The organism is Shewanella corallii, from assembly GCF_023349125.1.
In the GTDB taxonomy this organism is placed as follows: Bacteria; Pseudomonadota; Gammaproteobacteria; order Enterobacterales; family Shewanellaceae; genus Shewanella; species Shewanella corallii.
The window spans coordinates 57,672-173,014 of sequence record NZ_JAKIKT010000005.1; the positions used below are offsets into that span (position 1 = coordinate 57,672).

The window sequence follows — 115,343 nt, forward strand, 5'->3', positions numbered from 1 at the left end:
GTGTGCCATTTATGCAGGTGGAAGAGCTGCAGGACACAGTGCGTCGCATGAGTTCTTACGTCAAGGAAACGACGTTTTATCAGGCCGCAGTGCCAACCTATATTGGTGGCGCCATGGCCTTTGCCTGGGCAACAGACAATCTGGAAGCCCGTCAACAAAGTCTGGATACGCTGACTGAGCGTTTTAACGCCAGCGGTATCCAGACCCGTTACTACACTCCGGCAGTTCATCAGGCGAGTTTCGCCCTGCCGGCTTTTGTTGAACAGGCTGTGAAGTCAGCAATGACTGTGACAGCTTAATTCCTTGTTTAAGGCTGAATAAATGAATAATTGGTCTATTGACGACGCTCGCACCGGCTACAACGTGACTCACTGGAGTCAGGGTTTTTACGGTGTGTCGGACGCTGGTGAGGTATTTGTCTCTCCGGATCCTGCCAATCCTGAACATCAGGTCGGATTGAACGAGCTGGCCAAGGATATGGTCAATGCCGGTGTATCTTTGCCGGTATTGGTTCGCTTCCCACAGATTATGCACCACAGGGTGAATAGTCTGTGTCAGGCATTTAACCAGGCAATCCAGAAGTACGAATATCAGAAAGACTACCTGTTGGTATACCCGATCAAGGTAAACCAACAGAAGAACGTAGTGGAAGAGATCCTGGCTTCCCAACAGTCCAAAGAAGTGCCACAACTGGGTCTGGAAGCGGGCAGTAAGCCTGAGCTGATGGCGGTTCTGGCGATGGCTCAGAAAGCCAGCTCAGTGATCGTATGTAACGGTTATAAAGACAGCGAGTATATCCGTCTGGCATTGATCGGCGAAAAGCTGGGCCACAAGGTTTACATAGTGCTGGAGAAGATGTCTGAGCTGAAGCTGGTATTGGCCGAAGCTGAGCGTCTGGGCGTGACTCCACGTCTGGGTCTGCGTACCCGTCTGGCATTCCAGGGCAAGGGTAAGTGGCAGGCGTCCGGTGGTGAGAAGTCCAAGTTTGGTCTGTCTGCCGCTCAGGTGCTGCGTGTTATCGATGAGCTGAAAGAAGCCAACATGCTGCAATCTCTGCAGCTGCTGCACTTCCACCTGGGCTCTCAAATCGCCAACATCCGCGATATTCGCCAGGGTGTAAGCGAAGCGGCACGTTTCTACTGTGAACTGCGTAAGCTGGGCGCCAACGTGGATTGTTTCGACGTAGGTGGTGGTCTGGCGGTGGATTATGACGGTACCCGCAGCTCCTCTTCCAGTTCCATGAACTATGGTCTGAACGAATACGCCAACAACATTGTGAGCGTGCTGGGCGAAATGTGTGTGGCTTACGATCAGCCAATGCCGCGCATTATCTCCGAGTCAGGTCGCTACCTGACTGCACATCACGCGGTACTTATCTCTGACGTTATCGGTACAGAGGCCTATAAGCCGGAAGACATTCAGCCGCCAGCTGAAGAGGCTCCACAGCTGCTGCAAAACATGTGGCAGTCCTGGCAGGATCTGAAAGGCCGTGTCGATTCCCGTGCACAAATCGAGATTTATCACGACGTGCAGCAGGATCTGGCGGAAGCCCATGCGCTGTTTGCCATGGGCCAGCTGAGCCTGACTGAGCGCGCCTGGGCTGAGCAGACCAACCTGCGTGTGTGTCACGAGCTGCAGGGCCTGATGAATAACAAAAACCGTTATCACAGACCTATTATCGATGAGCTGAATGAGAAGCTGGCCGACAAGTTCTTTGTGAACTTCTCCCTGTTCCAGTCGCTGCCTGATGCCTGGGGTATTGATCAGGTGTTCCCTGTACTGCCGCTGAGTGGTCTGGATAAGGCACCTGAGCGCCGTGCAGTTATGCTGGACATTACCTGTGACTCAGACGGTGCCATCGATCAGTACGTGGATGGTCAGGGTATTGAAACAACTCTGCCAGTGCCTGCGTGGCACGCTGACAGCCCATACTTGCTGGGCTTCTTCCTGGTCGGTGCTTACCAGGAGATCCTGGGTGACCTGCATAACCTGTTTGGTGACACCAACTCAGCTGTGGTGCGTCTGGATGATGAAGGCAAAGCTAACATAGAGTCAGTGCTGGCCGGTGATACCGTTGCTGACGTACTGCGCTATGTGAACCTGGATGCTATCTCCTTTATGCGTACCTACGAAGAGTTGGTCAATCGTCATATTGAAGAGGGCGAGCGTGCTTCTATCCTTGAAGAGCTGGAAGCCGGTCTGAAGGGTTACACCTATCTGGAAGATATCGCTGTGTTCTAAACGGCATCTGCTCTGTACCCGATGAGCATTGCCGAAAAAACCTGGTAGCGGGCAGCCTCAGGGCTGCCCATATTAAGGACAATAATAAAAATGTTTTTTGAAGGCTCTGAAAAAAAAGTAGAAATCAAAGTGGCTGCTGGCTCTCCCTCGCTGCGCAGTCTCGGGAGACCTTTCTGGCAGGACATAGTCGCCTGCGCCAATGCTGAGATTTTGTCTCACATCAGTAATGATGAATGTGACGCATACCTGCTCAGCGAATCCAGCCTGTTTGTATGGGACGATGAGTTCCTGATGTTGACCTGTGGCACCACCACACTGGCAGATGCAGCGCTGTCTTTTATCGAGCAGTACGGTATCGAAAAAGTGGGCTTTGTTTGCTATCAGCGCAAGAATGAATATCTGTCGCACCTGCAGTCGAGCAGCTTTGATGAAGATTTGTTTAGATTGCGGGAAAAACTGACCGGAAAAGCCTATCGTATAGGCCATCTGGACTCACACCATCACTATGTGTTCTGCACCGATGCTCCCTGTGAGGGCCTGGGTGAGGAGAAGACCAGTGAGTTGCTGATGTACCATATTCGGGGCGAGGCCGCCGACTACCTGAGAAGTGACAAGCAAACCGCCGAGGGCGTGCGTCGCTTGCTCGAGTTGGAGTCGCTGCTGCCGGACTTTGAATTTGATGACTTTTTGTTTGAGCCGTTCGGCTATTCCGTCAATGGGGTCAGTGGTGACCGTTATATGACGATCCACATCACACCTCAGGAAAATAGCTCGTACGTGAGTTTTGAAACCAATCTGGACTTGGGGCAATATCCACAGCCCATTTTTGCCAGACTGTTGCAAATTCTGAACCCGGGCAGTTGGGACGTGATTGGTTTTAACGTTGAGAGAGATACTCAAGGTTACCCATCACACCTGTGCCTGGGCAGTTGTACCCTTGAGAGTGATCAGGGGTACTCCATTGAGTTCAGTCACTTCCAGCAGACATGCCACGAAGTGCTGATCCCGGAACAAATGTAATCTTGATGGCCTGTAGCCATCCTTTGGAGTGAATATGACCACCATTGCAGACAAAGCAGATTATTCGCTGTTTTCTAACGCGTTCGGATATCTGCGTCAGCCTTTGGATTTCAAGCCTGTTGAAAGCGACGCTGACGTTGTTGTACTGGGTTTACCTTTTGATATGGCCGTGACCGGTCGCAGCGGTGGCCGCATGGGGCCTGGCGCGATCCGTAAGGTATCGACCAACCTGGCGTGGGAAGAGAAGCGCTGGCCATGGGACTTCCGTCTGTTTGACCATATTAAGGTCGTGGATGCCGGTGATCTGGTATTCAACCTGGGTGACGCTGCTGACTTTACCCAGCGTGCCGAAGATTTTGCCACTGCGATTGTAAAATCCGGCAAAACCATGCTGAGCCTGGGTGGGGATCACTTCGTGACTCTGCCGCTGCTGCGTGCCCACCATAAGGTACACGGTAAGATGGCACTGCTGCACTTTGATGCTCATACCGACACTTACAGCCAGGGTAGCCCATACGACCATGGCACCATGTTCTACACAGCGCCGAAAGAAGGCCTGATCGATGTAGACCACTCTGTGCAGGTAGGTATCCGTACCGAGTACACCAAAGATGGTCACGGTTTCCAGGTGATTGACGCCGGTATGGCCAATGAAATGACCGCCGATGAAATCGTGGCTCAGATCAAGGCCCGCGTAGGTGACATGCCTTTGTATGTGACTTTCGATATCGACTGTCTGGATCCTGCTTTCGCTCCAGGTACAGGTACTCCGGTTATCGGCGGCCTGACAAGCGACAAAGCGCTGAAGGTTATCCGAGGTCTGCAGGGCCTGAATATCGTAGGTATGGACGTAGTGGAAGTTGCGCCATCTTATGACAACGCCGAGATCACCTCTTTGGCGGCGGCCACTCTGGGTCTGGAAATGCTGCATGTTTGGGCAGCCAGCCAGGGCAAGATTCAAGAATAATCCTGTAGGATATTTCTTCATTCAGTTAAAGCCAGTGTGATCCACACTGGCTTTTTTGTTATATATCCCTGTGAAACCAAAGGCAGCCTGATGGAGTTTTCGGGCCCGCGATGTGAAAAGGAAGTATGAATGACAGATTTGACCCAGGTTCGCCGCGAGTATCTCCGTGGCGGTCTGCGCCGGGATGACTTAACGCCGGAACCTATGGCGTTTTTCAGGCATTGGATGGATCAGGCCATCAAGGCCAACTTGATGGATCCGACTGCCGTGTGTGTGGCAACAGTGGATGAAGATGGTCAGCCCTGGCAACGTATCGTGCTGCTTAAACAGTTCGATGATGATGGCTTTGTGTTCTTCACCAATCTGGAAAGCCGCAAGGCTACCCATCTGGCTCAGAATGCCAAAATCAGTATGCACTTTCCCTGGCATATGCTGGAACGCCAGGTATCGGTTACCGGCGTAGCCGAGCCTTTGTCTACGGCTGAGGTACTCAAATACTTTATTACCCGCCCTAAAGAGAGTCAGATTGCTGCCTGGGCTTCCAATCAATCCAGCCGCTTAACTGCCCGTCAGGCGCTGGAAACCAAGTTCAACGAAATGAAAGCCAAATTCGCCAAAGGGGAAGTTCCTCTGCCTAAGTTCTGGGGCGGCTACCGGGTGAAGCCGGAAACGGTTGAGTTTTGGCAGGGTGGCGAGCACAGACTGCATGACAGGTTTATCTATATGCGTGAAGGGGACAGTTGGCAGGTAGAGCGACTGGCGCCCTGAGCCGATCGGTAAGGATTAATTTCTTTGCGAGCCCAAAGCGCACCTGGCCGGTGCGCTTATGGTTGTTGGGAGCGCGGTTGATACGCTCCCTCAATCTCCAGGTCACTCAGGCCAGAGGCGTAACATTTTCCGCCAGTGGGCCTTTTTCACCCTGAACTACCTGAAAAGTGACGGATTGTCCCTCTTTCAATGTTCGACGGCCACTGCCATTGATGGCTCTGAAGTGGACAAATACATCGCCGGCGCCTTCACGGGCCAGAAATCCAAATCCCTTTTCATCGTTGAACCACTTTACAGTTCCAGTGATGACTTGATCTGACATAGAATCCTCTTAATCAATCCGGTGTTAACAAGCTGGTGCTGAAGCCGCAATGTAGCAGCCGGATATGTCAGATAAATTACAAGTTAAGGTGTTGATTAATGGTTACCATCTGGGTTGATGCGGACGCCTGTCCAAATCCGGTAAAAGAAATTCTGTTTAAAGCGGCAGAGCGAATGAAGGTGCCACTTAAGCTGGTGGCCAATCACAGCATCCGGATCCCGCCCAGTCGTTATATCTCTGTGATCAGGGTTGAGCAGGGGTTCGATGTGGCTGATAACTATCTGGTGGAGAGAGTTAGTGCCAATGATCTGGTCATCAGCAGTGATATTCCTCTGGCGGCCGACGCACTGAAAAAAGGGGCATTTGTGGTAACTCCAAGGGGAGAAGCCATGACCAAAGAGAATATTGGAGAGCGGCTGAATATGCGGGACTTCTTTGATACTCTCAGAAGTTCAGGGATCCAAACCAGTGGCCCGGCAGCCTTATCCAATCAGGACAAGCATGCGTTCAGCCGCCAACTGGATCTCTGGTCCAGACAAGTTGCAAAACTGCTAGACTGAAATGACAGGCCCAGTTGCGCAACACGGGAACATTGAAGTCGGGCGCACCAGGCACCTGTATGTCCCTACATCCTATCACTACTGGTTTGATATCGGTCGGGATGGCCGGGGAGAGAAAGCAGATGAAACATTGGTTACTGACACTGGTATTGATGACCCCGGGGTTGTCACTGGCTGCAGATTGGGTAATCCAAAACCAGGATTCCCGCGTAAGTTTTATTACCATCAAGCAAGGTAATATCGCCGAAGTCAGCCGTTTTACCAAGGTAAGTGGCGCACTGTCGTCAGAGGGAAAGTTCAGTTTGACCATTCCTCTGACCGGCGTACAGACAGGGATAGATATCCGCAACGAGCGTATGCAAAGCATGCTGTTCGAAGTGGGTAAATTCCCCGAACTTGAGCTTAACGCTGACGTCGATATGGCGGCGATTAACAGCATTAAGGCGGGTGAACAGGCGGTAGTGCAGGTCAGTGCCAAAGTTGCCTTGCATGGTAAGAGCCAGCCGATGACCTTTGATGTGATGGTCGCCAGGCTGAATAACAACACCCTGACTGTGAGTAGCTTTCAGCCCATAGTGGTCAATGCAGGACAATTTGCACTGAGCGCCGGGGTGGAAAAGCTCAGACAGGTTGCCGGATTAAAGGCGATCAGTGAAGCGGTACCAGTCAGCTTTGTGATTACCCTCAGCTCCAAAACCTAGGGAGCTGCCAGATCGGGAGCATAGATTATGGTGACAGACTCTGAAGGTTACACCCATCTGTTGACGTTTTTGGGTGAAAACCTTGAGCTTTTCAATGCTCCCAATGGCGATATCAGCGTAAATCAACCCGTGCTCGAGTACTTTGAAGAGCAGCTATCGGCCCAGGTGATATTACTATGCGGCCAACACCCAGGCTTGAGTTTTGAGCAAAGGAACAGGGTGATCCGCGAAGTTGATGCCATAGTTGCCGATCTGGAACAGGTGCTGGCTGAGGTGGTGGATAAGCCAATGACCCGGGAGCAGGCTCTGTTTATCACTGACTACGCAGGCCTGATAAAAAACCTGTTCGATACCGCTATCTCAACCATGATGGCCACATACCGCAGGTTGGATGCCAGTTAAGTATTAAATGCCTCCTTTTGCTGTAAAGCTTCTATAATTGTTTCAGCAATTAATAGTTGAGCAAGAGTGCAAAACCTATTTTGCAGGGAGGCGCGCATGTTAACCCTTTTACCCGATTTTCCTCATGATACTGTTGCCGTGGTCGCTCAGGATCTGTTGTGCAGCGACGACTACGCTCAGGTGCTGGAGCCAGCGATAGAGTCCAGGTTGCAGGACCACGCCAGTATCCGTCTCTGGTATGAATTTGATGCAAGCTTTAAGGGCATTACCGTAGGTACGCTTTGGAATGAAGCTATGTTGGGATTCTTTCACTTGAGTGACTTTTCGCGTATTGTCGTGCTTGCCGATGACGCTGTGATGAGGGGAATGGCACAAACGCTGGCGGGGATGATGCCTTGTCCGGTGAAGATCTATTCCACTTCAGAACGGGAATCGGCCAGAGCATGGCTTCAAAAGGAGCCTGTAGCGGTTTAACTCTGTCACGCCTGACATGCCGTGACAGTTAAGAGGTCCGGTAATGTTAAGAGTGATCCTGTTTTTTATGTCCCTCCTTCCCCTGGTCAGTTCAGCTTACGACAAGCCCGTGTTAGGGCCCTCAGAGCCATTCACTCTGGAAGAAGGCGGCATCCCCTTTGAAGCCCGTATTGATACCGGCGCATCCAACAGCTCATTGCACGCTTTTGACCTTCAAGTTATCGGTGGTGAGGTCAGCAAGAAGAAAGACAATATCGGCAAGATGTTGAGATTCACCACCGCCAATGAAGAGGGTAAACAATCTCAAATGGAGGCGAAAATCGTCGATGTCTCCACTGTGAAGAATGCCCAGGGTACAGAGTCACGCTATATGGTTGAGCTGACGCTGAACTTTGCCGGGGATGCCCGTAAGGTGAAGGTTAACTTAAGAGACCGCCGCCATATGGACTATAAGATGTTGATCGGTCGTAACTGGATTAAAGGCCATTATCTGGTGGATGTGCAGCAGCTGCCGGTGATCGGGGCCAGAGCACCAATCCACATTGTTGAATCAGATTTGACCTATCACGCCCGTATTGACACCGGCGCGGTCGAAAACTCCCTGCACGCTACCCATATCCGTGTTCATGATGAAGACAAACAGAATATGGAGAACAATATTGGCAAGCTGGTGACCTTCACCACAAGCAATGAGGAAGGCCAGTCCGCCGAAGTCACCACCAGGATTAAGAATACCTCCCTGATCCGTAATGCTCAGGGCAGCGAAATCCGTTACATGGTGGAGCTGGAGTTAGGCGAGCCGGGTAAAGAGTACAAGGTGCTGGTAAATCTGAAGGACAGAAGCAAAATGCGCCAGAAGCTGTTGATTGGCCGTAACTGGCTGGAAGGGCACTATCTGGTGGATGTGGAAAAATAGCCCTCACATTGCGGTTGATAAAAAAGGCACCTCAGGGTGCCTTTTTACTCTCATCAATCAGCCGATTCTCTCAGTCCCTTTGGGGACAACCTCGTGGCCGATGCCCCCTATGGCCAACACTTCATCTTCCTCATTACGGATAGCAAACTTGGTCACCTTGAAGTACCTGTCGCCTCTGTGGTCACTCAATATCTCGTCAAAGGTGATGGGCTCGGATGATTGCAATACCTTTTGGTCATTGGTGTGGAAACGCTTCGCATCCAGAACCGGATATATTTCTTCATCGGTATGGCCAACAATCTGTCTCTGCTCCCGCGCCACAACCTGGCAATACCTTGGGTTAACCATCTGATAGACACCCTTGAGGTCTTTTACAAAAATCATATTGGGCGATGATTCCATCAGTGCCTGTAGCAGATCTCTGTATCTGCCCAACTCAAGCTTTGATTCCTGTTGGACGGCCAGTTGCTGTTCCAAAGCCAGGTGGTTGGCTTCGAGGCTGGCCAGCGCGGTTTCCAACTGTTGATGACGCGATACGAAAGCTGCAGCCAGTTTGCCAAGCTCATCATTGCGTTGACTGGCTTCTATCTCCAACTGTTCTGGCCTGTCCTGATACAGTGCCTGAGCCATACGGCTGAGGGGGCTGACCAACATTCTGTGCAGTACCCAAAACAACATAAACAGCGCCAGTACCTGAATGACGACCAGCAGCAAGCCCACCTTACCGGCGATCCCCTGTGCTTCTTTCCCGAGGGCATCAAGTGGTGTGGCAATTATCACGTGCCAAAGGGTATCCGGCATCAGAAAAACAGAGACCATGACCCGCTCATTCAGCAGAGGATCTTTGGCCAGGGTAAAGCTGGTTAATTCCAATGGGCTGCCGGGCCAGCCCTGTGTCAGATTGGCAAGCAGGGTTTGCGTTCTCTTGGCATCATCATCGTTAAGCCCCGGGATATGCTCCGCGGCGCTGTGTTGGGCATTAAACCTGTAGGCCCCCTTAAGCTTTTGTTGTTGATCGGCTTCAATCAGCCGCTTGGCAAGTTGCTCCATTTCAGGGTGCGTAGACTGGAGCTCGGAAAAAGTAAGAGGTAATTGCTTTGACGTCAGGCTGCCGGGCGCAGCGATGATCTGACGATAAGGGTCAACAACCAGCACATAGCCCGGAATGTCAGTTCTTCCCGCATCAATAAACTGATTGAGGTGCTCAAGGCTGATATCAACAGTGGCAGCCCCGAGGTAACTGTGATCGAACCACATGGCTGATGACGCTGTAACCATGGTCTCCCGGGTAACTGGGTCCTGATAAGCTTTGGACCACAAGGTCTTGCCCCGGGGGAGCAGTCGGGTGGGTTCGTACCAAAACTCGTGACGATAGTTCTGTCCAGAGTAACCTTTGACCTCGGTGAGTTCACCAGACTCAGTCCGGGCCCAAAAGGCGCTCTCCCCGGTGGAGGACTCAGTTTGTTCAGGCCAGATCCCGCCACCTGCAATCAGCTGTTTCTGACTTTCCAGATCGAGCAGGGCAGGGACCACTTTTCTCAGCTTGGCCGTAGAGCCACTTTCCAGCTCTCCCAGACTGGATAATGATGCTACCAGACTATTGACCTGTGCCGTGGCCTCATGCAGCCGGGTGACCACAAGTTGCCCCAGATGGCGATTTACAGTCAGTTCCTGAGTCATCAGCTGCTGTTTCTGTATCCCCAACATGATCCACCAGGTCAGCAGTATTAGCGCCAGCGCAATGGCCAGCTGGATCAGACTGATTTTTACAGGCAAGCTGCGCAGCCATTGGCGAATGCCGGTTGGATTTTCAGAGTTATGATGTGCGGTCATGGAATAATAAAATGCCGAAATGCATGAACCAGATATCAACACTTTACCCCTATCGCACTATTTGGCCATAAGTAAAATGTTGTACAGGATGAATATTTTGCTAATTTACCCGAATTGTTTCAACGTTAGCCACCCGGCATTAAGCGCCGGATACCTGCGAGTAATACTGTGACTCCTTGAAGCCGTCGTGGCTATTTTAGTCATTCTGAATACAGCGCTCTGTGGGGCGTCATATAAAGTTCATAAAATGAGCTTTGCCACCATAGGGTTAAATGCCAAAAATGGCCATTTAACCCTAGTCAAAGCGGCTTGCGTCGCGTAAACTTTTACTCTTTTTTATTGACCCAATGGCAGCGATCCCGCAGGGGATTGTCGGTAAGGACGCTTTGGGTGAAAGAGATGGACATTATTCAACGTGCACCTAACCGATTCAAAGCTGGACTTTGAGATTGGTGAAGCAGTGGAAGAGAAGATGCAGCAGTTAACTGAGATCGTAGAACTCGCCTTGGCAGCGATCGACCAGGCCAGCGACCTGAAGGCGCTGGACGATATCCGCGTCGATTACCTGGGTAAGAAAGGTAAAATCACCGATATGATGAAACTGATGGCCACTTTGAGCCCGGAAGAAAAGCCGGTCTTTGGTCAGAAAGTGAATCAGGCTAAACAACAGGTACAACAGTGCCTGGCCCAGCGTATCGAAGGCCTGAAGGCTGCCGAGCTGGAAGCCAAACTGAGCGCAGAGCAAATTGATGTGACCCTGCCGGGCCGTACTCTGGGCAATGGTGGTTTACACCCTGTAACCCGCACCATCGAGCGTATTGAAAGTTTCTTTGGCGAACTGGGCTTTACTGTGAAGAATGGCCCTGAAATCGAAGATGATTTCCATAACTTTGATGCGCTGAATATTTCCGAGCACCACCCGGCTCGTGCGGACCACGATACCTTCTACTTCAACCCGAAGGTGATGTTGCGTACCCAGACGTCAGGCGTACAGATCCGTACCATGGAAAATGAGCAGCCTCCGCTGCGCATTATCTCTCCCGGTCGCGTATATCGTAACGACTACGACATGACTCACACTCCAATGTTCCATCAGGTGGAAGGCTTGCTGGTGGATGAGCATGTGAACTTCGCTGAGCTGAAAGGCATTCTGCACGACTTCCTGCGTAACTTCTTTGAAGAGGACCTGCAGGTTCGCTTCCGTCCTTCTTACTTCCCGTTCACAGAGCCTTCCGCTGAAGTTGATGTGATGGGTAAAAACGGTAAGTGGCTGGAGGTGCTGGGCTGCGGTATGGTTCACCCGAATGTACTGCGCAGCGTAGGTATCGATCCTGAGAAATACTCCGGTTTTGCTTTTGGTATGGGCGTTGAGCGTCTGACCATGTTGCGCTACGGCGTAAACGACCTGCGTTCGTTCTTCGAGAACGACCTGCGTTTCCTTAAGCAATTCAAATAACGGAGCAGTACAGTTATGAAATTTTCCGAATCCTGGCTGCGCGAGTGGGTAAATCCATCCGTTAGTCGTGAAGAACTGGCCCATCAGATCACCATGGCAGGTCTGGAAGTTGACGGTGTTGATGCCGTTGCTGCTGACTTCTCCGGTGTGGTTGTGGGTGAAGTGGTTGAATGTGGCCAGCATCCTGATGCTGACAAGCTGCGTGTAACCAAGATTAATGTCGGTGGCGAAGAGCTGCTGGATATCGTTTGTGGCGCACCAAACTGCCGTCTGGGTCTGAAAGTGGCCGTGGCTATGGTTGGTGCTGTTTTGCCAGGCGATTTCAAAATCAAGAAGGCCAAACTGCGTGGTCAGCCTTCACACGGTATGCTGTGCTCATTCAGTGAGCTGGGTATCGATGTGGAAAGCGACGGTATTATCGAACTGCCGCTGGATGCGCCGCTGGGCACAGATATCCGTGAGTATCTGCAGCTGAATGATGCTGTTATCGATGTGGATCTGACTGCAAACCGTGCTGACTGTCTGGGTATGGTCGGTCTGGCCCGCGAAGTCGGTGTGTTGAACCGCGCCGAAGTGACTCAGCCAAGCTGGGAGCCGGTAACCGCCTGCGCTGAAGACAAGGTTGAGATCAGCCTGAACGCGCCTGAAAGCTGTCCACGTTATCTGGGCCGTGTGGTGAAAAACGTTAACGTTAAAGCCGCGACTCCTATGTGGATGCAGGAAAAGCTGCGTCGCAGCGGTATCCGCTCTATCGACCCTATCGTTGATATCACCAACTATGTGCTGATTGAATTCGGTCAGCCAATGCACGCCTTCGATCTGGCTAAGCTGGATGGCGGCATTCAGGTGCGTCTGGGTAATGGTGACGAGAAGCTGACTCTGCTGGACGGCACTGAAATTACAGTACCAAACGATGTACTGGTTATCGCTGACGAACAGAAACCTTTGGCGCTGGCCGGTGTGTTCGGTGGTGAGTACTCAGGCGTATCTGAGGAGACCACAGACATCATGCTGGAATGTGCTTTCTTTGCGCCTCTGGCCATTATGGGTAAAGCCCGTCGCCTGGGCCTGCACACTGATTCCTCGCACCGTTTTGAGCGTGGCGTGGATCCCGAGCTGCAGCATAAAGTCATGGATAGAGCCACCCGTCTGGTGCTGGATATCTGTGGTGGCGAAGCCGGTGTTGTGGTTGAAGCCAAGTCTGATGAGCATCTGCCAAAGCCTGCCAACATTCTGCTGCGTCGTGCCAAGTTGGACAAACTGCTGGGCCATGTGATTTCAGACAGTGATGTGAACGAAATTCTGACCCGCCTGGGCTTCACTGTTGAAGTAGTTGAGGCTGGTTGGCAGGTGAAGACTGCGACCTATCGTTTTGACATGGCGATCGAAGAAGACTTGATTGAAGAAGTGGCCCGTATCTACGGCTATAACAACATTCCAAATGTTGCGCCAGTTGCCGCTTTGAAGATGTCTGACCATAAAGAAGCAGAGCTGAGCCTGAAGCGCGTTCGTAGTGTGTTGACCGCCCGCGGTTTCCAGGAAGCGATCACCTACAGTTTTGTTGATCCCAAGCTGCAGAAGCTGTTGCACCCAGAGCAGGACGCTATGATCCTGCCTAACCCTATCTCCAGTGAAATGTCGGCCATGCGCCTGTCTATGTTCACCGGTCTGCTTAATGCAGTGGGTTACAACCAGAGCCGTCAGCAAGGCCGTGTGCGTCTGTTTGAGACAGGTTTGCGCTTTGTTCCTGACGAAAATGCCGAGTCCGGTGTTCGTCAGCAGGCGATGCTGGGTGCTGTAATTGCCGGTCCAAATAGTGAAGAACACTGGTCAATGGAGTCAAAAACCGTTGATTTCTTCGATCTTAAGGGTGATTTGGAGGCGATTATTGGCTTGACAGCTGCAGATCTAGAATTTAGCTTTAGAAGAGCGACGCACAGTGCGCTACATCCAGGGCAATGTGCTGAAATTCTGAGAAATGATCGAGTTATTGGTTTCATAGGTGCGGTACATCCAAGCCTTGAAAAGCCGTTCGGTCTAAATGGCAAAACCATCGTGTTCGAGTTGGAGCTGGACGCCTTGTTGTGCAGCAACCTTCCTCAAGCCCAGGCTGTATCTAAGTTTCCGTCTAACAGACGAGATATTGCGGTCGTGGTTGATGACAGTGTTGCTTCAGGTGATGTAATCAAACTGATAAGAAAAGTTGGCGAGAATCAGTTGGTTGGCTTAAACTTGTTCGATGTATACCAAGGTAAGGGTGTTGAACCTGGCAAGAAGAGCCTGGCGATTGCACTTACGTTACAAGATACAGCTCGTACGCTGGAAGAGAAGGACATTGCCGAGAAGGTTGAGGCAGTTGTTGCTGCTCTGAAAGCAGAGTTCAACGCATCGTTGAGGGATTAAAGTATGGCACTTACCAAAGCGGAAATGGCAGAACATCTGTTTGAAAGCCTGGGCATTAACAAGCGGGTTGCCAAAGAGATGGTCGAGTCGTTCTTCGAAGAGATCCGTTGTGCACTGGAAAGTGGAGAACAGGTTAAGTTGTCAGGCTTTGGCAACTTTGATCTTCGAGACAAGAACGAGCGCCCGGGAAGGAACCCAAAAACCGGTGAAGATATCCCTATTTCGGCCCGTAGGGTCGTTACTTTCCGCCCTGGTCAGAAGCTAAAGAGCCGGGTAGAAGTAGCCAACTCCGAAAAGTAGGATACCTACCGTTCAAGAAAAGCCACTCTCTGAGTGGCTTTTCTGTTTTGGTTTCTTTAGTATTTGCACGCTTTCGTTTTTTCAGGAAACCCAAGTTGTCCAGAGAACCCAAATACTTCGACCGTAGCTTTAAATTTTCCCTGCTTCATCCCAGACTCTGGCCATCATGGCTGGGTATTCTGTTGTTGCTTATCTTCGGGCTGATGCCAGCTTTCATCCGTGATCCTATCGCCAGGCAGTTGGCTCATCTGGTTAAGCGTATTTCCAAAAAGCCAATTCGTGTTGCCCGCGCTAACCTGACCACCTGTTTTCCGGAAAAGTCAGCGGATGAGATCGAAGAGCTGATCAACGAAAACGTTGAAAACTTCGTGATGATCCTGCTGGCTCAGGCTGAACTGGTGTTAAAAGGTCGCAATAACCTTCGCCGCCGGGTGAACCTGATGGGCTTTGAGCATGTCCAGGCCGCCAGAGACTCAGGTAAGCCGGTTATATTTATCATGCCCCATGTGTGGGGGATCGAATATGCCGGTCTACGCTTGAACCTGGAACTGCCCATGGTAACCATGGCCAAGGCCCATAAAAATGAGCTGTTTAATTGGTTTAATAATCGTATGCGAAGCTCGCTCGGTGGACACGTGTATATGCGGGAGGCAGGTATTCGTGCGCTGCTTTCCGAGCTCAAGAACGACAACAGCTTCTTCTATTTGCCGGATGAAGATCTGGGCCGTGATAAGAGTGTGTTTGCGCCGTTTCTGGGGACAACGAAGGCGACATTACCTGTAGTGGGACGTTTGGCCCAGGCAGGTAATGCGGCCGTGATGCCAGTCAAAATAGGTTACAACCGTCAAACCCGTCAGTTTGACCTGACTGTCATGCCAGAGTTGCCTGCAGATACCATGCAGGGTAAAGAGAATGAAGCTTTGGCACTTAATAAGGCGGTAGAGCAGGTTATTTTGGCTTACCCGGAACAATATATGTGGTTCCTCAGGGTATTGAAGACCCGCCCCGAGGGAGAACCTGATATTTACGCCTGAGTTCTCGATATATCAGTTACGATCCACTGCATTGCAGTGGCTTTTTTTATTCAGGGTTGGCGCAGATTTAAAGCAGAAAGTCCCAACTTGGTTATATTTTATAGAGGACAGGATAAACAAGGGATGTGATGAAATCTGCACCTATTCCCCCATGTGATGAGTTGAGACTGGAACGTCTGCGCAGCACCGGGCTGTTGGATTCTCTGGCTGAGGAGAGGTTTGACCGGCTGACGCTATTGGCGAAAGCCTTCTTCGACGTACCTGTTTGCCTGATAAGCCTGGTGGATGAGGACAGGCAGTGGTTCAAGTCCAATCAAGGCCTGCAGTTTTGTACTGAAACCCCCAGAGATATCTCTTTTTGCGGGCATTCTATACTCGAGGGGGAAGTTTTTCTGGTGGAGGATGCCAGAGAGGATTCGCGGTTTGCTGATAATCCTTTGGTCACAGACGACCCCGGGATTCGTTTTTATGCCGGTTATCCTTTGAAAACCGCTGACGGCTTCCATTTGGGAACTCTCTGTATCATTGATTTTGTGCCGAGGAAGCCATCTCCGGCAGAGTTAATCAGTCTCACAGAGTTTGGCTGGCTGGTTGAGCAGGAGATGGACAATGACCATCTGGCGAATTTTGATACTTTGACCAGTCTTTATAATCGCCGTGGCTTCGATAGTTTAGTCAGCCAACTTTTGACCATAAGCGGGCGCGTTGGTCATAGGGGGACTTTTTTAAGCATAGAGCTGTGCGGCCTGACCGGGATTACCCGGGAACACGGTAGTCTGCAGGCTGAAAAAAAAGCCCTTATTTCCTTTGCAGCCTGTCTGCGACAGGCTGTGCAGGAGATGGATATTGTCGCCCGGGTAAATGCCGGGAAGTTTGCGATATTTCTGACCTATCGAAGCGGGGATGCCTTGGTTAAGACGGTTTTGGAGCAAATGACGGAGACAGTCAATACCTTTAATGCCCGGGCAGGAAAACCCTGGCAGCTGGCATTCAGATTTGGGGTTGCTGAATCCGGTGCATTGGCTGCGGAAACATGTGAAGAGTTGGAGCTGAGAGCGGAAACTGATATGGAGTCACAGGTATAGCATTTGGGGTAAAACAAGGCAGCTCAAGCTGCCTTGTTTATTATATGGGAAGGGCTTTTCAGGCCAGCAGCTGTGCGCCAATGATCGCGCAGCCTGAGAGCATGGCCAGTAGCAGCCCAACTGTTCCACCTTGTGTGCGATAGTTGCCCTCACTCGCCGCTTGATGCCGTTTTTGCCATACCATGGCTACCGGCAGAAAAATCGCGAGAATAACCAGCGCAATCGCGGCGTAACCCAGGGCCATAATAAAGCCGGAAGGGTAGCAGAGGGCAAAAGCCAGTGGCGGTGCAAAGGTGATCAAGCCGGTGACAAGGCGCTTTTGCCTGAGCATATCCCCAATAAAATCAAATAACCCCAAAGCCACCCCAAGGAAAGAGGTCGCCAGAGCCAAATCGGCGAATCCTCCTATTACACTTTGCAGCGCCGGGGAGTTGACTGCGGCACTCAGGCCGGTCACGAGTTCACTTAATCCCGCCTGTTGCATCAGCGCACTTTGTCCCAGATTGCCAATGCTGACCATAAGCCACAGACAGTACACAATCAGGGGCAGGGCTGAGCCCAATAAAATTGCCAATCTCAGCTTTTTAATATCAACGCCCAGGTAGCGCACAACCGACGGAATTGAGCCGTGAAAGCCAAAGGAGGTAAAGATGACGGGCAGTGCGGCCAGCATGCTGGTCATCATACCTGCAGTTTGAGCAGGCGTTGCCTGTAATCTTATCCATTCAATTTTTGGCATCAGGAGTACCAGAATCACCGCCAGAGCTATCAGCTTGAGGGTGAACAGGCCACGGTTAACCAGATCGACTTTGCCGGTACCACTGATGATGAGGGCGGCGACCACAGCTGTCCAGATAAGGGCGCCACTCCAGTCAGGCAACATCAGCAAAGGAGTCAGGCGTGAAGTCAACTGTTCCCCGCCACCGGCAATGTATGCCGCGCACAGGGCGTAAAACAGAAACAGCATGGAGGCGGTGGCAACCCATTGACCCGGGCGGCCCAGGTAACGTCTTGCGAGAGTATGCAGGGTGGCATCCTGTTGTGCATCCTGATGCAGTTCCAACATGAGCAGTGCGGTATAGCTCATCAAGGCCCAGATAATCAGCATGGCGGCGATGGCCAGAGGAAAGCCGAGAGCGGAAGCAGCCAGCGGCAGTGCCAGCATACCGGCACCTATGGTTGTACCGGCAATAATAAGCAGGCTGCCGATAAATCGATTTTGTTGCATGTGTGTCCCTTATGAACCAGAAAAATAATGAGTAGGTGAGTTCTGGCCACAACAGCGGGAATAGTGAACTATCTTCGCCGTTGTGGCGGTAGATAGTCGTCTTGTGAATTGGACATTTTAAACTCTGTATAGATTAGAAAAATCGTATTGTATTGGTGTAACGGTGTGGCGTTACAAGTTCGAAATTACGTGGACAAGAGGGTGGGGTCAAGCTGTTGGAGAGCTGATTGCTGACTCTTTATGCAAAGCGTGATGCAGTTGGCATTCGTTGGTAAAAAACAAGCGCCCTAAGGCGCTTGTTTTTTAGTGGCTGTCGGTCAGCGGCCGTGGCGATCTGCCAGGCGTTTCTGAACATCCGCGAGAGAAAGTTCCTGATCTTCCAAGAGCACCATCAGGTGAAACATCAAATCTGCGGCTTCATTAACCAACTCATCCCGGTCTGAGGTTGCACCGGCGAGTGCGCATTCCACCCCTTCCTCTCCCACTTTTTGAGCGATACGTTTGCTGCCGGATTTGAACAGGGAGGCGGTGTAACTATTGCTTATCGAGCCCTTGTAGACATCCTGCTTGCGACTGGATATTACCTGTCCCAGCCGGCTCAGAAAAGGTCGTGCGAACTGGTCGTGCCAACAGGTTTCAGCCCCTGTGTGACAAGTTGGTCCTTTGGGGCGAGCCATCACCAGCAGACTGTCATTATCGCAATCGAGAGATACTGCGAGACATTCGAGTGTGTTACCTGATGATTCACCTTTGGTCCACAGGCGTTCTTTGGAGCGGCTGTAAAAGGTTACCAGTCCCAACTCCAGAGTGGCCAGCAGGGCGGTCTTGTCCATCCAGCCCTGCATTAGTACATCGCCGGTATCCGAGTGTTGAACAATAGCAGGCAACAGGCCGTTGCCTTTTTTGAAATCGGCGCGATTAACGAGATCTGCTGAGGTAAAAATATCCTTGTTCATGCTGGTTCCCTTAACCTTGTGGCTGCGTAAGATTTGTTATTGATGAATAACTTATAGCATCAGGACGAACACATATCCCTTTTGCAGTCAGATATTGTTTTAATTCAGGAATTGGAATGATGCCCTTGTGAAACACACTGGCAGCCAGGGCTGCATCAACTTTTGCCTGCTGAAATACCTCGGCAAAGTGCGCCATGGTGCCAGCGCCACCCGAGGCAATTAAAGGCACATCACAAATCGCACGTATACTGCTCAGTTGCTTAATGTCGTACCCCTGACGCACTCCGTCCTGATTCATCACATTCAGTACAATCTCACCGCACCCCCGGCGTTGTACCTCTTCTACCCAATCCTGGGTGTACCAAACTGTGTCTTTGGTGGCAGATTCCTCACCGGTAAATTGCTTCACTTTATAGCTGTCCGTAGCTTTATCATGGAAGGAGTCTATGCCGATGACGATGCACTGACGGCCAAATTCATCCTGCAGACGGTTAATCAAACCCGGATCGGAGAGGGCAGGAGAGTTCACTGAGATTTTATCGGCGCCAAAGGCCAATAGTTCACGGGCCTGCTCCAGAGTTTTAATACCACCGGCGACACAGAAGGGGATGTCTATCTGCTCGGCAATGCGCCCCACCCATGACTTATCCACCAGACCATCCCGGGCGCTGGCACTGATATCGTAAAACACCAGCTCGTCAGCACCCTCTGCCGCGTATCTGGCGGCCAGCGGCACGATATCTCCGATAATTTCGTGGTTGCGAAATTGCACTCCCTTGACCACAAGACCATCTCTGACGTCCAGGCAGGGGACTATTCGTTTGGCCAGCATGAAATTGCCTCCTCTGCGCTGAAATTCTCTATCAGCAGTGCTTTGCCTATGATGATTGCAGTTGCGCCACTGTCACGTACGGCGGCGACATCATCAAGTGTGGCGATACCGCCGGAAGCCTGCCATTGGATGTCAGGGTATCTGTCGCTGAGTTCCCGGTAGAGCTCTGTATTTGATCCCTTAAGGGTGCCGTCACGACTGATATCTGTCACCAGAGCGTGTTTAAGCCCTGCTTCGATAAAGCGGTCGGTGAGGGATTCCAGACTGACTCCCCCACCTTGCTGCCAACCGGATACCGCGACCCGTTTTTCGCCTATCTCACTAATATTCACATCCAGTGCCAGACAGATTGCGTCAGCTCCGTAGCGCTTAAGCCAGTCCATCACCAGCTCAGGCTCTTTAACCGCCAGTGAGCCTATCACCACGCGATTAACACCGGCAGCAAGCAGCTCTTCAACCTGCTCCTTTGTACGAATACCGCCGCCAACCTGAAGTTTGGCGGTCAGTTTGCCGGCTATGGTTTTAATCAAATCGATTTGGCGGGCATCAGGGTTTTTGGCTCCGGTCAGATCGACCAGATGTAGCCACTGCGCACCCTGTGATTGGTACAACTCCAGCTGGTTAAGCGGGCTCAGGGCAAAGCGGGTTTTCTGGTTATAGTCTCCCTGATACAGGCGTACTACTTCACCATCAATTAAGTCGATAGCTGGTATTATCATTCACCCATCTCCATAAAATTCTTTAATATTCTGGCGCCTACTGCCGCACTTTTTTCCGGGTGAAATTGCACACCCATAAAGTTATCTTTGCCTATGGCTGCACTGAACACCTGTCCATAATCGCTGCGAGCCAGAGTGTACTGAGACTCCCGTGCACAAAAACTGTGAACAAAGTAAACATACTCACCGCTATCAATGCCGTTAAACAGTGGATGGGCTGTTGGACTGATTGCATTCCAGCCCATATGTGGCAAAGGCTTGGAGCCGGTATCCAACTGACTGATGTCGGTGTCGATAATGCCGAGGCAGGGAGTGATTTGCTCACCCTCTGAGGACTGACGACACAAAAGCTGCATTCCCAGGCATACCCCCAGTACGGGTTGAGTCAGACCTGGTATCAAGGTGTCCAGCCCTTTACGTTGCAGTGATGCCATGGCAGCTTTGGCACTACCGACCCCTGGCAGCACCACGCGTTTGGCGGCTTTAATCACATTGGCGTCTCTGCTTATCACAGGTGATACGCCAAGGCGCTCAAAGGCATAACGAACAGAGCTTAAATTGGCGCAGCCGGTGTCGATAATCACAGTAGAAGTATCTTGCGCGGCTGATCCTTGCGTTAGTTGGTTCATTCGGGCTCCTTACAACATGCCTTTGCTTGATGGCAGTGCGTCACCTTCAATGGCTACGGCCTGTCTGAGTGCTCTTCCCAGCGCTTTAAACATGGCTTCCACCTTGTGGTGCTCGTTGTCGCCCACGCAGCCAATCTGCAGGGTTGCTCTCAGACCATCGGCGAAAGAGCGGAAGAAGTGAGGCACCATTTCAGTCGCCAAGCCGCCCACAGCTTCCCGTTCAAACTGTGCGTCCACCTTGCAGAAGGGGCGGCCTGAGATATCAATCAGGCATTCACCCCTGGCTTCATCCATCGGCAGGGAGAAACCAAAACGAGCGATACCTATTTTGTCGCCCAGAGCCTGACGCAGAGCATCGCCAAGTGCCAGGCCGGTATCTTCGACACTGTGGTGGTCGTCAATATGCAGATCCCCGGCCACGGCAACGGTCAGACTGAAGTTGCCGTGGGTGGCAATTTGATCCAGCATGTGGTCGAAAAAACCAATGCCGGTACTGATCTGGCTTTGTCCCGGGGAGTCCAGATCCACTTTTACCTGAATGTCGGTTTCTTTGGTGGTGCGACTGACGCTGGCAACCCGGTTTCGACCAAGCAGCTGATCGGCAATTTGAGTCCAGGTCAGGTTTTGTCTGTCATATTTTAATCCAGCGACGCCCATGGCCTCGGCAAGGCCAATATCTGTATCCCGATCACCGATAACAGCGCTGCGGGTAAAATCCACCTTGCCGCCGGTCAGATAGTCTCTGACCAATCCCAGTTTGGGTTTGCGACAGCTGCAGTTCTCATCGTCAAAGTGAGGGCAGATCAGTACGTCGTCGAATCTGACCCCCTGAGAGCTGAAGATCTGCATCATCAAATTGTGTGGCGCATCGAAGTCATCTTTCGGGAATGAGGGGGTGCCCAGGCCATCCTGATTGCTGACCATCACCAATCTGAATCCGGCTTTTTGCAGTCTCAGCAGGGCAGGGATCACACCCGGCTCAAAGGCGAGCTTGTCCAGTCTGTCCAGCTGTTTGTCTATGGGAGGCTCCTCTACCAGGGTGCCGTCTCTGTCGATAAATAGGATCTTTTGCGTCATTGTTCGTTCCAGACCTTTAAATTGATTATTTTGAATTCTCAGTAGTGGCTGATTCAGCTGAGCACAGCGCTCTGATAATGGCGTCTGTTTCAGCGTCATTGGTAAAGCTGAAGCGAATAGCATTCGCCAGACGGGGATGACTGTACCTGCGTGCCACTATCCCGGCTTGTGAAGCTTGTCCGTTGATGGCGTCCACATCCTCATATTCAGCCAACAGGAAGTTGGCGAAACTGATACTGACGGTGGCACCGGCTTGCTCTAGTGCTTTACCCAGTCGCCTGCCGTTGGCAATCAGGGCTTCAACCTGTGTTTGCATAGTGTTTATACCCGTCTCAGTCAGAGCTGCTGTTGCCATATCAGCAACCGGTGCCGGTACCGGATAAGGGGCGATGACACGCATGACCAGCTCGCAGATGCCGGGGTTGGCCAGCATAAAACCACAGCGGATGCCTGCCAGTGCGAAGGCTTTGGACAGGGTTCTGAGAACGACTAAGTTTGGGTACTCGCTCAGTAAAGGCGCCGAGCTTTGCTCAGGACAAAACTCAATATAGGCTTCATCCACCACAATCAGCTTGTCCGGAAACTGAGTGAGCAAACCGGTAATTTGCGCTTTGGACACCAGAGTACCGGTGGGGTTGTTGGGATTGCAGACAAAGATGATCTTCTCATCATTGATACTGCCCGCCAGCTCTCCCGGGCCAGGCAGCGCAAACTCACCGTCGAGCTTGAGTTCAGTTACCGCAACATTAAAGGTTGCAGCACTGATCCCATACATGCCATAGGTGGGGCCAAAGGTGACAATGGCATCCCTGCCCGGAATGCAAAAGGTACGGATAAGCAGCTCAATGGCTTCATCGGCGCCGCGGCCACATATGATGGAGTCTGCAGGCACATCTGCATAATCAGCATAGGCCTGAATAAGCGCTGGCGGCTGGCATTCGGGGTAACGATTGGCACCGGCCAGCACAGTATTATTGAATGGCGACTCATTGGCATTGACCCAGATATCCCCTCGACCACCTATGCGCCGTGCACTTTGATAGGGTTCAAGGCTCAGCAGCTCTGGCCTTGCCAGTCGAGCAGCCAGCTTGATGGCTCTTTCCTCTACAACTGGACTGCGCCTTGCTCTGGGATTGTTGTCTGCGGACATTGTCATTGGTTGGCCTCCATTCGAACCTTGACGGCATTTCTGTGGGCATCCAACTGCTCAGCGGCAGCTAAGGTCATGACGGTCTGGCCTATCTGGTCCAACCCTTTGCGACTGAGCTCCTGAACGGTGAAGCGGCGGCTGAAGTCAGCCAGCGACAGGCTGGAGACACTGGCGGCGTAGCCATAGGTTGGCAGTACGTGGTTGGTACCACTGGCATAGTCACCCACGGATTCAGGTGTCCAGGGCCCCAGAAATATGGAGCCGGCGGCCCTGAGCTGAGGTAATAAGTCTCTTGGGCTTTGGGTTTGTACTATCAGGTGCTCAGGGCCATAGCGATTGGAGACCTCGGCAGCCATGAGTAAGTTGTCCACCTCAATAATACGGCTGCACTCCAGTGCCTGACGGGCGATGTCGGCTCTGGGTAATTGATCCAACTGGCTGCTCACAGCTTCCTCCACCATGCTGGCTAACGACGGGCTGTCTGTGACCAGAATGACCTGAGAGTCAGGGCCGTGTTCAGCCTGAGACAGGAGGTCGGCTGCGACAAACTCAGGATTGGCTGAGGAGTCTGCAATGACCAGTACCTCAGATGGCCCGGCAGGCATATCAATAGTGATTCGGGCTCGACTGTCCTGACTCAGCTGTCTTTTCGCCTCAGTTACCCAGGCATTACCCGGGCCAAAAATCTTATCGACAGAGGCTATGCTCTGTGTGCCGAGTGCCAAAGCGGCAATGGCCTGTGCGCCGCCGGAGAGATAAATCTCATCAACACCACAGGCATTGGCGGCATACACAATGGCATCATCCACAGGAGGCGGTGTGATAAGGGCCTTACGGCGGCATCCTGATATTTGGGCTGGAATGGCCAGCATAAGCACAGTGGATATAAGTGGCGCACTGCCTCCGGGGATATAAAGACCGACACTGTCTATGGGTTCACTGCGCAGTTCACAGTGTACGCCCGGACGGGTTTCGACACTGATGACTTCAGTGCGCTGTGCCTGATGAAAGGCCTGGATATTGGCGGCTGCATCATCAATGGCCTGTTTAAGCTCAGGCCTTACCCGCTGACACGCTGTTGAAATATCGTTTTCGGTGAGCTGCAGATTTTCGAGTTCTGCCTTATCAAATTCCCGCGCCATTTGGCGCAGGGCCATGTCACCGTCATTTGCCACCCGCTCGATAATACGGCTTACGCCTTCAGTCAATGTGGCGTTACCGGTCAGGGGCGAGCGCGCCAGTGCGCTATTTTGCTCATTGACTGTAAGGGCACTCCAGATAATGCGCTCCATGATTTACCCCATCATCTTTTCAATTGGCATGACCAGAATGGAAGAGGCGCCCAGCTTGGTCAGCTCCTCCATTGTGTCCCAGAACAGATCTTCACTGCTCACAGCGTGAATGGCGACGCGATTGGTATCGTCATTCAATGGCAGCACAGTGGGGTTTTCTGCGCCTGGCAGCAGGGCAACAATCTCATTCAGGGTGTCTGTTGGGGCGTGCAGCAGTATGTACTTGCTTTCACGGGCGCGGATAACGCCATTCACACGGGACAGGATTTTATCGATAAGGGCTTGCTTGGCATCGGATTGGGGGACGGATGACTGAATGATGCAGGCCATGGATTTGAAGATCACTTCAGTCTCATACAGACCGTTGGCTTCCAGCGTTGCACCTGTGGAAACCAGGTCGCAAATCCCATCAGCCAGACCCGCTCTTGGGGCCACCTCTACGGACCCTTTCAGCATACAGTCTTTGTATACTATGCCTTTTGACTGCATATAGCGGCGCAGCAGGTTGGGATAAGAGGTTGCCAGGCGTAATCCTTCCAATGAGCCTGAGTCACGATAGTCAAACTCGTTGGGTACAGCCAGAGACAGACGGCAGGCACCGAAATCCAGTTGTCTCAGCTTGGTATAGGCGGCATCTTTGCCCAGAGACTCCCGTTCAATCTGCTCCTCTTCCAGCACGTTCTCGCCTATGATACCGAGATCTACCACTCCATCCATCACCAGGCCGGGGATATCGTCATCGCGCACCCTCAGTAAATCTATGGGCATATTATCGGCGTGTGCGATAAGCCGCTGCTCGTTAACATTGAATTTCACGCCACAGCTTTTCAATAGCTTTTGCGAGTCTTTGGACAGGCGTCCGGATTTTTGAATGGCAATTCGCAGACGTTGGCTTGAGCTCTGGTTGTCGGTCATAGTGTGTTACCCCTGATAATTTGGCTTATTTGCATTCCGTTTGTTTGGTTTTGCCAAGGTCGGGGTATTAAAAAACCCCTGAAATTCCTTCCAGGGGTTTATGCATATTAAAGAGTGCTTACACCGCCAGAAGGAATACACCTTCGGCAGTCAGCTTCCGAAGGCTACCGCTCGTGATGGTGATGATGCATAGCAACGAAAACTGGGTTCATAACAGGTTTTTACTCTCTAAATAAATTTGTTGGTCTAATTCGTGTGTCCGAGCGATTGCTCAGTTAACGTGCTTTTTACACTAGTGGTTTTGTTTTTGCCTTGCAAGGACTTATTTGTCTTGGTTGAATTTTATTCAAGCATGAGGATCTATTGTCCCTGACCTGAAATATTTTCAGAGCAAATCAAACGCCAATCATGGTGAAATCAATGGTTGGAGCAAGCTTGGCAGCCGGGCGGGTGAATTTGCCTTGAGCTGTATCGGGAAGCAGGCATAATGCCTTTTTCGTTCGGTAGATATCTTATAAGTTTGAAATACCTTCCATCCCAGACGCCAATTCCTCCTGCACCCTTTGTGCCTCTGCCCAACTCGGCCTTTGCCTGGCGGGTAGATGCGGTATTCGATAGTCAGGGGCCGCTGGCGTGCAATATCCGCGGTTATCGCCCCAGAGCAGAGCAGCGTCAGATGGCGGCGGAGATTGTTGATTGTCTTGAACGTAAACAGACTCTGGTGCTGGAAGCCGGTACCGGGGTGGGGAAGACTTTTGGTTATCTGATCCCTGCGCTGTTATCGGGAAAATCTGTCATCGTCAGTACCGGCAGTAAAAACCTGCAGGAGCAGTTGTTTTATAAAGACTTGCCCGCACTACTATCCATGTTGGACCCCAAACTTCCCTCCAGTCCAAGGCTGGCATTGCTTAAGGGACGCAGTAACTATCTGTGTCAGCTGAGGCTTGCCCGGCAGGTGGAGAGCGTGCACAGCCGGGACGAAGGGGTGATAGATGATCTTTTGAAGATCAATCAATGGGCAGGTGTCAGCAAAGATGGCGACCTGGATACTCTGACTTCTGTGCCTGAATCATCTATGGCTATTGATATGGTGCGAAGCACCCGGGAGACATGTACCGGTCAACGCTGTGAGTTTTATGCTGAGTGTCATACCCGCAAGGCACGGCTCCGGGCCATGGAAGCCAGGGTAATCGTGGTCAATCATCACCTGTTTTTTGCCGACCGGGTGCTGAAAGATACCGGCTTTGCGGAGCTGCTGCCGCAAACTGATTTGGTGATATTCGATGAGGCTCATTTATTGCCTGATATCGCCGTGACTTACTTCGGCCAGCAGTGCTCCGGCCGTACCCTGAGCGAAATGCTGTCAGATATCCACGGTATTTACCGGGAAGAGCTGATGGATACTGCCCAGCTTGGGCAATTTTCTCTTCGCTGTCTGCAGGCTTTGAGCGACTGGCACAATGGTTTGTTTGAGCGCGGCCAAACCGACTGGCGGGCGCTGCTGGGCGATAAAGATATGATGGCCGTCAGCTGGAAATTGATCGCCGAGCTGGATGGTTTGGCCAAACTCATTCAGGCGCATTTGGGACGCAGTGATGAGTTGGATGATTGTCTGCCCAAACTGATGGAACTCACTGACAAATTTCGGATATTTTTTGAGTGTGAAAACCCTTCTTCAGCTTACAGTATCGACCTCGGACACCAATATGCTCTGTTGCGGATATCGCCAATCAATGTAGCCCGTGAGTGCAGTGCGCTGTTTACTATTGATACCCGCTGGATATTTACCTCGGCTACCTTGCAGGTGAATCGCAGTCTGGAACATTTTGTCAGGGAGCTGGGGCTCAAGGATGTCAGAGAGGTGATTCTGGACAGCCCCTTTGATTATCAAAGACAGGCGCTGTTTTGTGTACCCAGACACCTGGCCAACGTCGCCAATCAACAACAGGCTGCCAGGCAACTGATTGACCTCTGTATCAAGGTGGTGGAAGCCGCGGACGGGCGCACCTTTATCCTGTTTACCAGCCACAGAATGATGGAGCTGGTGGCCCAGGGCCTCAGAGCCAGATTGCTGCAGCCTGTGTTGGTGCAGGGGCAGGGTGGCAAACAAAGCCTGTTGGATAAATTCAGGAAGCTGGGTAATGCCGTACTGTTGGGCACAGGCAGTTTCTGGGAAGGGGTGGATGTCAGGGGCAAATTGCTCTCCTGCGTGGTGATCGACAAGCTGCCTTTTGTGTCACCGGATGACCCACTTTATAAGGCCAGAGCCGACGCCATATCCCGTCAGGGAGGTGATCCCTTTATGCAGTTGTCGCTGCCCCAGGCGGTTATTGCTCTGAAGCAGGGGGCCGGACGGCTTATTCGGGACGAAAGGGATAAAGGGGTGCTGATCCTTTGTGATAATCGAATCGTTAACCGGGCATATGGTGAAGCGTTTATCGCGTCGCTGCCCCCAATGAAACGAACCCGGGATCTAGACCGGGCTATTCGCTTTTTGTCATCACTTTAACGGCCTTTAAAGGGTGGCGAAATTTCATTTCAGATGTTAATAATATTGAGATAAATGTTTGCTTCGCCAAGGAGAAGGTGATGCTTTTTCAGGATTTAACAGGCCATGGATTTGGCATTGACAGTGTGAGATATCAGGGAACACTGAGATATTGGTATGAAGACAGGGGATACGGCTTCATCTTACCGGATGATGGCAGTCAGGACGTATTTATCTACTTCTCCCAATTGGAACATCTGTGTCGACCTCCCCAGTTGGGGGATAGGGTCACTTATGAGTTGGATGAACTCAGTGGTCGTCCCAAGGCTGTTAAAGCAGACATTCCCGGTGTTCCCCGCCGTAGTTACGGCTTCAGTAAAATGGGCATGGCACAATTGTTCAGTGCCAGAAATATTCTCAGATTCTGGATGCTTATCTTAGTCAGTATTATTTTGTTTATGACGCTCGAAAGATGGCAGTCGTTGCAGGACGATAAAGCGGCACTGGCCGCTTCTCCTTACCCGGATATGCTCCGATCTTCGCTTAGTGTGTTGCCCCTTGACCCAGCCCGGCAGTGTGGAATCAAGAATCAGTGCAGCCAAATGCGATCCTGTCAGGAAGCGATTTACTATTTGGATGAATGTGGTGTTACCGGGTTGGATCCCGATAATAACCGAATTCCCTGTGAGCAAAGTGTCTGCAGTCTGGCACAGGAAAAATAGCTGTGAAGGCCTCTTTTGAGGCCTTTTTTACAGCCTGATAGGGAAAGTCCAAAAGATCAGCGCTTACTCATAAGTTGCAGTTCTCAATCATTCTGTTTACATGCCTGAAACCATACTGTTATCCTGAGGCTCATTCAGGGATATCTGCAGTCCTAGGGATGGGTTCCCTCAGATATCCATTCAGGAATGGAAGCCTGAAACGTATTGGTGTACCGATCTCTCAGGAGGAGTGATCAGTATCCGGAATAGGCATCTATGATAGATACTCTCTCCCTTGAGATAGATCACCCGGAGCAGCTGGCCTTTTTTCTGGCGTCACAGTCTGTTCAACAGAAGTACCTCAGGTCGAGTGGCTGTCTGGTCCTGCTTTATTCTGCCAATGTCGATCAGTTCTTCCTCTCTCAGTTGCTTGATGCTGCAACCTTTTGGTGCCCCAAAGCGGTAGTTGCCGGTGCCACTTCAACCGGTGAAATTCGTCATGGTGAAACCCTGCTGGGTAAGACTATTGCGACCCTTTATTTCTTTGAACATTCTTCCGTCACTCTGGAGTCCATAGAAAGTGAACCCGGCTGCGAGCAGGAGCAGGGGAGAACTCTGGCTGAGCGGATGCAAGGTCTGAGAGATCTCAAGGCGGCGCTTTTACTGGGAAATCCCCTTAAGTGTAACTTTGCCGAAGTCCATGCAGGCTTTACCTCAGTGCCACTGCCTTGCCCGGTTTTTGGTGGCGGGGCCGGCGATTATGCCATGGAACAAGCCTGGGTAATGGCAGGCAAGCTTTGTTCCCAAACAGCTTTGGTTGTTGTGGGCTTTAGTGGACCCTCTCTGGATGTTGAACTGCATGATGTGCTTGGGTGGCGACGTATGACGCCATCAATGCGTATCACTTCAGCGACAGGCAATACGGTCCATACGATAGATAACCGTCCTGCTGGCGATATCTATAAAGAGTTTCTGGGGATCTCTGCCGATAGACAGTTTTTTTCTAATGCGCTGGGCTTTCCACTGCTGATCAGAGAGGGCAAACAATTGGTGGCCAAGGTTCCTTTGGGGGCTGATGAAGAAGGCAACCTTGAATTTGTCAGCAAGGTGAGTGATGACGAAGAGTTCTCTTTGGGATTTGTTCACCCTGAACTGCTGGAACAGCAACTTTTGTGTCTGAATCAAAAGATGGCGGCTTTCTTCCCGGATACAGTGCTCCTGTTCTCCTGCGGCTGCCGACGTTTTGTGCTGTTGGAAGATATTCTGGATGAGACCCGTAGCTTTGAAAAAATCGCTCCTACGTTTGGCTTTTATACCGTCAGTGAGATAGCCGCGGAGCGTGGTTTACTCAACCTGAGTCTGGTTGCGGTAGGCATGAGGGAAGGCGCAAAGCCCAATGTCAGACCATCTCCTCCTAAGTTTGTCGAACCTGATGGCATCGCCAGACTGGATCAGTTCGCCAATACCCATTCACGAATTCTGAAAAGGCTGTTGCATTTCATCTCAGCTCTCAATCGCGAGCTTGAGGGTAAAAACAGAGAGATGGAGAAGCTCAGTTATCTTGATGGTCTCACCGGAATCGCCAATCGCCGTCGATTTGATCGCAGACTGGAAGAGGATTGGCGCAGTGCCATCCGCAGTGGTCGGCCCTTAAGCCTGTTGATGATAGACGTAGACAGCTTTAAAGCCTTTAACGATACATATGGGCATTTAGCCGGTGACGATTGTCTGAGGCAACTTGCCAGCAAAATGTCTGCATCTGTCAGCCGTGGCACAGACCTGGTCGCCCGCTATGGCGGTGAAGAGTTCGCGGTCATTATGCCCAATACTGATGGCAGAGGTGGTCTCAAAGTGGCCAGAGAGATCCACAAACGGGTAGCGGCGCTGGCAATACCACACTCTGACAGTCAGGCTGACAGCGAGGTGGTCACTGTCAGTATAGGAATTTCCTGTATGGTGCCCGCTGCAAACGAAGACGTAGACAAGCTGCAGCATGCAGCAGACAGAGCGCTTTACCAGGCCAAAAGCAATGGGCGCAATCTGATTGTTAAGGCGTCAGACGCCTTTGTACCTTCTCTGGTCGCCAAAGATACAGGTACCCTTTAAACAGTAATTAATTCAAGTGTCTGATTTGTAAACCTATTCCTATCATAATGAAAACAGTTTCTTTACCTGAACACGTACAGCCAGCGCTTCTGACTCCGGAAGCTCAATCTATCGAGGAGCGTCTCATCGCAAAAGGTGACGCTGATTACGCTCTTAAAGTTCAGGGTTACTTCAAACATACGGCTGGCGTTGACGGAAAAGCGGACATATTCATCGGACTGAGGACGCCACTACTGCGACTCGAAGTCAAACAACTCAGCAACAGTGAATTTGCCAACTCTTTGCCACAAATACTGTCTTTACTGGGGTCCAACATTCATGAAGTCAGACATGGCGCACTGCTATTGCTGGTGGACTTATACAAACGCAGTAACCCAGTTACGCGGGAGGAAATTTTTAATTCCTACCTGTCCCACAGGGCGCTGATAAATAACTGGGATTTGGTCGATAGCTCAGCACCTTACATTGCTGGACCAGGATTGCAGTCAAGGGGAAGGCCCTGGGTGCATACCCTGGCTTGCTCATCATCAATCTGGGACCGGCGGATTGCTGTCGTTGCTCATTGGTGGTATATCCGTCACGGCGATTGTTACGCTATTTATGATCTGGCGGCGCAGTTGCTGGATGACCCGGAAGATCTTATTCATAAAGCGGTGGGCTGGATGTTGCGGGAAGCCGGAAAGAAAGATCTGCCCCGGCTGACAGCCTTTATTGAACAGCATTACGCCAGGATGCCCAGAGTGATGCTTCGCTATGCTATTGAAAAACACCCTGAGCCAGAAAGACAAAGGCTGCTAGCCTTGTCCTGAACCTGAGGCACTATCGCCGCAGCCCTGAATTTACCTGTATTTACCCATTTGCATGCTGTTTCAGCAACTGCTGCTCCACGTAGAGGCTTTGCAGGAACATCACCAGATAGCCGGCCCCGAGAGCCAGAATCACGCTCACTACATTGTTGGAGTATTCCCTCAGCAGGAAGAAAGCGATCACCATAGCCACCAGGCCACCAATACGGATCAACAGGCTCTGATTAAAACAATCATGAGCTTTGATAAAGGCCAATTGGTAAGCATTCAGCATCATCAGTCCAAAGAAACTGGCGAAGTGGGTTAATACAATCGCAGACCCCTGATAATCCTGCGGATAGAGCCAGGCCACCAGAGTATCGGCGAATCCCAGCATCAAGAGGAAAAACATCACCGACACCAGGGCGGTAAAACGATACAAGGTGCGTTTAATATCCCCAATGGCGATATAGTTGCCATCCCTGACGTGTTTGGAGAGTTCCGGCAAAACAAAGCGATAGATGGGGAACACGAACAGCAAGGTGATATAGGTGATGACAGGGCGTACAACGACCTGAAAATCCCCCAGCTCATCAACGGAAAAATAGCGAATGGTCAGCAGTACCATCAGGTAGATCATCATGATGCTGGCACCCGTCTCCAGTGAGGCGGTGACGCTTTTTTGCATGAAGTTCTTCAAATCCGCTGACAGGTTAACGCTTTGTAGAGGGTGAGTGCTTATCTGTTGGCGACGAGCGGTGAACATATACGCTGCCAGTACCAGATTACCCAAAATCAAACTGTGGAACAGGGCGCTCAGCGGCGCCATATCCAGCACCAGATAGCCCAGACTGAACAACAGGATCTGTGAGACGGGATCCAGCCAGGTGACCCGGTTACTGATGTCATACAGCCGATACATGGCCAGTTGATTGGTAAAGTAAACCTTAAGCCCCATAGACAGTATGATGCCCACCAACTGCCAGTAGGCGACATCCATGTTCAGTTTATGCTTGATGTAGGGCAGTACCAGCCCCCAGGTCAGTAGCACCATCACTATCAGGCTATAGCGGAACAGGTTGATAATATCTTTATCGTTACGGGTGCGGGCGTAGCTGACCACCATGGAGGTGCGAAAGCCTGTCATCAGGATCAGCGACAGGGAGATAACATCCACTACAGTGTGGTAAACAGCCAAAGACTCCTTGGCAACGAAAGAGGCCAGAGCGATCTTAAAGCCATAGCCCAGGGCGATACTGAGCAGAGTGGCACCTATGCCGCTGATAAATACTCGCTTGAGTTCGCCTAATGAATCCTGTGACATGCCTTAACCGCTTTATCCCTGTAATCGAGGGCGCAGTGTAAGAATTATTCTCAATTCGCTAAGTGAGCGAGGTCACAAACCTGGGGCTGATCCCTGCGTATCACTGCAGATCGGTTTAATACTGAGCGATCTGTGTTCAGGGACAGGTCTCTGCTCGCCCTCAAGCCTGTGTTTTCATGGCACAGATGTTATTATTCCCGGCCAATGACAGGTGGAGATAAACACCACCTTCCACAGATGATTGAGTGAGACCAACAAGATGTCGACAATTCTGGCCCTGGATACCTGTACTGAAGCCTGCTCTGCCGCATTGACTTATCAGGGAAATGAGTACACTGCATTTGAAGAAGTACCCCGCGAGCACAGCCAGCGACTGCTGCCTATGGTTGATGGTTTGTTGGCCCAGGCTGGGATCAAAATGTGTGATGTCGACCTGCTGGCCTATGGTCGCGGCCCGGGGAGTTTCACCGGTATTCGTATCTGTACCAGCATGACTCAGGGACTGGCTCTGGGAGCAGATAAGCCTGTGATTGGCATCTCGACTCTGGCTGCCATGGCGCAGGCCGCTATCAATAAAGGGGCAAATCAGGTGCTGGTGGCCATCGATGCCAGAATGGGCGAAGTGTATTGGGCTCAATATATTAATGTTGACGGTATTGCCACCCTGAAAGGTGACGAGCTGGTTTCTGCTCCAGAGGCGGTTTCCTTGTCACTGGATGAAAATCAACCTATTATCGCTTGTGGGACAGGTTTTGATGCATATCCTCAGTTGCTGGGTCTGACAGCCTCGATAACCTTGGATATGGAGTGCAGATTGCCTTCTGCCAAACAGATGCTGACCTTGGCTCTGCAAGGCGTGAAACTGGGATTACAGACCAGTGTTGATGATCTGCAACCCGTCTATCTTCGTGATACTGTGGCCTGGAAAAAACTCCCAGGCCGTGAGTAAGAGTTAACGCAAAGGAGGCGTCAGCCATTATGCAAATCAGCCAGGCTGGCTATGGGTATGTAACACAAGCTACACCCTCTGTTGGTCAGGGGGCGCAAGTGCCTTCGAGGCTTGATACCTCCTCTGTTAACGCCATTTCCGATAAAAAGCCTGACACAGCTTCCGGTCAGATTATTTATGAACGACATCTGACCACAGGTCGTCAGGCTATCAGCCAGTATCTGCATACCCAACATGCCTCCCAGAGAGAGGCCATTTCGCAAGCTGTGGGTATAGATACCTATGCCTGAGCAGTCTGGCTCCGGGCTTCCCAGACCCGGCCGCTTTATGTTGGAACTTATCCTGGCTTTGATTCTGGTCAGACTGCCTTTTATCAGTATTCCTTTTCAATGGCTTGAGAGCTTCTTTCATGAGTTATCCCACGGCCTGGCAACCGTTATCAGTGGTGGGGTAGTCAGCCATATTCAACTTTTCCCCAATGGTGCCGGTTACTGTTTTTCCGCTGGCGGATGGCCAGTCCTGATTGGTTTCAGCGGATATTTTGGCGCTGCGTTATGGGGTTATCTGATGTACCAGATGGCAACAAGACCTGCCTGGGTTAAAGTCAGTTATGGCATCCTGACCTCACTGGTGGCGCTGACCACCATACTCTGGGCCAGGGACCTGCTGACGCTGATCATACTTATTGCGCTTGGAATTTTGTTTCTGGCCCCCCTGAGATTTGCCCAAAGTAATCTGTTGATGACACTGCTCAGAGTGATGGCACTTATGGTGATGTTAAATGCCCTGACCAGCCCCTTTGCTCTGATGGGACTTGAGGGCAAAGGAGATGCACAACTCCTGTCATCTTTGACCTGGATACCCGGCTGGATATGGATCAGTATCTGGTTGGTTTGCAGTGCGTTGGCACTCTATTTCACCTGGCGAAGAGTGGAAGCTGCCCAATAAACCCTCAGACTGCTCGTGGGGTGACCTGCGGTGAGTAATCGCAAGGTTTTGCTGTAAGTGGTCGGATCACTTTCATTTTCTTAAAATGGCGTGTTGGCGCAAAGAAACATACTGAAAATTATGACAGTCTTGCCGCGGCGATCCCCTGGGGAGGCAGGCCGGCTTTAAACATGGAAGGAAAATATGGCCGTTGCCATTGAAAACGTAACTTTTGACCTGCCTCATATCAGGCTCGCAGGATTAAAATTCGGCGACAATGAAAAGCCATTGATTCTGGCACTGCACGGTTGGCTGGATAATGCCATGAGCTTTGAGCCTTTGGCCAGAGAGTTAACCGATTTCCAGTTGCTGGCCGTAGAGTGGCCTGGACATGGGTATTCGGACCACAGGCCAGGTTCAACGCCCTTGCATTGGTCTGATTATCTATTAGATCTTCATTGCCTGCTCAATCAGTTGCGTGATGAAGGAGCAAGAGTGGAGTGTCTGCTCGGTCATTCTCTGGGGGGAATTGTCGCTTCGGCTTACACGGCGTTATACCCGGATCAGGTTCGCAGGCTTGCCCTGATTGAAGCGCTTGGTCCCTTGTTTGAGTCAGAGTCCAATATCCGCAACCGCCTCAGAACCAGTATTTCAGGCCATAGTGCACCGGCTAAGCCTGCAACCGTGTACTCGCAACTGGACACAGTGGTCAGGGCAAGACGCCAACTGACTGGTCTGAATGAAGGTTTTTGCCGCTTGATCATAGAGCGTAATATGCAGCCCTGTGATCATGGTTATCGGTGGCGGACTGATCCCAGGCTCAGGCTGGACTCGCCTTTGAGATTCAGTTTCGAACAGGTCGATCAGTTAATGACTCAGGTACCTGTGGCTACCTTGTTACTCACCGGAGAGCAGGGTTTTAAACAACTGCACCAAGCCGGGCCCATAATGGAAAAATGGTATGCCAATCTCAGCCACCATATGTTGGCTGGAGATCATCATCTGCACATGGGGAATGCATCGGGTGCCGCCAATGCTCTGCGAGCGTTTTTGGTCTGACCGGTTAAACCGGATCTAGGCAAATCCATCCATTTATGTGATGATGGTCAAAATTTCAAACGGGCGTATGATTTTTGTGCGGTCGTATAGAATAACAATCTGATTTGTAAATTATTCAGTGTGGCAGTGTCACTGATTTGATGCTGCCAAAAGGCCTTTGCCTTGTATGCACTGCTTTTGGGGAACCTAGGAGAATTTTGTGAACCAGCCCTGGATTAATCACTTACCTGCCGGCGTGCAAGCTAGTATCGATGCCGATCATTATTCCTCATTGGTCGACATGTTTGAGCAGTCTGTTGCCAAATACGCTGATCAACCCGCATTCATCAATATGGGCGCGACGCTGACCTATCGTAAGCTCGAAGAGCGCAGTCGCGCGTTTGCTGCTTACCTGCAAAATGAACTCAAGCTGCAAAAGGGCGATCGCGTCGCCATTATGATGCCAAACCTGCTGCAATATCCTATTGCCCTGTTTGGTGTGCTGCGTGCCGGTTGCGTTGTGGTTAACGTGAATCCGCTTTATACCCCAAGAGAGTTGAAGCATCAGCTGAATGATTCTGGAGCCAAGGCGATTGTCGTGGTGTCCAACTTCGCACGCACCCTGGAAGAGGTGGTGGATGAGACACCGGTTGAAAGCGTGATTCTGACCGGTTTGGGCGATCTGCTGAGCCCACCCAAGCGTACCCTGGTCAACTTTGTCGTTAAGTACATCAAGAAACTGGTACCCAAGTATCATCTGCCTCAAGCGATCTCTATGCGTCAGGCGTTGTCCAAAGGCCGCCGTCAGCAGTATGTGAAACCTGAGATTGAGAATTCCGACCTGGCTTTCCTGCAGTACACAGGTGGCACGACCGGTGTATCCAAAGGCGCTATGCTGACCCATGGCAATGTGGTTGCCAACGTGTTGCAGGCCGATGGCGCATACTCACCAGCTCTGGGTAATGGTAAAGAGTTTGTGGTGACTGCGCTGCCTCTGTATCACATATTCGCGTTGACAGTGAACTGTCTGCTGTTCCTGCACAAAGGTGCCAAGAACCTGCTGATCACCAACCCAAGAGATATCCCGGCTTTTGTGGGCGAACTGAAAAAGTATCCGTTTACCGCGCTGACCGGGGTGAACACTCTATTCAACGCCTTGGTTAACAATGCTGAATTTGAGTCGCTGGATTTCTCTAAACTTAAGTTCTCAATTGGCGGAGGTATGGCGGTGCAGCGTGCGGTAGCGGATAAATGGCAGAGCCTGACCGGTACCCGCTTGCTGGAAGGTTATGGCCTGACAGAAGCTTCTCCTTTGGTGACCTGCTGCCCATATGACCTGGATGGTTATAACGGCTCTATTGGCTTCCCTGCACCAGGCACTGATATGCAGGTGCGTGACGACGAAGGCAATGTACTGCCCCAGGGGGAAGTTGGCGAACTGTTTGCCAAGGGACCTCAGGTGATGCAGGGATACTGGCAACGTCCGGAAGAGACTGACAAGGTGATTGACCAGAACGGTTGGTTGTCAACCGGTGACATCGGTTACATGGATGAGAAGGGCTTCTTCTTTATTGTTGATCGTAAGAAGGACATGATTCTGGTTTCCGGCTTTAACGTTTTCCCCAACGAAGTGGAAGAAGTCGTCGCGCTGCACCCTAAGGTGGTAGAAGTGGCTGCCGTTGGTGTTCCACATGAAGTGAGTGGTGAAATCGTTAAAGTGTTTGTGGTCGCTAAAGACAAATCTTTGACCGAAGAGGCGATTATCAAGCATTGCCGTCATCATTTGACGGGATATAAAGTTCCCAAGCTGGTAGAATTCAGAGATGAATTGCCAAAGACCAATGTGGGTAAGATCCTGCGCCGGGAACTTCGGGACGAAGTCAAGCGTGCATAATCTCCCTAAAGCCGGCGTCAGCCGGCTTTTTGTTGGTGAAGCGATGCGTGTTGCGCACTTTGGAGAAAAGTTTGATCGCGTTTCAATATATAGATAACCAAGCGGCTCTGGATGAACTGGTCGCCCACTACCGGGAAACTGATTTGCTGGTATTGGATACTGAGTTTGTCCGTACTCGTACCTATTACGCCAGACTGGGGCTGATCCAGGCGTACAATGGCAAACATCTGGCGCTTATTGACCCCCTGGCGGTTGATGACCTTTCCGGTTTCTGGGACTTGTTGAAAGATCCTAAAATTACCAAGCTGGTGCACTCCTGCAGTGAAGACCTTGAGGTCTTTGCCCGCTATGGAAAGTGTCAGCCTGAGCCTCTGTTTGACAGCCAAATTGCCGCAGCACTTTGCGGTTGGGGCCATGGACTGGGTTATGCCAAGCTGGTTGAGCAGCAGCTGAATATTGTATTGGATAAAGGTGAGTCCAGAACTGACTGGATGAAGCGTCCTCTGACTCCTGCCCAGCTGCAGTACGCAGCCAATGATGTTTATTATCTCTATCAGCTCTACCCGGCGCTGAAGGCAGAAGTAGAGCGTCAGGGGCGAATGGATTGGGTATGGGAAGAGGGAAAACGGCTGACCAAAGGCCGTTTGGACAAGCCCAATGCCGACGAGGCTTATCTCAGGATTAAGAATGCGTTTCAACTGACCCCAAAACAACTGGCGGTGTTGAAGTCACTGGCGACCTGGCGGCTCAATAAAGCGCTGCAACGGGACCTGGCATTGGGATTCGTGATGAAAGATCATGGCCTGATAGCGCTGGCCAGGAAGCAGCCTAAAGATATGGCCTCGCTGCTGCGCATGAATGAAGTCACCGAGCAGGAGAAGCGCCTCCACGCGCGGGAAGTGCTGCAGGCCATTGCTGCGGCGGATTTGGATAATCCACCACAGGCGTTGGATGTATTGGCACTGCGCCCTGGCTACAAGGCGGCATTTAAAGCCGTAAAAGCGGTATTGATTGCTATCTGTGAATCCCGTGAAGTACCGGAAGAACTGCTGGCATCCAAACGCCATATTCATGATTTTCTGCAGTGGCACCTGGATGGACGGGGCGAGCAATTGCCGCTGTTGCTGACGGGCTGGCGGGGAGATCTGGCGGCGGTTCCATTGCACACATTGGAATTTTCCATTTAAAAAAAGCGCCCACGGGCGCTTTTTTCTTTTCTGCTTAAGTCAGATCAGCCTTTTTCAGGCAAGGTGACATTCAGCTCAAGTACCGACAAATTGTCATCATTCTGATCCAATTGAACCGACACCTGGTCCTCTTCAATGGCGACATATTTGCGGATCACCTCGATAATCTCCTGCTTCATTTGCGGGAAGTAATCTGGTGCACCACGCTCACTGCGTTGATGGGCCACGATAATCTGCAGTCGTTCTTTCGCGGTTACTGCAGTCGCGGGCTTTTTGTTGCTTCTGAAATAATCGAGTAAAGACATAAATTAGCTGCCAAATATCCTTTTTAAAAAGCCTTTCTTCTCCTCTGTGACAAAGCGCAGGGGAAGTTCCTCTCCGAGCAATCGACTCACAGTGTCCTCATAAGCCTGACCTGCATCGCTTTCTTTGTCCAGAATAACAGGGACACCGGCGTTGGAGGCTTTAAGTACTGCCTGAGACTCAGGGATCACACCCAGCAGTTTAATGGCCAGGATCTCTTCCACATCACCGACACTCAACATTTCGCCGGTTTTAACCCGGGTAGGGGAGTAACGGGTCAGTAGCAGGTATTCGCGGATAGGCTCCAAATTCTGCTCTGCGCGGCGGGATTTACTTTGCAGCATACCCAGAATGCGGTCCGAGTCTCTTACTGAGCTGACTTCAGGGTTGGTGGTGACAATAGCTGTATCAGCAAAGTACAGCGCCATCATGGCACCTGTCTCGATACCCGCCGGTGAGTCACAAATAATGTATTCAAATCCGGCATCGGCCAGATCGTCGAGAACCTTGCCCACGCCCTCTTTGGTCAGAGCATCTTTGTCCCGGGTCTGAGACGCGGGTAAAATGTGAAGATTCTCGCAGCGCTTATCTTTGATCAACGCTTGATTCAGGTTGGCTTCACCATTGATAACATTGACGAAGTCATAAACAACCCGGCGCTCACAACCCATGATCAGGTCGAGATTTCTCAGTCCTATGTCGAAATCGATAACGACGGTTTTGTGTCCTTTCAATGCCAGTCCGGTGGCAATGGCAGCACTGGAAGTGGTTTTACCCACGCCGCCTTTGCCGGAAGTGACCACAATGATATGTGCCATGTTTACTTATCCTTTGTCCGCCCGCTTACAGGGGCAGTGTTTCGAATACCAACGAATCGCCGTCGAGGCGAATACAACCGCTTGTTGAGTCTGCATGCTCTGCGAGGTTTTCTGATAACCAGTATTGACCGGCGACTGAAACCAACTCAGCTTCCAGTTTACGGGCCAGAATCACTGCCTGGGTATTTCCCTTGGCTCCGGCCATGGCTTTGCCTCGCAGGGCACCAAAAATATGAATACTGCCGTCGGCAATCACCTCGGCGCCATTGCCGACGTTCCCGAAAATAATCAGGTCACTGTTCTGGGCGTAAATCTGTTGTCCGGAACGAATGTTTTGCTGAAGAATTCGGGTTTCTTTGTGTGGAGGTGGTGGGGTAACGACCGCTTTGCCGGTTTTGAGAATAGCCAGCCCCATAGTGCGGATCTGCCTGGTCAGCGCTTCGTTGGCACCGGTGAAACCCACCAGCACCAGATTATGCTGCTGCATCACCTGCCGGATCGCTACAATGTCGAGATCTGCTGATTCAATGGCTGACAAATTGACCACCAGAGGGGCACCAACAAAGAACTGGGGAGCCTGTGCAACCTTGGCTGCCAATTCAGTGGCAAATTTATCCAAATCTGTGCTGTAAATGTGCAACACTGATAGTGTGAAAGACGCGCCTTTCAATTCAAGACTCGGGGTGGCCATCCCAGCGTACATCTCCAGAAAAAACTCAGTCTAATTGCTGAGTTGCATTATTATTTATGGGGTTCATGTTATAGTGTGGCCTTTGTACTGGCAAGATTTGATAACCCGGAATTTTGGACAATTATGCTGTGTGCCGTATATAAAAGCAGTCGCAAAGCCGACACCTATCTGTTTGTGAATAAGCGCGACTGTTTTGATGATGTTCCTGAGGCCTTGATGGAAATGTTTGGTGCTCCTCAGTTGGTAATGGTTTTCCCTATCGCTCAACGTGAGCATCTGGGATTGGCTGATATCAACCGTGTTCGTACCGAGTTGGCTGATAAAGGCTACTATTTGCAGTTGCCGCCACCACCTGAAAACCTGCTCCAGAGCCACCGTCAGGGGTTGGGACTAGAGGACTGAAACTGCCAGGGGCTGTAGGCGCTTTACTCTCTGTTGCAAGGTATTTGCTTAGCCCCACTAGGCGGCACACCTTGCGTCGCGATTAAAGCGCGTCCAGAACTAGCAAAATTCAACCATGAAAGGTCAACAGACCCTAGGGATGGAATCATGATGAAAAGGGAATTTTTCACAATAGTATTGGGCTGCCTAGGCTTAGCTTCTGCAGGTGGCGTGGCAGCCCAGCCTACTTTAACTTCCTCTGCCACAGCGGGAATTGGCGCCGGCGGTGACAACTTCCGTCAATATTTAGCTCAGTTGCAGCAACAGACTCGTCCACTTGGCTTTGATGAAACCTGGCTGGACAGTCAGTTTTCCCGAATTAAACGCTTTAAAACAGTCTCACCGACTCCCGTTGTGAAAGACGAGGCTCCCGCGACACTGGAAACTTTTCTGCCCAACCGTTTCTCTCAGACTCAGATTACTCAGGCAATGCAGCTGCTGGATGAGCATGGGGAGTTACTGGCGCAACTGGAAAATGAGTATGGAATACAACCCAGGTTCCTGATTGCACTCTGGGGTGTCGTCAGCGATTTTCAGTTGACTTCCAGTGCTTACCCTTTGTTGTCTGTGACCAGCTCACTGGCTTATGAGCAACAGGGGGATTCTGAAGAGGTGGTTGCCGCGCTTAGACTGTTGGCCGCCCATAACCTGGATTCAGAAGAACTCTTGGGTGAGCGGGACGGCAAGCTGGCAAAGTCCGGCTTCACCCCGAGCATGTTGCTGGAGTACGGACGTGACGGTGATAAAGACGGCAAGGTCGATCACAGGAATTCGGTAGCGGATGTACTGGCTTCTTACGCTAATTTTTTAAGTAAGCAGGGGTGGAATAGTGATCAGATCTGGGGCCGCCAGGTTAAGGTACCGCAAGACTATGCCGGTCCAAGTGGCATAGCACATCAGGCTAACTTTGTTGACTGGCAATCTGTCGGGGTACGCCGCTTTAATGGTCAGGACCTTCCCAATCGCGCTGATATGCAACCTTCTCTGGTACAGCCAGATGGTGCGGCAGGCCGTTCCTATCTGGTCTACGATAATTATCGTGCGCTGCTTGCCTGGGATCAGGACCACTATTTTGCGCTCTCAGTCAGCTATTTGTCGGAAAGGATCCGTCCCGGGAGACAGTAGCTCAGTGAGAATGGTTCGCAAACGCCTGATGCTTCAGCTTTTGATGTAGAATAGCGCGGTTGTTTTTGGAACCAATAATTCTGCGAGTGCTATGTCTTTCTGGAAAGAGAAAAAACTGGCTGAACTGACTGATGAACAGTGGGAAAGCCTGTGTGATGGTTGCGGTAAGTGCTGCCTTAACAAACTAATCGACGATGAGACTGAAGAGCTGTATTACACCAATGCCGCCTGCCAGCTGCTTGATCGTCAAAATTGCCAGTGCACCCATTATGGCACTCGCTTTATTCATGTTCCTCAGTGTACCAAGGTGACGGCAGATAATATTTCTGAATTGACCTGGCTCCCTGAGTCCTGTGCCTACAAGCGCCTGAATGAAGGCCGGGACCTGCCATCCTGGCACCCGCTGATTACCGGCTCTGACGATGCTATGCACGCCGCAGGAATGAGTGTACAGGGTAAGGTAGTATGTGAATCCAGCGTGCGGGATATTGAAGATCACATAGTGCTTTGGCCACTGAAAGATATGGACTAACTTGATTCGATAAGTAAAAGGCCGCGTTTAACGCGGCCTTTTTGGTTTTGATAGACAGTTACTGATTGTCGTTCGTTGGCAGTCTGTGACGGTTACCACTCAGTCTCAAAGGAGGCTGGATCTCAGTCTGCTGGCTATTGGCCGATACTCTTGAGGATTGTTGACTCGATCCCAGCACCAGATTGGCGGCCCAGCTCTGACCAGCGTTCATTTGCACGGGCTCTGGTAAGCCTGCAACCAGAGTATTGCCACCTATCCCCGGCATCATCTTATCCAGTACCAGTGCCGCCCGGGACTGCAGAGTGTTGTCGCCAATGCGTCCCCTTTGTCCCCAGTCCACGATGACAGTTTCAGCAGAAACCTGCTCTGGAGAGTTAGTAACGGCCACATCTCTTTGGATACCAAGACGGTGGCTCATCATAGCTTCTTCAAACAGCATGGCGGCATCTTCCCTTGTGGTGGAGTATGCATAGAAATCGCTGGCGATATCGTTGGAGAAGAAGCTGGTGATATCCGCTGGCAGATAAGCCTTTTGAGTCGCGTTGGCGGTTTCACCCATAAACCTCACCTGAGCTAATCCCCGCATTTCACTGCTTTGCAGTGGGTAGGCGCTGGTAAGCTGATCTGAAATCAGCAACTTCTGGTCATTGCGGGTGACAAACTCATCATAGAGGGTGGCTGCATTGATGCTGTTATGAATGCTGGATGGGAAGAAATCATTGGCATGGGCCAGCTCGTGATAGAGCAAAGAGGCCAGATCCGGCTCAATATCATCCAGGGTTCGGGTCGTTCTGACTGCCGGGCTGTAGTAGTCACTGGCGTAATCATTGTCCTTGATATATCGCCATGGCATCAGGAACTGCAGGTCATTACCAAAGCCACTGCGGAAGTCAGGTGCTTCATTGATGGTATCTCTCTGAGCGGGGGTCAGCCAGAGATCTGAAGGGTCCAGATATATCGCACCGGTTGCAACCCAATAAAAAGATGGGCGGATATCATAGCTGATCACCACAGCAGTGACAGATTGCAGCAGCTGGGCAAAATCTCCGTCCGGGTCTTTGTTTTGCAAAAACGCTTTGAAGTTATCACCCATCCAATCATGAGATACCAGCACTCTGTTCATAATGCTGTCCAGGTTTGGCGTGCTGTTGACCTGTCCCAACAGAGGGAGTTCACTGACGGTACACTGAGCCAGTCTGACTTGCGTGTTATAGATGCACTTCTCTACGGCCGAGGCGTAATTTGAGTCTGGGTTATAGGCATGGACTCTGGCCGTCTGAGTATCAAACAGGGCATTACTGCCTATGGCTGGTTCGTCTGTTACCAACAGATAAACATCGTCTGTCTGATTGTTGCGGCTGGCCCGGATGTGGATCACACTGTCGCTGCTGACCTGAGGTGCTGTCATCAGCGGTCTATTTGCATTATCAAGATCAGCCTTCAGCGCAGGCCCGGAAACCTGGCACCAGGAGGCATCACCGCTGGCTCCAGTATCATCCAGACGCAGACTGATGCCATCACCTTCGGCCACCTGATGGTCCAGCCGTACGTTCAGGGCGTTGGTATTTTGCGCGGAGGCGGTAATGTTAACGCTTGCGGTCTGTTGTTGACCGTTACGGTTTACCGTCAATTCAAACTCATAGTCACCGCTTTGCGGGAGTTCCATTGCCAGTACGGGGCTTTCGCTACTGACCAACTCAACACTGGTGCCACTGAGTTGGCGCCACTTGAACAGGGCGCCAACACTGTTCGGAATTGTGGCCACTATACTGGCTGGCTGCGCAGCGGTATAGGCTGGCTCGAGCCAGAATTGAATATCTGTATCGGTTGATTGACTGCTCAGACCCGGGATATCACCACTACATGCTTGCAGGTTATCCGAGGGTTGAGGTGGGGGAGGCGTCGGGGTTACGCCCCCATCATCGCTGTCACCACCACCGCCACATGCAGTCAGCGTGAGCAGTGATGCTGCTGTCAGAATATGTAACTTCCTCATGGGCCGGGCACTCCATTGTTGTTATTTTTCCTTTGCCAGCTTGAATATAGCATGGGGATTTCAGGTGGCAAAAATGTGTGGGTGTTGATAAATGACCTGTTGTTGGATTGATTGCTTTCATGTCTGCGCCCAAAGCTGATTCAAGCGCTGGAATAGTAAATTGATACCCCTGGTCAGGCGGTGAGGATCAGCTTGTGTTCATGCAAAAAAGGCCGCGAATGCGACCTTTTGTCTGTTGGAATTGGTGGGCTATTTGCGCTTTTTCAGTCCAAGCCCAAGCTCTTTTCCCCGCAGTCGGGCATAGAAAGAAAATCCGGTCAGCAGAGCAAGCAGCAACAGGGTTTCTATCAGGGCAAATAGAAACGCACCATCCGCGACATACAGAAGTGTTAAGCTGTGAAGCAGATACAGGCAGAGGATAAATCCGCCCCAGGCATAGGTGTATGGATTACCCTGAATAACACCTTTCAGGGGAAGCAGCAGTGGCAGAATCCACAGCAGGCTGAACAGCAGCGAGTATTCTCCCGACAAGCCCTGACCAATAAACCATCCGGACAGCAGCAATAACAGGGCGATATATCCGGCGCGGCATAGTTGAAACAAAGTCCCTGTGTTCATGATCTTCCTTAAAGCAGTGACAGAATGTTTTCCGGTGGGCGGCCAAATACCGCTTTGCCACCAATGATTACGATTGGGCGCTCGATCAGTTTGGGGGTAGTTGCCATAGCGGCAATCAGGTCGTCACCCGCAACTGAGGCCAGTTGCTGCTCTTTATATTCCGCTTCTTTGGTGCGCATCATTTCACGGGGATCGGCAAGTCCCAACTGCTTCATCAGTTGTTTAATTTCATCTGCGTCAGGGGCAGTTTTCAGATATTCAACAATGGTGATATCACAACCTTTCTCTTCCAGCAGTGCCAGAGTTTGGCGGCTTTTGGAGCAACGGGGGTTGTGGTAAATGGTGGCTTGAGTCATGGGGAAACCATCCTTTGTTATTGATCTAATTGGCGGAATGATACCAAAAACTGTGAGCGTAATCCGGTTTTATAGTGCGGTATTTTCGATTAAGACAATAGCCGGTTAAAAAACCGGCTTTGTTGTCAGCGAGCTTACTTCAGGGCTTCGAGTGCTTGTTCAGCCTGTTTGAACTGACGGATCCTGGCTTCAATTCTGGCTTGCTGCAGGGTATCCCCTTCGGCAGCGCGAAACGCGAAGTTCAACTGGTCAACAGCTCCTTTGTAGTCAGCTGCCAATGCCAGGGTTTCCGCCATAACAAAGTGTTCCATCGATTTGTTGCCAGCCTTCTTATATGAGTCCGTTAACAACTGATAGGGAAGCGGATTGTTTTTATCCAGGAAAATCATATCTTCCAACAAGGGGATAGCCTGATCTTCCTTGTCGGCCTCATTGTAGATATGAGCCAGGTTAATGTTGACCACCTGAGAGGTAGGCTTTAACTCTCGTTCGGCAACCAGCATATTGATGGCGTCGTCATAATCTTTGCGCTGGGCCAGCAGATCGGACTTGGTGTCCAGATAGAAAAGGTTATTGGGGTCACCGCGAAGCAGCTCATCAATAATCTCTTCAGCCTGTTCGAATTCATCCATACGGAACAGTGCCAGCGCCTTGCCATACAACGCGGCTTCCTTGAATGCGTAATTCTTCTTGGTCAACTGTTGCTCAAACAGAGACAGCGCAGCGGCCTCACTGTAGCTGGAGAATCGTACCTGTACCCTGGCTTTCGCCAGCTGGAAGTTCAGTGCATCAGGAACATACCTGTCTGGGTAGCGGGTAGCGCGGTTACGGGCTTCAGTGATACGGGATTCAGGTAATGGGTGAGTCAGCAGCATCTGAGGTGGCTTGGTGGTAAATCTGTATCGGGTCGCCAGTTTGCCAAAGAAATCTGCGGCGGCATTGGGATCGAAGCCTGAATCCACCATCACCTGCATACCGATACGGTCAGCTTCTTTTTCGTGCAGACGGGTATAGTTGATCTTGGTTTGCGCTGACAGTGCCTGGGTCGTCGCCAGCGCCGCCATACCTGCCTGAGGGGCAGCGATGGTCAGCAGAATTGCGCCAAGCATACCGGCCACTGTGGCAGGAGCCGCTTTCTCCTGAGCTTCAAATGAGCGGGCCAGGTGTCTTTGGGTGACGTGGGTAATTTCGTGGGCCAGCACGGACGCCAGTTCACTTTCATTATCGGCGTTTAGAAACAGGCCTGTGTGAATCCCCACATGACCACCGAAAAAGGCGAAGGCGTTGATTTCATCGTTTTGTAACACGAAGAAATAGAAAGGGGTTTTAACATCAGATGCATGGGCTACCAGTTTGTTGCCCAGTTCAGTCAGATATTGATTCAGTACAGGATCATTGACCACGGGGGCAGAGGCCCGAATCACCCGCATATAGGCATCGCCTATCTGGTTTTCTTTTTCCAGACTGAAAGTGTTGACGGCAGCTGTGCCTAAGTCCGGCAGGTCATTACCGGAAAAACCATTGGCAGGACGGAAACTGTCTGCCAATACTGAACCTGTCATTGTCAAACTCAGGGCTGCGGCCACCATAGTGTGGGCAAAACGAGAAGGCTTCAATATACGCAAGCGAGTCCTTTATATTCATTCTCAGTGGAAGGGGCCGGGTCTGTGACTTGAGGTTTAAGTCGCAAGTTAGGATAATGGCCGTCCCTTACCGATAGCAAGATCATTATGGAATTTATTGATTTAACTGCTTTCCGATGTCCGATTCCTTTGGTCAGGGTCAAAATGACACTGAAAGGATTGGCTCCTGGTTCGCAATTACATGTCTTGCTTTCAGACCAAGGTTCCCGCTCAGATGTTCCCGCATTTTTAAAAAAACAGGGGCACAGTGTGGAAACCTCCATTACAGCTGAAGGCGCGCTTGCTTTGGTTGTCACCAAATCAGAGGGCTGAGTGTTGGTTTTGGTCAAACCGACTCAATGCTTGCTCATGATATAAACTTTACGCAATACGGATTTACAATTTCCTCCAGGCTAACCAGAGTAGATCCGATAAATTCATCAAAGGAGCACCAGTCTCCTGTCTGTTGTTTGCAATCACACAAATTTTGGGACGTGGCATGATTAGTTTTGTTCAGCATTGGTATAAGAAGCGCTTCAGCGACCCGCAGGCCGTCACTCTGGTCTTTATCCTGATTGCTCTTGCCGCATTGATTTACTTTGGCGCCAGCATCCTGGCTCCGATTTTTGTGGCTTTGGTGCTGGCTTTCTTACTGGAATGGCCCGTAGCCCAGATGTCCAGAATTGGTGTTAACCGGACTGCCGGAGCGTCGCTGGTGCTGGTGCTGTTTGTGGGGGTCATGTTACTGACGGTATTTGGTTTGATCCCCAGCTTGTGGAAACAGGGACTGTCGCTGCTCAGTGAGTTGCCCAATATGCTGGAGAAGGGCCTGGCGATGGCGGAAGATTTTGCCAGCCAGTATCCCAAATATATTCCCCCTGAGCAGCTGGATACCATGGTGGAACAGGCTCGCAAACTGATGGATACCCAACACCTGCTGGATCTGGGTAAACACCTGCTTGGGTATTCAGCCTCAGTACTGGTGCTTATGGTGTACGCCATTCTTGTTCCCTTGCTGGTGTTTTTCTTCCTTAAGGACAAGGAGGAGTTAATGCTGGGGGCCAAACGTTTCTTCCCGGCCAATCGTCAATTGGCCAGTAAGGTGTGGGAGGAGATGAACCAGCAGATATTCAACTATATCCGCGGTAAAGTGATGGAGATTATTATCGTTGGCGCAGCCAGCTATATCTTTTTTGCCATCATGGATTTACGTTATGCCGCCTTGCTCGGGGTATTGACCGGACTGTCGGTGTTGATCCCCTATGTTGGCGCCACTTTGGTGACCCTGCCCATTGCTCTGGTCGCTTTTTTCCAGTGGGGATTCAGCTCAGAGTTCGCTTATCTGATGCTGGGATATGGCATCATTCAGGCGCTGGATGGCAACCTGCTGGTGCCTTTACTGTTTTCCGACGCCGTCGATCTGCACCCTGTGATTATTATTGCCGCCGTGCTGGTGTTCGGTGGGTTATGGGGAGTGTGGGGCGTGTTCTTTGCTATCCCTCTGGCATCGCTTATTAAGGCCGTGATTAATGCCTGGCCCGAGTTACCGCCGCAATCACCGGCTGATCCGGGAGAGCAGGAGGCTGCCGACAAGCATCAGCTAGAATCCCGGGTTGGTCAGTAACTCAGGAGTAACTGGCGACTGCTGGCAATCAAAGCCCGGTAGATCAGTGTGGTCTGCTTGGCTTTGATGTTCCAGTGTTGCCAATACAGGGGCACCTCTTTCCTCATCCTGGGGGTCAACTCTACCAACACGCCGGTCTCCAGCAGCGGCTGGGCCTGCAAATGGGCCACCAAGCCATACCCCATATGATTTCGAACGGCATCCAAAAAGCCCTCTGATGAGGGAATGGTGTGCTGCCAGATATTGACTTCATCCAGCTCGAAATAGCGCTTCAGAAACATGTGATGGAGCTTGTCCTTGGTGCTGAATATCACAGCAGGGGCCGCCAGCAGTGCCTCTTTATTGATTCCGTCAGCGAAATATCTGTCCCTGAACTCAGGCGTTGCGACACACAGATACTCCATGGTTCCCAGTGGGTCACTCTTACACCCGGGCAGCGCCTCTTCTGTGGTGGTGACACAACCAACCACATCACCATTACGCAGCAGGTTATGTGTGTAGGACTCATCATCCACAATCAATTCCATCAGCCAATTGCGCCGATTGAACAGGGGAGACAGGGCGGGTAGAAACCAGGTGGCCAGAGTATCTGCGTTAACCGCTATGCTCACTGTGGTGGGCTTACAGGGATCATCTCCATCCATTTCTGCTTGCAGTTCCTGCTCCAGCATCTCTACCTGAGCATAATGGCGCAACAGTCGCTTACCCAAAGGGGTGGCTTCCACAGGTACACTGCGGATCACCAGCGACTGACCGATTTTCTCCTCAAGGGTTCTGACCCTTTGGGACACAGCTGACTGAGTGATGTTGAGCACTTTAGCTGCCCGTTCGAAGCCCCCTTCAGAGACAACGGTAGCCAGCGCTTTAAGTTGCAGATAATCAAACATGAATGACGATATTTTGCCGAATTTATATGGATATTAGCAAAACTGATGGAGTATAAAAAATATTAGTTTAACTTGTGATTCTGTTGCCTGTACTCTGGCGTCATCGGTTATCGGATATGACTTTTGGAGTAGTCATGCAGACAGCATTTATTCAAGGTATAGGTATAGGTGGCAGCCTGATCATGGCTGTTGGCGCACAGAATGCGTTCGTGCTCAAGCAGGGGATTAAACGCAGTTATCCGCTGCCCATTGCCATTTTGTGTTCAATCATAGACGCATTGATGATTACTGCCGGTGTGATGGGCCTGGGGCATTTGATCACCGGTATGCCCATGATTAAGCATCTGGCCAGCTTTGGTGGTGCCATATTCCTTATCTGGTACGGGGCTAATGCACTTAGGGATTCCTTCAGGACCAAAGGTCTGGATCTGCAGCAGGAGCAGGGGGCTGATACCCTGAGAAAAGCGGTATTGACTACGCTAGGGATCAGTTTGCTGAATCCGCATCTGTATCTGGATACTGTAGTGCTGTTGGGCAGTATCAGTACTCAGTTTGATGATACAGTGCGTCCCTGGTTTGGTGCCGGGGCTATATTGGCGTCCTTCCTGTGGTTCTTCAGTCTGAGCTTTGGTGCACGCCTGTTGGGACCTTTATTTGAAAAGCCCGTCGCGTGGCGGATATTGGACAGGTTTATCTGTCTGACTATGTGGAGTATCGCGGTGGCCCTGATGTGGCCTTACATGAAGATGCTTGGTTGATGTAAAACAAAAAAGGTCCCGCGGGACCTTTTTTAATTTAACCTTTCAGATAGTTCAGCACCACTTCGTGATGGTCTTTGGTTTTAAACTTGTTGAACACATGCTGGACTTTGCCATCCTGACCCACCAGGAAGCTCAGGCGGTGAATACCATCATAGATTTTGCCCATAAACTTCTTTTCGCCCCAAACGCCAAATGCGTCAGCGATAGCATGATCTTCGTCACTCAGCAGTGAGAAGTTGAGTTCATGCTTGTCTGCAAATTTGGCCAGTTTGGCCACAGGGTCCGGGCTGATACCCAGTACCGTGACATTCATGGCATCCAATTCGGCTTTGGTATCGCGCAGTCCGCAGGCCTGAACAGTGCAGCCTGGGGTCAGCGCCTTGGGATAAAAGTAAACAACAACCGGACCTTTTTTCAGACATTCTTCCAGAGAAACCTGATTGTCCTGTTGATCTTTAAGCGTGAACATGGGGGCCTTATCACCGGCTACCAATGTTTTCATGGGCATTTCCTTCTTGGTTTTCTAGTTCGACTGGCGATATCAGGACGCCTCAATACCCTGCATATGCTTTATTGAGCACTCCAGTGACATCTCTTTTGCGAGCTCATAAATACTCTGTTCCAACTTTTCCAGTTCAACTTTTTCAGGAATATTGATGGCCAGAAAAATGGATTGGTGTTGGTTACCCTGTTCATCTTCTTCCGCGTGAGACCGAACAGCGCCCAGGTCCAGCGCTCTGTCAGCAAGAAATTGAGTAATCTGCTTCATGGTGCCGCGTTGGTCGCTGCCCTGGAAGTTCACTTCAATGCGGGAGATGTAGTTTTGAGGAGTATGTTTGGAGGTGCGCTTCATGACGGTCAGCAGTTCCATCTCGAGACTCAGACCGGGCAGACTGGTTTCTATTTTGGTAATTGCAGCCCAGGAGCCTGAAACCATCATGATCAGGGTAAATTCGTTTCCAAATATCGCCATGCGGCTGTCGACGATATCACAGTCACAATCACTGGCTAAACGTGCCAGCTTACTGACTATACCGGGACGGTCAGCCCCCATGGCCGTGACGACCAGGTAGTTGGTCATGCATTTTCCTCGTTGTATTTCGACATCTAAGTTCAGCTGCGGTGAACCAGAAGGTTCAGCGGCCAATAATGCTACCATAAGTTATTCGTTTTGATAGCCCTGTGGCCGCTTGTCATTATTCTGCAGCATCAGTACCATAGCTTCTCCAGAATTCTTGGGGAAGTCAGATGTTAAACGGAAGCATAGTTGCCCTGATCACGCCGATGACGGCAGAGGGTAAAGTCGATTACGCCAGTTTGGAGAGATTGGTTGAGTTTCATATCACCGAAGGAACGGATGCTATCGTTTCTGTCGGTACCACTGGTGAGTCGGCCACGCTGCCGGTAGCTGAGCATGTTGAAGTCGTTGCTCAAACTGTAAAATTAGTCGCGGGTCGGATCCCAGTTATCGCAGGTAATGGCGGTAATGCCACGGCTGAAGCTATTGAACTGACTCTGGGACTGTCCAAAGCAGGCGTTGATGCCATGCTGGGCGTGACTCCCTATTACAATAAACCTACACAAAAAGGCCTGGTCGCACACTACAAAGCGGTGGCTGCCAGCACTGATGTGCCTCAAATTCTTTACAACGTACCCGGCCGTACCGCTGTCGATCTGTTACCTGAGACGGTTGCGGAGTTGTCTGTGGTCGAGAATATTATCGGTGTGAAAGAAGCGACAGGCGATCTTATGCGTGTCAGTCGGTTACGTGAGCTTTGCGGCGCAGACTTTAAGCTGTACAGTGGCGATGACGCTACCGCCTGTGAGTTTTTGTTACTGGGTGGCGACGGTGTTATCTCTGTGGCCAATAACGTGGCGCCAAAGGCATTTAAAGCTATGTGTGAAGCGGCGCTTAAAGGCGATGCTGAACTTGCCCGTCAATATGATGAGCCATTACGCGGTTTGTACCGGGACCTCTTCTGTGAAGCAAACCCAATTCCGGTAAAATGGGCAGTCCACCGCATGGGACTGATTAATAATAACTATATTCGCTTACCTTTGACTGAACTTTCCGACACTTATCATGGTCAACTAGTGCAAGCGATGGAAAAAGCCCAAATAGAGGTTATCTGATACATGCTCAAGCATCTTACCCCTGTGCTGCTGGTGTCTACCCTGGCAGCATGCAGTACACCAATGGAACGCCGTCAGGCCAATGGCAACGAAGAGTACCTGAATGCAGGTGCCGGCCGCGCTGAGCTGGCTATCCCTGACGGATTAAAAGCGCCGACATACAGTCGCGAATTTGCGATTCCAGAGCTGGGCCCCAAGGCCGATGCCACTTTAGTCGGCACCCAACTGGATATTCGTCCTCCTCTGCAGGTTCTGCCAATGGCAGAGGGCACTCATGTTGAAGAGGGCAGCGACAGCATCAAGATTGTGGTTGAGTCTGTCGACAATCAAATCGATCTTAAGCGTGAAATGTTTGATTATCTGCTGGCTTTTTTGGCCAAGCGAGAGATTGCTGTTGCCAGCCAGAACTATGAGTCAGGTGTGATCGATACAGACTGGATTGAGTACCAGGAAGTGGTCGACTCCAGCATGTTTGGCTCTGATAAGGTGTTTAGCCTTAAGCAGAAGTACCGCTTTGACGTGCAGGTTCGTCCACACGGCCGTACCGGAGCCATTGTGATTGAACTGCTGGATCACCAGGAAAGCTATGATGGTGACGCTCAGGACTCGCTGCTGACCGGTGAAGACAAACGTCGCTATACCATTGATATGTTGAACTCTGCGATTGCCTATATGAGTCTGCAGCGTGACAAAGCACTGCGTGCCAAGCGAGTTCAGGAAAGCCTGGGTATTCAGGTTGAACTGGAAAATACTGAGCAGGCTTATTATCTGGCCGAAGCTGATTTCGATAAGGTGTGGAACCGTTTGCGTATTGTGTTGCCTGAGATGGGCTTCGAAGTCGCCGATATGGACCGCAGCAAGAAACTGATCTTTATCAACTATGATGATGACTCAGGTTTCTGGAGCTCACTGTGGGGTGACGAAGAGTTGCCATTGGAGAAAGGTGGTTACCGTCTGCTGTTGGAAAACACAGATAACCCTGACCAAACCCGTATCCTGCTGCGCAGCATCTCAGATGAGCCACTGGACAATGAGGTCATTGAAGGTGTTTACAACGCCTTTAAAGAGCTGATGAGCGAAGACCGTAAGGTACGCTAAGCAAACCTTGATAAAAGAGCGCCCACTGGGCGCTTTTTTATTGCCTGATCAAACTCAGTCACTCCCGGTCGCTGCTTGCATAGAAGAGTGATCACAGTCTGGAAATGCGCTGATACCTTAAGCCTGAGTCATGAGATAACGCCATTATGCTATCTGAGTTCGAACTGCCGGGAGAAAGCAGCGCAGGGTGCTCAGAGTCGCCCGCTGACCGTATTCAGGCGTTATGTCGGTCTCATGTTCCAGGATAGGCATTAAGTGCCGCAGGAGTGTTCTGGTGAGTCTTACCCGTGGGGCAAGTGCAGGAAGCAAGCAACGAACTGCCACATGAGGCAAAAAGAGTTGGAACGGAAAGGAAACCTTGGAGCAGATAAGAGTCAAAGCCACCCGATAACAGGTGGCTTTGTGAAGGCGAATCAGAAGGTAGAGGTGTCTGAGAACACGCCTACTTTCAAATCTGTCGCGCTGTAGATTTCGCGGCCATCCACTTCCAGTGTCGCGTCGGCGATGCCCATAATCAGTTTTCTGTGGATGGTACGCTTGATATTCAGTTTGTAGGTCACTTTTTTAGCGCCTGGAAGCACCTGGCCGGTAAATTTAACTTCACCTACGCCCAATGCACGGCCTTTACCCTGTGCACCTTCCCAGGCCAGATAGAAGCCAACCAGCTGCCACATGGCATCAAGGCCCAAACAGCCAGGCATGACAGGGTCACCCGGGAAGTGGCAGTCAAAGAACCAAAGATCAGGGTTGATATCCAGTTCAGCAATGATTTCGCCTTTGCCAAATTCGCCACCATCTTCATTGATGGTCACAATGCGATCCAGCATCAACATATTGTCTACGGGCAGGCGAGGGGAGTTTTGTCCGAACAGATCTCCATACCCGCAGGCCATCAATTCTTCTTTGCTGTAACTGTTAGCTTTAGTCATTGTTATAGGTACTCCTGATTTTGTTGACGCCAAGATTAGCGAACAGGTGTACGCCTAACAACTCCGATCAGCTGGAAAATCCCAATCTGGATCTCAACCTTTCCCAAAAGCCTGGCTCCTCTTCCCCATGGCCTGCCAGTCTATCGAGTCTTTGTTGCACTAATCCGTACAGTGTCTCATCAGGGAAATTGTTATTTTCATCTGCTTCGCCAGCAGGTTTGTTCATCAGCAGCTCAACGGCTTCATCCATATGGGCGACCTGATAAAGGTGGAACTGACCTTCATTAACAGCCTCAATGATGCGGCTGGGCAGGTTCAACTGCTGGAGATTAGCCCGGGGAATAATAACCCCTTGATTACCCGTCAATCCTCTGCGGAAACACAGGTTGAAAAAACCTTCAATTTTTTCGTTTACGCCACCAATAGCCTGGACGTTACCCAGCTGATCCAGTGCGCCAGTGACGGCCAACGACTGGTTGATGGGTTGTTCAGCAATGGCTGAAATCAAACAGCAGTACTCGGCGAGAGATGCACTGTCCCCATCAATCTCCTGATAGGACTGCTCAAATACAATGTTGGCATTAAGATGCAGCGGGGCGTCACGACCGAATATCCGGTACAGGCAGGCGGACAAAATCATCATGCCTTTGGCATGAATATTTCCGCCAAGTTCGGATTTTCTTTCAATATCAGCAACCTCACCATCTCCATAATGTACTGAGGTGGTAATGCGCGCGGGCTCGCCGTAGCAAAAATCGATAGAGTCGATAACGGTCAGGCCGTTAATTTGGCCGATAACTTCACCCTCTGTGGGCAGGTTGATAAAGGCATCATCAAAACTCTGTGCAGCAAACAGCTCTGAGGCATTGTGTCGGAACTGTCTGGCCTCCATCGCTGCCTGGATGGCTCCGCCATTAAGGTGAGGGTTTCCACTTAAAGCTGCTGCTTGAGCTAACAGTCGTACCATTTCTCCCGAGCTCAGGCTCAATCTCTGCTGATGTTCTGTGAGACGGGCGCTGAATTGACACAAGGGTTGCAGCGCAGACTCATGGAGTGTCAGCTCACGGGAACTGGCGAGGGCATGTAAGAAGGCGGCGTATTCATCCACGCTGTGTCTGCCGAGATCCAGTTCATGGGACATTTCGGCCAGCAGGGGAAACAGTTCAATGAAGCGGCTTTCCTGATATCTCAACCCCGCGTACAGCTCACCATTGCCGATAAGAGTGACTTTGGCTTGCAGGGCTATGGTGTCACCATTGGCCAGCTGGATTTGATTGTGTTCCAGACAATGGCATAACAGTTCCCAAAGGTTTTCTCGTTTGATCAATGACTCAGCATCGATGACCAGGTGTTGTGATTTAGCCAGAGCACCTGGTGCCCACGAACCATCTGCAAGACGTTGGCCGATAAGATCCTGGCGTCGAATATTGCCTCTCAGATATTGCCAGCTGCTTTGCTTATATTGCTGTTGCAGGGAATGCAGCAGCAAGTTACGAGCGATCCCGCTGAAGTCGGCGATATACAGGTTCTGACCGGAAGCCAAGGCGAGTTTTATGGTGTTTTGCAGGCGTTCCTGACCAACAAGTAAAGCTTCTGCAGATGGCACTGAGCTCTGGCCAAAAGCGTATTGCGGCGCCAGCGCGGTCACCGGTATCTTGGTAGATGTCATGTTTATCTTTTTTTCGAAAAATTACGGCGATATTAGCACATTCCATTCATCCTCAGTCCGGTTTTGCGTTTATCCGATATCACGCGGTAATGAAAAGGTTAGATTCGAATGAAAAACTGCCGGTTTGGGCTAAATTTCGACGAACAGTCAGGGGAATACAAAATTACTGTTTACAAGCAAAAGGTCGCTGGCTATTATGCCCGTCATCCGGAGGGGTGGCAGAGTGGTCGAATGCACCGGTCTTGAAAACCGGCATGGGTTAATAGCCCATCCAGGGTTCAAATCCCTGCTCCTCCGCCATATTTAGAAAAGCCCGCTTAGTTTTAAGCGGGCTTTTTGCTATTCGAAGTTTGATGGATGGGGTACCCATCCAGACTCATATCAAGGGCTTGAATCCCTGCTTCTCCGACTTATCTATGAAAGCCCGTTTTAAGTGGGCCTTCCGCTAATTAGGGGGGCGTATGATGAGATGCTCATCCAATTCATACCAAGGGCTCACACTCCCATTCCTTTCCGTCATTCATCCTATTCTTCTCTGGATTTTTCGCCATAAAAAAGGCCGCACCTGAGTGCGACCTTCCATTGCGTTACCCTGTGTTCAATATTGATTTTGCGCGACTATCGCGCTTGCCCAATAATAGAAGCGGGCAAACCTGACGCCTATTTTGCTTTTCTGAATAAAGGCAGCAGAAAAACCACAGCCATAATCAGATAGGTGCTGAAGGCTATCTGCATCCACTGGGTCATGGACAGTCCCAGCATGCCCCAAACATCATCTGTACACATTCCGGTAGGCATAAATACCTGTGGCAGCCAGTCATGTAACGGCAGGCTTTCGGGGAAGTTGGGCATAAAGTCACAGGTGGCAAAAGGAGAGGGATCTGACTGGATATTGTAAAGCTCGGTTGCCAGCATAAGCCCCCAACCAGCGCTGACTATCCAAAGCAGATAGGCGGGAAATCTCAGCATGCTCTTCGGTGCAATGCTGCCCAGCAGGCCGGCCAGCAAAATACCCAGTACTGCGACCCTTTGATAGACGCACATTACACAGGGGTTCAGGTGCATGACATATTGAAAAAATAGGGCGGTAGCCTCAAGCAGAAGGGCGCTGCCTCCAAGCAGATACCAGGCGAGGCGGGATTGGGCGAATCTGGTTAGTCCTATCACGGTAAACTCCTGAACCAATGAAAAAACGCCCGCATTTGCGGGCGTTTCAGGACTTTACTCAAGTCACCTTTTCAGGTCAACTGTGATCAATGACCCACTGCAGAAGAAACGGCTTCAGCGGCAGTGTGGTGACCAAGTGCTCCAATTTCATAGAAATAGTGAGTCATCTCGGTCAGGAAACCGGTTTCGATGGTCAGCAGGCCAACTACAGACAGTACGATAGTGTATGGCAGGGCCATCCATACCATGCGACCGTAGGACAGTCGGATGAGCGGAGCCAGTGCTGAAGTCAGCAGGAACAGGAACGCAGCCTGACCATTTGGTGTGGCAACTGACGGCAGGTTGGTACCTGTGTTAATGGCCACGGCCAGCATATCGAACTGGTCACGGGTGATCTGGCCACTCAACAGGGCGGCTTTCACTTCGTTGATATATACGGTGCCCACGAATACGTTATCAGACACCATAGACAGCAGGCCGTTGGCGATAAAGAAGATCACCAGCTGCATGTTGCCTTGAAACTCCAGCGCCCATTGAATCACAGGTGCAAACAGCTTCTGGTCGATAATAACGGCTACAACCGCAAAGAATACTGCCAGCAGTGCGGTAAATGGCAGTGCTTCTTCAAAGGCTTTACCCAGAGCATGCTCGTCGGTGATGCCGTTAAACGCAGTACACAGAATGATAACGGTCAGACCGATCAGACCCACAGAAGCCAGGTGCAAAGCCAGACCCACGATCAGCCAGATACCAACCAGTGCCTGAACAATCAGCTTAACTTTATCTCTGTTGGTACGGCTTGCATCTTCATGAGCGTCATAGTCACACAGGATCTGACGAACAGACTCAGGCAGCTCAGCGCCGTAACCGAAGATTTTGAACTTCTCAACCAGGAAACAGGTTGTCAGACCGGCAAATAATACTGGAATGGTCACCGGAGACATACGGATAAAGAACTCTGCAAACAACCAGTTGGCCTGTGCTGCAATGATCAGGTTTTGAGGCTCACCCACCATGGTACATACACCACCCAGAGCGGTACCTACACCAGAGTGCATCAGCAGGTTACGCAGGAAGCCACGGAAAGCTTCAAGCTCTTCAGTGTTCAGGGCCTGTTGACCATCATTGGTGTGGTCATGATCAGCACCGAAATCTTTACCAGATGCCACTTTGTGGTAAATGGCGTAGAAGCCCACAGCCACAGCGATGATGACTGCGATTACGGTCAGCGCATCCAGGAAGGCAGACAGGAAAGCAGATGCACCACAGAACAGCAAAGATACGGCCAGCTTGGAGCGAACCTTGGTGATCATCTTGGTGAAGCCGAACAGCAGCAGCTGCTTCATAAAGTAAATACCGGCGACCATAAAGACCAGCAACAGCAATACTTCCAGGTTGGCTTCAATCTCATGCAGCACCATGCTTGGACTGGTCATGCCAATCAAGACGGCTTCAATGGCCAACAGGCCACCGGGCTGCAATGGATAACATTTAAGCGCCATCGCCAAAGTGAAGATAAACTCGATAACCAATACCCATCCGGCGACGAATGGATTGATATAGAAGAGTATCGGGTTAATTACTAAGAACGACAGAATTGCGATTTTGTACCACTTGGGTGAGTTACCCAAGAAGTTACCAATAAACGCCTGACTCATTGTCAAAGGCATGGCACCCTCTCTAAAACAAAAGAATGTTAAGTGTTGTTTGTGAAAATGTTGCACGCCTGACGGCGGGGCAAAAGTGTACCGCAAACGATACTCTGAATGTAGTGGCTTAGCGATTGCTAAATATTAAAAAGCAGAGCTGCACTGCAAATTCAGCAGCTGACTATATTTGTTTGTTTCAAATTTGACCAAGAAAATGCGATTAACTTTTGATCTTAATCCCGATTTTGCTCCAGTGGTTTTCATTTTTTGTCCATCTGGTATGATGAGTGCCCTCCATAATAAATATGCATAACCATTGGATTAACGGCTGATGATAATCAATGCCAAAGGGCCTGCCAGCTTTGCTGAGAAGTACATAGTGCAATCTATCTGGGAAAACAAATTCCCTCCCGGGTCCATCTTACCTGCTGAGCGCGAGCTGTCCGAGTTGATTGGGGTCACACGGACAACCCTGAGAGAAGTGCTGCAGCGTCTGGCCCGTGATGGCTGGTTGACCATTCAACACGGTAAGCCAACCCGGGTGAACAATTTTTGGGAGACCTCAGGGCTCAATATTCTGGAAACCATTGCGGATCTAAACCCGGAAGGCTTTCCAGAGCTGGTAGATCAACTCCTGTCTGCCCGCACCAATATTAGTGCTATCTATTTTCGTGGGGCCCTGCGTCACAGCCCTCAGATAGCGTTGGAAACCCTCAGTGCAATCCACGATATGGACGACACTCCTGATGCCTATGCAGAGTTTGACTACAATCTGCATCACTCGTTTGCCTTTAACTCAGGAAACCCACTTTACGTGCTTATCCTGAATGGGTTTAAAGGGCTTTACAGCAGAGTAGGGCGTTATTACTTCACCAGCCCTGAAGCGAGACAACTGGCGCTGGCGTTTTACCAGAAGTTGGAGTTGCTTGCTCAGGCCGGTGATTACGAACAGGTGCCTGTGCTGATGCGTAGCTATGGTATTGACTCGGGTAAGATGTGGATGCAACTGCGTGATGCCATGCCTGCGGATATCGCCCAGGACAACTCTTAATGTTGTGTTGCGCATAAAAAACACCGCCTGATGGCGGTGTTTTTGTTTGAGGCTGCAGAACTAAGATGACTCTTCGGTTCTCACCGGGCAAGCTGCCAACTCGATGATAGTGCCGTCGTCGCACTCCTGCTCCAGCGTGACGTCAAAGCCCCAGAGTCGATGAAGATGCTTAAGGACTTCTGCATGACTGTCTGCCAGTGGGATATGGTTAACCGGCACATATCTGAGCGTCAGTGAGCGATCCCCGGATACATCAACGTTATACACCTGAATATTGGGCTCCAGATTGGACAGGTTGTATTGCTGGGACAACATCTGACGAATATCACGGTAGCCCTGGTCGTCATGAATGGCGCTGACCTCCAGATAGTTTTTACTGTCATCATCATTGATGCCGAAAAACTTGAACTGGCGCATGATATTGGGCGACAGATACTGGCTGATAAAGCTCTCATCCTTAAAGTTCTGCATCGCAAAATGCAGGGTTTCCAACCAATCACTGCCCGCCATTTCAGGGAACCAGGCTTTATCTTCTTCGGTGGGGTTTTCGCAGATACGGCGAATATCCACCATCATATTAAAGCCAAGCGCATAGGGGTTAATTCCGCTGTAATAAGGACTATTGTATGGCGGCTGGGCCACTACACTGGTGTGGCTTTGCAGGAACTCCAGCATAAAGCGGTCGGTCACTTTACCTTCGTCATACAGGTGATTGAGTATGGTGTAGTGCCAGAAGGTCGCCCAGCCTTCGTTCATCACCTGAGTTTGCTTCTGAGGATAGAAGTACTGGGCCATTTTACGGACGATACGGATAATCTCCCGCTGCCAGGGCTCAAGCAAAGGCGCATGCTTCTCTATAAAGTAGAGAATATTTTCCTGAGGTTCTTCGGGAAAACGTTTCTTCTGGACCTGACCTTCCTCCTGCTGGCCTTTGGGAATAGTGCGCCACAGGTCGTTAACCTGACTTTGCAGATAGGCTTCCCGCTCTTTCTGTCGCACCTGCTCTTCCCGGAAAGAGATCTCCACCGGACGTTTATACCGATCGACACCATAATTCATCAGTGCATGGCAGGAGTCGATAATATCTTCCACCTGTCGCGAACCGTGGAGCTCTTCACATTCGGCGATATAGTTTTTGGCAAATACCAGATAATCGATAATCGAGCTGGCGTCCGTCCAGGTCTTGAACAGGTAGTTACCTTTGAAGAAGCTATTGTGACCATAGCAGGCATGGGCCATCACCAATGCCTGCATGGTGACGGTATTCTCTTCCATCAGATAGGCGATACAGGGATCTGAGTTAATTACAATCTCATAGGCCAGTCCCATCTGCCCGCGCTTATAACTCTGCTCAGTTTCGATAAACTTCTTACCGAATGACCAGTGGGTATAGCCTATGGGCATACCTATTCCTGCATAGGCATCCATCATCTGCTCGGCGGTAATCACTTCTATCTGGTTTGGATAGGAGTCAAGCCGGTAATGCTCCGCGACCCGCTTGATCTCAGCTTGATATTGCTCAAGCAGCTCAAAGCTCCAGTCCGGGCCGTCACTTAACGGCTCATGTTTGCGTTTCCCCATTAAGTACCTCCTTACACCGCCTGTTTTTTAAATAGTTCCCTGAATACAGGGTAGATGTCTTCTGCCTGGCGTATGTGCTGTACGGCAATATTGTCGAATTGTTGTTGGAGGGATTCATATTCGCGCCACAACGTCTGGTGAGCGCGGTTGGTGATCTCGATATAGCTGAAGTATCTCACTGTGGGCAAGATCTGTTGTGACAGCAGCTTGCTGCAATTGGGTGAATCATCAGCCCAGTTGTCGCCATCGGATGCCTGGGCAGCGTAGATATTCCACTCGTCGGCAGGGTAGCGCTCGCGCTGAATTTCGTTCATCAGCTTAAGTGCACTGGACACTATGGTGCCACCGGTTTCCTGAGAGTAGAAAAACTCATGCTCATCCACCTCTTTGGCCTGGGTGTGATGTCGGATATAGACCACCTCCAGGTTTTTGTAGGTGCGGGTCAGGAACAGGTAAAGCAGGATGTAGAAACGCTTGGCCATATCCTTGGTTGCCTGATCCATTGAGCCTGATACATCCATCAGACAGAACATGACCGCCTGACTGGTGGGGATTTCCCGCTTGGCGAAGTTGTTGTACCTGAGATCAAAAGTGTCGATGAAAGGCACACGGTCAATTCTGCGTTTCAGCTCCTCAATTTGATCTCTTAGAGACAGTATCTCTTCGGCATTGGCGCCGGGGGTATTTTCCAGAGACTCCAGCCTGGCTTCCAGCTCCTTCAGCTCCTTCTTTTTACCAGCGGTCATGGCAATACGCCGTGCCTGAGAGGAGCGCAAAGAGCGCACTATATTCATATTGGTGGGGACACCGTCCGTTGTGTAGCCAGCACGGTAGGTTTGATATTCAACCAGTTTGTTTAACCGGTTTTTTTGCAGGTTGGGCAGTTCAAGATCTTCAAACAGCAGCTCCAGATATTCATCCTTGGAGATCTGAAATACAAAGTCGTCCTGACCCTCTCCGGAATCAGAGGCTTCCCCCTGACCAGAGCCCTGACCGCCACCCTGAGGTGGACGTTCAATTTTATCGCCACGGGTGAACTGGTCATTCCCCGGGTGAATACGGTCGCGCACACCACCACGCCCTTGATGGAACATTGGTTCGCTGATATCCCTGGTTGGAATGGAGATCTGCTCACCTTTATCCACGTCAGTGACACTGCGACGGGTTACGGCATCGCTTACCGCTTTTTTGATCTGCTGTTTATAGCGATTGAGAAAACGCTGGCGATTAACCGTGCTCTTTCCTTTGGCATTCAATCGCCTGTCAATAAAGTTAGCCATACGCACCTCCCACAGGAAAGTTGGGGGCGGGTAGCCCCCACAGTGTTCGGATGGTTAAGAGGACTTTCGTACTCTCAGGTACCATTCGGAGAGCAGGCGCACCTGTTTCTTGGTATAGCCTTTCTCCATCATGCGGTTGACGAAGTCGTCATGCTTACGCTGATCTTCGGTTGAGGTTTTGGCATTGAAGGAGATAACCGGCAGCAGGTCCTCAGTGTTGGAGAACATCTTTTTCTCGATCACTGTGCGTAGCTTTTCATAGCTGGTCCACTGGGGGTTATTGCCTTCATTGTTGGCCCGGGCACGCAGTACAAAGTTCACGATTTCGTTACGGAAATCTTTAGGATTGCTGATGCCTGCCGGCTTTTCGATCTTCTCCAGCTCGCCATTCAGAGCTGCGCGGTCAAACAACTGACCGGTTTCAGGGTCACGGTATTCCTGATCCTGGATCCAGAAGTCAGCATAGGTGACATAACGGTCGAAGATGTTCTGGCCATACTCTGAGTAGGACTCCAGATAAGCAGTCTGGATCTCCTTGCCGATAAACTCGACATATTTGGGGATCAGATAACCTTTCAGGAACTCAAGATAACGCTCGGCCATTTCATTGGGGAACTGCTCCTGCTCAATTTGGCGCTCCAATACATAAAAGAGATGTACCGGGTTGGCGGCAATTTCAGAGTGGTCGAAGTTAAACACCCTTGAGAGGATCTTAAAGGCGAAACGGGTTGATAGCCCCTGCATCCCCTCATCTACACCGGCGTAATCACGATATTCCTGGTAAGACTTGGCTTTGGGGTCGGTATCTTTAAGGCTTTCACCATCATAAACCCGCATCTTGGAATAGATGGAGGAGTTCTCCGGCGCCTTGATTCGTGACAGTACAGAGAACTGCGCCAGAGTTTCCAGCGTGCCTGGGGCACATGGCGCCTGCGACAGTTCGGAATTCTGAAGCAGCTTTTGGTAAATCTGCATCTCTTCGGACACCCGCAGACAATAAGGCACCTTGACGATATACACACGGTCGAGGAATGCTTCATTGTTCTTGTTATTGCGGAAGCTGGACCACTCGGATTCGTTGGAGTGAGCCAGAATAATGCCGTTATAGGGCAGGGCAGACAGACCCTCGGTGCCGTTGTAGTTACCTTCCTGGGTTGCAGTAAGCAGAGGGTGCAGCACCTTGATGGGGGCTTTGAACATCTCCACAAATTCCATCAAGCCCTGGTTGGCACGACATAGAGCACCTGAGTATGCGTAGGCATCTGCGTCATCCTGAGCAAAATGCTCCAATTGACGAATATCCACTTTACCCACCAGAGATGAAATATCCTGGTTATTGTCATCGCCCGGCTCAGTCTTGGCCACTGCCAGTTGATCCAGTACCGATGGATACACTTTAACGACTTTAAAGCGGCTGATGTCACCACCAAATTCGTGCAGGCGTTTCACTGCCCATGGCGACATGATGGTTTTCAGGTAGCGGTTGGGGATCTTGTACTCTTTTTCCAGCACCTTGCCATCTTCTTCTGCATCAAACAGACAGAATGGATGGTCATTGACCGGGCTGCGAACGCCGTCGGCACTGAGAATATAAACCGGCACTTTTTGCATCAGCGCTTTGAGTTTTTCCGCCAGCGAGGATTTACCGCCGCCTACAGGACCCAAGAGGTAAAGAATCTGTTTGGATTCTTCCAGACCCTGTGCGGAATGTTTGAGGTAAGAAACAATTTGTTCGATCGCCTCTTCCATACCATAGAAGTCAGCGAATGCGGGATATCTGGAGATTAGTCGGTTGGAAAAGATACGGCTGAGCACCGGATCTTTTGAGGTGTCGATTACTTCAGGCTCACCGATGGCCATCAGCAAACGTTCTGCCGCAGACACATAAGCGCTGCGATCCTGCTTACAGATGTCAAGAAACTCCTGCAGGGTGTACTCCTCATCAAGCTTCTTTTCATAGCGTTGTTGGTAATGCTCAAATATGCTCATATCGCCCCCCTGAAACGCCTGTCAAATTGTAGAGGCAGGCAGGTCAAATTCTGCTCACCTAGGATTAAGCATAGCGTTAAGAAACCAGAGTTGGCAAAAAAAGTTTAGAAAAAACAATAAGAAATAGTTGCAAAAGCAACAGTTGCACTTGTGGGTGGTGGAGGGAGGAACAACAAAAAAGGAGCCGCTTGGGCTCCTTTTATTTACACCGAGAGTCGCTTAGCCAGCAAAGTTCTGGTTGACGAAGTCCCAGTTTACCAGTTGCCAGAAGTTGGCCAGGTAATCTGGACGCAGGTTGCGGTAATCGATGTAATAAGCGTGTTCCCACAGGTCAACGGTCATTACTGGGGTGACGCCCTCTTCAGTCAGAGGTGTTGCTGCGTTGCTGGTGTTAACGATATCCAGAGAACCGTCAGCTTTCTTCACCAACCAGGTCCATGAGCTACCGAAGTTGTTTACGGCGCTGTCATTGAATTTTTCTTTGAATGCGTCGAAAGAACCGAAAGCAGCATTGATAGCTTCAGCGATGGCACCTGTAGGTTCACCACCTGCATTTGGCGCCAGGCAGTTCCAGTAGAAGGTGTGGTTCCATACCTGAGCTGCGTTGTTGAACACACCACCGGTAGAGGTCTTAACGATCTCTTCCAGAGACTTGCCAGCCAGCTCAGTACCTTCAATCAAACCGTTCAGCTTTACCACATAGGTGTTGTGGTGCTTACCGTAGTGATATTCCAGAGTTTCCTGTGAAATGTGTGGTTCCAAAGCGTTCATTGCATAAGGTAATGCTGGTAATTCGAAAGCCATTTTGCTTCTCTCCATGGATGTCATTGTCTTTAAACAGACTTACTCACTGCGAGCTATTCTACTCAAATTAATTGTGAAGTGAATCATTGTTTGTTTGATTGGATAGATCGACGCCATCTAAAAATCCGTAGATAACATACCCCTACAAACATAGTGTTTTTGTTCTGGTTACGTCTGAAGTACAATGAGGATCACAAAACGATTGTGTGAGCGTTAGGATTCATAATGGAAACTGTAGATAAGATTAAGCAGCAGATCGCTGAAAACCCAATTATTCTGTACATGAAAGGCTCTCCCAAGCTGCCAAGCTGTGGCTTCTCCTCTCAGGCTGGCCAAATCATGATTAACATCGGTGAGCAGTTTGCTTATGTAGATATCCTGCAAAATCCAGATATCCGTGCTGAATTGCCTAAGTTTGCCAACTGGCCAACTTTCCCTCAGCTGTGGGTTGAAGGTGAGTTAGTTGGTGGTTGCGACATCATTGTTGAAATGTACCAGCAGGGCGAACTGCAGACTTTGATCAAAGAAGTTGCAGCCAAATACAAAGGTGAAGAAGAAGCTTAACTCTTCTCTCGCACTCTTCTTCGACTGAAAGTAAAAAACCCCGCATTGCGGGGTTTTTTGTTATCCGGGGGAGCTTACTCCGTCAGATTCTCCCGGGACTGGGCCAGCTCAGCTTTAATATGCGCCGGAGTGGCAGGCAGCACCAGGTTCAGCAGGATAGCAACGATGCCGCACAGGCTGATGCCCTGCAGGCTGAAGGAGCCGATACCGAATGCCATACCGCCGATACCGAACACCAGAGTTACACCCACAATGCACAGGTTGCGTGGCTCACCCAGGTCTACCTTGTTGCGGATCAGGGAGTTCAGACCCACAGCAGCGATCGAACCGAACAGCAGACACATAATACCGCCCATAACCGGCACAGGTATGGTTTGCATCAGTGCGCCCAGTTTGCCGACAAAGGCCATCAAAATGGCCGTGATGGCAGTCCAGGTCATAATGCTGGTGTTGAAATTACGGGTCAGACTTACTGCACCGGTAACTTCTGAGTAAGTGGTGTTTGGTGGTCCACCAAAGGTCGCTGCAGCTATAGTCGCAACACCATCACCGGCCAGAGTGCGGTGCAGACCAGGCTTTTTGAAGTAATCCTTACCGGTCACATTGGAGATCGCCAGGATATCTCCTATATGCTCAACCGCCGGGGCGATGGCAACAGGGATCATGAACAGGATTGCTTGCCAGTGAAACTCAGGCGCGACAAAGTTGGGAATTGCGAACCATGGTGCCTGCTCAACTTTGGTAAAGTCGACAATGCCAAACATCAGGCTCAGTCCATAGCCAACCAGAATACCGCCCAGAATGGGCATCAGTTTCAGCAGGCCTTTGGCCCAAACGGCAATGGCGATAGTGGTCAGCAAAGACGCCAGTGACACAATTAAGGCGGTATCGGGGTCTACCAGGACAGCAGAGCCATCTCCGGTTTTACCCAAAGCCATATTCACGGCCATCGGTGCCAGGCCCAGACCGATAATAATAATCACAGGACCTACAACCACAGGTGGCAGCAGACGGTGAATAAAGCCGGTACCTTTAATTTTCACCATGGTACCCAACATCAGGTACATAACACCGGCAGCCATCAGGCCGCCCATAGTGGCAGGAATGCCCCAGGTCTGTACGCCGTACAGTATGGGGGCGATAAAGGCGAATGATGAAGCAAGGAAGATTGGAACCTGGCGTTTGGTAATAAACTGGAACAGTAAAGTACCAATACCAGCGGTAAACAGGGCAACACTGGTGTCGAGTCCGGTGATCAATGGCATCAAAACCAAAGCTCCGAATGCGACAAACAGCATTTGCGCGCCCTGCAGGGGCAGTGTCAGTCGGGACATGTTTTTCTCTTTTTATTGGGCCAAAACCTTTCTATAGTACCAGCTGATTTTTGACCCGTCCGAGCGTGTGTTCACGAAATTTGTTTTCAATTATCAAGTCACCTCTTCACCCTGTCCGGCAGTGTCTCGCCATCTATAGCATTTGTGGTACACTCAGTACTCCTTAAGCCGGTTAACCTATTTTCCTGTCAATGCTTAAACATATTTTCCTGTTGGTGCTGGTGTTTATACCTGCATTTATAAACCCGGTCTTTGCCGTAGAGGTGAAAGGTCTTGATCAGGCCAGTGTGCCGGTTGAGTCGCGCTCTAATGCCGATAAGAACAAAGCCCTCAAAGCCGCTCTGGCAAAAGTAATCGTTAAAAACACGGGTGATGCCAGTGTGTTGCAAAATCCTGTTATTGCAGCTCAGGTAAAAAATCCAAACGGGTTTCTGGTGCAGTTTGGTTACGAGGACAAAGAAGGGCAGTTGTATCTGAAAGGCCAGTTCGATGAACGCCGGATTATTCAATTGTTGCGTCAGGCTCAGGTGCCTGTGTGGGGCAAGCAACGTCCTTTGGTGCTGGTGTGGCTGTCGTTCCAGGATGAAAACATGCAGAGAAACCTTTTGTCCGACGCATCTGAAGAGGAGCTGCGCAAGTTGTTTGAGCAGGACGCGACAGATCAGGGTTTACCTTTGCTGTTCCCTGTTATGGACTTGGACGACATGATGCAGGTTAGTGAAGCGGATGTCCGGGGCAACTTCCCTGAAGCCGTTTCCAGCGCTTCCGGCAGATACCAGGCTGATTATTTTGCGCTGGCAAATATTCAGCAACAGGCAGACGGCATGACAACCTATCGATTCGACCTTTATCCCATGAAAGAAGATAGCGGGATTTGGCGGCCATTGACCGAGTCGGCCATGACGGTAGTTTCTGATGCAGAAGCGGTTAACGCTATGGTTTCTGGTTTGAGCCAATACTTCGTCGGTCAGTATGCCGTAGCAGATTCCGGCTTCAACGAAGAGGTGTCTGTGGTGTTTGAAGGTATCGATACCATGACAAAACTTAAAGCTCTTGAGCAGTATGTTGGACAGCTGACAGTGGCCAAGACGGCTGTGATAGCCAGTATTCAAGGTGCGAAAGTGGTTTACCGCTTTACTCTGTTTGGTTCAGAGCAAGATCTCGAGCGTCAGCTGAACCTGGAGCCCAGACTGGAAGCCGTGACGCTCGCCGTAGATCCCTTTGCAGAAATAGAGAGCAACGGGAATAATGCAATACCAATGGAATACCGCTGGCACTAAGTCAAAAAGTCACCAAAGAGGCCTGAGTAAGCGCTCAGGCTTTTACCTGGTCGAGATGCCCGTGATACACTGGCATCCATGACTCTCTGTTAATATTATTGAGAAATATCTGAGTGACCCAAAACTCACCTCTGCAATTGTCCTTGCCTGTCCATTTGCCGGATGATGAAACCTTCAAAAGTTATTACCCTGCAGCCGGAAATGATCAGCTAATTCAAAAGCTTCAATCTTCTGCTGCCGGAGAGGCCAGCAAGCCTCTGTATTTATGGGGACCAGGAAAGTCCGGCCGTACTCATCTGCTACACGCTGCCTGTGCCCGTGCCAACGACCTTGAACGCAGAAGTTTTTATATTCCTCTGGGTATTCACGCCAGTATTTCCCCGGCACTGCTGGAAGGGCTGGAACAGGTCGATTTGGTTTGCATAGACGATATTGACGCGATTGCCGGTCACCCCGTCTGGGAAGAAGCCATATTCGATCTCTACAATCGTATGGCAGAGCATAAGCAGGGGGCTTTGGTGGTCAGTGCCAGCAGTTCACCTTCAGAAGCGGGTTTTCTGTTACCGGATCTCGAATCAAGAATGCAGTGGGGGCTGATTTATCAATTGCACCCAATGGAAGATGAGGAGAAGCTGGCGGCACTTCAGCGTCGTGCCGCAATGCGTGGTTTGCAGTTACCTGAAGATGTTGGCCGCTTTTTGCTGAATCGTATGGCAAGAGATATGCGAACCTTGTTTGATGTGCTGGACAGATTGGACAAGGCTTCCATGATACATCAACGTAAGTTGACCATTCCTTTTGTGAAAGAGATGCTCAGGCTCTGAGCGAATAAAGCAGCGTGTTGACGCTGCTTTTTTTTGTTTTTGAATCGTGGAAGTGCAAGTTTTAGCCGTTGATGCTGAAAATTAACGCAAACTGCTTTAAAAACAGCTTGTTGAATTATATTTTGGTGTAAATCGCTTTACAGTATAAACCGGTGAAGATACTATGCATTTCGTTCGGAGGGGTGGCAGAGTGGTTGAATGCACCGGTCTTGAAAACCGGCATAGGTTAATAGCCTATCCAGGGTTCAAATCCCTGCTCCTCCGCCATATTCGATGAAAAGGCTCGCTAGAAATAGCGGGCCTTTTTGCTATTTAGGGTTTAAGGGGGCTAGATCCATCCAGACTCATGTGAAGGGCCAGAATTCCGCCCTAAACTCAATGTGTTAGAGAACGCCAGTAACGAAAGTTACTGGCGTTTTTGTTTATAGATGGGAAGCCCATCCAACTCATACCAAGAGCGTTGATTGGTGTTTTGAGTCATCTTCAATAGCAAGGCTTGCTGCTTCCCTAAGCTGACTTTGTCCTTGGCTCTTTGGGCATGCCCAGCGCCCGTTCGGCGATGATGTTGCGCTGAATTTCATTACTGCCGCCATAAATAGTATCAGCCCGGGAAAACAGATAGAGAGACTGCAATCTGGAGAGCTGATAGGGCGCAGCATTGAGTTCAAGCCCCTCAGGTCCCAGTACATCCATGGCCAGTTTGCCCAGCTCTGCATGCCAGCTTGACCAGTGCAGTTTATACACCAGTGCTTCCGGGGGCTGCTGTGACTGATTGGGATTACTCAGCATTCTGAGAGCATGATGGCGCATGACAACCAGACCTTCCCAGGCTCTGGCAATTCTGTCGCGGATGTGGGGATCTGATGCAGCACCATTACTTATGGCGATCCTGATGATCTCATTGAGTTCATTGCTGAACTGCATCTGTTGGCCCAGGGTGGAAACGCCACGCTCATGGCCGAGCAATGCCATTGCAATACGCCAGCCTTCACCCGGCTTGCCTACTATATTGGCAGCATCAGTGACGGCGTCATCAAAAAACACTTCATTGAATTCGCTGGTACCGGTTAATTGGGTGATAGGTCTGATATCAACGCCAGGTTGATCCAGGGGAACAAGCAAAAAGGAGAGGCTATGATGTCCTGTAGACCCTTGCTCAGTGCGTGCAAGGACAAAACACCAATCCGCTTCGTGGGCGAGGGAAGTCCAGACCTTTTGGCCCTGGATATGCCAACAGTTATCTGTTTCATCCAGTCTGGCTTTGGTGGCGACATTGGCCAGATCTGAGCCTGCGCCGGGTTCTGAGTAACCCTGACACCAGTATTCAGTGCCCTTGAGTATGCCTGGCAGGAATCTTTGTTGTTGCTCTTTTGAACCAAATTGCAACAGAGTTGGACCCAGCAGGCCTATGCCTATATGACCCACAAGACCCGGACCACCTGCTCTGGCATACTCTTCGTGAAAAATCACCTGTTGGTTAATCGTTAAGCCTCTGCCACCGAACTCCCTTGGCCAGCCAATACAGAGCCATCCCGCAGCAGCCAGATGTTGCTCCCATCTTTTCCGTTCGTTGGGAAACATATGTTCATCGCCGGGACCGCCTCTGAACTTCAGCTGCTCATACTCCCCGATCAGGTTATCACTGAGCCATTGGGCGATTTCCTGACGAAATAACTCGTCTTCATGGCTGAAGGTCAGTTTCATAACTGGTCTCCTGACGTTCGATTGGCCCTAAAAGGCTGTCTGCGACTCTCGCTCTATGTATGTTTGCTGCGCCAAACAGGGTGGCACTCGATTGCGCCCTTTTCAGATACAGGTGAACATCGTACTCCCAGGTAAAACCAACTCCACCATGTAACTGCAGCGCTTCCTGAGCACAAAAAGTAAAGGTGTCAGAGCAGACTGATTTGGCCATGGACGCGGCTCTATGCAGTGCACTATCTGATTTGGCTCCCTGACTCCAGGCGTCGGCGATACAGGCGGCGTAGTAGACTGCAGAGATGGCGGACTCCAATTCGAGTTTCATATCTGCCGCTCTATGTTTCAGCGCTTGAAATGAGGCAAGAGGGCGGTTGAACTGTACCCTTTCTTTAAGGTAATCCACAGAGCTTGTCAGGGTGCTGGCAGAGCCGCCGGTTTGCTCTGCTGCCAGTGCAATCCTTGCAAGAGAAAGGATTAACTCCAGCTCTTTGCGCTGATCTGGTTGAGCGCCCAATATGCCCGACTCAGGAACAAACAGCTGTGTAGCGATGATACGACTGAGTTGGCGGGTTTGGTCAAGAGTCGGCAGTGGCAGTCGTTGAATTTGGCAAGCCTTTGGCTCCACAGCAAATAGTTTTATATGACCATTGGCAGGGCTGCGGGCAGCGACAATAAGCAGGTCGCAACTATGACCATCGACAACCTGTTGCCACTCTCCGTTAAGGATTGCGCCACCTTCACATAACGTGAAGCTCGCCTGTACGCTTTGACTGCCCCAATGCCGGTTTTGCAGTGAGCTGCCCGATAGCCAGCCTAAAGAGGCGGTGATTTTCCCCTGCGCCAACTCAGTCAGCCAGCGTTGTTTTTGTTGCTCATTTGCACAGAGTAGCAAGGCATTTGTCGCCAATGCCTGAGTCGCAAGAAATGGAGAGCAGAAAAGCTGCTTACCCATCTGTTCCATGACAATGGCCTGCTCAACGTATCCGAGGCCCAATCCGCCATATTGCTCGGGAATGGTTATCGCCTGCCAGCACATCTCCTCACACACTCGCTGCCATAACTCGGTTATGTAGCCGCGGTCGGTAGCCATTGCTTCACGGATTTTATCGGATGGGCTGATCTCTGTAAGGAAGTCCTGCGCCATATCCATGATCATCCGTTGCTCCTGGGTAAAAGCAAACTCCATTTTGCGTCTCCAAATAAGTGAACACTTGATATTCTTAAGTTTACCCGCGCTGAAATTAATCGGCCGGATGGACGATAGGGTAGTTATTGGGGTTTTGACGCAATAATGAGCGACTGACAGGGTCGACGGTAAAAAGGGGTTTACAGGTGATCTCTGTCTGGGTAATATGCGCGTCGTCCGGAGGGGTGGCAGAGTGGTCGAATGCACCGGTCTTGAAAACCGGCATGGGTTAATAGCCCATCCAGGGTTCAAATCCCTGCTCCTCCGCCATATATAGAAAAGCCCGCTTAGTTTTAAGCGGGCTTTTTGCTATTCGAAGTTTGATGGATGGGATACCCATCCAGACTCATATCAAGGGCTTTAATCCCTGCTCCTCCGCGATATCTAAGAAAGTCTGCTTTTTAAGCGGGCTTTCTGCTATCTGGGGTTTGCAGGATGGGGGCCCATCCAACTTATACCAAGAGCTTGAATCCCTGCTCCTCTGCCATATTTAGGTGAAAAGGCTCGTTAGAAATAGCGGGCCTTTTTGCTATCTAGGTTTTTTGCAGGATGGGGTGCCCATCCAACTTATACCAAGAACTTGAATCCCAGCTCCTCCACTATATTTAGAAGAGTTCGCTTAGTTGTAACCGGGCTTTTTTGCTATTTGGGATTTGGGGATAGGGATACCCGGCCAAATCCTACCAAGGGCTCGAATCTCTGTATCATGTCCCTATCCGCATATTCGATGGCTTCATTCTTGCTTTGAGATAATATCTATTTATTTCAAAATCTTAAGCTTTAAGTGTGGACTCGGTGTTATCAACTAACTGCCGGTAAATGCGTGAAAAAAGAAGAGGCAAACCCACCATGCTGTATTCTGAATATTACATGGCGCTGCATTAGACTTTAGTCGTGTTTGTTTTGTAGCACGTAACTAACCCTAGTGTTACTGTCATACTACTGTTAAAATTGGTAGGTGCAGGCGTCTAAAGCAAAGCTTGTATTGAAGATTGTGCGTCTAAAGGCAGATTATTCTGCGCTTTACATCTGTGACGTAAAGGTTCACATTGTAAACACTTAACTGAATTGTCAGCTGCCCCGCAGGTGTCAATTTAGTCAATGGTTCTCTTTTTAATTCACAGACTTAGATATAGCCAAATTCAGCTTTTATAAAGCGCTTTTATGGGCTAGATTAGCCTCTAAGATGACGTTTGAAGTAAAAACTCAATAATAATGAATGGGAAGGGTAGAAGTTGATTTCTGTATACCTGGTCGATGACCACGAGTTGGTCAGAACGGGGATCCGCAGGATCCTTGAAGATGAGCGTGGTATTAAGGTTGTCGGCGAAGCCGGTGACGGTGAGACCGCAGTTCAGTGGTGTCGTCAGAACGAGGCAGACGTGATTCTGATGGACATGAATATGCCCGGAATCGGCGGCCTTGAGGCTACCCGCAAGATCCTTCGCTATCAGCCACATGCAAGAATTATTGTGCTGACCATTCATACCGAAGACCCATTCCCGACCAAGGTGATGCAGGCCGGCGCTTCCGGGTATTTGACCAAAGGTGCAAAACCGCCGGAAGTGCTGCAGGCGATTCGTCAGGTAGCACACGGTCAGCGTTATCTGTCACCTGAAATTGCTCAGCAAATGGCGCTGAGCCAGTTTAATCAGACAGATGAAAATCCTTTTAAGGCGTTATCTGAGCGTGAGCTGCAGATCATGATGATGATCACCAGTGGTGAGAAGGTCAATGATATCTCTGAGCAGCTTAATCTGAGTCCCAAAACCGTTAACAGTTATCGCTACCGTCTCTTCAGCAAGTTGGGAATTAGCGGTGATGTGGAGCTGACCCGCTTGGCTATTCGATATAAGATGTTGGACACAGGTCAATTTTAATCGATTAGTCGGGGAGTTATGCCGACACAATTCAATCCTTCCGATTTCCTTAAAACGGTTCCCGGTAAGCCAGGGGTGTATCGAATGTACGATGCATCCTCTGTGGTTATCTATGTAGGCAAGGCCAAAGATCTAAAGAAGCGGCTTTCATCCTATTTCCGCAAGAATCTGCCCAATGTCAAAACCCAGGCATTGGTGTCTCATATCGCTCATATTGATGTCACTCTGACACACAGTGAGACTGATGCGCTCATTCTGGAAAATGACTACATCAAGCAATACATGCCTAAATACAATGTGTTGCTGCGGGACGACAAGTCATACCCCTTTATCTTATTGAGTGATCACCGTCATCCCCGGCTTGCCTATCACAGAGGCGCCAAGCGGGACAAAGGCCAGTACTTCGGTCCTTATCCCAATGGTGGCGCGGTCAGGGAAAGTCTGCACCTGATGCAGAAGTTGTTTCCTATCCGCCAATGTACGGATGTGTACTATAAATCCCGTTCCCGTCCCTGTTTGCAGTATCAGATTGGTCGCTGCAGCGGGCCCTGCGTCGGCAAAATCTCAGATGAAGAGTATCAGCAGCAGGTTAAGTTGGCGTCTTTGTTCCTGCGGGGAAAAGACAAGCAGGTGATGTCATCTCTGGTCGGGCAGATGGAGCAGGCTGCTCAGGATATGGAGTATGAGAAAGCGGCCGGGTTCAGGGATCAAATCATGGCGCTTAGACGTGTTGCTGAGCAGAGTGAGGTGTCAGGTAATACTGATGATCTCGATGTTATCGGTGTGCACTATGCATCGGGCATGGCTTGCTTCCATTTGCTGTTTATTCGTGACGGTAAAATCTTTGGCTCTCGAAGCTACTACCCAAAAATTCCGGCTCAAACCGAGCTGGAAGAGATACTGCACTCCTTTATGTTGCAGTTCTACCTCAATGTTCAGGTGCAACGCACCATTCCCAAAGAGGTGATTATTAGCCATGGCTTTGAAGGGGTTACCGAACTCGAGTCGGCGATTAATCAGGCGCTTGGACGCAAAGTCGAGATTAAAACCAGCGTCAGGGGAGAGCGGGCGAAGTATTTAAAGCTGGCCGTGACCAATGCCACCAATGCTGTTGCCAGCCACTTGTCTCACAAGAATACTGTTGAACAAAGATTTGTTGCACTTGAAGAATCGCTGGAGTTGAGTGGCCCGGTATCTCGGATGGAATGTTTCGACATCAGTCATACCATGGGAGAGAGTACTGTCGCATCTTGCGTAGTCTTCAATAGAGAAGGGCCGGATAAGGCTGAATACCGCAGATACAATATCAAAGGGATTACCCCGGGTGACGATTACGCCGCGATGAAACAGGCGATTGCGCGCCGTTTTGACAAAGTGACGGTCGACTCTAAAATTCCCGATTTGTTGTTTATCGATGGTGGCTTGGGCCAGCTGCGTATGGCTCAGGAGATTGTTGACGAGAAGTTTGCGGATATTGAAAAAGCTCCTCAGCTCATCGGTGTTGCTAAGGGTGAAAGCCGTAAACCTGGTCTGGAAACCCTGATCTGGGGGGACAGTGAAGATGAGTTTGCTTTGGAAGATGATTCCCCGGCGCTGCATTTAATCCAGCATATTCGTGATGAATCACATAGGTTTGCCATTACAGGACACAGAAACAAACGACAGAAAACCCGTAACACGTCGACGCTGGAATCTATTCCGGGAGTCGGACCCAAAAGACGCAAGGCACTTTTGCAATTTTTGGGGGGAATGCAAGAGGTTAAGGGAGCCAGCGTGGCGGAATTGGCGAAAGTACCCGGAATTAGCATAGAAATGGCACAAACGATTCACGATGCGTTGCGGGGGTAACAAAATTAAGGCAAGATTGGCGCTGCTTTTGATAAATTGGTTCCAGCATGCCTTTTAATGTACCCATCGCCCTTACGCTGTTCAGGGTTGTTTTACTTCCGGTTTTTGTTGCCTTTTTCTTTTTGCCCTATGAGTGGGCTCCGTTCGCTACTGCATTCGTTTTCTGGCTGGCAGCAATTACAGATGCGTTGGATGGTTACCTGGCGAGAAAGTTGGAGCAATCCACTCGATTCGGGGCCTTTCTTGACCCGGTAGCTGATAAGGTGATGGTCGCTGCTGCTCTGGTTCTTTTGGTTCAGGATTACGACACTGTTTGGTTGACTTTACCTGCGCTGTTTATGATTGGCCGCGAGATAGTTATCTCGGCGCTGCGTGAATGGATGGCCGAGATGGGGAAACGTGGCGTAGTAGCAGTTTCCTGGATAGGTAAATACAAGACTGCGGCCCAGATGTTGGCGATTATCGGTTTGTTGTGGAAACCCAATGAATGGATGGTTGGGTTGGCATTTGTACTGCTTTATATCGCCGCCATTCTCACGTTCTGGTCCATGCTCAGTTATATCATGAGTGCCTGGAAGGATTTGACTGCTGAAGAGCACTGATATCCAGAGTGTCAGAACCCGAAATATTTAAAGCAAACTAAAAAATCCCTGAAGTATTACTTCAGGGATTTTTGTTTTTGAGGAAAGAGTGGCTGCGGCGACTTAATGAGGTGGCTGGCTTGACGGTAGCTTTCAGCCCCTGCAACAGCAAGTGGCGAGATTACAAGGCTTAAATCTGTAATGCCAGTGTTTAATTTATCGGTTTTCAGTGTTAAATCCTGACAGTGAAATGACCGTAGCGATCTTTATTTAATCATATGAATAAAAGGGTTAAAGTTTTCTGTTGACCCTTGGCTCAAATCCGCTAAAGTATGCCCCGTTCCCGGCGATAAGGCGGTGAGCTGGTCTTTGTTCAAGCTTTTATAGTTTGGCAAAAGACCTTAAGAAGTAAGATGCGACATTAACTCAGTTGCAAGAATGAAAGGGCGATACCCTGGAGTTCAGGCAATTACGGTGAAGTCTTAAAAAATGTGAAGCGACATTAGCTCAGTTGCAAGAATGAAAGGACGATACCTTGATTTCAGGCAATTACGGTGAAGTCATTAAAAACAAATATGCGACATTAGCTCAGTTGGTAGAGCGATACCTTGCCAAGGTATAGGTCATCGGTTCGAACCCGATATGTCGCTCCAAGGCGCGATGGCAGAATGGCTATGCTGCGGATTGCAAATCCGTCGATCTCGGTTCGACTCCGGGTCGCGCCTCCACTCTCCAAGAGTGATGCGTTAAAAATTGGGACATTAGCTCAGTTGCAAGAATGAAAGGAGGATACCTTGATTTCAGGCAATTTCGGTGAAGTCATTAAAAACAAATATGCGACATTAGCTCAGTTGGTAGAGCGATACCTTGCCAAGGTATAGGTCATCGGTTCGAACCCGATATGTCGCTCCAAGGCGCGATGGCAGAATGGCTATGCTGCGGATTGCAAATCCGTCGATCTCGGTTCGACTCCGGGTCGCGCCTCCACTTCCTCTCTAATGAGAAAGTGAAGCAAACTTGATATATGCGACATTAGCTCAGTTGCAAGAATGAAAGGACGATACCTTTTAGTTCAAGCAAACTACGTGAAGTCATAAAAAACTAAGATGCGACATTAGCTCAGTTGCAAGAATGAAAGGACGATACCTTTTAGTTCAAGCAAACTACGTGAAGTCATAAAAAACCAAGATGCGACATTAGCTCAGTTGGTAGAGCGATACCTTGCCAAGGTATAGGTCATCGGTTCGAACCCGATATGTCGCTCCAATCTTCAGGTGTTCCTCACCGACCAAAGTGGCGCGATGGCAGAATGGCTATGCTGCGGATTGCAAATCCGTCGATCTCGGTTCGACTCCGGGTCGCGCCTCCACTTTCTTTTCTGAAAAACTCCACATTTAGTTCCACCCTTTGTTTCAGCCTGGCCGTTAGTAGACCAGTACTGCGGTAACCTGCCATCACTCTGATACTGTCTTGATCCTGGCAAATCGTCATATCTGTCCAGCAATTGCTCAAAGCCGCATTAATCCGTTGAATTTAGCTGGAGCTTAACTCAATAATCAGTATGATTTGCGCGTCTTATCCGGACTGTATCTATCCCTACCGAGAAATAACATGCAAAAACTACTGATCCTGCTGACCAGCCTTGTTAGCCTGCTGGGCTTTACTGCCAACGCGAAACCAATTGCCCTGCTGGGTGCGATGGATGTTGAGATTGAAGGTTTGCTGCCGAAGATTGAACATCGTAAGACCCATCAATTGGCTGCAAACACCTATTACACTGGCACAATTAATGGCAAAGAGGTCGTTGTTGCCCGTTCCGGGGTGGGAAAGGTCAATGCAGCTGTTACCACTCATACGCTGATCACCCAATTTAATGTTGAGAAAATCATATTTACCGGTATTGCCGGTGCCGCCAGTTCTGAACTGAATGTGGCTGATGTGGTGGTGTCCAGCGATCTGATCCAACACGATGTCGACCTGACAGTATTTGGCGCACCAAAAGGTTTGTTGGATGGTTACGAAGACAGAGCATTTAAAACAGACAAAGCACTGCAAGCGTTGGCGTTCGACGCTGCCCGTAAGGTTGTCGGTGGTGATAAAGCACATATCGGAACTGTGGTCACCGGAGATCAATTTATTGCCGACAAGGCCAAAGTTGCCGAAATGCAGCAGGAGTTTGATGCCATGGCGGTGGAGATGGAAGGCGCCGCCGTTGCTCAGGTTGCTGATATGTACAAGGTGCCTTTAGTGGTGATCCGGACTATTTCAGATAAAGCCGATGGCAGCGCTCATCTGTCATACGAAGAGGCCAAGCAAGCTACGGCTCACAACTCGGTCGCTATCGTGCTTGAGATGCTTAAGTCGCTATAAGCTTAAGTGAACGCTGAGAATATTCAGGCGCCTTAGGGCGCCTTTTTTGTCACTGTTAGCCCGTCCTGAAAAAGCTATATATCCTTCACTATATATTTTTCGTTAAAACTGATTCTGCCGATTAGCTCATTATCAATCATTTCATCTGAAATTAACCTGTGGAAGGAGCCATGGCAAAGCGTGCCGGGCAATAACATATTTACGCAGGGAGATAATATGAATTACCAGGGTTTCACTACCTTCAGTACTAAGGCAGAGCATACTGACAGTCACTTTTGATTATCCACCGGTCAACGTGCAGGGTCTGCCGATGTTGGCAGATCTGAATATGTTAGCGCAAAAGCTTGAAGCTGACAGCGCGATAAAAGTTGTGGTGTTCCAATCTGCCCATCCGGAAATATTTGTTCGCCACGCCGATACTGAGTTCCTAAAAGATATGTCTGGCAAGGCTGTGTCCAGGAGCGAGGTAAAATTGCTGGACTTGCAGGTGGTACTTGAGCGGATCAGCAAGTTACCTCAGGCTACCATTGCTAAAATAGAAGGCTTCGCACGTGGTGGCGGACATGAGTTTGCACTGGCCTGTGATATGCGATTTGCAGCTACAGGAAAGGCCAGGTTTATGCAAATGGAAGTGGGCATGGGGATACTTCCCTGTGGCGGCGGTGCTGCACGAATGGCGCGTCAGGTCGGATTAGGAAGGGCACTGGAGATAGTCTTGGGCGCCAGGGACTTTGACGCCGAAGAGGCAGAATCATTCGGCACAGTGAACAGGGCGCTGGATCCCGATAAAATTGGGCCATTTGTTGATGCACTGGCAAAACGAATCGCGCTTTGGCCCTCAGCTTCCATTAATGCTACCAAGCAGGCTGTATATGCTTCTATCGACTTACCGATAGCGCAAGCCCTTAAAGAGGAAGCCTATTGGTTGTATCAGGCTACCAGCCAGACGCCGGCATTAACTCGATTCAAGTGGGCAGATGAGCAGGGCGCCCAGTTTGATATGGATAACCAAAGAGTCTGGCCTGAAATGCTGGTAAAAATCCAGGAGATAGAAGACTGACTGCATAGATGAAAAATGCAGAGCTATCCAATAAAAAGCGGCCAACAGGCCGCATTTTTTATGAGTTTACAGCGTCTTTCAACGCCGGAGAAGGTTTAAAACTGGGTTGATTATAACCCTCGATCTCTATGGTTTCGCCGGTACGCGGATTGCGGCCTGTCTTGGGCAGGTAGTATCTGAGTTCAAATGTTCCAAACTGGGGCAGATATACCTTCTCGCCTTCAGCCAGAGCACGATGCAGTTGCTGCAAAATCTCATCCAGCACAGGTTTGGTTTTTGCTTCTGAAAGCGCTAGCTTTTTAGCCATAGCCTGAGTCAGCTGTTTCTTGTTCATTGCCGCTTGATATTTGGGAAAAGGCTAGGTTATATCAGCTCAAGCTGAACATTCACACTGGTGTCAGCTTGAGTGCGCAATAATCCCCCGCTGTGGTCAGGTTTTCATCCAAAACACAAAATTCAGGAAGTTTCACCTGGCGATTTGGTGACCACTCTGGCCTTCTGCCATAATTAAGCCATCTTGAATGTTTGTATGCCGACCAGGGCAATGTCCGGATGAACAACTTCAATGGGGTACAAGTATGAGACTGATGATCCTCGCTCTGATGACATTTCTGGCAGTCTCTCCCGCCAAAGCCGTTGACTCGCAGGCATTGGAGTACTTTGAGCGCCACCTGCACCTGGTGGCATTGGCTGATGACAGCCAAAGGTTTGCTGCCTATTACCAGCTGTTCACTAAGTCTGAAGAATCTAAACAACTGGCGCATCTGGATGACATGCTGATGGACGTCGCTCTGTTTTGGCAAAACCAGGGATTGGCTCATCAGCTTCACAGTGGTCTTAGCAGCCGGCTAGACCGGGTGTTGGCCATTGAACCCAAAGCCAGAGATTACCTCTGGATCACCAACAGAATTCAATATCTGGGCTGGCTGGAAGAGAATCAGAGTTGGGTGCTGCTTTCCGAAGATTTTTGGTTGCGTCCCGGCGATAACCACCGTGGCGTGGTTGCTTTGGCCGAGCGACTTAAACTGCTTGGGGATCTTGACCAAAGTTGGCAGGCAGGACGGCACTACGATCTTGCCCTTGAATTGGCCGTTAAGAAGTTTCAGCAAAGGCATGGACTGGAGATGGACGGGGTCGTTGGACCTCGTACACTGCATTGGTTGAATATGAGTCCTGCAGATCGCGCCACATTACTGGCCAGGAACTTTGTCGAGCGCACCCGCTATCTCGCGGCGATTGGCGACAGATACCTGTTGGTTAACATTCCTGCTTATGAAATGAAGTTGGTGGATAAAGGTTTGCTGCGACTGCACTCCAGAGTCATTGTGGGCAGCCGTTATCGGCAGACACCGGTAATGGACAGTCAGATCAGTAATCTGGTATTGAACCCAAGCTGGCGGGTTCCCCGCAGGTTAGCCTATCGGGATCTCAGGCCTAAAATCCGTCAAGACGGTAGCTATATCGATACCAAGGGATTTGAAGTTTATGACTTCCAGGGCAATCGTCAGCAGCTGTCTGCCGAGGAGTGGCAACAGAAGGCTGAAGGAGGGTTCCCTTACCGCCTGGTGCAGCGGCCCGGGGAAGACAATGCCCTTGGACGTTATAAATTCCATTTTGCCAACGACTACAGTGTCTACCTTCATGACACCCCGGACAAGCACCTGTTTGAACAGGCAGACCGAGCTCTGTCTTCCGGCTGCATAAGGGTTGAAAGAGTCGATGCGCTGGCCAATTGGGTCGCAGCCAATCTGGTGATGGATAAGCAGACCTGGGTGAGTAAGGTTAACGACCCCAATTATGAGACCCAGTGGTTTGCGTTAAACGAAGTCTTGCCCATACACCTGGTTTATTGGACCGCCTGGATGCAAGGGCCGGATAATGCCCAGTTTCGCAGCGATATTTATCGCAAACACCAAACCCGCAGTGGAGGCCTGTCTGCGTCCAGGTAAACCTCATTATTTAGAGATATATTCCGCCTGCTTTAGATGATTTAGTGCAATTAACTTGCGAAAAGACGCCGTAACCGATAATTTGTGCGCCAGGTGTGGTTAAAAATTATTCGGGGTGTTGTTTGCAGTCAGTTTGTCCTTCCAGAAGAATGGCGCTTAAGTTATTGGGAAGTGCCGCCTTATGTTCCGTTATTCCGGGGCAAGCTTACGCCAGCCGTTCAACCAAAGGCAGTCGGTTTCTTGATATGGTCAATCTGCATACGGGTGACAGGTTTGAGGGTGACTTTTGGCATGACGGCAGTTATCAGCAAGCCGCGTTGGACGGTTTCAACTATGTCCTGAGAGACCACAGACAAAATATCGTTGCCCCCATGGATCTGCGGGTGTTTGATATTTTGTTCAACTTGCAGCAAAAGCTGGGTAAAACCGGCGAAATCGAAATCATCTCCGGTTATCGCTCTCCCCACACCAATGCCATGCTGGCATCGAAAAGCGGTGGGGTTGCCAAGAAGAGCTACCATATGAAGGGAATGGCTGTGGATCTGCGTATGCCGGGTGTCAAGCTGGCAGATTTGCGAGATGCAGCCAAATCCCTGAAAGCCGGTGGCGTTGGCTTTTATCCGAGAAGTGACTTTATCCATGTAGATTGTGGCCCGGTACGTTACTGGTAAGAATAGGTTTTGCTTGTAGGGTCCTGTATTCCTGTGCTAATATCCGCGCGCTTTAACTGGGTCGGTATTGGTCGAAAATACCGGCACGTATTTACTATTGAATTAAGTGAGAAACACAATGTCTTACACTATCGAAGCACAAACCCGTACTGACTTGGGGAAAGGTTCGAGCCGCCGCCTGCGTCGTGAGGGTAAAGTTCCAGCAATCATCTACGGTGCTGGTAAAGAAGCTGTATCTATCGTTTTCGCGCACAAAGATATCATCAACATCCAGACCAACGATGATTTCTACACTTCTGACCTGACCATCGTTCTGGACGGTAAAGAAGTTAAAGTTCGCGCTCAAGCTATGCAGCGTCACGTGTTCAAGCCTATGATCGAACACGTTGATTTCGTATACGCTTAATACGAATTTCACGGAAAAGGCGCCTTTATGGCGCCTTTTTTGTTTTTGTTGATTGCTATAACTATCCCACTATCCCACTATCCCACTATCCCACTATCCCACTATCCCACTATCCCACTATCCCGTGAGTTTGATTGACTGACAGGTCTCGATGGTGGGATGACAGTGGCATCGAAACAAAAAGCCCTGCAACAGAGCAGGGCTTTTGGCTATCAGTTCAGGTCAAAGCTGTAATAGAGGTCCAGGGATTGATCCAGGGTGCCTGATACTGCTTCCAGGTATAGTCGGGTAAGCAGGTAGTAGCGCACGGTTAACTCATAACCCGGGTTGAATACGCCAATACCATATTTGACCATCAAACGGTCACCTATGTAGCCACTGATCGCGACCTTGCCATCATCATTGGCATCCAACTGAATGTCAGAGATACCTATCTTCTCTGCGAGGCTGGTGGCAGCATTGCCGATATTACCTATGGCACCATCTGCCAGCTGAGTGCTCAGTGTCAGTGCCGCGCTCATCATCAGGGCGTCGTTTTGCTCCTTGTTATTGAAGCCACTGCCTTTGATGATGTAAGAGAGGATCTCTGCCTGCTCCATCGCAGGATTGGAAAACAGGTTTACCTGGGGCCGTGCAGGTGTTCCTGTAATACGTATACCGGCGGTAACGTCACCGGATTCATCTTTGACGACTCTGACCGCTTCAATATTCAGGTTGGGCTCCCCGGCAGGGCCAACAAACTGCAGTTCACCTGTACTTATCTGAAGGCGTTGCCCCAGGAAGCGGTAGCTGCCATTCAGCACCTGTATCTCGCCAAACAGCAGAGGTGGTCTTGAAGGTTGTTGCTGCAGCGTCAGGGTACCGGCAAGGTTACCACTCAGACCCATACCACTGATATTGACCTTATCATCCACTTTCACATTCAGCTCAACACTGACGGGGTAGGGCTTGGCTTTGGCGGCCTCTGCTGAGATGGAGTCCTGAAACACCACGTCCGGCGACAGAGGCACGCCACCCGCTGCCATCTGCACAATTTTGATATCACCGTCAGGAACATTGATTGTTCCGGCGACATGAGTGCCTTGTGGGGTGAGGCTGATAGTCAGGTCCGGACTGATCTGCACAATGGCGACCGGCGGTGCGATCACCTCGAGTCGATCACCCTTGATACTGATGTCACCACTGGCTTTACCCTGTTGCCAATCCAACTTGCCGCCCAGTTCGCCTGTACCTTTACCCATGGTCCAGCTGCCGTCGAGTTGGGCCTGCTGACCGGCGAATGTCATGGTCACTGCAATGTTCTCGAGCAAGGTAGGGTTGGCTGCGGCAGACAGTGAACCTTGCTCCAATGCCAGTTGTCCTTCGACCTGGGGGTTGCCGAGAGTGCCGGATAACTGCATCTGGCTGCTCAGCTTGCCAGCCAGGGTTTCGATTTGTGGTACAAAAGCCTGCAGGCCTGCCAATTGCAGATGCTCAATAGCAACATTACCGCTGAGCTTTCTGTCACTGGCGACACTCACCTGAAGTCGGCTCGACAGGGAAGCCAGCGAACCCGCATCTATATCTGTGTTCAGGGTCAGTTGATCCTCATTCAGCAGCCCCGCGACTTCACCGCCATTGTAGTTGATGGTGGCTGGCGCCTGCTCTTTACGGGTGACAGTCACCGAGCCTGGCTTAAGCTGCAACAACAGATTGGCTGATGGTCGCTTACCCGGTTGCCACTTCAACTCTGAATTGAGGGCAACCGGTCCGTGCCATTTGATTTGAGCTGGCATCAATGGCGCGATAATGGCACCGGGATCTCCCTCGAAAGATATGCCTGCTTCACCCTTATCCGCGAGAGGAACCTCTTTATCCAGACACAGGCGGCCGTCAGCGCCCATCAAACAAAAGTCACTGACTCTGCCCTGATTGTTCTGTAAGTTCCAATCTATATGCAGTGGCTTATCAAGACGCCATTGACCAATGACACTGGCGATATCCAACTGGCTTATCTCGCCTTTGATATCACCAGTATCCTGGTTGTATTCACTGTCTACCCGGGTATCCACTCTCACTTCCCCCTGGGTGGTCAATGACAGCTTTTGCTTGTTTAAATCACCCTGACTCCAAAGGGTGAGAGTTTTCAGGTCATTTTCTTCAAAGCTCAACGCTTCGCCGCCAACGGCTAGGTTATAGGCGTGTTGACCCATAAGATCGACCCAGGCATTGATACCCAGCTCATCAATTTCAAGCTGTTGGAGGCGGATATTGGCGAGCTGGCCATCCAGTGTCAGGCGCGGGGCGTCCTCTTTACCTGTGACTCTGAGGTCTGCCTTAATACTGCCTTTGGCATCTTTCATCCAGGGAGAGAGGCTGGGCACATCCAGGTGACCTGTGAGATCCCATTGTTCGCCGGTGCTGCCCCTGGCAATCAGGCTGGCCCCCAGAGCCTTAAGCTGAAGGTTATCGGCTGCAAAATGCAGCTTATTATCCAGAGAAAGGCTGCCGGTAAGATCCAGCGGGTAGCCGTCCAATAACCCATACAGAGACAGGGCCGGCAAGCTGACCTGCCAGTTATCACCTTTCAACTGGCCGGTGCTGGTCAGCTCAGCCTTAATTCTGCCTTTAGGGAGCGCGGTACCATTGGGGAGACTGACCAGGCCCGGATTAAGCTGGTTTCCATCCAGGCTGACTTGCCAGTTAAGCTCAATATTTTCACCAGAGCGGTAGCCAAGGTCGCCAGCCAGGTGGAGAGTGGTGTCTCCGGACACCAGTTGCAGGTGAGGCAGTTTCAGTTCTCCCTCACCATGATTTAACTCGGCAGCAAACTGGGTTTGTGGGTAAAAGGGAGTGGTGATATCACCGGAGAGCACGGCTGACTGATGCTTGATGGTTCCTTTGGTGTGCAGATTAAGCCTGTGGGCACGATACTCTGGGTTATTTAGTGGCCATCTCAATGCTTTTGCAGACAGTGCCAGGGTATAGGGCAGGGTGGCATCAGCCAGATCTGTGGTCAGATTGAGGGTAAAGTCGGTATCTCCTTTACCTGAGCCTGTCACCACAAGCCGGGTAAAGTCGCCTTTGGCATCAAGAGCCAGGCTTTGATTGCCCAGCCCGGTCACCAGTGAATCTTGATTCAGTTGAGCTTTGGCATTGATATCCATTGGATAATGCTTATCCAGGGTGATATTGCCACTGACGCTGACTGACCCCATATCATGGTCTGCTTCCAGCTGCTGCAGTCGAATTCGGGTACCAAGATACTCCCCGGTCAGAGACAGCTGGGCAAAATGGTCTTTACGTTCACCCAGTTTTAACAAGCTGTTTGTCAGCTGCAGCTCTTCCACTATGACAGGTACAGGGTTGTAGACCTTTGGCAGATTGGCCAGAGCCCATTGGTCACTGGACTTGTCTGTTGCTTCAGATTGAGAGTCACCTTTGCCCAGAGGAATATCGACCAGTAATCCTTCACTTTCCAGCTTATGAACCCTGATGCCGGAAGTTGGCCAATCGGCAGATGCCGAAAGTCGGTTTGCATTGAACTGCATTTGATCAACTGAAACCTGAATGCCTTTGAGGTCACTGTCGGTCAGGCTGATACTGAAGGGCAGCTGCACAGGGGTATCACTCCCGGCTATATCTTCAGGTTCGCCATCGGGCTGGGTATTCGGCGCAGGATCTGCACTGAAGGCCGAGGTGGTGACTACGACTTCTACTGAGGAGGTTTCCAGATTATTTACGCAAATCTGTTTGTTCAGCAGACATGCGGGACGCCAGGCCAGATGCAGGTCATTGGCATCGACACTGACACCATCCATCGACCAATGGGCATGACTCAGGGTGATATCTTTATTCAACCTGCCGCTTTGATACTCAAGATCAAGATTTGGCACCAGGCTGTCTGCCAGCATTACTGCAATTCGACTGCCAAAAGAGGTGCCGATCAGCAGGGCAAGGGTGACCAGCAACAGCAGTGGCAGATAGATGATAAATCTCAGCACATTTTTGATGATACGGCCAATGAGTCCCCGCTTTTTGGTTGGAACTGAAGGGGTGGGCTGCTGTTGTGGTGCTGGTGGTACGGACATCTGATCCTCTGTCATTACAACACACTCCCCATCGTCAGGTGAATGCGCCAACTGCGATCCAGGGTTGCGGTTTTATTCAGGCCAAAACCTACATCCAATTTGATGGGACCTACTGGAGAGATCCAGTGAATTCCCGGACCTACAGCCACGACAGGTTTGAACTCATTTTTATCGAAGGCGTTACCTGCGTCGACAAAGGCTGCCAGTCGCCAGCTTGGGGTCAGGTAGTACTGATACTCAAGGCTACCGACCGCCAGATAGCGGCCACCAATCACTTCTCTGAGTGTGCCTTCAGGGGTTTCTGTGTCTATTGTGGGTCCCAATTCCTGATAACCATAGCCGCGGATACTGTTATCACCACCGGCAAAATAGCGCAGAGAAGGGGGCACTCTGGCCAGATCCTCATCCGGTACCAGGTTGATGCCCAGATCCAATCTGGCTACCAGTCTGTGCTTGCTAAAGAAGGTATCGACCCAAAGGTAACTGGCCTGCATTTTGGTGAGGCGAATCTCAGAGCCCAGACTGGGATCGGCGTACTGAATACTGTAAGTGGAGCGATAGCCGGACTTGGGGTCCAGTGTGTTGTCACCACGTTTGGTCTTTTGAATACCTGCACCGAACAGCACATACCTTGGGTCATACTCCTGACCCGACTGTTTATAGCTCTCCTGCAGTCCCTGAATCGAATATCCCAGCAGCCAATTTCCTTTCAGTCTTTGCTGACGAAGTACTTCAACAAAGCCTTTGGTAGATTCAAGCTGTCCTGTGGTATCGAACTCCCGGGCGTCAGGGTCATAAACCTGCACCACACCGTATCTGTCTTTCAGCAGGCCAAGTTTAATTTGTAACCTGTCATCAAGAGGATGAGTCAGGGGGATGGTGTAGGTACTTTGAAAACGGTAACTGTCCTGGGCCAGAGAGTCCCGGGACCATTCAATCGTGGTCTCCTGACTATGGCCATAGGAGTTAATCTTTGGCGTGCGCCAGGTGACACTGGCCTTGGGCTCAGGCTTATTCTCTGAGGTGTTACCAATCTCAACACCTATACCCAAATCAATGGTATTGGCTGGCTTTGGAGTCAGTTGCACACTGATGGGCACCTGAGTATGACTGGCCTGCTCAATCTGAGGGATCACCTTAATATTGGAAAAATAGCCGGTATCCAGCAACTCCCGGTTAAGGTTGCCCACTTTCTGGGTTGAATAGGCGGAATAAGGTTTAAAGGGGATCAATTGCTGCAGCATATCCGGCTGCAGATCTGTGCCTTCGAATTTGACCTCTCCAAAACGATAGCGGGGACCCGAATTCAGATGCAGGGTAATGGTTGCCGTGTTGACATCCCGGTTGACAGTGATCCTTGAGGTCACATATCTGGCGTTGAAATAGCCCTTTGATAAAGCCAAGGCCAGTAACTGAGATTTCACCTCTTCGTAGCTGCCCTGATTGAGGACGTCTCCTGGCCTGAGTTTGACTTTGGCCAGCCATTGTTCAAAGGCGGGGGAGTTACGAAACTTGCCGTCTACCTGAATATCCACCCACAGAAGGTGCACTGCTGGTCCCGGGTTGATTTTCAAATCAAGAACCCAGGGACCTTTATCATGTCTCTGCAGCTCCTGCTCCAATGCACCGTGGTAGTAGCCCATAGATTCAAGGGCGGCATTAACGTTGTCTTGCACGGTAAACAGAAAGGCACGGCGCTGAGCATCATTTTCCGGCAGGCTACCGAGGTGTGCATAAATATTACGGGACAAACCCTCATCTACGCCGGTAACTTCAACGGTTAGCCAGGGCTTTTTCTTGGTTTTCGCTTCGGCCGTCATTGGTGCAATCATGACCAGGAGCAGCAAAAAAACAATGGGCCGGAAAGGAAGCATCAACATCTGGGTGGCGGGGTCCAACTGAGCTTAATTAATAAGTTGCCACCAATTGTCACCGCATTGTGGGGTAGAGGCAAGCAGGTGATTGCAATCAAAGGAATAAATGACTACAAAGAAGTCTTTGTCACGTCAGGATTCATGCTGTGCAAGCTTTGTGTTCATCTTGGCTCCCGACTGTTAACTTTCCGGGAACATCAAGGAAAAACAATAATGAATAAGATAGCCCTCTTAGTATCGGCACTGCTGACATTGTCAGCCTCTGCAGTCGCTCAGGATAAACCCTTTGGCATTGCTATTCATGGCGGCGCCGGAACCATTTCCAAAGCCAACCTGACTGATGAGCAGATAAAGGCGTATCAGGACAAGTTAAAGGAAGCTGTTAACAAGGGACACTCAGTGCTGGCCAAAGGAGGGGATAGTCTCGAAGCCGTTAAGGTGGCGATTAACGTATTGGAAGACAGCCCACTGTTTAATGCCGGCAAGGGCGCTGTCTATACCTTTGATGGCGGTCATGAGCTGGATGCCTCTGTGATGGATGGGAAAACCATGAATGCGGGGGCTGTCGCGGGTGTCCGCCATATCAAGAACCCTATCGATCTGGCGATCGATGTCATGGATAAGTCAGCCCATGTGATGCTTTCCGGTGATGGCGCTGAAGAGTTTGCCCTGACTCAGGGGTATCAGCTGGTGCCACAAAGTTATTTCGATACAGAGCAAAGGTACAATCAGCTTTTGAAAGCCAAGCAGAAGTTGACTGAAAAAGAACTGGCCACCAAAGATTATCAGGCAAGCCTGATGGCGCTGGATCTTGAGTATAAGTTTGGTACTGTGGGAGCTGTAGCTTTGGATAAGCAGGGCAACCTGGCGGCGGGCACCTCCACCGGCGGTATGACGGCCAAACGCTTTGGCCGTATTGGTGATTCACCTGTTATAGGCGCAGGCACCTACGCTGAAAATAATGTGTGCGCGGTATCGGCTACAGGTCATGGCGAATACTTTATCCGTTACCATGTGGCCGGTGATATCTGTGCCCGGGTGAAGTACCAGGATAAATCTATTATCCAGGCCGCCGATGAGGTGATTAACCAGCGTCTGATTACTGCTGGTGGTACTGGTGGTGTTATTGCTATCGATGGCAGAGGCAATATCGCGACACCTTTTAATACAGAAGGTATGTACCGGGCGACTCAGCGAAATGATGAGCCCGCAAATGTGATGATCTGGAAGGACATATAACTCTCGCAGGTATTGGCCCTGAGGCTCCGGATCTTGACTACACTCAGAAAGGAGAGGTGAACGGCCTCTCTTCGCGTTAACCAAGGGGGTAGCAATGGATTCGATTAAAATCAGCGATTATATGGATAGACAGGCGGTACTGCTGAAGCCCGAAATGTCGATGGCAACGGCGGTGGAAAAGTTATTGTCCCACCACAATATGGGGGCGGCAGTGGTCGATGGCAAAGGCCAGTTGGTTGGCTTTTTGTCAGAGCAGGACTGCTTATCTGTGATGCTCAAAAGCAGCTATCACTGTGATTTGACCTCGACAGTGGAAGATATTATGCGCACCGATGTGCTGTCGGTAACGCCGGACGATAGTATGCTGCAGCTGGCCGAGCAGATGCTGGGACTTAAACCCAAAATCTATCCCGTGGTGGAAGATGGGAAAGTGATCGGCACCATCAGTCGCAGTAATGTGCTGAAGGCGATGAACCTCTATATGCAGCAGTGTTATCAAAACCAAACCTGATCCGGTTAAGACAAGAATAGTGAGAGCCCGCCATTCCAATGGAATTGGCGGGCTTTTTGTTGTTTGGCTATTTGTCACTGATTGATATTTCACCGACTTAGGCGCGCTACGGGATGAATAGGGTGTTAGTGATACCAATTAGGGGCGCAAGTTGTTAGGATCCCGACACTTTAAGTTTGTATTGGAATTTGGCTTTGAGTTCGGACCTTCACCCCCTGTCCAGGGAATTTCTTGCCCAGTGTTTTCAAACCGATGCTGCCTATATCCGGCGTCGACTGTTCCGCCTGAATAAAGAGCCGGCCAGCGATAAGAAGACGGCTGCCATGGCCCAGCTGGAAGAGCGTGCCCAATTGGCACTGGAAAAGGTGAGGGAACGTCTCGAAAACCGCCCTGAGATAGAATATCCGGATAATCTGCCGGTTTCCCAAAAGCGGGATGAGATAGCCAGCGCCATTATCAACAATCAGGTGGTGATTGTTGCGGGTGAAACCGGTTCCGGTAAAACCACACAGTTGCCGAAGATCTGTCTGGATCTTGGGCTGGGTTCCAGGGGCCTGATTGGTCATACTCAGCCAAGACGTCTTGCTGCGCGCTCAGTAGCCAGTCGGGTAGCCGAAGAGCTGAAAAGCCCATTGGGCGAGGCTGTGGGCTTTAAAGTTCGCTTTGCTGATGCCATCAAGAGTGAGTCTTACATCAAGCTGATGACAGACGGTATTCTGCTGGCAGAACTGACCTCTGACAAATTCCTGGACCAATACGACACCATCATTATCGATGAGGCCCATGAACGCAGTCTCAATATCGACTTTATTCTGGGTTATCTGAAGCAGGTATTGGCCAAGCGACCGGATCTCAAAGTCATCATCACCTCGGCCACCATAGATGTGGACAGGTTCTCCAAGCACTTTAATGATGCGCCTGTGATTGAGGTCTCCGGCCGTACCTACCCGGTGGAAACCCGTTACAGGCCTTTGCTTCAGGAAAACGATGCCGATCTGGATCTGATTGATGGCATTTTCAGCGCGGTGGAAGAGCTGATGGCCGAGGGGCCGGGCGATATCCTGATCTTTATGAATGGCGAGCGGGAAATCCGCGATACCGCCGAGCAACTGAATCGCCGCAACTACCGCAATACCGAAGTGTTGCCGCTTTACGCCCGCTTGTCTTACGGTGAGCAGTCCAAGGTGTTCCAGAGTCATTCGGGCCGCCGTATTGTACTGTCCACCAACGTAGCTGAAACCTCGCTGACAGTGCCGGGTATTCGCTATGTGATTGACCCGGGGACCGCCCGTATCAGTCGTTACAGCTATCGCACCAAGGTGCAGCGCCTGCCTATTGAACCTGTATCTCAGGCCAGCGCCAACCAGCGCCAGGGCCGATGTGGCCGTGTTGGACCGGGTATCTGTATTCGTTTGTATGACGAGCAGGACTTTATCAATCGCCCTGAGTTTACCGATCCTGAAATTCTGCGCACCAACCTGGCGTCGGTAATCTTGCAGATGCTTGCGATTGGTCTGGGCGATATCTCAGGCTTTCCTTTTATCCAGCCACCGGATGCCCGTCATATTAAAGATGGCTTCCTGCTGCTCGAAGAGCTGCAGGCAGTCGAAAACCGCAAGGGTCAGCTGCAGCTGACCCAACTGGGTCGTCAATTATCGCAAATCCCGGTGGACCCGCGCCTCGCCCGTATGGTGGTGGAAGCCAATAGCAAAGGTTGTTTACATGAGGCTTTGGTGATCACCTCAGGCTTGTCGATTCAAGACCCCCGTGAGCGTCCATTGGATAAGAAGCAGGCCGCCGATGAGGCCCACAGCCGCTTTGCCGACAAAGATTCAGACTTTGTTTCCTGGGTGAAACTCTGGGATCACTTAAAGAGCAAACGCCATGAATTATCTGCCAGTCAGTTCCGTAAAAACTGCAAGCAGGAATACCTGGCTTATCTGCGTGTGCGTGAATGGCAGGATTTATACGCCCAGCTGCGTCAGGCGGTGCACGATCTTAAGTGGAAGCTGAACGACACGCCTGCTGAATATGACAACCTGCACCAGGCCTTGCTTTCTGGGTTGTTAAGCCATGTGGGCTTTAAGCAGGAGAACAACGAGTACCTGGGTGCCCGTAACCGTAAGTTCTTTGTATTTCCTGGTTCGCCTTTGGCGAAAAAGGGCCCTAAGTGGATCATGGCGGCAGAGCTGACCGAGACCTCCCGTCTATTTGCCCGCTGCTGCGCCAAAATAAACCCTGAGTGGCTGGAGTCTTTGGCTGCACATCTGGTGAAGAAAAACCACAGCGAGCCGCACTTTGAAGCCAAGCAAGGAAGTGTGGTGGCGTTCGAGAGTCAGGTGCTTTACGGCCTGACAATCGTTAACCGTCGTCGGGTGCAGTTTGGTCCTATCGATCCGGTCGAAGCCCGCGCCATCTTTATTCGCGCGGCTCTCGCCGAAGGTCAGCTTAAGACCAATGAGGCCTTCTTCCGTCACAACCGCATGTTGGTGGAAGATGTCGAGGAGCTGGAGCATAAGTCCCGTCGCCGTGACATTCTGGTGGATGAAGATGTGCTGGTGGACTTTTACGATGAGCGTCTGCCACAGGGCATATACAATGCGCCTAAGTTTATGCGCTGGTGGAAAGAGCAGAAGCGCAAAAATCCTGAGCTGCTGAACTTTGACCCAGATCTGTTGATGAAACGCAGTGGTGACCATATTTCCGCACTGGATTTCCCCGACGACTGGCACAAGGGCAATCTCAAGCTGCGACTGAGCTATCACTTTGAGCCGGCCGCCAAAGATGATGGCGTATCTGTGCATGTGCCGGTTGCGCTGTTAAACCAACTGGATGATGAAGGTTTTGATTGGCTGGTGCCGGGACTGCGTGAAGAAAAGTGCGTCGCCCTGATCAAATCCCTGCCAAAAACTTTAAGACGCAACTTTGTGCCTGCGCCGGATTATGCCCGTGCGGCGGTGCAGGCCATGAAACCCTTTGATACCAGTTTGATGGACGCGCTGTGCAAACATCTTTTGCGCATGACAGGTACCCGTATCAGCGGTGAAGACTTTGATCTGAGTCAGCTCGACAGTCACCTGGTGATGAACTTCAAGGTGGAAGATGATAAGGGCAAGGTGATCGACGAAGGCCGTGATATCAATGAACTGAGAGACAAGCTGCAGGGCGTAGTGGCCAAGGCCATACGCAATGTGGCTGACAAGGGCATTGAGAAAGAGGCCATCACCGAGTGGAGTTTTGGTGATTTGCCCAAGCAGTACCAGCAGCGCAAAGGCAGCTATGAAGTGAAGGCCTTCCCGGCGCTGGTGGACAATAAAGACTCAGTTGCGATCAAATTGTTTGATGACGAATTTGAAGCAGAAAAAGTGCACCGTCAGGGGCTTCGACGTTTGTTGCTGCTCAATATGCCATCACCGGTCAAACACCTGCAGCAGGCCCTGCCCAACAAAGCCAAACTGGCCATGTACTTTAACCCCTTTGGTCAGGTGCAATGGTTGATTGAGGATATTATTGATGCCGCGGTGCAGCAATTACTGGATGAAAAACAGCTGGATATCCGCAATGAAGCGGACTTTGAGCAAGGTAAGGATTATGTCCGTGCCAGCCTTAATGAAACTGCAGAAGCCATTGCGCTTAAGGTTGAGCAGGTGCTGACACTGTATAACGCCATCAAGAAGCGTCTGAAAGGTAAAATCAGTTTTGATATTGCCTTCGCCATGAGTGATATTCAGGCCCAGCTGGATGCGCTGGTGTTCAAAGGGTTTGTGGCAGCGACGGGTTGGCAACGTATGGCCGACGTGGTGCGTTACTTAAAAGCGATTGAAAACCGCCTTGAGAAACTGCCGGTTGACCCTGTGCGCGACCGCCTGCATATGCAGGTCATCCAAAAGGTGCAAGAAGCATTGGAAGCTCAACGCGCCAAAGTGCCAAAGATGCAGCCTGTGCCAGAGCACCTGCTGCAAGCCCGTTGGCTGATAGAAGAGCTCAGAGTCTCCTTCTTCGCTCAGGTGTTGGGAACCAGTGTGCCCGTGTCTGAGAAACGCGTGATGCAGCTTATCAATAGCTGATAGCCACAGGATTCCTTGTCTTAAAAACCGGAGCGAGTCTCCGGTTTACTTTATCTGGATTGGTTTAATTCTCTTGTAGCCTGAACTCAGGCAATAGGCTAGAATGCCCGCCCTTTTTCGCCACAACAGGCCAAAATTCCATGATTGAACTACAACAAAACAACCCATTACATGGCTTAAAACTCGAGACTATGGTCACTGAGTTGGCTGGCTTTTATGATTGGAAAATCCTGTTTGCGGCATTGAAGCTTCAGTGCTTCAACCAAAAACCGTCTATTGAAAGCTGCGTTAAGTTTTTGAAAAAAACTGAGTGGGCAAGGGAGAAGGTTGAGAACTTCTATCTCTACCGCTATAAACGTATGCCGAAAGCCACGGCCCATGAATTTGCCCTTAAGCCAAGAGAGCGTGGTTTTGCTCACGGCGTTAAACCGCGTGAGCCCCAGGTACTGACACTGGAACTGATTGAGCAGATGCAGGCTAAAGCGGCGGCGGATTATGAGGCTAAACGCAGTCATATGAAAAAGCCAGCAGCCAAATTTGCCGGTAAGCCTCGCGGTGACGGTGAGCAAAGCCATAAGCGCAGCAGTGAAGAAGGTTATGCCCGCCGTATGAAGAAGCGTGCGCCATCCCAGGATCCTTCCAATCCGTGGGGCAAATAATACTTCTCCAATAAGACTGATCTTATAAGCGCTATGCCCTTGTTCAAAAATAAACGATATGGGTGAGGGCATAGTGGCTTCAGAAGACTTCCCTCTTATAGCTCTTCTATCCAACGCTCGCCGTATTGGGGATAAAGTGGTATCCAGCATAAGCAAGGAGACCCCCTGCCCATAAGCCTTTTCATTACTTGATCTTCGATGTGGATTGCGCCGTTCAATCCGTGCCCACCAATATATTCCTGCCATCAGTTGATAACTGCCGCCTGTTTTAGCTTTGGTATTACGCCTGCCTGACGACTATCGCCTTGTTTCTACGAATGATTTGATGGATTCAATTTGCATCTTTATTCGGATTGCTGGGTTAGCGAGCGATACAAATGGAGATATATTTGGCGGCTTATTTACCCATGTAAATGCCTCATTACTAAGTGAGTGTTCGTCCATCAAACAATACTAATTCATTGAAATTTAATTAGAGATTTCGAATTTTGCTGTGACAGACTGCGGCGCGGTAACGGGGAGCAGGCGTTGAACTTTGCTGCTGACGGAAAAAGTCATAAAGCTCATTTTTATGCGGTTTTTGTTAAATTTTTTGTTCAAGACAGTCGCCCCTAACAAATAAGCGCGTGTTTGGCTGATATTTCAGCCGGGCTCAGAAGACTCTTATAAGCTCCATGGGAGATTGAAAATTCAATGAGACAACTATTTAAATACTCTGTACTGGCGGCTTCCTGCGCCATGGCGCTGCAAGCGCAAGCAGCGATGGACTGCTCAGGGATTCCTGCGTGGGATAAAAATGTTGCCTATGATGGCGGTGCTTTAGTTAAAAATGACAACGTTGTCTTTAAGGCGAATTGGTGGACCAAGGGTAATAATCCTGCCACTCACAGCGGTGACTATATGGAGTGGTCCCGCATCGATATGTGCAGCGACGGCCCAACCGACCCTGAGGTACCAAACAAGGCTCCAAGTGTGAGCTTTACCGCACCGGCTAATGGCAGTGAGTACGCTGTGGGCGAAAAAGTGGCGATTCGTGTAAATGCCGCCGATGAAGATGGTGTAGTCGCTAAAGTGGTGATCAGTGTTGCCGGTCAGCCAATCGCTGAGCTGACCCAGGCGCCTTTTACGGCTAACTGGACCGCTGTTGAGGGCCAACAGCAAATTCATGTAGTCGCTACAGATGATGATGGTGCCACGGCGTCTGCCGGCATCATGGTTTCCGTCAAACCTGAAGTGACTGAGCCAGAGCCGGGTGATGTCATTCCATTTATTCCGGGTCAGACCCAGGTTAAAAATGGAGATGTCGTATTATTTGATGGTCAGTGTTTTATCGCTAAAAACAACCCTGGCGTTTGGGAAACACCAGCCGCTGACTCATGGTTTTGGGATGTCACTGAGTGTCCAGGCGAGCCAGGTGAGCCGGGACCAACAGAGCTATCCATTCTGTCACCATTGGCAGGTCAGGTACTGAAAGCAAATACCGCCACCAGTATCCAGGCAAAGGTCGATGGCGAGCTTGCTGCCAGAATCGAGTTTTGGGTTAATAACCAAAAACTGTCCCAGCAAGTGATTAGCCAAAGCCAAACCCTCTATTCCCAAAGCTGGACGCCTGCTGTTGAAGGCAGTGCAAGCGTTGAAGTATTGGTGTTCGATACGAAAAATCAGAAAATTGAGCAAAAGTCGGTTTCGGTAACGGTAGAAGCGGATACTGAAGAGGATTTCGTAGCGCCGGTTGTGCGCTTCATTGCCCCCGGCAATGGTGACAGTGTTCGCGTCAAAGAAACACTCGCTATTGCCGTTAACGCCACAGATGCCGATGATGACTTGACCTCTCTGGTTGTTAAAGCAAACAACAGTCAAATTTGCTCATTCGATGCGACCGGCTCTGCAACCTATGTATGTGATTGGCAACCGAGTCAGGAAGGGGCTGTCACGCTTCAGGCCGTTGCCACAGATGCACAAGGCTTCTTTGCAAGTCAGAGTGTGAACATCAAGGTAGAGGCGGAAGAAGAGTTTACTGCTCCTGTGGTGACCTTCCTGTCGCCAGTCGCTGGTGCAAGTTTTAACGAAACCGAAATGGTAGCCGTTGCGGTTAACGCAACCGATGTTGATGAAGACTTAACGACGGTTGTAATTAACGCAAACAACCAGCAAATCTGTTCATTTGACGCCACACAAAACCAGGCGTTCGACTGTAACTGGCAGCCGACTCAGGTGGGTAATATTACCCTCAAGGCAATCGCCACAGATGCTGAAGGCTTGACCGCAAGTGTTAGCCGTAACATTACCATTAAGGAAGACGAGCCACCTGTCACGCCACCGGGCGGACTGTGTGCTGACTTCAATGTCTATCCTGACTGGACCCGCGGCGATCACGCAACCGGTGGCGACGTGATGGTACATAACAACATCGCTTACTCGGCAATTTACTGGACACAATCTGTCCCGGGCAGTGATGCGTCATGGGCACTGCACTTAAACTGTGATGGCACCGAGCCTGGCACTGCGCCACTCTTGTCATTGCAAAATCCGATGGATCCTGTCCGTCTGGAAGTTGCCGATTGGCCAAACACCTTTGTGGTGGCCAGCCCGTCAACCAATGCACCAGCCACGGTGAATATCACCACAAGCAACACTGATGCTTTGGCCGATATCAATGCACTGACTGATTCGTTTGTCGCTGTGATGAGGCAGGCGGAACAAGCGGGCAAGGTGTCTATCATCATCAACAGTGATGTGCTGGATAAGGCGACTTCAGATAAAGGCGCATCATTGGGCACTATCGAGGTTAAGCAAGCCTTGCTAAATGCGGTAGATGCAACCGGTAATCGTATCGATATCGATGCAATCAATGGGCTAAGCGACGATCTGAAAGGCTGGGCACAAGCACACCAGCTGATTATTGCGACCCTGGCGCCTCAAGCAACCTTTGGTTGGTCATTGAGTATTGGTGATTTTGCTTATGATACATATTCTGGTCGTCAGTCTGTGTGGGACAAAGCCTCCGTATTCAGCGCAGATCTACTCGATACGCTGGCGCTCTATAAGACCGATGCCGCAAACAAAGCCGATTTTGTTGTCTTCACCAAGTCTGGTAGCACGCCGGCTCTGTCAGATGACCAATGGCACAACGCCCTAGAGTACGTAAAGCAGGTCACAGACTATGTTAAGACACCTGCCATGCTGGCCAACATGCCAACTGCGCAGGCGGCTGATTACTTCATGGGGACTGAGTCAAGCCAGGCACAAATCCGTAAAGCGGCATACAGCAACGTATTTGCGCTGATGTTTGATCAAGATTCTGAAGCGCTGACACAAAAAATTGAGCGCTACCAATCTGCCAAGATGCCTCTGTACTATGTTGGTGAAACCACAGAAAACGGCAAACTCACTAGCATTGATGCATTGAATGACGAGTTAGCCAATGCAGAAGAGGTGATGAACAACACCGCATTCTTGTATGAAACGCCACAGTCACAATGGGTTCCGTCCACGGTTTATAAGTGGGCAGACTTTATGACAGGCCTGAATGCAATGCATAACGTGGGTGTTGCAGGTAATAAGTTCTGGTTGCTTGATGAAAATGCAGACGATGCCACCAACATCAAATACGCCAAAGTCGCTATTGCCGCTTTCTTAGCACAAAGCATGCAGGAAACCATTCGTTATAATGCCTGTGATGAAAACAACTGGGCTGAAATTAAGTATGGTGCGCCGACCGACTACCCAATGACGGCCAGCTGTGGTCAGTTAGAACAGAAATACGCTGATTACGGTGTTAACCCTGAATCCGGCTTGGATCACGCCTACTCCTGTCCACGTGACAACAAGATGGAAGTCAGTGCACAGACTCATGCGAAATGGTACGGTGCGCCAGCGCCTGTATTCGCTGCGCCAGATGCAGTGCTGCAGGAACGTGGGCTGTTGGTAAATGGCGCTGTTGGTCGTTGGACAAACAACGGTCACTGTAATGACGTACCAACTGCAGTTGATACCTCTAAGCAGGTCTGGGAACGTGACGATTGTAAGACTTACGTTGGCCAAAAAGCAGGTAAGTTCATTTGGGATGGCAGCAGTCAGGACACAGTTGAAGGTTGTGGCTGGTGGGGCCGTGGTGTTATTCAAACCACAGGACGTCAAAACTTCGGTACGCTGAACCATTATCTAGGTCGTTCACACGTTGACCCGGACACTATCGGCCAAACCATTGATGGTGTAACGGTTGAAGCGCCGCCGGCAAACCCGCTGTATGCTGAACTGGACTTCTGTTCTAACCCGGGCCTTATTTGTAGCTCTGAAGAGAACAAAGAGATCAAGTGGATTGCAGGTCTGTTCTACTGGGTAACCTCAGTACAAGCTTACGATAATGCAGGCGGTCAATATGCTGACTGGAACTACTACAGGGAGCTGAAAAAGTACGTTGATGGTGGTTTGCAGGGCTCCAGCTTTATTGATGATGTATCTGGCATTGTGAATCGCGGTTGTCCTGACTTAACCTGTTCAACAGGTGAAGTGCACAACGTCAAAGAGCGGCGTGCAAACTTCAAATTAGTGCTTGAGCAGCTGGGCCTTGACCCAAAATAATGTGTAAAAACATTACTCTGCGGTCAATTCAATAATCTGACCAGAAAACCAGTCGGTGTAAACTGACTGGTTTTTTATTGGTCAACTAATTAAGCGGGCTTGTTGCGACAATCGCTTAATCAAGGCGGCTCCAGCCTGGACTGTTGCCGCCATGGACAACAGGTTATGGACGCTCATCCATCAGTTGTTGATTGGGCTGGTAGTCCGCCGGTGTTAACCCAAGCAATTCCTGAGTGGTCGAGGCTATGGTGATGGATGACCAGGTTCCTACAAGCACGCCAACGAACATGGTGAAAGCAAAGCCATATAAGGCTTCGCCGCCCAACAGCAGTAAGCAACCAATGGTAAATAAAGTGGTGCCCGCGGTGATCAGTGTGCGCGAGAAGGTCGCCTTTACTGCCATATCCGTGCATTCGTGGATCCCAAGGTTAGGTTTGGCCTTAAGTACGTCCCGCAGGCGATCGGCAATCACTATCGAGTCATTCAACGAATAACCAATCACCGCGAGCAGACCGGCCAGTACATTCAGATCGATGCGAACCTGCAGCAATGCCAGCAGTCCCAGAGTGATCACTGCATCGTGTACCAATGAGGCCATAGCTGCGACAGACAAACGCCACTCAAATCGCACCGCCAGATAACACATGATGGATAACGAAGCCGCCAATAACGCCAGCCCACCTTGCTCATAAAGGGCTGCGCCGACCTGAGGTCCTATGGCGGTAGATTGCAGCAAAGTCGCGCCATCACTTAAGTGAATACCTCCATGGCTTATCAGTTGATCGTTTATCTGACTTATCAGTAATTGAGGATTTATCATCTCCTGACCCGCGGGCAGCAGAAGTTGCCATTGACCTGTGCTACTTGTCTCTGTCAGCTGTGACATGGAGGGCAACACTGGCGCGAGCAGCGCGTTAAGTTCGCTGGCGCCAGCCAGGGTGGGGATACTGATATCCAGCAGCAGGCCCCCGGTGAAATCGATACTGAGTTGCAGGCCGTATGCGGCAATAAAACCCAATGACAGCAGCATCATAACTATAGATGCTGCCATGCCCAGATAACGGACACGGGTTAAGGTAAAATCTGTCATCACAATTGCTCCTTAAATCTTGATTGCGCGTCGGTTATCACGACCCCAAATAGGGTTGATAAGCAGGCGGGTACCCCAAATGCCGCACACCATGCTGGAGAGCAGGCCGAGGATAAGAGTGGTTGCAAAGCCCTGCAGTGGGCCCGAGCCAATGCCATAAAGACACAGCGCGGAAAGCAGGGTAGTGATATTGGCGTCAAAGATGGTGGTAAAGGCGGAACGATAGCCAAAGTCGATGGCGACCGCCAATGAGGCGCCTTCTCTTAATCTGTCACGGATACGCTCAAAGATAAGTACATTGGTATCTACTGCCATGCCAACAGTGAGCACCAGACCAGCAATGCCAGGCAGGGTTAATACCGCGCCGGGCAGCAATACCAGCAGGCCCAGCTGCATAATCAGGTTGGCACCCAGACCGGCAATGGCAACCCAGCCAAAACGGCGATACCAAACCATCAAAAACAGCGCCATACCTGCCATGCCCAAAGCCAGAGCGCTTATTCCGGCTTGAATATTCTGTTCACCCAAAGTTGGACCAATGGCTCGTTCTTCAACTATCTGTACCGGAGCGGTCAGTGCCCCGGAGCGCAGCAGCAAGGCCAGCTCATTGGCTTCCTGGTGGCTGTCCAGGCCTGTGATTTGAAACTTGTTGGGGAGAACTGATTGTATGGTTGCCAAGTTGATGATTTTGTCGCTGGGAGTCAGCTTGCCCTGTTCATTCAACAGATATTCTGTGTATACGCTGGCCATCGCCTGACCCACATTGTCCCGGCTGAAGTCTGTCATCTTGCTGCCACCTGGACCATCAAGCTGAATAGACACGAGAGGTCTGCCCATTTCATCTGTGCCGCTACGGGCGTCTACGATATGTTCCCCTGTGATAACCGGTTTCTTGAGCAGGGAGACTTGATTCCCCCGGGTGTCAGTCATCAATAAGTGTCCGTTAATATCAGCCTTGTGGAAGGCCAGTGAAGCGGTTGCGCCAATAACGGTTTTTGCCTGTTTTGGGTCGTGCACACCGGGCAGCTCAATGCGGATGTGATCCCGTCCCTGACGTATCACGCTGGCTTCCACTATGCCCAGCTCGCCGATACGGTTTCTCAGAGTCTGGATATTCTGCTCCATGGCGGCAGCGGCGATAGTTTGCTGCTCAGATTCTGTAAGGGTCAGACGCCAGTCATTGTCGCTTTTACGGACCTGCCACTGCATACGTTTGGTATCCAGAGTGGCCGATAAGCGGTCTTCAGCCGGGGCCAGCATACCTGTGATGGCAAGCTCAACCGACGATACCTGTCTTACCTGTACATTGCGGATACGCTCGGCGCGAAGCAGCGTCTTGAGTTCCTGCGCCGTGGCCTCTGTGTGCCTTTGATAAACGGCATCAAGATCCACATAGAGCAGCATCTGCACGCCGCCGCGCAAATCCAGCCCGAGTTTGACCGGATCGGCCCCCAGGGTTTTAAACCACTCAGGCGCAGCAGAGTAATACTGGACTGTGATATCGGCGTCTTTGGCCAGTTGAGTGTCGAGCAAGGCTTTAGCCTGCTGTTGATGGGCAATCGTGTCGAAGGTCACGAGCATCTCACCAGCTTCGAACTGCAACTCTTTGGCAGGCACGGCGGTAGTATCAAGCAATCTGGTCACCGCCTCCGGGGACAGATATTTATCCTGTTTAACCTGAATGCCCAGTGCCGGGATATCGCCGTAAAAGGAGGGGATTGCCTGCATTAATAGCGCCAGGAACATGACGATAAACAGGCCATATTTCCACTTGCTGAGACGATTGATACTGGGGCGATTGATACCTTTTCTTTGAGTGTGACTCATGCACCACCTCCTGAGTCAGGCGAGGAGGCGGAAGACTTACAAAGGGGGCATTGTGTAAATGAGAGGCTGACTGTCAGACCTGAATAATCAGGGACAGTAAACTGCTGGTGGCAAACCGCCGCCAGTGAGTTCTGGAAGGAACGCATAGATATTTCTCCAACAAATTAAAATCCAAATAAAGGTGTTATTTGAGTTGGAGGATCAGCGGGTATGGATAAAGCGGAACTGTAGATTGGTGTCTCGCCAACCGGCAATACGGTGGCTGGACTGAGTCAAATAATGACGGGGATGGTGAAGGGGAAACCGAACCGCCAAGCTAAGCAGAGCAAGGCTGATGATAAGCAGCGGCCAGGGAACTGGATCCGGTTTGGGGGCCTGAGGTTCAGGCGCATGAAGCCTCGGCAGTGCGACTCTGGACACGATAGACTCGAGGGTCAGATCGGGAGCCGTTTCCTGACTGATACTGGTTGCCTGATAAACCTGAGTCGGTTGAAGTCCAAGCACACCCGCAGCATGGCTTATTAGCAATACTGTCAGCAGGGTGACAAAAAAGGACAATTTTCCGAAGTGGTTTTTCAAGTTAGTGTCTCAGTTGAGGATTGCCTTATATGTACTGGTAAGCGCTGAATAATACAAGCAATTTTTCAATGTATTGTTATCTGTAAACTATGCAGTGACCGGGATCTGTTAGTTAATCAGCCAGGTGCGCATACTGCCGCGATAAGCCTGCCAACCAAGATCATTCAGATGACGACGGCCTCTCTTTAATCGCGAGATCCCGGGTGAAAACCCAAATACCGACACACCAGATAACGAGAACTCTCAGAGTGAGTATCAACATATTTGACGCTTCTCCGGGCCCCAGAGCGAGTTGGGTGATAAATATACAGCCCAGCAGGATAATCACATAAGCCAGATAGCCTTTTAGGAGGGTGACCATCACCCTGGCAAATGGCTTACGTTCAATCAACAGATATATTCCGGCCAGTAAAGGGAAAAACAGTGAGGGGATAAAGGCGTCGATTAACAGTAGCCTGATGCTTTCATTTGCCATGGCAACCTCCTGTTATTTTGGGTTAACGCTGATAAGCAAGGCGGTGACGATATGTTGGTAGAGCTTTCCTGTGAGCGCTTCATACTCAGTTTCATGGGCAAAATACATATCATTCCAGGATCCCATTCCCCCAAAGACCCAGGCAGATCTTGCTGCTGCCATCAGGTTTTGGCTGACCTTACTCATGTTGCTTTTATCCAACTTGGTGCCCTTGTATTGGCGTGGAAAGTCGCCATCCAGACACTTCAGCGCCTGGTTAAAGCAATTGCTGAATCCCTTCTCATTATGTTTGTCCGCCAATGCTTTAATGTCTGTCAGGACCTGCCTCAATGAGATTGTCAGTTGGTCTTCATCCGGCAATGGCTGCTCCAGCCTGTGCACCTGTTTGAGAATACGCCCATATTTAACCCGCCAGATTTTTTGTTGGGGATCGTCTCTGTTGCCTGTCTCCCAGTTGGCTTCCCAGAAGTCTGAGCCTTCGGGTTTGACTACCTCAATCAACCAGCGGCCGCCACCGCCCGGGTAGATAACACTCATATGGTCAGGCATGTTTTCGTCCTGACCCTGCAGGTATCTGGCGCGAAAACACCTGGCATCTTCCCCCTTCATCTTCTTGAACCAGAGCAGAGGATCCGGAGAGTGCTCCCACTCTTTCCAGTCCTTGTTGCAGCGCTCCAGTTCCATAAAGCGCACTGACTCACAGAAGCGAAAGCTCATATCGTCGGGGAAATAGTTATCCAATGCCTGACCACCGAGGAAGGCATTGCCATGGGAGACCAGGGATAGGAGTTGGTCCAGAGATCCGTTCATTACTTCATCCTGTTAATGGGGAGCCTCAAATAAGGTTTGCAGCAAGGCTAGCAGCGGATCCTGTTATCAACAATTAACCTAAGGTGTATTTACCAAAGAAAAACCGGGCTGATTTGCCCGGTTTTTAGTGTCAGAAAGCTAATCCTGAATCGGCAGTGTCTGTTTGACATAATCTCCCGGCGCATTTGCTAAATCCGGATACTCCTCTGAGCCCACTGGGGGGGCCGGGATACTCTTTTCGGGACTGTTTTGCTCCAACCATGACTGCCAGTGAGTCCACCAGGAACCGTCCTGGCGCTCGGCGTCAGATTGCCATTCCTCGGCACTGTCGGGAAGATTGGGGTTGAGCCAGTAACCATATTTGTTTTTCGCAGGAGGATTAACTATGCCTGCAATATGGCCTGATTCGCCCAGAACAAAGGTTTTGTTACCGCCAAGGTTGAGGGCGCCGCGATAGGTGCCTTGCCACAAGGCAATATGGTCCTCACGGGTGGAGACAAAGTAACTGGGCACGCTTATCTTGCTCAAATCAACGTAAACACCGCCAACCTTCACGCCGCGCTTATCAATCAACTTGTTGTTGAGGTAAAGCTCTCTGAGCAGGAAGTTGTGGGTACTGGCAGCCACATTGGTACTGTCGCTGTTCCAGTAGAGTAGGTCAAAATCCACCGGACTTTGGCCCTTAAGATAGTTGTCTATGTAGTAGTTCCAGTAGAGGCTGTTTTCCCTCAGCAGACTGAAGGTCACGCTCAGGCTGCGCCCGTCCAGATATCCTTTGGCATTATTCTGGGCTTCTATCGCTTTGATTACAGGATCATTGATATAGGCACCGACTTCGCCGGGCTGAGAGAAATCCAGCAGTGTGGTGAAAAAGGTGGCGGTTTTAATCCTGGGCTTCATCCGCTTGGCGGCATAGTAAGCCAGTGTCATCGCCAGCACGGTGCCACCAATGCAATACCCGGCCGCGTTCACCTGAGACTGACCCGTTATTTCTTCCAGCACTTTAACAGCATCAACCACACCCTCAGTGACATAGTCACCAAGCTCCACATTGCGCTGTGCGGCACCCGGGTTACGCCAGGAGATAAGGAACACATTGTGGCCCTGTTCCAGCAGCCAGTTAACCATGGAGTTTTCCGGGCGCAGGTCGAGAATATAGTACTTGTTGATAAAGGGCGGGATCACCAGCAAAGGCGTTGGATTAACCTTTTTGGTCCTGGGTGTGTATTGGATCAGCTCATATAATTCATTGCGATACACTACTTTCCCCGGGGTTTTGGCAATATCTGTCCCCAGCCGGAAGGCATTGTTGTTGGTCATGCGGATCTTCAGGATATCGGCGCTGGCATCCACATCTTCCTGGAGTTGTTGCAGGCCTTTAAGCAGGTTTTCACCGTTCTGCTCCAATGTCATTTTCAGGAGTTCAGGATTGCTCATCACAAAATTGCTGGGGGAGAGGGCATTGAGCATTTGCCGTGAGAAAAAGCTCAGGCGCTCTTTGGCCTTAATATCAAGCCCTTCCATACTGTCTATAGATTGCAGGAAGGTGCTGCAGTAAAGCAGATATGATTGTTTGATAAAGCTGAACCAGGCTTCCTGCTGCCAGGCGGGGTCGGCAAAGCGTTTGTCACCTTTTTCCGGTGCCACTATGTCTGTGTTATCGCCGGCAAGCACCAGACTTTGCCATATTTGCAGTTGCTTCTCCCACCACTGGGTTTGCACCCCAAGCAGGGCTCCGGGCTGTTTGGCTGCTGATTCAAAAAAATTCAGAGTGTCTTCCAGATTAACTTCATGCATGGCGCGGCTAACCGGGGAGTCAACCGGGCCGTTATTCTTATCCCACTGTTGCCACCACTCCTGTTGGCAATGCTGCATGGTTTTAAAGTAATCCGTAAACAAATGCGAAAACATGCTGAGCCTCCCTTGGTCAAGGCCGCTCCCCGTGAGGAGCGGCAATGTTATTAAGCCGGTGTGGCGGCTTTGATGTTTTCTGTGGTCAGTTGGTCCACATCGTCCTTAAAGGTCTTGGCAATATTCTGGATCTTATTGCTGTCATCCATCAGTTGCTGGGACAGTTTGGTCAGCGTGGCCATCTGTTGGCCATTGAAAGCCGCCAGAGAGGTCACATCTTTCACTTCGCTGGCGGCTTTAAACTGAGCCAGTCCCAGTTCGCTGTAGGCCTTCATGGCGTTAACCTGCAGCTCGGTGATCTGCTCTACATGTTTGGCCATCAGGGCGTTGAACTTCTGGTAAGGTGCCAGTGACTTTTCGGCTTGCTCTGAGAACATCTTGAACATATCTGTGTACATGGTATTTCCTCCGGTGATGAAACTAAGTGGGTTGATAGTGTTGGCTATCAGCAATTACGGATCAGGACTGCCGTCCCCATACCGCCGCCGATACATAAAGATGCCACCCCGTACTGACCGCCACGGCGTTTCAGTTCGTGGAGCAGGGTTACCAATATGCGGTTGCCTGATGCACCCAAAGGGTGACCCAGAGCAATGGCTCCGCCATTGACATTGGTTCTTTCCAGCAGCGCGGTGAGATCATCTCCATGTTGCTCGGCCAGCTGCTGTGCAACGCCAAGCGCCTGGGCTGCGAACGCTTCATTAAGTTCCAGCAGGTCCATATCTGCCAGGGTCAATCCCGCTTTCTCCAGTGCCCGGGTGACGGCTGTCACTGGGCCCAGTCCCATGATGCGCGGCTCAATGCCGGTCTGAGCTGTGACCACTATTTCCGCCAGTGGCGTCAGCTTGTGCTGCTGCAGGGCTTTACCTGACACCACCAGAATTGCTGAAGCGCCGTCATTCAAACCAGAGGCATTGCCCGCGGTGACACTGCCCTCTTTGGCAAAAGCCGGGCGCAGGCCCGCCAATGCTTCTGCGCGGGCATCGGATTTTGGATATTCATCCTTCTCGAACAGACGGGTTTTACGACGCTCGGTGACTTCAACCGGGGTGGTTTCGTCGGCAAATCGGTTGGCTTCGAGAGCCGCAACGGCTCTTTGTTGACTGGTGAGGGCAAAGGCATCCTGACGTTCACGGCTGATATTTAGCTCATTGGCAATATTCTCAGCGGTGACACCCATGTGGTATTGATTGAACACATCGGTGAGGCCATCACTGACTAACAGATCTTTCAGTGAGATGTCACCCATTTTTTGGCCCTGGCGCAGACTCGCAGGGGCCATAAAGGGAATTTGAGACATGTTCTCTGCACCGGCAGCGACCACAATGTCGGCTTCGCCGGCACGAATATGGGCAACGGCGTCCATAACGGTTTTCATACCACTGCCGCACACCATATTCAGGCTGTAGGCTGGAGTCGTATTGGGGAGCCCGGCAAACAGCGCAGCCTGACGTCCGGGACCCATTCCCTGGCCGGTACCAACCACATTTCCCAGGATCACTTCGTCAACGGCTTCGGGCGCTATGCCGGTATCAGCGAGAACCGCTTTGATAACGGTGGCTCCCAGGTGCCCTACAGAAACAGACTTGAGAGCCCCCCCAAAACTACCGATAGGGGTGCGCCTGGCCGCGGCAATATAAACTCTTTCCATTTGCTCGAATTCTCCACTCGATTACTGCATGTAAAGGCCGCCGTTTACCGACAGAGTTTCCCCTGTGATATAGGCAGCATCGTCACTGGCAAGGTAAGCCACAGCTTTGGCGATCTCATCAGGGGTAGCCAGACGCTTCATGGGGACTGTGTCGACAATCGCATCAAGCACATCCTGACGCATTGCCTGAACCATAGGGGTACCTGTGTAGCCAGGGGCGACAACATTGACAGTGACGCCACTGCGGGCACCTTCGAAGGCGAGGGATTTGCTGAAACCTATCATCCCGGCCTTGGCGGCTGCATAGTTAGCCTGACCGAACTGACCTTTAAGGCCATTAACCGAGGAGATATTAATGATGCGGCCACCGCCTTTTTCGCACATCGCAGCGAACAGGGGTTGGGTGACGTTGAACAGAGAGTTGAGGTTGGTGTTGATGACATCATTCCACTGGGTGGCGTTCATCTTCTTGAAGCTGGTGTCCCGGGTGATGCCGGCGTTATTCACCAGTACATCGACTGTGCCGTGGGTTTCCAGCAGCAACGCCAGGCGTTCTGCACACTCTATCGAATTGGTGACATCCAGTTCGAACAGTGTGACCTGATCTGAGGTAAATCCCTTTTCATCAAACCACTTTCTGGCACATTCATGATTTCCTGTGAAGTAGGTCGCGATGACCTTAAATCCATCCCGAACCAGCGTTTCTGAAATCGCAGATCCGATACCGCCTTTGGCACCGGTAACAAGCGCGAGCTTTTGCATGGGTGACTCCATTCGTTGACAACAAGCAAAACAATGAGATGTCTGCTGCTGCATTCGGAACCCTCGCACCGGGTACCACACCGAATAACAGTCATCTTTACCGAGATTTAAAACCGTGGCAGAGCATGAACGCACGCCAGCCATTAACTCTAGTCCATGGTTTCAAACGTACTTGCTCAGTTGAATGGATTATTGTGATGATTTTCTGACAAGGGTGATCAAGATCAAAAAAAGTTAACAAAATCACCCAAAAGAATGAATTGAAATAATGGGTTACGTAAACGTAATTATCTATTTTTTGATGAAATATTGACGTTTACGGAAGCTGTTTCAGCTGCCGGGCGATAGATTCTCCCCAAATTCTGTAGCCCTCTGCATTAGGGTGATAACCATCTTTTGCCATCCAGTGTTCAGCAACAGGCAGGTCAACCTCCAATAAGTGCCACTTTTTTTGTAAACATAAACTTTTGAGCGTCCGGTGCAGTTTGCTTGCCCTCAGTCCCAGAAACTGATTTAAAGGGGCGGGTAAAGCTGGAAATGCGGCCATATCAGGTACCTGAGTAAAGCAAACACGGGTATCAGGACCTGCGAATCTGGCAACGCAGAGCTCAAGTTGCTGCCGCCAGTCTTTATCTGATGTCATTCTCACAGTGTCATTTACTCCCAGAGTCACCAGCAGGATATCAGGATGGATGATAGTGGGAGCCAGCGTGTTGATCTCGGCGACGGTTGCGCCATTATGCCCCTGAGCCCAGGCACTGGCAGCGACTCCATCCCGTTGGAGCGAGTTGATAATATTGGCGGTCAGTCCATCCCGTATATGTCTGACACCCACACCTGCGACAGTGCTCTCACCCAGATGCAGCAAGGACAGCGCATTGTCATCGGTGGCAGGGAAGTGCGGTTCCCCCATGGCTTCAGGTAATCGTACCGTATTGCGGCGTACCTGTTTTCCCTGCCATAAAATCAGCGGCAACAATGGTGCCAGGGCCCACGGCGCTAAACTCCGTTTCAGAAGCGACATACCTGTCTCCTGTTGATTGAACTTTGCCCACATTATAGTGTGAGCAGAAGTTTGCCAATTGGTCACGCCCATGATGCCGCCTGAAACTATTCGTAATGAGCTTTGCCATCGTTTCCCGGCACTGGCGGAAAGGCTCAGTCGTTGTCCATTAATTCCAATTATCTCACCCAGTCAGGAAGCCCTAGTCACTGTGCTGATTCGCGCCGTTGTGGGCCAGATGTTGTCGCAGCAGGCTGCCGCAACAATTTATGGAAGGGTTGCCCGACATATTGAGCTGATTGGTGGCCCGGAGAATCTCTGCCATGAGAGTTTAATTCAGGCTGGATTGTCCCGGAGTAAAGCCAGGACAGTTATTGGTCTGCGCGATAAGTACCTTGAAAACGAGGACTATTTCGAAGCGTGGAGATGTTTGCCTTATGGAGACTTCAGAGCTCAGGCGCTCAGTTGCTGGGGAATAGGAGAGTGGACCGTGTCTGTTATCGCTATTTTTCATCTGGGCCATACCCATGTGTTTCCCCATAAAGATGGCACCATTATTAGGGTCTGTTAACCTTTCATGGTTGAATTTTGCTCGAGATAGACGCGCTTTAATCGCGACGCAAGGTGTGCCGCCTAGTGGGCCTAAGCAAATACCTTGCAACAAAGAGTAAAGCGCGTATAGCCGAGCCCTTCGGGCAGCGTTTGTCGTCGCTTTCTACTTCATTAACGCTTATTTATGTAGAACAACTACACCACAATCGCGTTGCTTTGTATAAAACAACGACAAAAAGCTGCAAAAACCATCTTCAAAGGTCAACAGACCCTAGAGTACTGAACACTCTGGCGGATGAAGGTATTGAGATAGACCCGGAGCGAGCCAGTCCGTTTCAGGCATATCTGGCTCTGTACCTCTGGGCTATGGTCGACGAAGGAATTATCTGATTCGGATGGTATTAGCTGCAGACGGGCGGTGTTATTCTCTGGTCAGCAGGGCCGGTTTAATTGTAGAATGCGCGCCCATTTATCCACTGTCCCGCGGCGTAGTCCGGCTGGGTAACCGAGTATTGGATTTACTATGTCATTCTCATCTCTGGGCCTTTCCACCTCCATCGTTTCCGCCATTGATGCGCTTGGATACAAGCAGCCCACAGAGATCCAGCAAAAAGCCATTCCAGTGATACTCAGTGGCCGAAATTTATTGGCTGCAGCCCAAACCGGCACAGGTAAAACCGCGGCATTTGCGCTGCCAGTGCTGGAGCAACTAAGCCAGGGGCAAACTCAGCGTAAAAAGCGTATTCGCGCCGTGATTATGGCACCCACCCGGGAGTTGGTGCTGCAGGTGGCTGACTATATCAATTCCTACAGCAAAGATATTGGCCTGAAGGTACTGGCCATGTATGGCGGGACTGATATCCAACCTCAGAAACAGGCGTTGATAGAGGGTGTCGATATTCTGGTGGCAACCCCGGGCCGATTGAAGGATATGTACTATCAGCGAGCCGTACATTTCGATGAGATACAAGTGCTGGTACTGGATGAAGCGGACCGCATGCTGGATATGGGCTTTATCGAGGTGATCACTGAGCTGGTAGAGCGTATGCCGGAGGAGAGACAAAACCTGCTGTTTTCAGCAACCCTGTCTCCCAGAGTGCGCGCACTGGCGAAAACCACTGTGCCCAACCCGGTTGAAATTGCGATTGCCAAGCCAAGTAAAGAAGCCATCAGTCAATGGCTGGTGACCGTGGATAAAGACACCAAATCCGCTTTGCTCAGCCACCTTATACAAGAGCAGAATTGGCAGCAGTTGCTGATTTTTATTGAAACCAAGCATGGTGCCGCCAAGCTGGTGACTCAGCTGGAAAAGCGCGGAATTCATGCGGAAGCATTCCACAGTGGTCGCAGTCAGGCTATTCGTGAACAGATCCTGGCAGACTTTAAGGCGGGCAAACTAAAGTATCTGGTCGCTACCGGAGTCGCGGCCCGGGGGATTGATATCGATCAGCTGGAGCGGGTGGTGAACTATGACCTGCCATTTCCGCCGGATGAGTATATCCACCGTATCGGTCGAACCGGCCGTGCCGGATTCAGCGGTGAGGCTGTGTCTTTATTGTCCAAAGATGACTTTAAAAATTTGTGCATGATTGAAAGTCGTCTGGGACATTTGATTGAGCGACGGGTGATTGAAGGATTTGAGCCGAAAAAGCCGGTTCCTGTATCCGTTCTGAATTATCAGCCCAGGCATGCCGCTGCAAAGTCTGATGATGATAAAGCTCAAATGAGAGCTAAGCCGGGCCGAACCCCACGTAAGGCCGCTCGCCGCGATACCATTGCAGGGGCAAACCCAGGTGATGGTGAGCAGAAACGCCGCCGCTTTGACCGAAAAGATAAAGATCATGCCAGGGACAGACAGGATCGCAAACCTGATAACACCGGGGCAGTAAAAACGGACAGGCGCAGTCAGGCAAACCCTGACTCATCATCAGGGCTGGATCCTTGGGCGAATGCCAGAAAGGGCAGTAACAGCTGAAATTAAAAAGTCCGGCACCCGCCGGACTTTTTGCGTTCTGCGTATTTGTTTCTGCTTAGAAGGTGTAACGAATACCCACTGCCACTGCGTCTTCTCCTGTGGTTTCCGGCATACCTTCCACCTTGTACTTGCTGTCGTCTATCTGGGCCTCAATGTAAGCGAGGATAGTAGGATCCCAGATAAAGGCCGCACCCAGAATAAACTCCTGCTGTTTGGATTCAGTGACCAGAGGTGAACGGGAGCCATCATCTTCCGGATAGGTATAATCTTCATCTGAGATCAACCCATTGAACAGTGCATAGGTTTGCAGCCCTGAGTCAAACATGTAGGAAATCATGGTTTCGATACCGTAAGCGCTGGGCATCAGATGACCATTAATGTCTGAATCATGGAACTTATTTTTGTTGTAGTTGGCAGAGAAATACCAGCCTACATCAGACACATTGCCCCAGGTTACACTGGCGCCGTAGATCTCATCATCGGTATCAATACGCTGGTTTGCTGCCGCGTTGAATCCGGTGAACGAACCTCTGTTGGCACCGGCAGAAATACTTAAATCATCTGTAATCGCATAGGTGATGGATGCACCGTAGGTGTCATCGTACTCCAGCGTGCTATTAACATTATCACTGTCGAATGCAGACACATCTATGGTGTTTTGTTGAAGCTGGGTTTGCAGGGTAAAGCTGAATCGGCCAAAGGAGTTGGAGTATTGGATCGCTTTATCAGCACGACCCGTACCATCAATCCCACCGCTGCCATCCAAACTGTATGCACCACCTGCAGCGCCTCCCCATACATAGGCGTTATCTGTACCACCCACAACGTTGTACCAGGCAGCCCACTGTTTACCAAATGAGAGGCTGCCGTATCTGTCGTGTTCCAGACCTATGTACGCCAGTCGACTGTAGAATACATTGTCATTATTGGCTGAAAACTGGCTGTCTCTGTTATAGACAAGCTCAGTATCGCCAAAGGGTTCAAAACCCCATTCCAGAGTGCTGTATGCGTGCCATCCGTGGGTAAGTTGGCGGCTGAAGTTGAAATTAATTCTGGAACTGCCATTGACCAACTGGGTTTCACTGTCGGTGTTGACCGCCCTGACACCAATATAGCCGCCAAGGTTTACATCAGTCTTACTGTCTTTATAGAGGTCGATTGCTGAAACTGTCGGTGCGGCGAATAGAAGTGCAACCGCGCTAGCAAGAAGTGTTTTGTTCATCATTACCTTTCCTCACGTCATGGTGGTGTACATCACACTGCATCGCTATTTATTACCTGATGGCTTCGACCAGAGCAGATATGCTGCAAATAACGTTGTTCTCCGCCGGCGCTGCGCATGCGCCTTTGGCTAAACGACTATATAAGGTAATACAAATATGGATTGGCTTCAGTAAGTTTGTTGTGAGCTGACGTGTAAGCGAAATCTGTCAGTGGCTCCCTTCACAGAGTGTTAAATCGGGAGGGATCGGCTGAGCGATAAATCGTCAGGATAATATCGGCTCAATATGGATATTTGGGGCGGGATTATTAATTTAATGAATATAAATCAGGTAATGGTTTGTTGCACTTGGATTTGATAATAAATGATACATGTGTTTTGTATCTGTGTTTATTTTAAATTGATTATTGTGTATCTGCATTTTTTTAGATTTTTTTAGCGATTTTAACCTTTGTTATCGTGATTTATTCTTGGTTTGGGGTGATTTTGTGCTTCCAGTCTAATAATGAGGTGGGTAATATACTTTTTACTTAAGACAACAGAGATGGATACATTCTGTTTCTTATTTTTGTGTGCTTCATACCGTATTGATTCAGTTCGCTATCAATGTCGTTACCCGTAACACAATCCTGGAACAGCGCCACCTGACTGCACTGTTTACCATGTGTTACGGGGAATAGGCACCAAACCAATTCAACCTGTTGTAAGGTCGTCACTAAATATGAAAACAAGCATAAGACACAGGACGTTAGTGCTGTCCGCAATGCTCATCTGTGCCTCAGTGCCAGCCTTTGCTCAGCAAGCTGATTACCAGAACTTGCTGAATATGTGTAAAGCATGTCATGGGGAAACAGGTGAAAGTCAGTTTAGCTCAATTCCTAGTCTGAAATATCAAAATGCAGATTATTTGAGCGCGCAGTTGGCAGCATTTAAGTCTGGCCAAAGACCAGATAAAACTATGAGTAAAGTGGCCGCATTATTATCAGAAAAAGATATGCAGCAAATGGCCAAGTATTTCAGCGAGG

100 protein-coding genes and 9 tRNA genes (2 of these 109 cut by a window edge) are annotated in these 115,343 nt (G+C 50.4%); 62 read left to right on the top strand and 47 right to left on the bottom strand.

Translation table 11 applies throughout. The features are described 5' to 3' along the window. The 5 genes from speE to pdxH form a co-directional block, all read left to right on the top strand. Nucleotides 1-299: the end of a polyamine aminopropyltransferase gene (gene speE / locus L2725_RS13365; RefSeq protein WP_249249420.1), read on the top strand. 577 nt of this gene lie to the left of the window's left edge; only the last 299 of its 876 coding nucleotides appear in the window; its start codon lies off the left edge, out of view; it ends in the stop codon at nucleotides 297-299. Nucleotides 300-321: 22 nt separating this feature from the next. Next, the gene (gene speA, locus L2725_RS13370) at nucleotides 322-2,241 is read left to right on the top strand and encodes a biosynthetic arginine decarboxylase (RefSeq protein WP_249249421.1); all 1,920 of its coding nucleotides are present in this window, start codon (nucleotides 322-324) and stop codon (nucleotides 2,239-2,241) included. 90 nt (nucleotides 2,242-2,331) lie between these two features. Continuing rightward, nucleotides 2,332-3,261 (top strand): S-adenosylmethionine decarboxylase proenzyme, encoded by a 930-nt coding sequence (locus tag L2725_RS13375; RefSeq protein ID WP_249249422.1) that lies wholly within the window; start codon nucleotides 2,332-2,334, stop codon nucleotides 3,259-3,261. Between the two features lie 34 nt (nucleotides 3,262-3,295). Next, entirely contained in the window at nucleotides 3,296-4,228 is a 933-nt protein-coding gene (gene speB, locus L2725_RS13380) for an agmatinase (protein WP_249249423.1), read from the top strand. A gap of 129 nt (nucleotides 4,229-4,357) precedes the next feature. Further along, nucleotides 4,358-4,996: a pyridoxamine 5'-phosphate oxidase gene (gene pdxH, locus L2725_RS13385; RefSeq protein ID WP_249249424.1), complete on the top strand. Its 639-nt coding sequence runs from the start codon at nucleotides 4,358-4,360 to the stop codon at nucleotides 4,994-4,996. Nucleotides 4,997-5,102: 106 nt separating this feature from the next. On the opposite strand, the gene L2725_RS13390 is transcribed toward pdxH, so the two are convergent. Next, nucleotides 5,103-5,318 carry a cold-shock protein gene (locus L2725_RS13390; RefSeq protein ID WP_115137701.1) on the bottom strand — a complete coding sequence of 72 codons (216 nt, stop codon included), beginning with the start codon at nucleotides 5,316-5,318 and terminating at the stop codon, nucleotides 5,103-5,105. A gap of 98 nt (nucleotides 5,319-5,416) precedes the next feature. Between L2725_RS13390 and L2725_RS13395 the strand changes: the two genes are divergently transcribed. The 5 genes from L2725_RS13395 (at nucleotide 5,417) to L2725_RS13415 (ending at nucleotide 8,371) form a co-directional block, all read left to right on the top strand. After that, nucleotides 5,417-5,878, top strand: a complete 462-nt coding sequence (locus L2725_RS13395; protein ID WP_115137702.1) for a YaiI/YqxD family protein — start codon at nucleotides 5,417-5,419, stop codon at nucleotides 5,876-5,878. Nucleotides 5,879-6,000: 122 nt separating this feature from the next. After that, nucleotides 6,001-6,579, top strand: a complete 579-nt coding sequence (locus L2725_RS13400) for a YceI family protein (RefSeq protein ID WP_249249425.1) — start codon at nucleotides 6,001-6,003, stop codon at nucleotides 6,577-6,579. Between the two features lie 27 nt (nucleotides 6,580-6,606). Beyond that, nucleotides 6,607-6,981, top strand: a complete 375-nt coding sequence (locus tag L2725_RS13405) for a DUF3802 family protein (RefSeq protein WP_249249426.1) — start codon at nucleotides 6,607-6,609, stop codon at nucleotides 6,979-6,981. Nucleotides 6,982-7,077: 96 nt separating this feature from the next. Next, on the top strand, nucleotides 7,078-7,455 hold the full coding sequence (locus tag L2725_RS13410) for a SpoIIAA family protein (RefSeq protein WP_249249427.1): 378 nt from the start codon (nucleotides 7,078-7,080) through the stop codon (nucleotides 7,453-7,455). 43 nt (nucleotides 7,456-7,498) lie between these two features. After that, nucleotides 7,499-8,371 (top strand): putative ATP-dependent zinc protease, encoded by an 873-nt coding sequence (locus tag L2725_RS13415; RefSeq protein WP_249249428.1) that lies wholly within the window; start codon nucleotides 7,499-7,501, stop codon nucleotides 8,369-8,371. Nucleotides 8,372-8,428: 57 nt separating this feature from the next. On the opposite strand, the gene L2725_RS13420 is transcribed toward L2725_RS13415, so the two are convergent. After that, complete coding sequence (locus L2725_RS13420) at nucleotides 8,429-10,204, bottom strand: PAS domain-containing protein (protein ID WP_249249429.1); 1,776 nt, start codon at nucleotides 10,202-10,204, stop codon at nucleotides 8,429-8,431. A 472-nt stretch (nucleotides 10,205-10,676) separates the two neighbouring features. Between L2725_RS13420 and pheS the strand changes: the two genes are divergently transcribed. The 5 genes from pheS (at nucleotide 10,677) to L2725_RS13445 (ending at nucleotide 16,482) form a co-directional block, all read left to right on the top strand. Next, the gene (gene pheS, locus L2725_RS13425; protein WP_115137815.1) at nucleotides 10,677-11,660 is read left to right on the top strand and encodes a phenylalanine--tRNA ligase subunit alpha; all 984 of its coding nucleotides are present in this window, start codon (nucleotides 10,677-10,679) and stop codon (nucleotides 11,658-11,660) included. A gap of 15 nt (nucleotides 11,661-11,675) precedes the next feature. Continuing rightward, nucleotides 11,676-14,063, top strand: a complete 2,388-nt coding sequence (pheT, locus tag L2725_RS13430; protein WP_249249430.1) for a phenylalanine--tRNA ligase subunit beta — start codon at nucleotides 11,676-11,678, stop codon at nucleotides 14,061-14,063. A gap of 3 nt (nucleotides 14,064-14,066) precedes the next feature. Further along, entirely contained in the window at nucleotides 14,067-14,363 is a 297-nt protein-coding gene (ihfA, locus tag L2725_RS13435) for an integration host factor subunit alpha (RefSeq protein ID WP_248937097.1), read from the top strand. A 95-nt stretch (nucleotides 14,364-14,458) separates the two neighbouring features. Further along, nucleotides 14,459-15,397 carry a lauroyl-Kdo(2)-lipid IV(A) myristoyltransferase gene (lpxM, locus tag L2725_RS13440; protein ID WP_249249432.1) on the top strand — a complete coding sequence of 313 codons (939 nt, stop codon included), beginning with the start codon at nucleotides 14,459-14,461 and terminating at the stop codon, nucleotides 15,395-15,397. A gap of 128 nt (nucleotides 15,398-15,525) precedes the next feature. Continuing rightward, a complete protein-coding gene (locus L2725_RS13445; protein ID WP_249249433.1) occupies nucleotides 15,526-16,482 on the top strand; it encodes a diguanylate cyclase domain-containing protein in 957 nt (318 codons plus the stop codon). A gap of 58 nt (nucleotides 16,483-16,540) precedes the next feature. On the opposite strand, the gene L2725_RS13450 is transcribed toward L2725_RS13445, so the two are convergent. The 9 genes from L2725_RS13450 to hisG form a co-directional block, all read right to left on the bottom strand. Next, entirely contained in the window at nucleotides 16,541-17,710 is a 1,170-nt protein-coding gene (locus tag L2725_RS13450) for an aromatic amino acid transport family protein (protein WP_249249434.1), read from the bottom strand. 317 nt (nucleotides 17,711-18,027) lie between these two features. Next, complete coding sequence (gene hisIE / locus L2725_RS13455; protein ID WP_249249435.1) at nucleotides 18,028-18,666, bottom strand: bifunctional phosphoribosyl-AMP cyclohydrolase/phosphoribosyl-ATP diphosphatase HisIE; 639 nt, start codon at nucleotides 18,664-18,666, stop codon at nucleotides 18,028-18,030. A 10-nt stretch (nucleotides 18,667-18,676) separates the two neighbouring features. Further along, on the bottom strand, nucleotides 18,677-19,498 hold the full coding sequence (gene hisF, locus L2725_RS13460; RefSeq protein WP_249249436.1) for an imidazole glycerol phosphate synthase subunit HisF: 822 nt from the start codon (nucleotides 19,496-19,498) through the stop codon (nucleotides 18,677-18,679). Then, nucleotides 19,480-20,217 carry a 1-(5-phosphoribosyl)-5-[(5-phosphoribosylamino)methylideneamino]imidazole-4-carboxamide isomerase gene (gene hisA, locus L2725_RS13465; RefSeq protein WP_249249437.1) on the bottom strand — a complete coding sequence of 246 codons (738 nt, stop codon included), beginning with the start codon at nucleotides 20,215-20,217 and terminating at the stop codon, nucleotides 19,480-19,482. The genes hisF and hisA overlap by 19 nt, the downstream gene beginning before the upstream one ends. Then, on the bottom strand, nucleotides 20,214-20,846 hold the full coding sequence (gene hisH / locus L2725_RS13470; protein WP_249249438.1) for an imidazole glycerol phosphate synthase subunit HisH: 633 nt from the start codon (nucleotides 20,844-20,846) through the stop codon (nucleotides 20,214-20,216). Before hisH ends, hisA begins: the two co-directional genes overlap by 4 nt. 9 nt (nucleotides 20,847-20,855) lie before the next feature. Then, a complete protein-coding gene (hisB, locus tag L2725_RS13475; protein ID WP_115137716.1) occupies nucleotides 20,856-21,923 on the bottom strand; it encodes a bifunctional histidinol-phosphatase/imidazoleglycerol-phosphate dehydratase HisB in 1,068 nt (355 codons plus the stop codon). Nucleotides 21,924-21,948: 25 nt separating this feature from the next. Further along, on the bottom strand, nucleotides 21,949-23,073 hold the full coding sequence (gene hisC, locus L2725_RS13480; RefSeq protein WP_249249627.1) for a histidinol-phosphate transaminase: 1,125 nt from the start codon (nucleotides 23,071-23,073) through the stop codon (nucleotides 21,949-21,951). Between the two features lie 2 nt (nucleotides 23,074-23,075). Continuing rightward, nucleotides 23,076-24,365: a histidinol dehydrogenase gene (hisD, locus tag L2725_RS13485; RefSeq protein ID WP_249249439.1), complete on the bottom strand. Its 1,290-nt coding sequence runs from the start codon at nucleotides 24,363-24,365 to the stop codon at nucleotides 23,076-23,078. Nucleotides 24,366-24,368: 3 nt separating this feature from the next. Then, the gene (gene hisG, locus L2725_RS13490; protein ID WP_248937105.1) at nucleotides 24,369-25,280 is read right to left on the bottom strand and encodes an ATP phosphoribosyltransferase; all 912 of its coding nucleotides are present in this window, start codon (nucleotides 25,278-25,280) and stop codon (nucleotides 24,369-24,371) included. Nucleotides 25,281-25,800: 520 nt separating this feature from the next. Here hisG and yoaA point away from each other — a divergent pair. The 4 genes from yoaA (at nucleotide 25,801) to L2725_RS13510 (ending at nucleotide 31,384) form a co-directional block, all read left to right on the top strand. Beyond that, nucleotides 25,801-27,789: a DNA repair helicase YoaA gene (gene yoaA / locus L2725_RS13495; protein WP_428985289.1), complete on the top strand. Its 1,989-nt coding sequence runs from the start codon at nucleotides 25,801-25,803 to the stop codon at nucleotides 27,787-27,789. Nucleotides 27,790-27,869: 80 nt separating this feature from the next. Beyond that, nucleotides 27,870-28,490: a cold shock domain-containing protein gene (locus tag L2725_RS13500; protein ID WP_249249440.1), complete on the top strand. Its 621-nt coding sequence runs from the start codon at nucleotides 27,870-27,872 to the stop codon at nucleotides 28,488-28,490. 255 nt (nucleotides 28,491-28,745) lie between these two features. After that, nucleotides 28,746-30,575 (top strand): sensor domain-containing diguanylate cyclase, encoded by a 1,830-nt coding sequence (locus tag L2725_RS13505; protein WP_249249442.1) that lies wholly within the window; start codon nucleotides 28,746-28,748, stop codon nucleotides 30,573-30,575. 47 nt (nucleotides 30,576-30,622) lie between these two features. After that, nucleotides 30,623-31,384, top strand: coding sequence for a DNA alkylation repair protein (locus tag L2725_RS13510; RefSeq protein ID WP_249249443.1), 762 nt, complete (start codon nucleotides 30,623-30,625; stop codon nucleotides 31,382-31,384). 40 nt (nucleotides 31,385-31,424) lie between these two features. On the opposite strand, the gene L2725_RS13515 is transcribed toward L2725_RS13510, so the two are convergent. Continuing rightward, nucleotides 31,425-32,684, bottom strand: coding sequence for a lipopolysaccharide biosynthesis protein (locus L2725_RS13515; protein ID WP_249249444.1), 1,260 nt, complete (start codon nucleotides 32,682-32,684; stop codon nucleotides 31,425-31,427). Between the two features lie 259 nt (nucleotides 32,685-32,943). On the opposite strand from L2725_RS13515, the gene tsaB reads away from it, so the two are divergent. From tsaB to rnd, 6 genes are all read left to right on the top strand, one after another. After that, a complete protein-coding gene (tsaB, locus tag L2725_RS13520; RefSeq protein ID WP_249249445.1) occupies nucleotides 32,944-33,633 on the top strand; it encodes a tRNA (adenosine(37)-N6)-threonylcarbamoyltransferase complex dimerization subunit type 1 TsaB in 690 nt (229 codons plus the stop codon). 29 nt (nucleotides 33,634-33,662) lie between these two features. Further along, nucleotides 33,663-33,923 (top strand): hypothetical protein, encoded by a 261-nt coding sequence (locus L2725_RS13525; protein WP_249249446.1) that lies wholly within the window; start codon nucleotides 33,663-33,665, stop codon nucleotides 33,921-33,923. Beyond that, nucleotides 33,916-34,581 carry a M50 family metallopeptidase gene (locus L2725_RS13530; protein WP_249249447.1) on the top strand — a complete coding sequence of 222 codons (666 nt, stop codon included), beginning with the start codon at nucleotides 33,916-33,918 and terminating at the stop codon, nucleotides 34,579-34,581. The genes L2725_RS13525 and L2725_RS13530 overlap by 8 nt, the downstream gene beginning before the upstream one ends. A gap of 183 nt (nucleotides 34,582-34,764) precedes the next feature. After that, a complete protein-coding gene (locus L2725_RS13535; RefSeq protein WP_249249449.1) occupies nucleotides 34,765-35,619 on the top strand; it encodes an alpha/beta fold hydrolase in 855 nt (284 codons plus the stop codon). Nucleotides 35,620-35,818: 199 nt separating this feature from the next. After that, the gene (gene fadD / locus L2725_RS13540) at nucleotides 35,819-37,492 is read left to right on the top strand and encodes a long-chain-fatty-acid--CoA ligase FadD (protein ID WP_249249450.1); all 1,674 of its coding nucleotides are present in this window, start codon (nucleotides 35,819-35,821) and stop codon (nucleotides 37,490-37,492) included. A 71-nt stretch (nucleotides 37,493-37,563) separates the two neighbouring features. Continuing rightward, the gene (gene rnd / locus L2725_RS13545; protein WP_115137729.1) at nucleotides 37,564-38,679 is read left to right on the top strand and encodes a ribonuclease D; all 1,116 of its coding nucleotides are present in this window, start codon (nucleotides 37,564-37,566) and stop codon (nucleotides 38,677-38,679) included. A 44-nt stretch (nucleotides 38,680-38,723) separates the two neighbouring features. Here the strand turns inward: rnd and minE are convergent, their stop codons facing one another. Genes minE through minC form a run of 3 tightly spaced genes read right to left on the bottom strand, consistent with a single transcriptional unit; the run spans nucleotide 38,724 to nucleotide 40,491 of the window. Next, nucleotides 38,724-38,984 (bottom strand): cell division topological specificity factor MinE, encoded by a 261-nt coding sequence (gene minE, locus L2725_RS13550; RefSeq protein ID WP_115137730.1) that lies wholly within the window; start codon nucleotides 38,982-38,984, stop codon nucleotides 38,724-38,726. Between the two features lie 3 nt (nucleotides 38,985-38,987). Continuing rightward, nucleotides 38,988-39,800 carry a septum site-determining protein MinD gene (gene minD, locus L2725_RS13555; RefSeq protein ID WP_115137731.1) on the bottom strand — a complete coding sequence of 271 codons (813 nt, stop codon included), beginning with the start codon at nucleotides 39,798-39,800 and terminating at the stop codon, nucleotides 38,988-38,990. A gap of 25 nt (nucleotides 39,801-39,825) precedes the next feature. Next, complete coding sequence (gene minC / locus L2725_RS13560) at nucleotides 39,826-40,491, bottom strand: septum site-determining protein MinC (RefSeq protein WP_249249451.1); 666 nt, start codon at nucleotides 40,489-40,491, stop codon at nucleotides 39,826-39,828. A gap of 123 nt (nucleotides 40,492-40,614) precedes the next feature. On the opposite strand from minC, the gene L2725_RS13565 reads away from it, so the two are divergent. The 3 genes from L2725_RS13565 (at nucleotide 40,615) to L2725_RS13575 (ending at nucleotide 42,589) form a co-directional block, all read left to right on the top strand. Continuing rightward, nucleotides 40,615-40,893, top strand: a complete 279-nt coding sequence (locus L2725_RS13565) for a YcgL domain-containing protein (RefSeq protein WP_249249452.1) — start codon at nucleotides 40,615-40,617, stop codon at nucleotides 40,891-40,893. 210 nt (nucleotides 40,894-41,103) lie between these two features. Beyond that, nucleotides 41,104-42,057 (top strand): lytic murein transglycosylase, encoded by a 954-nt coding sequence (locus L2725_RS13570; RefSeq protein ID WP_249249453.1) that lies wholly within the window; start codon nucleotides 41,104-41,106, stop codon nucleotides 42,055-42,057. A 91-nt stretch (nucleotides 42,058-42,148) separates the two neighbouring features. Further along, complete coding sequence (locus tag L2725_RS13575; protein ID WP_248937118.1) at nucleotides 42,149-42,589, top strand: YcgN family cysteine cluster protein; 441 nt, start codon at nucleotides 42,149-42,151, stop codon at nucleotides 42,587-42,589. 58 nt (nucleotides 42,590-42,647) lie between these two features. On the opposite strand, the gene L2725_RS13580 is transcribed toward L2725_RS13575, so the two are convergent. From L2725_RS13580 to bepA, 4 genes are all read right to left on the bottom strand, one after another. Then, on the bottom strand, nucleotides 42,648-44,585 hold the full coding sequence (locus L2725_RS13580) for a PKD domain-containing protein (RefSeq protein ID WP_249249454.1): 1,938 nt from the start codon (nucleotides 44,583-44,585) through the stop codon (nucleotides 42,648-42,650). A gap of 249 nt (nucleotides 44,586-44,834) precedes the next feature. Further along, complete coding sequence (locus L2725_RS13585; protein ID WP_115137736.1) at nucleotides 44,835-45,203, bottom strand: DUF2069 domain-containing protein; 369 nt, start codon at nucleotides 45,201-45,203, stop codon at nucleotides 44,835-44,837. 8 nt (nucleotides 45,204-45,211) lie between these two features. Further along, nucleotides 45,212-45,559 carry an arsenate reductase (glutaredoxin) gene (gene arsC, locus L2725_RS13590; RefSeq protein WP_249249455.1) on the bottom strand — a complete coding sequence of 116 codons (348 nt, stop codon included), beginning with the start codon at nucleotides 45,557-45,559 and terminating at the stop codon, nucleotides 45,212-45,214. Between the two features lie 134 nt (nucleotides 45,560-45,693). Beyond that, complete coding sequence (gene bepA, locus L2725_RS13595) at nucleotides 45,694-47,148, bottom strand: beta-barrel assembly-enhancing protease (protein WP_115137738.1); 1,455 nt, start codon at nucleotides 47,146-47,148, stop codon at nucleotides 45,694-45,696. Nucleotides 47,149-47,289: 141 nt separating this feature from the next. Here bepA and L2725_RS13600 point away from each other — a divergent pair, with 141 nt between their 5' ends. Beyond that, the gene (locus L2725_RS13600) at nucleotides 47,290-47,514 is read left to right on the top strand and encodes a sulfurtransferase TusA family protein (protein ID WP_248937120.1); all 225 of its coding nucleotides are present in this window, start codon (nucleotides 47,290-47,292) and stop codon (nucleotides 47,512-47,514) included. A 166-nt stretch (nucleotides 47,515-47,680) separates the two neighbouring features. After that, the gene (locus L2725_RS13605) at nucleotides 47,681-48,805 is read left to right on the top strand and encodes an AI-2E family transporter (protein WP_249249456.1); all 1,125 of its coding nucleotides are present in this window, start codon (nucleotides 47,681-47,683) and stop codon (nucleotides 48,803-48,805) included. On the opposite strand, the gene L2725_RS13610 is transcribed toward L2725_RS13605, so the two are convergent. Next, nucleotides 48,799-49,692: a LysR family transcriptional regulator ArgP gene (locus L2725_RS13610; RefSeq protein WP_249249457.1), complete on the bottom strand. Its 894-nt coding sequence runs from the start codon at nucleotides 49,690-49,692 to the stop codon at nucleotides 48,799-48,801. The two genes, L2725_RS13605 and L2725_RS13610, sit on opposite strands and share 7 nt — an antisense overlap. A 134-nt stretch (nucleotides 49,693-49,826) precedes the next feature. Between L2725_RS13610 and L2725_RS13615 the strand changes: the two genes are divergently transcribed. After that, nucleotides 49,827-50,450 carry a LysE/ArgO family amino acid transporter gene (locus L2725_RS13615; RefSeq protein ID WP_249249458.1) on the top strand — a complete coding sequence of 208 codons (624 nt, stop codon included), beginning with the start codon at nucleotides 49,827-49,829 and terminating at the stop codon, nucleotides 50,448-50,450. Nucleotides 50,451-50,487: 37 nt separating this feature from the next. On the opposite strand, the gene bcp is transcribed toward L2725_RS13615, so the two are convergent. Together bcp and L2725_RS13625 are read right to left on the bottom strand one after the other, a co-directional pair. Next, nucleotides 50,488-50,955, bottom strand: coding sequence for a thioredoxin-dependent thiol peroxidase (gene bcp / locus L2725_RS13620; RefSeq protein WP_249249459.1), 468 nt, complete (start codon nucleotides 50,953-50,955; stop codon nucleotides 50,488-50,490). Between the two features lie 39 nt (nucleotides 50,956-50,994). Beyond that, complete coding sequence (locus tag L2725_RS13625; protein ID WP_249249460.1) at nucleotides 50,995-51,534, bottom strand: glycine cleavage system transcriptional repressor; 540 nt, start codon at nucleotides 51,532-51,534, stop codon at nucleotides 50,995-50,997. A gap of 167 nt (nucleotides 51,535-51,701) precedes the next feature. On the opposite strand from L2725_RS13625, the gene dapA reads away from it, so the two are divergent. Both dapA and bamC read left to right on the top strand, forming a co-directional pair. After that, a complete protein-coding gene (gene dapA, locus L2725_RS13630) occupies nucleotides 51,702-52,586 on the top strand; it encodes a 4-hydroxy-tetrahydrodipicolinate synthase (protein ID WP_249249461.1) in 885 nt (294 codons plus the stop codon). Nucleotides 52,587-52,589: 3 nt separating this feature from the next. Further along, complete coding sequence (bamC, locus tag L2725_RS13635) at nucleotides 52,590-53,684, top strand: NlpB/DapX family lipoprotein (protein ID WP_249249463.1); 1,095 nt, start codon at nucleotides 52,590-52,592, stop codon at nucleotides 53,682-53,684. 413 nt (nucleotides 53,685-54,097) lie between these two features. Here the strand turns inward: bamC and fabA are convergent, their stop codons facing one another. After that, nucleotides 54,098-54,613, bottom strand: a complete 516-nt coding sequence (gene fabA / locus L2725_RS13640; RefSeq protein ID WP_115137747.1) for a bifunctional 3-hydroxydecanoyl-ACP dehydratase/trans-2-decenoyl-ACP isomerase — start codon at nucleotides 54,611-54,613, stop codon at nucleotides 54,098-54,100. Nucleotides 54,614-54,680: 67 nt separating this feature from the next. Next, nucleotides 54,681-56,282: an AAA family ATPase gene (locus L2725_RS13645; protein WP_249249464.1), complete on the bottom strand. Its 1,602-nt coding sequence runs from the start codon at nucleotides 56,280-56,282 to the stop codon at nucleotides 54,681-54,683. Between the two features lie 209 nt (nucleotides 56,283-56,491). On the opposite strand from L2725_RS13645, the gene L2725_RS13650 reads away from it, so the two are divergent. Continuing rightward, nucleotides 56,492-56,582 (top strand) — tRNA-Ser (locus L2725_RS13650). 360 nt (nucleotides 56,583-56,942) lie between these two features. On the opposite strand, the gene dsbB is transcribed toward L2725_RS13650, so the two are convergent. Beyond that, complete coding sequence (dsbB, locus tag L2725_RS13655) at nucleotides 56,943-57,449, bottom strand: disulfide bond formation protein DsbB (protein WP_249249465.1); 507 nt, start codon at nucleotides 57,447-57,449, stop codon at nucleotides 56,943-56,945. Between the two features lie 86 nt (nucleotides 57,450-57,535). Beyond that, nucleotides 57,536-59,119, bottom strand: coding sequence for a sodium/proton antiporter NhaB (gene nhaB, locus L2725_RS13660; protein WP_249249466.1), 1,584 nt, complete (start codon nucleotides 59,117-59,119; stop codon nucleotides 57,536-57,538). Between the two features lie 310 nt (nucleotides 59,120-59,429). Here nhaB and fadR point away from each other — a divergent pair, with 310 nt between their 5' ends. Next, nucleotides 59,430-60,149 (top strand): fatty acid metabolism transcriptional regulator FadR, encoded by a 720-nt coding sequence (gene fadR / locus L2725_RS13665; protein ID WP_249249467.1) that lies wholly within the window; start codon nucleotides 59,430-59,432, stop codon nucleotides 60,147-60,149. 60 nt (nucleotides 60,150-60,209) lie between these two features. Here the strand turns inward: fadR and L2725_RS13670 are convergent, their stop codons facing one another. The 4 genes from L2725_RS13670 to sodB all read right to left on the bottom strand — a co-directional run bounded on the left by L2725_RS13670 (nucleotide 60,210) and on the right by sodB (nucleotide 65,803). Further along, nucleotides 60,210-61,730: a SpoVR family protein gene (locus L2725_RS13670; protein WP_249249468.1), complete on the bottom strand. Its 1,521-nt coding sequence runs from the start codon at nucleotides 61,728-61,730 to the stop codon at nucleotides 60,210-60,212. Between the two features lie 11 nt (nucleotides 61,731-61,741). Beyond that, complete coding sequence (locus tag L2725_RS13675) at nucleotides 61,742-63,010, bottom strand: YeaH/YhbH family protein (RefSeq protein ID WP_248937133.1); 1,269 nt, start codon at nucleotides 63,008-63,010, stop codon at nucleotides 61,742-61,744. Between the two features lie 54 nt (nucleotides 63,011-63,064). Beyond that, entirely contained in the window at nucleotides 63,065-64,999 is a 1,935-nt protein-coding gene (locus tag L2725_RS13680; RefSeq protein ID WP_248937134.1) for a PrkA family serine protein kinase, read from the bottom strand. Between the two features lie 219 nt (nucleotides 65,000-65,218). Continuing rightward, entirely contained in the window at nucleotides 65,219-65,803 is a 585-nt protein-coding gene (gene sodB, locus L2725_RS13685; protein ID WP_249249469.1) for a superoxide dismutase [Fe], read from the bottom strand. A gap of 225 nt (nucleotides 65,804-66,028) precedes the next feature. On the opposite strand from sodB, the gene L2725_RS13690 reads away from it, so the two are divergent. Beyond that, nucleotides 66,029-66,367: a Grx4 family monothiol glutaredoxin gene (locus L2725_RS13690; protein WP_115137756.1), complete on the top strand. Its 339-nt coding sequence runs from the start codon at nucleotides 66,029-66,031 to the stop codon at nucleotides 66,365-66,367. A gap of 74 nt (nucleotides 66,368-66,441) precedes the next feature. Here L2725_RS13690 and L2725_RS13695 read toward each other — a convergent pair whose 3' ends face one another. Further along, the gene (locus L2725_RS13695) at nucleotides 66,442-67,701 is read right to left on the bottom strand and encodes a uracil-xanthine permease family protein (RefSeq protein WP_249249470.1); all 1,260 of its coding nucleotides are present in this window, start codon (nucleotides 67,699-67,701) and stop codon (nucleotides 66,442-66,444) included. A 191-nt stretch (nucleotides 67,702-67,892) separates the two neighbouring features. Between L2725_RS13695 and L2725_RS13700 the strand changes: the two genes are divergently transcribed. From L2725_RS13700 to L2725_RS13710, 3 genes are all read left to right on the top strand, one after another. Then, nucleotides 67,893-68,981 (top strand): DUF2066 domain-containing protein, encoded by a 1,089-nt coding sequence (locus L2725_RS13700; protein ID WP_249249471.1) that lies wholly within the window; start codon nucleotides 67,893-67,895, stop codon nucleotides 68,979-68,981. A gap of 113 nt (nucleotides 68,982-69,094) precedes the next feature. After that, nucleotides 69,095-69,805, top strand: a complete 711-nt coding sequence (gene hda / locus L2725_RS13705) for a DnaA inactivator Hda (protein ID WP_248937138.1) — start codon at nucleotides 69,095-69,097, stop codon at nucleotides 69,803-69,805. A 176-nt stretch (nucleotides 69,806-69,981) separates the two neighbouring features. Beyond that, nucleotides 69,982-70,072: transfer RNA gene (locus L2725_RS13710), tRNA-Ser, on the top strand. 240 nt (nucleotides 70,073-70,312) lie between these two features. Here L2725_RS13710 and L2725_RS13715 read toward each other — a convergent pair. Both L2725_RS13715 and L2725_RS13720 read right to left on the bottom strand, forming a co-directional pair. Next, on the bottom strand, nucleotides 70,313-71,509 hold the full coding sequence (locus tag L2725_RS13715; protein ID WP_249249472.1) for an acyl-CoA dehydrogenase family protein: 1,197 nt from the start codon (nucleotides 71,507-71,509) through the stop codon (nucleotides 70,313-70,315). After that, nucleotides 71,487-72,692 carry an acyl-CoA dehydrogenase family protein gene (locus L2725_RS13720; RefSeq protein ID WP_249249473.1) on the bottom strand — a complete coding sequence of 402 codons (1,206 nt, stop codon included), beginning with the start codon at nucleotides 72,690-72,692 and terminating at the stop codon, nucleotides 71,487-71,489. The genes L2725_RS13715 and L2725_RS13720 overlap by 23 nt, the downstream gene beginning before the upstream one ends. A 179-nt stretch (nucleotides 72,693-72,871) precedes the next feature. Between L2725_RS13720 and L2725_RS13725 the strand changes: the two genes are divergently transcribed. The 12 genes from L2725_RS13725 (at nucleotide 72,872) to L2725_RS13780 (ending at nucleotide 80,431) form a co-directional block, all read left to right on the top strand. Then, nucleotides 72,872-72,962, top strand: a tRNA-Ser gene (locus L2725_RS13725). Nucleotides 72,963-73,927: 965 nt separating this feature from the next. Beyond that, the gene (gene uvrY / locus L2725_RS13730) at nucleotides 73,928-74,572 is read left to right on the top strand and encodes a UvrY/SirA/GacA family response regulator transcription factor (protein ID WP_248937142.1); all 645 of its coding nucleotides are present in this window, start codon (nucleotides 73,928-73,930) and stop codon (nucleotides 74,570-74,572) included. A gap of 18 nt (nucleotides 74,573-74,590) precedes the next feature. Beyond that, entirely contained in the window at nucleotides 74,591-76,420 is a 1,830-nt protein-coding gene (gene uvrC, locus L2725_RS13735; RefSeq protein WP_249249474.1) for an excinuclease ABC subunit UvrC, read from the top strand. A 47-nt stretch (nucleotides 76,421-76,467) separates the two neighbouring features. After that, nucleotides 76,468-77,022 carry a CDP-diacylglycerol--glycerol-3-phosphate 3-phosphatidyltransferase gene (gene pgsA / locus L2725_RS13740; RefSeq protein ID WP_115137765.1) on the top strand — a complete coding sequence of 185 codons (555 nt, stop codon included), beginning with the start codon at nucleotides 76,468-76,470 and terminating at the stop codon, nucleotides 77,020-77,022. Nucleotides 77,023-77,578: 556 nt separating this feature from the next. Beyond that, nucleotides 77,579-77,654 (top strand) — tRNA-Gly (locus L2725_RS13745). Nucleotide 77,655: 1 nt separating this feature from the next. Then, nucleotides 77,656-77,729: transfer RNA gene (locus L2725_RS13750), tRNA-Cys, on the top strand. A 108-nt stretch (nucleotides 77,730-77,837) separates the two neighbouring features. Next, nucleotides 77,838-77,913 (top strand) — tRNA-Gly (locus L2725_RS13755). A 1-nt stretch (nucleotide 77,914) separates the two neighbouring features. Continuing rightward, nucleotides 77,915-77,988, top strand: a tRNA-Cys gene (locus tag L2725_RS13760). Between the two features lie 203 nt (nucleotides 77,989-78,191). Then, nucleotides 78,192-78,267: transfer RNA gene (locus L2725_RS13765), tRNA-Gly, on the top strand. Between the two features lie 29 nt (nucleotides 78,268-78,296). After that, nucleotides 78,297-78,370: transfer RNA gene (locus L2725_RS13770), tRNA-Cys, on the top strand. Nucleotides 78,371-78,612: 242 nt separating this feature from the next. Then, the gene (locus tag L2725_RS13775) at nucleotides 78,613-79,371 is read left to right on the top strand and encodes a 5'-methylthioadenosine/adenosylhomocysteine nucleosidase (protein WP_249249475.1); all 759 of its coding nucleotides are present in this window, start codon (nucleotides 78,613-78,615) and stop codon (nucleotides 79,369-79,371) included. Between the two features lie 310 nt (nucleotides 79,372-79,681). Continuing rightward, a complete protein-coding gene (locus L2725_RS13780; protein WP_249249476.1) occupies nucleotides 79,682-80,431 on the top strand; it encodes an enoyl-CoA hydratase/isomerase family protein in 750 nt (249 codons plus the stop codon). Between the two features lie 58 nt (nucleotides 80,432-80,489). On the opposite strand, the gene L2725_RS13785 is transcribed toward L2725_RS13780, so the two are convergent. Then, nucleotides 80,490-80,765, bottom strand: coding sequence for an HU family DNA-binding protein (locus L2725_RS13785; RefSeq protein ID WP_115137768.1), 276 nt, complete (start codon nucleotides 80,763-80,765; stop codon nucleotides 80,490-80,492). A 244-nt stretch (nucleotides 80,766-81,009) separates the two neighbouring features. Between L2725_RS13785 and L2725_RS13790 the strand changes: the two genes are divergently transcribed. From L2725_RS13790 to rplY, 3 genes are all read left to right on the top strand, one after another. Then, nucleotides 81,010-82,380, top strand: coding sequence for a L,D-transpeptidase family protein (locus L2725_RS13790; RefSeq protein WP_249249477.1), 1,371 nt, complete (start codon nucleotides 81,010-81,012; stop codon nucleotides 82,378-82,380). Nucleotides 82,381-82,502: 122 nt separating this feature from the next. Beyond that, nucleotides 82,503-83,051 carry a peptidoglycan L,D-endopeptidase MepK gene (gene mepK / locus L2725_RS13795; protein ID WP_249249478.1) on the top strand — a complete coding sequence of 183 codons (549 nt, stop codon included), beginning with the start codon at nucleotides 82,503-82,505 and terminating at the stop codon, nucleotides 83,049-83,051. Nucleotides 83,052-83,169: 118 nt separating this feature from the next. Next, nucleotides 83,170-83,457 carry a 50S ribosomal protein L25 gene (rplY, locus tag L2725_RS13800; protein WP_248937148.1) on the top strand — a complete coding sequence of 96 codons (288 nt, stop codon included), beginning with the start codon at nucleotides 83,170-83,172 and terminating at the stop codon, nucleotides 83,455-83,457. 212 nt (nucleotides 83,458-83,669) lie between these two features. Here the strand turns inward: rplY and tamB are convergent, their stop codons facing one another. Both tamB and L2725_RS13810 read right to left on the bottom strand, forming a co-directional pair. Further along, the gene (tamB, locus tag L2725_RS13805) at nucleotides 83,670-87,542 is read right to left on the bottom strand and encodes an autotransporter assembly complex protein TamB (protein ID WP_249249479.1); all 3,873 of its coding nucleotides are present in this window, start codon (nucleotides 87,540-87,542) and stop codon (nucleotides 83,670-83,672) included. Further along, nucleotides 87,542-89,401: an autotransporter assembly complex protein TamA gene (locus L2725_RS13810; protein WP_428985290.1), complete on the bottom strand. Its 1,860-nt coding sequence runs from the start codon at nucleotides 89,399-89,401 to the stop codon at nucleotides 87,542-87,544. Before L2725_RS13810 ends, tamB begins: the two co-directional genes overlap by 1 nt. A gap of 213 nt (nucleotides 89,402-89,614) precedes the next feature. Between L2725_RS13810 and L2725_RS13815 the strand changes: the two genes are divergently transcribed. From L2725_RS13815 to L2725_RS13835, 5 genes are all read left to right on the top strand, one after another. After that, entirely contained in the window at nucleotides 89,615-90,640 is a 1,026-nt protein-coding gene (locus L2725_RS13815; protein ID WP_249249482.1) for an isoaspartyl peptidase/L-asparaginase family protein, read from the top strand. 94 nt (nucleotides 90,641-90,734) lie between these two features. Beyond that, complete coding sequence (locus L2725_RS13820; RefSeq protein ID WP_249249483.1) at nucleotides 90,735-91,151, top strand: CBS domain-containing protein; 417 nt, start codon at nucleotides 90,735-90,737, stop codon at nucleotides 91,149-91,151. A gap of 188 nt (nucleotides 91,152-91,339) precedes the next feature. Further along, on the top strand, nucleotides 91,340-95,218 hold the full coding sequence (hrpA, locus tag L2725_RS13825) for an ATP-dependent RNA helicase HrpA (RefSeq protein WP_249249484.1): 3,879 nt from the start codon (nucleotides 91,340-91,342) through the stop codon (nucleotides 95,216-95,218). Between the two features lie 140 nt (nucleotides 95,219-95,358). Further along, nucleotides 95,359-95,877, top strand: coding sequence for a VF530 family protein (locus L2725_RS13830; protein WP_248937154.1), 519 nt, complete (start codon nucleotides 95,359-95,361; stop codon nucleotides 95,875-95,877). 693 nt (nucleotides 95,878-96,570) lie between these two features. After that, nucleotides 96,571-100,461 (top strand): Ig-like domain-containing protein, encoded by a 3,891-nt coding sequence (locus tag L2725_RS13835; protein WP_249249485.1) that lies wholly within the window; start codon nucleotides 96,571-96,573, stop codon nucleotides 100,459-100,461. Between the two features lie 163 nt (nucleotides 100,462-100,624). Here L2725_RS13835 and secF read toward each other — a convergent pair whose 3' ends face one another. From secF to L2725_RS13885, 10 genes are all read right to left on the bottom strand, one after another. Then, entirely contained in the window at nucleotides 100,625-101,551 is a 927-nt protein-coding gene (secF, locus tag L2725_RS13840; RefSeq protein ID WP_249249486.1) for a protein translocase subunit SecF, read from the bottom strand. A 12-nt stretch (nucleotides 101,552-101,563) separates the two neighbouring features. Then, on the bottom strand, nucleotides 101,564-103,378 hold the full coding sequence (gene secD, locus L2725_RS13845) for a protein translocase subunit SecD (RefSeq protein ID WP_249249487.1): 1,815 nt from the start codon (nucleotides 103,376-103,378) through the stop codon (nucleotides 101,564-101,566). Nucleotides 103,379-103,579: 201 nt separating this feature from the next. After that, nucleotides 103,580-103,936: a hypothetical protein gene (locus tag L2725_RS13850; RefSeq protein WP_249249488.1), complete on the bottom strand. Its 357-nt coding sequence runs from the start codon at nucleotides 103,934-103,936 to the stop codon at nucleotides 103,580-103,582. A 181-nt stretch (nucleotides 103,937-104,117) separates the two neighbouring features. Continuing rightward, on the bottom strand, nucleotides 104,118-104,432 hold the full coding sequence (locus L2725_RS13855) for a hypothetical protein (protein ID WP_249249489.1): 315 nt from the start codon (nucleotides 104,430-104,432) through the stop codon (nucleotides 104,118-104,120). Between the two features lie 12 nt (nucleotides 104,433-104,444). Continuing rightward, entirely contained in the window at nucleotides 104,445-105,242 is a 798-nt protein-coding gene (locus L2725_RS13860; protein ID WP_249249490.1) for a hypothetical protein, read from the bottom strand. A gap of 138 nt (nucleotides 105,243-105,380) precedes the next feature. Next, nucleotides 105,381-107,153, bottom strand: a complete 1,773-nt coding sequence (phaC, locus tag L2725_RS13865; RefSeq protein ID WP_249249491.1) for a class I poly(R)-hydroxyalkanoic acid synthase — start codon at nucleotides 107,151-107,153, stop codon at nucleotides 105,381-105,383. 50 nt (nucleotides 107,154-107,203) lie between these two features. Next, on the bottom strand, nucleotides 107,204-107,551 hold the full coding sequence (locus L2725_RS13870) for a phasin family protein (RefSeq protein ID WP_248937163.1): 348 nt from the start codon (nucleotides 107,549-107,551) through the stop codon (nucleotides 107,204-107,206). A gap of 47 nt (nucleotides 107,552-107,598) precedes the next feature. Then, on the bottom strand, nucleotides 107,599-108,804 hold the full coding sequence (locus L2725_RS13875) for an acetyl-CoA C-acetyltransferase (RefSeq protein WP_249249492.1): 1,206 nt from the start codon (nucleotides 108,802-108,804) through the stop codon (nucleotides 107,599-107,601). Nucleotides 108,805-108,825: 21 nt separating this feature from the next. Beyond that, nucleotides 108,826-109,566, bottom strand: coding sequence for an SDR family oxidoreductase (locus L2725_RS13880; protein WP_249249493.1), 741 nt, complete (start codon nucleotides 109,564-109,566; stop codon nucleotides 108,826-108,828). A 316-nt stretch (nucleotides 109,567-109,882) separates the two neighbouring features. After that, entirely contained in the window at nucleotides 109,883-110,590 is a 708-nt protein-coding gene (locus L2725_RS13885; RefSeq protein WP_249249494.1) for an SGNH/GDSL hydrolase family protein, read from the bottom strand. A gap of 70 nt (nucleotides 110,591-110,660) precedes the next feature. Between L2725_RS13885 and L2725_RS13890 the strand changes: the two genes are divergently transcribed. Next, nucleotides 110,661-111,140 (top strand): DNA-3-methyladenine glycosylase family protein, encoded by a 480-nt coding sequence (locus L2725_RS13890; protein ID WP_249249495.1) that lies wholly within the window; start codon nucleotides 110,661-110,663, stop codon nucleotides 111,138-111,140. 504 nt (nucleotides 111,141-111,644) lie between these two features. Further along, the gene (locus L2725_RS13900; protein ID WP_249249496.1) at nucleotides 111,645-113,096 is read left to right on the top strand and encodes a DEAD/DEAH box helicase; all 1,452 of its coding nucleotides are present in this window, start codon (nucleotides 111,645-111,647) and stop codon (nucleotides 113,094-113,096) included. Nucleotides 113,097-113,151: 55 nt separating this feature from the next. On the opposite strand, the gene L2725_RS13905 is transcribed toward L2725_RS13900, so the two are convergent. Then, nucleotides 113,152-114,321 (bottom strand): porin, encoded by a 1,170-nt coding sequence (locus tag L2725_RS13905; RefSeq protein ID WP_249249497.1) that lies wholly within the window; start codon nucleotides 114,319-114,321, stop codon nucleotides 113,152-113,154. Nucleotides 114,322-115,081: 760 nt separating this feature from the next. On the opposite strand from L2725_RS13905, the gene L2725_RS13910 reads away from it, so the two are divergent. Next, a protein-coding gene (locus L2725_RS13910; RefSeq protein WP_249249629.1) for a c-type cytochrome crosses the window boundary here: on the top strand, nucleotides 115,082-115,343 show its 5' portion. The gene runs 14 nt beyond the window's last position; 262 of the gene's 276 nt are visible here — the first part of the coding sequence; its start codon is at nucleotides 115,082-115,084; its stop codon lies off the right edge, out of view.

Coding starts and splice junctions, on each gene's coding strand:
- speA (WP_249249421.1), top strand. CDS start 322: ATGAATAATTGGTCTATTGACGACGCTCGCACCGGCTACAACGTGACT.
- L2725_RS13375 (WP_249249422.1), top strand. CDS start 2,332: ATGTTTTTTGAAGGCTCTGAAAAAAAAGTAGAAATCAAAGTGGCTGCT.
- speB (WP_249249423.1), top strand. CDS start 3,296: ATGACCACCATTGCAGACAAAGCAGATTATTCGCTGTTTTCTAACGCG.
- pdxH (WP_249249424.1), top strand. CDS start 4,358: ATGACAGATTTGACCCAGGTTCGCCGCGAGTATCTCCGTGGCGGTCTG.
- L2725_RS13390 (WP_115137701.1), bottom strand. CDS start 5,318: ATGTCAGATCAAGTCATCACTGGAACTGTAAAGTGGTTCAACGATGAA.
- L2725_RS13395 (WP_115137702.1), top strand. CDS start 5,417: ATGGTTACCATCTGGGTTGATGCGGACGCCTGTCCAAATCCGGTAAAA.
- L2725_RS13400 (WP_249249425.1), top strand. CDS start 6,001: ATGAAACATTGGTTACTGACACTGGTATTGATGACCCCGGGGTTGTCA.
- L2725_RS13405 (WP_249249426.1), top strand. CDS start 6,607: ATGGTGACAGACTCTGAAGGTTACACCCATCTGTTGACGTTTTTGGGT.
- L2725_RS13410 (WP_249249427.1), top strand. CDS start 7,078: ATGTTAACCCTTTTACCCGATTTTCCTCATGATACTGTTGCCGTGGTC.
- L2725_RS13415 (WP_249249428.1), top strand. CDS start 7,499: ATGTTAAGAGTGATCCTGTTTTTTATGTCCCTCCTTCCCCTGGTCAGT.
- L2725_RS13420 (WP_249249429.1), bottom strand. CDS start 10,204: ATGACCGCACATCATAACTCTGAAAATCCAACCGGCATTCGCCAATGG.
- pheS (WP_115137815.1), top strand. CDS start 10,677: ATGCAGCAGTTAACTGAGATCGTAGAACTCGCCTTGGCAGCGATCGAC.
- pheT (WP_249249430.1), top strand. CDS start 11,676: ATGAAATTTTCCGAATCCTGGCTGCGCGAGTGGGTAAATCCATCCGTT.
- ihfA (WP_248937097.1), top strand. CDS start 14,067: ATGGCACTTACCAAAGCGGAAATGGCAGAACATCTGTTTGAAAGCCTG.
- L2725_RS13445 (WP_249249433.1), top strand. CDS start 15,526: ATGAAATCTGCACCTATTCCCCCATGTGATGAGTTGAGACTGGAACGT.
- L2725_RS13450 (WP_249249434.1), bottom strand. CDS start 17,710: ATGCAACAAAATCGATTTATCGGCAGCCTGCTTATTATTGCCGGTACA.
- hisIE (WP_249249435.1), bottom strand. CDS start 18,666: ATGAACAAGGATATTTTTACCTCAGCAGATCTCGTTAATCGCGCCGAT.
- hisF (WP_249249436.1), bottom strand. CDS start 19,498: ATGCTGGCCAAACGAATAGTCCCCTGCCTGGACGTCAGAGATGGTCTT.
- hisA (WP_249249437.1), bottom strand. CDS start 20,217: ATGATAATACCAGCTATCGACTTAATTGATGGTGAAGTAGTACGCCTG.
- hisH (WP_249249438.1), bottom strand. CDS start 20,846: ATGAACCAACTAACGCAAGGATCAGCCGCGCAAGATACTTCTACTGTG.
- hisB (WP_115137716.1), bottom strand. CDS start 21,923: ATGACGCAAAAGATCCTATTTATCGACAGAGACGGCACCCTGGTAGAG.
- hisC (WP_249249627.1), bottom strand. CDS start 23,073: ATGTCCGCAGACAACAATCCCAGAGCAAGGCGCAGTCCAGTTGTAGAG.
- hisD (WP_249249439.1), bottom strand. CDS start 24,365: ATGGAGCGCATTATCTGGAGTGCCCTTACAGTCAATGAGCAAAATAGC.
- hisG (WP_248937105.1), bottom strand. CDS start 25,280: ATGACCGACAACCAGAGCTCAAGCCAACGTCTGCGAATTGCCATTCAA.
- L2725_RS13500 (WP_249249440.1), top strand. CDS start 27,870: ATGCTTTTTCAGGATTTAACAGGCCATGGATTTGGCATTGACAGTGTG.
- L2725_RS13505 (WP_249249442.1), top strand. CDS start 28,746: ATGATAGATACTCTCTCCCTTGAGATAGATCACCCGGAGCAGCTGGCC.
- L2725_RS13510 (WP_249249443.1), top strand. CDS start 30,623: ATGAAAACAGTTTCTTTACCTGAACACGTACAGCCAGCGCTTCTGACT.
- L2725_RS13515 (WP_249249444.1), bottom strand. CDS start 32,684: ATGTCACAGGATTCATTAGGCGAACTCAAGCGAGTATTTATCAGCGGC.
- tsaB (WP_249249445.1), top strand. CDS start 32,944: ATGTCGACAATTCTGGCCCTGGATACCTGTACTGAAGCCTGCTCTGCC.
- L2725_RS13525 (WP_249249446.1), top strand. CDS start 33,663: ATGCAAATCAGCCAGGCTGGCTATGGGTATGTAACACAAGCTACACCC.
- L2725_RS13530 (WP_249249447.1), top strand. CDS start 33,916: ATGCCTGAGCAGTCTGGCTCCGGGCTTCCCAGACCCGGCCGCTTTATG.
- L2725_RS13535 (WP_249249449.1), top strand. CDS start 34,765: ATGGCCGTTGCCATTGAAAACGTAACTTTTGACCTGCCTCATATCAGG.
- minE (WP_115137730.1), bottom strand. CDS start 38,984: ATGTCTTTACTCGATTATTTCAGAAGCAACAAAAAGCCCGCGACTGCA.
- minD (WP_115137731.1), bottom strand. CDS start 39,800: ATGGCACATATCATTGTGGTCACTTCCGGCAAAGGCGGCGTGGGTAAA.
- minC (WP_249249451.1), bottom strand. CDS start 40,491: ATGGCCACCCCGAGTCTTGAATTGAAAGGCGCGTCTTTCACACTATCA.
- L2725_RS13565 (WP_249249452.1), top strand. CDS start 40,615: ATGCTGTGTGCCGTATATAAAAGCAGTCGCAAAGCCGACACCTATCTG.
- L2725_RS13575 (WP_248937118.1), top strand. CDS start 42,149: ATGTCTTTCTGGAAAGAGAAAAAACTGGCTGAACTGACTGATGAACAG.
- L2725_RS13580 (WP_249249454.1), bottom strand. CDS start 44,585: ATGAGGAAGTTACATATTCTGACAGCAGCATCACTGCTCACGCTGACT.
- L2725_RS13585 (WP_115137736.1), bottom strand. CDS start 45,203: ATGAACACAGGGACTTTGTTTCAACTATGCCGCGCCGGATATATCGCC.
- arsC (WP_249249455.1), bottom strand. CDS start 45,559: ATGACTCAAGCCACCATTTACCACAACCCCCGTTGCTCCAAAAGCCGC.
- bepA (WP_115137738.1), bottom strand. CDS start 47,148: ATGGTGGCCGCAGCCCTGAGTTTGACAATGACAGGTTCAGTATTGGCA.
- L2725_RS13600 (WP_248937120.1), top strand. CDS start 47,290: ATGGAATTTATTGATTTAACTGCTTTCCGATGTCCGATTCCTTTGGTC.
- L2725_RS13605 (WP_249249456.1), top strand. CDS start 47,681: ATGATTAGTTTTGTTCAGCATTGGTATAAGAAGCGCTTCAGCGACCCG.
- L2725_RS13610 (WP_249249457.1), bottom strand. CDS start 49,692: ATGTTTGATTATCTGCAACTTAAAGCGCTGGCTACCGTTGTCTCTGAA.
- L2725_RS13615 (WP_249249458.1), top strand. CDS start 49,827: ATGCAGACAGCATTTATTCAAGGTATAGGTATAGGTGGCAGCCTGATC.
- bcp (WP_249249459.1), bottom strand. CDS start 50,955: ATGAAAACATTGGTAGCCGGTGATAAGGCCCCCATGTTCACGCTTAAA.
- L2725_RS13625 (WP_249249460.1), bottom strand. CDS start 51,534: ATGACCAACTACCTGGTCGTCACGGCCATGGGGGCTGACCGTCCCGGT.
- dapA (WP_249249461.1), top strand. CDS start 51,702: ATGTTAAACGGAAGCATAGTTGCCCTGATCACGCCGATGACGGCAGAG.
- bamC (WP_249249463.1), top strand. CDS start 52,590: ATGCTCAAGCATCTTACCCCTGTGCTGCTGGTGTCTACCCTGGCAGCA.
- fabA (WP_115137747.1), bottom strand. CDS start 54,613: ATGACTAAAGCTAACAGTTACAGCAAAGAAGAATTGATGGCCTGCGGG.
- L2725_RS13645 (WP_249249464.1), bottom strand. CDS start 56,282: ATGACATCTACCAAGATACCGGTGACCGCGCTGGCGCCGCAATACGCT.
- nhaB (WP_249249466.1), bottom strand. CDS start 59,119: ATGCCTTTGACAATGAGTCAGGCGTTTATTGGTAACTTCTTGGGTAAC.
- fadR (WP_249249467.1), top strand. CDS start 59,430: ATGATAATCAATGCCAAAGGGCCTGCCAGCTTTGCTGAGAAGTACATA.
- L2725_RS13670 (WP_249249468.1), bottom strand. CDS start 61,730: ATGGGGAAACGCAAACATGAGCCGTTAAGTGACGGCCCGGACTGGAGC.
- L2725_RS13675 (WP_248937133.1), bottom strand. CDS start 63,010: ATGGCTAACTTTATTGACAGGCGATTGAATGCCAAAGGAAAGAGCACG.
- L2725_RS13680 (WP_248937134.1), bottom strand. CDS start 64,999: ATGAGCATATTTGAGCATTACCAACAACGCTATGAAAAGAAGCTTGAT.
- sodB (WP_249249469.1), bottom strand. CDS start 65,803: ATGGCTTTCGAATTACCAGCATTACCTTATGCAATGAACGCTTTGGAA.
- L2725_RS13690 (WP_115137756.1), top strand. CDS start 66,029: ATGGAAACTGTAGATAAGATTAAGCAGCAGATCGCTGAAAACCCAATT.
- L2725_RS13695 (WP_249249470.1), bottom strand. CDS start 67,701: ATGTCCCGACTGACACTGCCCCTGCAGGGCGCGCAAATGCTGTTTGTC.
- L2725_RS13700 (WP_249249471.1), top strand. CDS start 67,893: ATGCTTAAACATATTTTCCTGTTGGTGCTGGTGTTTATACCTGCATTT.
- L2725_RS13715 (WP_249249472.1), bottom strand. CDS start 71,509: ATGAAACTGACCTTCAGCCATGAAGACGAGTTATTTCGTCAGGAAATC.
- L2725_RS13720 (WP_249249473.1), bottom strand. CDS start 72,692: ATGGAGTTTGCTTTTACCCAGGAGCAACGGATGATCATGGATATGGCG.
- uvrC (WP_249249474.1), top strand. CDS start 74,591: ATGCCGACACAATTCAATCCTTCCGATTTCCTTAAAACGGTTCCCGGT.
- pgsA (WP_115137765.1), top strand. CDS start 76,468: ATGCCTTTTAATGTACCCATCGCCCTTACGCTGTTCAGGGTTGTTTTA.
- L2725_RS13775 (WP_249249475.1), top strand. CDS start 78,613: ATGCAAAAACTACTGATCCTGCTGACCAGCCTTGTTAGCCTGCTGGGC.
- L2725_RS13780 (WP_249249476.1), top strand. CDS start 79,682: ATGTTGGCAGATCTGAATATGTTAGCGCAAAAGCTTGAAGCTGACAGC.
- L2725_RS13785 (WP_115137768.1), bottom strand. CDS start 80,765: ATGAACAAGAAACAGCTGACTCAGGCTATGGCTAAAAAGCTAGCGCTT.
- L2725_RS13790 (WP_249249477.1), top strand. CDS start 81,010: ATGAGACTGATGATCCTCGCTCTGATGACATTTCTGGCAGTCTCTCCC.
- rplY (WP_248937148.1), top strand. CDS start 83,170: ATGTCTTACACTATCGAAGCACAAACCCGTACTGACTTGGGGAAAGGT.
- tamB (WP_249249479.1), bottom strand. CDS start 87,542: ATGACAGAGGATCAGATGTCCGTACCACCAGCACCACAACAGCAGCCC.
- L2725_RS13810 (WP_428985290.1), bottom strand. CDS start 89,401: ATGCTTCCTTTCCGGCCCATTGTTTTTTTGCTGCTCCTGGTCATGATT.
- L2725_RS13815 (WP_249249482.1), top strand. CDS start 89,615: ATGAATAAGATAGCCCTCTTAGTATCGGCACTGCTGACATTGTCAGCC.
- L2725_RS13820 (WP_249249483.1), top strand. CDS start 90,735: ATGGATTCGATTAAAATCAGCGATTATATGGATAGACAGGCGGTACTG.
- L2725_RS13830 (WP_248937154.1), top strand. CDS start 95,359: ATGATTGAACTACAACAAAACAACCCATTACATGGCTTAAAACTCGAG.
- L2725_RS13835 (WP_249249485.1), top strand. CDS start 96,571: ATGAGACAACTATTTAAATACTCTGTACTGGCGGCTTCCTGCGCCATG.
- secF (WP_249249486.1), bottom strand. CDS start 101,551: ATGACAGATTTTACCTTAACCCGTGTCCGTTATCTGGGCATGGCAGCA.
- secD (WP_249249487.1), bottom strand. CDS start 103,378: ATGAGTCACACTCAAAGAAAAGGTATCAATCGCCCCAGTATCAATCGT.
- L2725_RS13855 (WP_249249489.1), bottom strand. CDS start 104,432: ATGGCAAATGAAAGCATCAGGCTACTGTTAATCGACGCCTTTATCCCC.
- L2725_RS13860 (WP_249249490.1), bottom strand. CDS start 105,242: ATGAACGGATCTCTGGACCAACTCCTATCCCTGGTCTCCCATGGCAAT.
- phaC (WP_249249491.1), bottom strand. CDS start 107,153: ATGTTTTCGCATTTGTTTACGGATTACTTTAAAACCATGCAGCATTGC.
- L2725_RS13870 (WP_248937163.1), bottom strand. CDS start 107,551: ATGTACACAGATATGTTCAAGATGTTCTCAGAGCAAGCCGAAAAGTCA.
- L2725_RS13875 (WP_249249492.1), bottom strand. CDS start 108,804: ATGGAAAGAGTTTATATTGCCGCGGCCAGGCGCACCCCTATCGGTAGT.
- L2725_RS13880 (WP_249249493.1), bottom strand. CDS start 109,566: ATGCAAAAGCTCGCGCTTGTTACCGGTGCCAAAGGCGGTATCGGATCT.
- L2725_RS13885 (WP_249249494.1), bottom strand. CDS start 110,590: ATGTCGCTTCTGAAACGGAGTTTAGCGCCGTGGGCCCTGGCACCATTG.
- L2725_RS13890 (WP_249249495.1), top strand. CDS start 110,661: ATGATGCCGCCTGAAACTATTCGTAATGAGCTTTGCCATCGTTTCCCG.
- L2725_RS13900 (WP_249249496.1), top strand. CDS start 111,645: ATGTCATTCTCATCTCTGGGCCTTTCCACCTCCATCGTTTCCGCCATT.
- L2725_RS13905 (WP_249249497.1), bottom strand. CDS start 114,321: ATGATGAACAAAACACTTCTTGCTAGCGCGGTTGCACTTCTATTCGCC.